Raw genomic sequence first — 114,481 nt, 5'->3', positions numbered from 1 at the left:
GCAACGAGAGCATCGCGCTGATCGGACGGTCGCTCACGCTGCAACCCGCGCAGAGCGGCGCCTGGAACAACCTGGGCAACCTGCTGGTCGAGGCCGGCCGCATCGACGATGCAATGCGCGCCTACGGCAACAGCGTCTCCTTCGCAAAAGGAGGCGACGAGGGCGCCGATGCGCTGAGCAACATCGCATCGCTCGAACGCCGCAAGGGCCACTGGCAAGCCGCCGAGCGTTTCAGCCGACAGGCGATCGAACTGCGGCCGGAATTCAGCGAGGCCTGGTACAACCTGTCGATCGCGCTGATGGAACAGGGGCGCATCCATGAGAGCGTCATTGCCAACAGCCGTGCGGTGCTGCTGCAGCCGCGCAACCTGAGCGCCCGCTCGCAGGTGATTCGCGCGCTGGAACTGCTCGGCGAGCATGAGCAGGCCCTCGGCATGTACCGGGAATGGCTGGCCGAAGATCCAGGCAATCCCGTGGTCACGCACCTGCTGGCTGCCTGCGAGGGGCATGCGCCCGCGCGCGCCAGCGACGGCTATGTGGAGACCGTGTTCGACAGCTACGCCGGAAGCTTCGACGCCAGCCTGGAGAAGCTGCACTACCGCGCGCCCGAGCTGGTGGCGCAGGCGGTGCACCAAATGCATGGCGCGCCGGCCGCGAGTCTGGCGGTGGTCGATGCCGGCTGCGGCACCGGACTCTGCGCGCCGCTGCTGCGGCCCTGGGCCGCGCACCTGGCCGGTTGCGACCTGTCGGTCGGCATGCTGCAGCGCGCCGAGCAACGCGGCGGCTACGACGTGCTGCACAAGGCCGAGCTCACCCACTACCTGCAGACCCAACCCGGCCGCTTCGACCTGGTGGTGTCGGCTGACACGCTGTGCTACTTCGGCGACCTGCACGAGGTGCTGGCAGCCGCCGCGCGCGCGCTGCGCCCGGCAGGCGGGGTGGTGTTCACGGTCGAGGCCATGCCCGGGGGCCAGGACGACTTCAGGCTCGAAGGCAGCGGCCGCTACCGCCATGCGGCCGCGCATCTCGAGGCCTGCCTTGCGGCCGCCGGTTTCGGTGCCGTGCGCATCGAGCCGATCGTCCCGCGCCGCGAAGCGGGGCAGGACGTGCAGGGATGGCTGGCGAGCGCAAGGCTTTCTGCGCATTGACGCCGGATACGGATCGCCGAACTTCGAATTTACCGGCATGAATCGTCTTCAACAGATACGGAGTCTTCCATGAGTGAAATCAGTCGCACCGCCCTTTTCGGCAAGCTCAACTCGCTGGCCTACAAGGCCATCGAAGGCGCCACGGTGTTCTGCAAGATGCGGGGCAATCCGTACGTGGAACTGGAGCACTGGTTCGCCCAGCTGCTGCAGGCGCAGGACTCCGACCTGCACCGCGTGATCCAGCACTACGGCCTCGACGTGTCCGTGATCGCCAAGGACATGACGGCCGCGCTCGACCGCCTGCCGCGCGGCGCCACCGCGATCAGCGACTTCTCCCCGCACATCGAGAACGCCATCGAGCGCGCCTGGACCTATGCCACGCTGCAGTTCGGCGAGGCGCAGGTGCGCACCGGCTACCTCCTGGTGGGCATGCTGAAGACGCAGAGCCTGCGCAATCCGCTGTTCGGTTTGTCGAAGCAGTTCGAGAAGGTCAAGGTCGAGGATCTGGCCGACAACTTCGCGAGGATCTGCGACGCCTCGCCCGAATCGCAGATGCGCGCGCAGGACGGCACCGGCATGGGCAGCGGCGCGCCGGGCGAAGACTCGGGCGCCATGGCGCCCGCCGCCATGGGCAAGGGCGATGCGCTCAAGAAGTTCGCGGTCGACCTCACCGAGAAGGCGAAGAAAGGCGAGATGGACCCGATCACCGGGCGCGACGAGGAGATCCGCCAGATCGTCGACATCCTGATGCGCCGCCGCCAGAACAATCCGCTGCTCACAGGCGAGGCCGGCGTCGGCAAGACGGCCGTGGTCGAAGGCTTCGCGCAGCGCCTCGCACGCGGCGACGTGCCGCCGCAGCTGAAGGATGTGAAGCTGCTCACGCTCGACATCGGCCTGCTGCAGGCCGGCGCGAGCATGAAGGGCGAGTTCGAGCAGCGCCTGCGCCAGGTGATCGACGAGGTGCAGAGTTCGCCCACGCCCATCATTCTCTTCATCGACGAGATCCATACGCTCGTGGGCGCGGGCGGCGCGGCGGGCACCGGCGATGCGGCCAATCTGCTGAAGCCGGCGCTGGCGCGCGGCAACCTGCGCACCATCGGCGCCACCACCTGGGCCGAGTACAAGAAGTACATCGAGAAGGACCCGGCGCTGACGCGGCGCTTCCAGGTCGTGCAGGTGCCCGAGCCCGACGAGGTCAAGGCCATCCTGATGCTGCGCGGCGTGGCCAGCGTGCTCGAGAAGCACCACCGCGTGCAGCTGCTCGACGAGGCCATCGAGGCGGCCGTGAAGCTGAGCCACCGCTACATTCCCGCGCGCCAGTTGCCCGACAAGGCCGTGAGCCTGCTGGACACGGCCTGCGCGCGCGTGGCCGTGTCGCAGCATGCGACGCCGCCCGAGGTGGAGGACTGCATGCGCCGCATCGAGGGACTCACGGTCGAGCAGGAGATCATCGGCCGCGAGGAAGCCATCGGCATCGACGTGACCAAGCGCGCTGCGCAGGTGTCGGCGCTGCTGGCCGAGTCGAAGGTGCAGCTCGAGGCGCTCAATGCGCGCTGGCAGGAGGAGAAGGGCTTGGTCGACCGGCTGCTGGAATTGCGCAGCAAATTGCGCGCGGGGAGCAAGCCGGTGGACACTGCTTCCGCCGAGGGCGATGCGAAAGCCGATGTGCCCCCACCCCAGCCCTCCCCCGGCGGGGGAGGGAGCGAAGACCGGGCTGCGCTGCTTGAAGAACTGCATGCGCTGCAGGCAAAGATCCATGCGGTGCAGGGCGAATCGCCGCTGATCCTGCCCTCGGTCGACGAACAGGCCGTGGCCTCGGTGGTGGCGGACTGGACCGGCATTCCCGTCGGCCGCATGGTCAAGAACGAAGTCGAGGCGGTGCTCAAGCTCGCCGACACGCTGAACCAGCGCGTCATCGGCCAGAAGCACGGCCTGGAGATGATCGCGCGCCGCATTCAAACGTCTCGCGCGCGGCTGGACAACCCGCAAAAGCCCATCGGCGTGTTCATGCTCTGCGGCACCTCGGGCGTGGGCAAGACCGAGACCGCGCTGGCACTCGCGGAGGCACTCTACGGCGGCGAGCAGAACATCATCACCATCAACATGAGCGAGTTCCAGGAGGCGCACACCGTCTCCACGCTCAAGGGCGCGCCGCCGGGCTACGTGGGCTACGGCGAGGGCGGCATCCTGACCGAGGCCGTGCGCCGCCGGCCCTACAGCGTGGTGCTGCTCGACGAGGTGGAAAAAGCCCACCCCGACGTGCACGAGATCTTCTTCCAGGTGTTCGACAAGGGCTGGATGGAAGACGGCGAGGGCCGCATGATCGACTTCAAGAACACGATCATCCTGCTGACCACCAACGCCGGCAGCGAGCTCGTGATGAGCATGTGTCGCGACCCCGAGCTGCTGCCCGACTCCAACGCGCTGGCCGATGCACTCAAGGCGCCGCTGATGAAGGTGTTCCCGCCCGCGCTGCTGGGCCGCATCGTCACCATTCCCTACTACCCGCTGTCGCCCGAGATGATGAAGAAGATCGTGCGGCTGCAGCTGGGCCGCATCAAGAAGCGCGTGGAAACCAACCACGGCGTGCCCTTCGAGTACAGCGACGCGGTGGTCGACCAGGTGGTTGCGCGCTGCCAGGACCCGGAGTCGGGCGGGCGCGTCATCGACGCGATCCTGACGAACACCGTGCTGCCGACGATTTCGGTCGAGTACCTGCAGCGTCTGGCGTCGGGCGGCGAGATCCGCCGCGTCGCGCTGGACGTGAAGGATGCCGACTTCACCTACGCCTTCGACTGAGCCGCTTCCACCTTCAAGAGAAAAAGAATGGCCGACCACGAGTTCCGCATCGAGACAGATTCACCCGCCAAGGACGACCTGATGTTCTGGCGCATCGTGGGCCACGAGGCGCTGGCGCGTCCCTCGGCCTACGAGCTCACGGTGCTGTCGAAGAACAAGGCGCTCGATGCCAAGGACATTCTCGGCCGCGCCTTCGACGTGGTCATCCAGTTCCAGGACAAGGACGGCGGCATGCACGAGCGCCACTGCCAGGGCCACGCGGTGCGCTTCGTCCGGGCCGGGCATGTGGGCCGGCATTTCGAATACCGCATCACGCTGCGCTCCTGGTTCTGGCTGCTCACCAAGCGCACCAACTCGCGCATCCTGCAGGACAAGAAGGTGCTCGAGGTGCTCGACGCGGTCTTTGAAGACAGCCCGATCAAGCGCTTCAAGAAGACCAAGGCCGGCAACGTCATCGGACCGCACAACCCGCGGCGCTATTGCGTGCAGCACCAGGAGAGCGACTACCGCTTCCTCTCCCGTCTGCTGGAGGACGAGGGCATCTATTACTGGTTCGACGCGCACGACGCGCCGGGCACCATGCACCTGTCAGACGCGAGCGACCTGGCCCACGAGAAGCTGCCGGTGGAAGGCACCTTGCGCTACATGCCCAGCGACGCCAGCGAAGCGCGCCACAACGAGATTTCGCGCTGGGTGAGCTCGCGCCAGTTCGACACCGGCAAGCAGGCCTCGCGCGACAGCGATTTCAAGGCGATCAAGAAGAAGCTGGGCGCCGTCATCGATGCGAAGGACGATCACGAGCTCGCCGATTTCGAGGAGTTCGAGTTCCCGGGCGGCTACTTCACCGGCGATGACGGCGAGAACCGGACCAAGCTGCGCGGCGAGGAACTCAATGCGCGCCGCGACCGCCACTGGGCGCTGACCTCCTGGCCCGACGTGACGGCCGGCCGCAGCTTCAAGTTCGAAGGCGATCCCGATGGCACGCGCAACGGCGAGTACGTGATCGCGGCCTGCACCTTCATGGCAAGCCACCCCGGCTATGAAAGCGTGGGCGCCGGCGCGGCCGTTTCGCAGGATGTGCACTCGGCGCTGGCAGACGTGCTGCGCGACGATGCGGTGAACGCCGACACGCTGCAGGTGCTGGAAGACCTGATCGCCAGCACGCCGATGCTCAACACGTCGCAGCCGGGCACCAGCGCCTTCCTGATCACCGCGATCCCGATGGAGCGCGCCTACCGGCCGCCGCGCCTCACGCCGCGCGTGACCATGCCCGGTCCGCAGACCGCCATCGTGGTCGGCCCCGACGGCGACGAGCTGCACGTGGACGACCACGGCCGCGTGAAGGTGCACTTCCACTGGGACCGCTACGACGAGAGCAACGAGAAGTCGACCTGCTGGGTGCGCGTGTCGCAGCCCTGGGGCGGCAAGGGCTGGGGCGGGTACTTCATCCCGCGCATCGGCCAGGAGGTGATCGTCGACTTCATCAACGGCGACCCCGACCGTCCGATCATCGTCGGGCGGGTCTACAACGACGACCAGCCCATTCCCTACAAGTCGCCCACGCAGAGCGGCTTCAAGACCCGCTCCACGCCCGGCGGCGGTCCCGCGAACTACAACGAGATCATGTTCGAGGACAAGAAGGGCGAGGAGAACATCAACATCCATGCCGAGCTGGACATGAGCCGCAGCGTGGAGAGGGATGACTCGACCACGGTGGACCGCGACCAGACGGTGACGGTCAAGCGCGACCAGACGAACCACGTGGACCGCGACCGCAAGAGCACAGTGACGCGCAACGACACCAACATGGTGGTGGTCAACCAGAAGAACACGGTCAAGGGCAACCAGAACAACCAGGTGGTGGGCAACCGCGAGACCTTCGTCGACAGCAACGACACGTTGACGGTGGCCGGCACCCGCACCACCGACGTGACTGGTGCACGCAGCGACACCTCGCGTGCCGGCGAAACGCGCAATGTCATCGGCAACCAGACCATCAGCGTCACCGGCAATGTGACCTACAAGGCCGCGAAGATGAGCTTCGAGGCCGGCCACATTGACTGGCTGGTGACCGGCGCCAGCAGCAAGTACATCACCGTTCCCACCGGGCCGCTGGGGTTGATGGCCAACAAGATCAAGCTCATGAGCAACACCGGCATCGAGATGATGGCGGCGGGTAACATCGATGCGACCTCGGTCGGATCGAACACCACGGTGCTGGGGCCCAACACCAGCGGCTACATCGGCAACAACAGCGAAGCCAACATCGGCATGGCGCGATCGACCTTCATGGGACTGAGCATCGATAACGCGCTGGCGCTCGCCATCTCGAACTTTGCCGGCGTGGCGATCGAGAACACGCTCGGCATCAAGCTGGTGAACTGCGTCGCGCCCGAGATCGAATCGGTGGGGATGGACTTCAAGCAGGCGCCGCTGCACACCTTCACGCCAGGGGTAGGCGCGGGCGCCGCGGCTGGAGCAGCCGCGGCCGGCGTGCTGGGTGCGGTGGCGGGCGCTGCGACTGCCTTCAAGGACGTGAAAGCCACCCTCAAGCAGTATGCCGACGCGGCCAAGGCGCTCGACGAAGCCGCAGCCGAGGCACTCGACCAGAAGTTGCCGGGTCTCGCGGGCCGCCTGTCTTCGCTGGCGGGCGCGACGCGCAACCGGCGCATCGAAGGCATCATCGGCGCGATCCCGGTGGTGGGCACGGTGGCCGTCGCGGCGGCTGAAGGCATCATCGAACACGAGGGCATGAAGACCACGGCCGAGCAGACCGCAGACCTTGCCAAGACGCGAAACGCGGACGACACGGCAGCGCCTCCCCCACCGCCCGAAGACGACTGACCAGGCAGCGCGCACGCAACCATGCAAGTCCTCAAACCGCAGGCGCTGGGCCTGTCGACCCGCCCCATCGAGTTTCGCAAGCGTTTCGGCCTGAGCGTGAGCGCGTACCTGCACCTGCCCTTCGAGCAGGGCGCGCGCGGCACGCTGTGGGCCGAGCAGTCGATGTGGTCTTTCCTGGCCAAGGAAATGGCGCAACCGCTGATCGACGAAGGCGTGGCCAAGCTCACGCCCGAATACCTCGTGCATGGCAGGGCCTTTCCGCCGCCCGAGCGGCCCAACGGCTGCGCGGTGCGTGCCCGCTTCGGCTCGCTGGAAAAAACCCTGCTGGTGCTCGGCGAACGTCATTGGGACGGCACCCGCGCCAGCGAAGCGCAGCCCTTCGCCGAAATGGCCATCGATTGGACGCGCGCCTACGGCGGCACCGACTTCGCGGACAACACCGCGGGACGCGGTCGGCAGGCACAGGATGGCGTGACCTGGCTGCCCAACATCGAACTGCCGAACGATCGCCTCTTGCGACCCGATCAAGCCGTCGCGCCTGCCGGCTTCGGTGCGCTCGACGCCATGCATCCCCAGCGCGCCCGGTACCGCGGCACATACGACGCCGACTACCTGAAGCAGCACGCGCCGGGTTTCGCGCCCGACACCGATTGGCGCTACTTCAATCTCGCGCAACCCGACCAGTGGGTGGCCGGCGCCATTGCGGGCGACGAAGTTTTCTCGTTCGAGCACATGCACCCTGCCAAGGCGAAGATCGAAGGCCGGCTGCCCGGCATGCGCGCGCGCGTGTTCGCCGGCTACAGGATCGCGGGCAGCGACGAGCCCAAGATGCGCGAAGTGCCTCTGCGGCTGACCACCGTGTGGTTCTTCCCGCATGCGGAGCGCTGCATCGCGATCTTCCAGGGGCTGGCCGAAGTGGCTACCGACGACGGCTCCGACGTGGCCAGCCTGATGGGCGCGGTCGAGCGCTTCGGGGAGGAGAAGCCCGACGCACACTATCTCGAAGCGGTCGCAAAGCGGGCCGATCCGAAGATGGGACCGATCTACGCCATCGTCGACAGCGATCTCCTGCCCGAAGGAGTGAGCACCGCCGATCCCGACATCGAAGCCGCGAAGGAACCCTTCGGTTCCGACGGCCTCCAGGGCGAAGCGCAGTACCGCCGCGCAGCCATGGACGTGGTCTTCGCTCGCGACCGGGCCACCGCCATGGGCCAGGACCCCGACGCGCTCGGCCTGCGCGTTCCGCCGCGCGAGAAAGTGCCCACGGGCGATGCGTTGCCGGCCTACCTCGAAGAGAAGATCAAAGAGGCCGAGGCGCAGCAATGGGCCGCAGTGGAAGATGCGGTCGTGGTTCTGGAGCGTGCGCTGGCCGTGTCGGACACCTACGGTATCGACATCGCGAAGCTGCAGCACCGCGGCCCGCCGCTCTTCAACGCCGCAACGCAACTGGCCGCCATGCAGGCGCAAGCGGCCGCCAGCCCGAATCCGCCCGACCTGTCGCCGGTGTTCCGAAAGCTCTGCCAGATCGAGGAGACGCAACGCGCAGGCTACCTGCAGGCCGCGCACAAGCAGCCGCCCGCCGACGCGATGGCAAAGGAGGAGGCGGCCACGCTGCGCTCGGAGATGTCGCGCGCGATCGCGGCGGGAATCAAGTTCTTTGCAGGGGTCGATTTCACGGGCGCCGATTTTTCGGGGCTCGACCTGCGCGAGGCGAACTTCGAAGGCGCGTGGCTGGAGAGCGCGGACTTCTCCAACGCCAACCTGTCGGGCGCGAACTTCGCATCCGCCGTGCTCGCTCACGCGAGCCTGGAAGGCGTCGTCGCCATCGGCACGAACTTCGCCAAGGCCAATCTCGGCAACGCCCTGCTTGCGCGCGGCGTGTTCGATGACGCCGTTTTTTGCGAGGCCATGCTCATGGGCTGCGGCTTTGCCGGCACGCAGGCGCGGCGTGCGAAGTTCAGGCAGTCCAACCTGCTCGAAACCACCTGGGGCGAAGCCGACTGGACTGGCGCCGATCTCGCCGGCCAGACCTTCTACAAACTCGACCTGAAGGGAGTGCAGTGGCCCGAGGCCGACCTGTCGGCCTGCAACTTCATCGAGTGCGACCTGTCCGGTGCCCATATGGACGCGGCACTGCTGGTGAGCGCTACCTTTGCGTCGTGCAGGCTCGACGGCGCCAGGCTTCTGGCCGCGCAGTGCATGGGAGCGGTGGCGGTAAAGGGCTCGAGCCTGGCCGGGGCCGACATGAGCCAGGCCGACATGCGCAATTTCAACTTCGGCGCCAGCGACCTGCGCGACGCCAAGTTCGTCCGTGCGGTGTTGGACGGCGCGAACCTATGCGACACGCTGCTGACAGGCGCCGATCTGCGACTGGCCAGCGCCAAGGGCGCGTTGATGCGAAAGGCTGCCTGCGGCAACGCGCTGCTGTCGGGCGTGAACTTCGCCGATGCGGTCTTCCAGTCGGCCGACCTGCGCGGCGCCGACCTGCGGCGCAGCAACCTCTTCGGCGCTGACCTCAGCCGCGTGCGCCTTGACGGCTCGACCAGCTTCGACGGTGCCCTGCTGAAGCGCGCACGCACCTATCCGCGACTGACTGCCGAACAGCAGGCCTCGCCATGAATATCGCGCCCATCTGCCCCGAGCAAGTTTTTTTCCGCTTGATGGGAAGGCGCGCAACGCCGAGGGTGAACCCGTGAGCAGCATGAGCCCTGATCTGCTCGAGATCGCGGTGAGCATTGGCGAGACGCTGGAGAACCTCGACCTGTCGAAGGGCGCCTACGCCGGCCGGTCGCTTGGTGGCGGCGTGTTCTCCAGGGTGAATTTCGCGCAGGTCGACTTTCGTGGTGCAGACCTCCGCGAGACCGTGTTCGATCAGTGCGACCTGCGCGGTGCCATCGTCCCCAACGCCAACCTGCGCAGGGCCGTGTTCAACCGCTGCGTGCTCGATCACGCCGACCTGCGCGCTTCGAACCTGCATGGGGCCGTATTTTCCGAGTGCGATCTCGTGCACGCCCAATTGGCGCAATGCACGATGTCGATGGCAATCGTTGCAAAGTGCAAGCTCGACCATGCCGTGCTGCGCGGAGCGCAGCTGGATGCGGCGCTGTTCAGCCAGTCGGTGCTGCTTGACGTATGCGCAGACGACACCAGCTGGCAATACACTGCGTTGAACGAATGCGACGTGTCGCACCTCACCTGGACCGGTGCGCGCATGTTGCGCAACGTGTTCTTCAAGACCTCGTTGAGGGGCATGTCCTTCGCGGGGACGCAACTCGAGGGGTGCCAGTTCTCGTCGGCCGACCTGAGCGGCGCTGACTTCAGTGGCGTGTTACTGCAACAGTGCAACTTCCAGGGCGCACTGCTCGACGGCGCGTGCTTCGCGAAGGCTGTGGCACCGTCGACCATTTTCTGCGAAGCCGGCGGCAAGGACGTCGATTTCTCGCAAGCGCGGCTGAGGCAGGCGCTGTTCACGGGCGCGCGCTTCGCGGGTGGCAACTTTGCCGGCTGCGATCTCTATCAGACGCACTTCGCAGGCGCGAAGCTGCGGGGGGCGAACTTCGGCGGAGCCGAACTCACGTATGCAGATTTTCGCCATGCCGACCTGTCCCGCGCCGACCTGCGCGGCGCCACCATGATGCGCACCGTGCTGCACGGTAGCCTCACAGACGAGGCGCAGATGGGCGACCGCGCCGGCGCGATCGAAACCGATGCCGATCTCGCCGCGTCCGAACGCTGGCAACCGCTCGTGGCCTGAAACCGCGGGACAACTCACACACCAGGGAGCACTTCCATGAACGACACCATCGCACGCAGCGCACCGGCCAGGGGCCGCAAACAGCAACCTGCCGAGGCCATCGGTGGCACTTGGTGCGTGGGCATCCTGTCTTTCGACGAAACCGGGGCATGCAGCGTGTCGAGCGGCCCACTGCGCCTGCACGCCAAGCGTGCCGCCAGTTGCTTGCTTGAACCGGCGGCCGGCGACAGCGTGGCCTGCCTGCGCATCGCGCCCGACGAGGTTTGGATCATGGCGGTGCTGCAGCGCGAAGAAGGCACGGTGAACGTGCTGGGTTGCGGAGGCGACCTGACAATTGCGCCGGCGGGCGTACTCCAATTGCAAGCCGCACGAGTCGGCCTGAAAGCCGGCACGCTCGAAATCGCCACGCAGACGGCCACGCTGGCCACCGATACCGCCGACGTAGTGGGCCGCCGGTTGACGCTGGCCGGTACCACCGTCAAGGTGATCGGCTCCGTTCTGTCGACCGTGATGGACCGCGTGCAGCATTTCAGCCGCCACTACCTGCGCACTACCGAAGGCATCGACCGCGTGGCCGCAACGCACGTGGAGGTCGAGGCCAGGCAGCTGATGCGTCTCGAAGGCGAGCACGCGTTGGTCAATGGTCGTGAGCTCATCAAGGCGCGCGGCGCGCAGATCCATTTCGGCTGAGGCGCCAGAAAGGAGGTCGCGCCATGTTTGCCAACTGCCAGCTCATGGGCACCGACATGGGTTTTCCCGATGTCTGCATCACGCCCGCCGCGCCGTCGCCGATCCCGGTGCCGTACCCGAACATCGCGATGGGTCCGATGGCCATACCCAACTGCCCGACGCTCCTGATCATGGGTGGACCGGCCCACAACCTGGGAACCACCATCCCGATGACCAACGGCGACAACCCCGGCGTGCTGCTGGGCGTGGCCTCGGGGACCGTCATGGGGCCGAGCCGGCACCTGACGGGCGCTTTCACCGTTCTCTGGAACGGCATGCCTGCGACGCGGCTCACCAGCATGTCGCTGCAGAACAGCACCAACTGTCCGGGCGTGCGCACGGTGCCGAGCCAGCCGCTCGTGGTGCTGCTGGCACCGTAGGACAACACAGGGCGCGTGGGCGCCGAGGAAGGGGAGAGGAGCCTGCATGGCCGATCACGAATTCCGCATCGAAAGCGATTCGCCCGCCAACGGCGAACTGATGTTCTGGCGCATCGTGGGCCACGAGGCGCTGGCGCGCGCGTCGAGCTACGAACTCACCGTGCTCTCGAAGAACCATGCGCTCGATGCCAAGGACATCCTCGGCCGCGCCTTCGACGTGGTCATCCAGTTCCAGGACAAGGACGGAGGCATGCACGAGCGCCACTGCCAGGGCCATGCGGTGCGCTTCGAGCGCACGGGCCACGTGGGGCGGCACTTCGAATACCGGATCGGCCTGCGCTCCTGGTTCTGGCTGCTCACCAAGCGCACCAACTCGCGCATCCTGCAGGACAAGAAGGTGCTCGAGGTGCTCGACGCGGTGTTCGAGGACAGTCCGATCAAGCGCTTCAAGAAGACCAAGGCCGGCAACGTGATCGGCGCCCACAATCCCCGGCGCTATTGCGTGCAGCACCAGGAAAGCGACTATCACTTCCTGTCGCGGCTGCTGGAAGACGAAGGCATCTACTACTGGTTCGACGCGCACGACGCGCCCGGCACCATGCACCTGTCGGATGCGAGCGACATCGCGCACGACAAGCTGCCCGTGGAGGGCACGCTGCGCCACGTGGCCACCGACACCACCGAGGCGCGCCACAACGAGATCTCGCGCTGGGTGAGCGCGCGCCAGTTCGACACGGGCACCTACGCCTCGCAGGACAGCAACTTCAAGTCCATCAAGAAGAAACTCGAGGCCGCAGGCGGCGAGCCCGACAAGCACGAGCTGGCCGAGTTCGAGGCCTTCGAGTTCGCGGGCGGCTACTTCACGGGCGGCGATGCGGACGACAAGGGCAAGCTGCGCGGCGAAGAGATCGTCGCGCGGCGCCAGCGCCATTGGGCCCTGACCACCTGGCCCGACGTGGCGGCCGGGCGCAGCTTCAGCTTCGAGGGCGACCCCGACGGCACGCGCGATGGCGACTACGTCATCGCCGCCTGCATCTTCGCGGCGAGCCACCCCGGCTACGAGAGCATCCCCCATGCCACGCCGAGGATGCCGATCGAGCAGGCGCTGCGCGAGGCGCTCGACGACGATGCCGTGAACGCCCAGGCGCGGCCCGCGCTGGAGGCGCTGATCGCCGATGCGCCCGCGCTGCGCACCGACCTGCAGGGCACCAGCGCCTTCCTGATCACCGCGCTGCCGATCGACGTGCCGTTCCGCCCGCCGCGCCTCACGCCGCGCGTGGTCATGCCCGGGCCGCAGTCGGCCATCGTGGTGGGGCCCGCGGGCGAGGAGATCCACGCCGACGACTTCGGCCGCGTCAAGGTGCACTTCCACTGGGACCGCTACGACAAGAGCGACGAGAAGTCCACCTGCTGGGTGCGCGTGTCGCAGCCGTGGGCCGGCAAGGGCTGGGGCGGGTATTTCATTCCGCGCATCGGGCAGGAGGTGATCGTCGACTTCCTGAACGGCGACCCCGACCGGCCGATCATCGTGGGCCGCGTCTACAACGACGACCAGCCGATCCCGTTCGGCTCGCACACGCAGAGCGGCTTCCGCACGCGCTCCACGCCCAAGGGCAGCGCCTCGAACTGCAACGAGTTCCGCTTCGAGGACAAGAAGGGTTCCGAGCAGGTGTACCTGCACGCCGAGAAGAACCAGGACATCGAGGTCGAGAACGACGAGACCCACTGGGTCGGCCACGACCGCACCAAGACCATCGACCACGACGAGACCACGCACGTCAAGCACGACCGCACCGAGACGGTGGACAACAACGAGACCATCACCGTGCACGGGCAGCGCACGGAAACGGTGGACAAGAACGAGACCATCACGATCCACCAGAACCGTACGGAGACGGTGGACCTGAACGAGACCATCTCCATCGGCCAGAACCGCACGATCACGGTGGGTGCGAGCGAGACCGCGACGGTGGCGCTGCAGCGCACGCATTCGGTGGGGATCAACGAGACCATCACCGTGGGTGCGGCGCAGGAGATCACGGTGGGGGCGATGCAGGCGGTGACGGTGGGGGCGAGCCAGACGATCAACGTGGGGGCGAACCAGTCGAGCAGCATCGGGGCGAACCGGTCGGTGGATGTGGGGGCGAACCTCTCCACCAATGTGGGCGCCGACGAATCGCGCACCGTAGGCGCAGGCCGCACGACCAGCGTGGGAAAGGACGACGCGCTCAACGTCGGAAAGAACCTCGTGATCGACGCGGGCGACTCCATCTCGATCACCACGGGCAGCGCGAGCATCACGATGAAAAAGGACGGGACCATCGTCATCAAGGGCAAGGACATCACGGTCGAGGGCTCCGGAAAGATCAACGTCAAGGCGAGCAGCGACATCGTGATGAAGGGCTCGAAGATCCTGCAGAACTGAACACCATCGACGGAGCACACACCATGAGCGGCAGAGACCTGATCGAGAGCGGAATGCAGCAAGCCCTGGCCACCCTGCCATGCGGCGGCGTGGTGACCGGCGAGCTCGTCGCCATCGCCGACGAGGGGCGCGCGCCCCTTGTCATGTTCCCGGGCCAGACGGGTACCGCGGCCGTGCGCGCGCGCAGCGTGGTCGACCTGCACGGCGCGCACATCGGAGCGGCGGTGGTGCTGATGTTCGAACAGGCCGATGCGGGCCGACCCATCGTGATGGGCGTGCTTCGCGGGAACGAGGGCTGGCCGCTTGCCGAGAGGCCCGCGCAGGTGGAGGTCGACGCCGACGGCGCGCGCATGGTGGTGAGCGCCCGCGAGCAGATGGTGCTGCGTTGCGGCAAGGCCAGCATCACGCTCACGCGCGCCGGCAAGGTGCTGATCCAGGGCAGCTACGTGCTGAGCCGGTCCACGGGCGTGAACCGGGTCAAGGGCGGGGCGGTGCAGATCAACTGAACAATCGATCGGACGGGCCCGCCATGGAGATCGTGAATGCCACCGGAATGACCGCCGGCTACACCATGGGCGTGGAGCCCTCCGGTCGCGAGCTGCTGGTCGTGGTGGTGAAGGGCACGTTCGCGATTCCCCAGGACGGCGGCACGGCGGAGCTTCTTGCAGTGCAGCGCCCGTTGATCACGGCCGACACCTTCACCGGCGCGCCGGGGTATTCGGCGCCCGCGGAAGAGGTCGACTTCGCGCCGCGCAAGCTGCGCTGCGACGTGCTGGTGTCGGGCAGCGCGCACGCGCCGCATGGCGAGCCCGCGCAGCGCATTGCGGTGGGCGTGCGGCTCGGGGGCTGGACGAAGGTGTTCGCCGTCGTCGGCGACCGGCACTGGGAAGCGGGGCTCTCCGGTTGCCGGGCGTCCGCGCCGCTGCTCTTCATGACGAAGGCCATCACCTATGACGTGGCGTTCGGCGGCGTGGACGAGCGCCACGAAGATCCGGCCCGGCACGCCGCCTACATGGCCAACCCGGTGGGTCGCGGCTGGCACCACAACCTGCAGGCCCGCTTCGTGGACGGTGCACCCTTGCCGAACACCGAGGAGCTCGGCCGCCCCGTCGACGCGCCCGACGGGGTCTTCGCACCGATGGCACTCGGCCCGCTCGGCAGGGGCTGGTCGGGCAGGCTGCCGCATGCGGGCACGTACGACCAGGACTGGATCGACAACACCTTCCCGTTCCTGCCGGCCGACTTCCGCGACGACTACTACCAGGCGGCGCCCGCCGACCAGCAGATCGCCTATCCGCTCGGCGGCGAGGAGATGGCCTTGGCCAACCTGACGCCCGAGGGGCACACGCGGTTCAGCCTGCCGTCGCGCGACGTGCCCGTCACCTTCTTTCACCGCAAGGGCGGGCATGAGGAAACGCGCGCGGTACTCGACACGATCGCCATCCATGCGGACCAGGGCTTCATGACGCTCGCCTGGCGCAGCACCGTGCCGCTTCGCAAGAACATGTTCGAGATCTCCAGCATCCTCGCGGGTACGAAGTCGCGCGGCTGGTGGCGCGCCCGCGCCCTCGGCAAGACCTACCACCCTTCGCTGGGCGACCTGGTGCGCGGCCGGCGCGAGGCGCCGCAGGAGGCGTCATGAGCGCGACCCCGATCGTGGTCAGCCGCACCGGCATGGTGACGGGCGTCGGGCTCGACGCGGCCACAAGTTGCGCCGCGATCCGCGGCGCCATCGACAATTTCCAGCAGACAGCGTTCAGAGACCGCAACGGCGAATGGGTCATGGGCTGCGAGGTCGCGCTACAGGCGCCATGGCGCGGCGAGAAGAAGCTGCTGGCGATGGCCGCGCGCGCGATCGGCGAATGCCTGGAAGGCTTCGGCCGGGCGGCCTGCGAGGCGACGCCGCTGTTGCTGTGCCTTGCCGAAGCCGATCGGCCGGGCCGCGCCGTGCGCGACGATGCGCGGTTTCTCGAAGCCTTGCAGCAGGAGATGGGCTTCGGCTTTCATCCGCAGTCTGCGGTCATCGCGCAGGGCCATGTCTCGGCCGCGGTGGCGCTGTACCGCGCGCGCCAGCTCATGGATGCGTCGGTCGCCTCGCAGGTCGTGGTGGCGGCGAGCGACAGCCTGCTCGACGGCGCGGCGCTCGCCGATTGCGAGGCGCGCGACCGGCTGCTGACGAGCGCGAACTCCGACGGCTTCATTCCCGGCGAGGGCGCGGCCGCGCTGCTCGTGGAGCCGCTGCGCGCGCAGCCGTGGGGGCAGCTGGTGTGCCGCGGCATCGGCTTCGCGGTCGAGAAGGCCCACATTGATTCCGAGGAGCCGTTGCGCGCCGACGGGCTGACCTCTGCCATCAAGCAATCGCTGCAGGAAGCGGGCTGCGGCGAGAGCATCCTCGACTTCAAGATCATTGATGCGTCCGGCGGACAGTACGTGTTCAAGGAGGCCACGCTCGCGTTCGGCCGCATCGACCGCACCAAGCGCATCGAGTTCGACGTGTGGCATCCGGCCGATTGCATCGGCGAAGTCGGCGCACCCGTGGGGCTCGCGATGATCGCCGTGCTCAAGGCGGCCTTCGAAAAAGCCTATGCCCGAGGAAACAACGTGCTGCTGCACCTGGGCAACGACGACGGCAAGCGCGCGTCGATGATCTTCTCCTGGCATTTCACGGGAGGCTGAGCATGGCCAACCAGGTCTTCGCGAACGGGCGGGAGGTGGCATGCAAGGCCGGCGCGGGCAAGACCATCTGCGCCACGCCCGACGTGTGCATGACGCCGCCCGAGAACCCCGCGACGCCGCCGGGCGTGCCCGTGCCCTACCCGAACACGGGGCTCGCATCGGACACCACCGACGGCAGCCGCAGCGTGCAGATCTCCGGCCAGGAAATCATGTTGAAGAACAAGTCGTACTTCAAGACTTCGTCGGGCGACGAGGCGGGCAGTGCGGCCAAGAAGGGCGTGATCTCCAGCAAGAACAAGGGCAAGGTGTATTTCATCGACTGGTCGATGGACGTGAAGTTCGAGGGCGAGAACGCGGTGCGGCACCTGGACAAGACCACCAACAACCACGGCAGCCCGACGGCCAACGAATCCATCCCCTGGCCGTTCGTCGATTCGATGGCGGACGGCAATATCGACAAGACCGCGTGCGACGGCGACAAGGCGCGCGAGGAGCGCGCCTGCGCCGAGTACAAGCCGGCCAAAAAGGGCGGCAAGGACGTCTGCGCCGAGACCGGCCTTGGCGGCGATTTCGCCTCGATCAAGGGCGACCTGCCCGGTGCCGCGAAGCGCGCGAGCGAGAACGAGTGCGCTGCGGCGCGGCGCTGCCGCCTTGTGCCCTACCAGGCGTCGCCCAAGGTGGAGGACGGCATCAAGGGCTGCTGCCCCGCGCAGACCGGCGACCACATCGTTCCGAAGAGTTCGTTTTTCAAGGACAGCTATGGCGGCAGCCCCATGACGGGCTGGAAGAAATATCGCATGGAGGACGCACCCTGCATGTGCACCGAAGGCGGCAGTTGCTCCGGAACGCACGGGCTGCGGCACACGCACCACAAGACGACCTCGAGCGTGCCGAACGGGACGCACCGGCCGTTCGACGAGGAGGTGACGCACTGTGCCGCGGGCGCGAAGGCCGTGGCGCCGCACTGCGACCAGAAGTGCATCGAGGCCCAGCTCAAGGAAGGGCACAAGGGGCTGGGCGATACGAGCAAGGACGTGAAGCATTCATCGACCGGCAAGACGGACATCGAACACTACTCGTCGCTGCAGGACACCATCAACAAAACGGCCGGCTCGCTGGGCGCGCCGCTGCCATGAACACAAGGAGCCGCCGTGGCCGAAAAGGTTTCTATCAAGCGTGAGTTCGTGCGGGGCGCGGCGCGCCTGGCGGACCTGGTGTACGTCATCAGCCAGATGAAGACGCTGCTGGAGCAGGACATCGCGCACGTGAGCCTGGTGGGGCTCTACAAGGGCAACTGGGGCGACGCCTTCAACACCACCTGGAACGCGACCGCGATCGCCGTGGCGAAGCTGCCGTTGGAGAAAGTGGTGCTCATCGGCGAGGACGGCGACGTCGCTACCTACGTGGGCGGGCGGCGCGAGGACGAGACGATCGCCCCGCAGCCCGTGATGATCCGCAACGCCCGCGAGATCGGGGGGCACGTCCATGCGTGCGGCAGCAAGCGGCAGGTCTTCAAGCGCACCGGCGAGCGGCAGTGGATCGACATGAGTGCGCCGCGCGCTGCGCAGACTGAGGTGTTCGGCTTCGAGGCGATCGACGGCTATGCGGACAACGAGATCTACGCGGTCGGCTGGGCCGGCGAGATCTGGCGCCACGACGGCGCGGCGTGGACGCAGTGCGGCAGTCCGACCAACGTCATCCTCACGGCCGTTTGCTGCGCGGGCAATGGCCTCGTGTATGCGGCCGGACAGGGCGGCGTGCTGGTGAGCGGACGCGGCGATGCGTGGACGCCGGTGGACTGGGAAGACGAAGTCACGGCCGACCTGTGGGACCTGTGCTGGTTCCAGGACAGGCTGTACGTGGCGACCATGTCGGGCCTCTACACGCTGGACGCGAATCGTCTCGTGCCCGTGGACTACGGTGCGATGGGGCCGGTCACCGGCTACAGCCTCAGCACGGCGCAGGGCGTGCTCTGGTCGGTCGGAAAATCCGACGTGGCGTCGTTCGACGGCACGGCGTGGCGCAAGTACGACTGAGCGGGCGCCCCCTCGCATGACCACCGACACCATCGCACGCAGCGCGGCCGCGCCGATGACGCTCGTCGTGCAGCGCCATGCGGAGGAATCCGCGCTGCTGTGCAACCAGCGGTTCTTCCTCGCCGCTTCCGGGCACACCAGGTTGCATCACCTGCGGCGCCTCGACGACAGGCTGGCCGCGCACCTGGACGGCCTGGCGGTGGCGCGCGATGCGGGCAGCAGGGCATGCGACGAGGCGCTCGCCCGCGCCGGGCGCGGCGAGGTGTTCGCGGCCATCGTTCTGGCGCTGGAGAACCACGACCTGCCGCGGATCGAACGCCTGCTGGCCATTGCCGAGCTGTTGCCCGATGTGCGCGATGCGGTCGCGCTGGCCGGCGGCTGGGCGTCGGGCGAGTCGCTGCGCGGCATTGCGAAGGACATGCTCGATTCGCCTCACGCATTTCGCCGCGCTGTCGCCATCGCCGCTTGCGACTTCCACATGGTCGACCCCGGCGATGCGCTGCACGCCGCCGTCGCCGATGCCGACGTGGTATTGCGCGGGCAGGCGTTGCGCGCCGCGGGCGAGTGCGGCAGGCGCGATCTCGCGGCCGTGTGCATCGCCGCGCTGCAAGACGAAGATGCCGGCTGCCGCTTCTGGGCCGCGCGCTCGGCCGTGCTGCTCGGCGAGCGCCACAAGCCCGTCCACCCGCTGCACGACGCAACGCTGCTGCCCGGAACGCTCCACGGCCGGCTCGCGCTGTCGCTGCTGTTCAAGCTCGCGACGCCTGCGCAGGCTGCGCCGCTGCTGGCGGAGATGCTCGACAAGCCCGCCCACGTGCGCGACGCCGTGCGCTGCGCGGGCACGGTGGGCGACACGCGGCTGGTGCCATGGCTCATCGCACAGATGGAAGAGCCGGCGCTCGCGCGTCTCGCGGGCGAAGCGTTCAGCACCATCACCGGCCTGGACCTGGCCTGGCTCGACCTGGAGCGCAAGCCTCCCGAGGGCGTCGAATCCGGTCCCCGCGACGCGCCGGAAGACGACGACGTCGCCATGGACGAGGACGACGGACTGCCTTGGCCCGATCCCGCGCGGATCAGCAGCTGGTGGGCCGCCAACGGGCGCGGCTTTGTGCCGGGCGAGCGTTATTTCCTGGGCCAGGTGCCGTCGTGGGCGCATTGCGTGGGTGTGCTGAAGCACGGCTTCCAGCGCCAGCGCCTGGCGGCCGCGGAATACCTCTGCCTGCTGCGCCCCGGCAGCAAGCTCTTTCCGACGGGAGCGCCGGCATGGCGCCAGCAGCGCTGGCTCGACCAGTGGCCGGACGAATAAATGAAGGATCGCCGATGGCTGCGAAATACATCCTCGCCGCGCTGGCTGCGGCATTCCTGTTCGCGGCGGGGCTGCGCTGCGCGAGAGGCGGTTCGGTGCGCGACCCCGCCACCCGCACCTGGCTCCTCATCGCGTTGATCTTCACCGCCGTCGCCGCCTGGCTGCAATGGCATACCTCTTAAGGCGAGATTGCCAACCCGCTCCACGGAATGAATACTCCTTCTGAGTTTTTTCGCCCGTGCGTGCGCGGGCTGTGTTCGGGCGTAGAAGGGCATAGAGCCCCGGGGGCAGATTCATGATCCATATCGCTGTCATCACCCGGCAAGGCGCTCCGGCGGGGCAGCCCATCGCTGCCGATTTCGGGCCCAACGGGGGCACCATCGGACGCGCCGACACCAACACGCTGGTGCTCGTCGATCCCGACCGCACGGTCTCGCGCGTGCACGCCCAGGTGCTGTGCCGCGACGGCCAGTACTTCGTCATCGACCGCGGCAGCAATCCGATGCAGTGCAACGGCGTGCCGCTGGGCTCGGGCAAGGAGGCCCCGCTCACCGATGGCACGCGGCTGGTCGTCGGCAGCTTCGAACTCAGCGTGCGCATGACGGCCGCGGCGCCGCCGCCGTCGCTGGCGATTCCCAACACCATCATGTCGGCGCCGACCGGCGCCGCTGTGGCCGCGAGCACCAGCGACGATCCCTTTGCCGACCTGCTTGCGGGGCTCGGATCGCCGGCCGCGGCCGCGCCTGCCGCGGCCCGTGCGCCGGGTGCCAGGGCGGCCGCGCCAGCAAGCGCGGATCCGCTGCTCTTTCCCGACCCGATGGAAAGCGGCTCGCGCAACGCGCAGGCCGCACAGGTCGATCCGTTCGCCAACCTGCTCGGGCCCACGCCATCCTCCGCGCCGGCCGCGGGCCTCGGTGCGCTCGACGATTTCTCCGACCTCGGTGCGCCGCCCGCGCATGGCAAGGCCTCGGGCATCGACGAGCTCTTCGGCGGCATGGGCGGTGGCGGCGGCATCGGCGGCGATCCGCTCGCGCTGTCGCCGCTGGCCGACCCGCTGCTGCAGCCGAACACGGCTTCTTCCGCCGATCCGCTGGCCGCGTTGCAGAGCGCGGCGCCGGCCACGCCGACGCCCCGTTCCGACCACCTGCCGATCGACCAGTTCGGCTTCACGCCGCCGAAGGCGATCACGCCGGCACCGGCCGCCGCGCCGGCGGAAGCGCCGCCGCGCTTCGACGACATCACGGGCCAGCCGATACGCATCAGCGGCCCCGAGGTCGCCAGCCGCCCGTTCGAGCCGCCGCCGCCACCGCCACCGCCACCCATCCAGCGGGCACCCGCCGCGGCCCCGCGCACCGCCTCCGACGACGAACTGCTCGCCGCCTTCCTGCGCGGCCTCGCCAGCACGCACCAGCCGCCCGAGATGCTCACGCCGGGCCTCATGGAGCGCATCGGCTCCATCCTGCGCAGCGCCACCGAGGGCACGCTGCAGCTCCTGCTCACGCGCCAGGAATTCAAGCGCGAGGTGCGCGCCGAGGTCACGATGATCGCGGCGCAGGCCAACAACCCGCTCAAGTTCTCGCCGACCGTCGAGGTCGCGCTGGCCCACCTGCTGGGGCCCGGCGTGCGCGGCTTCATGCCGCCGGAGGCCGCGATGCGCGACGCCTTCAACGACCTGCGCGCGCACCAGTTCGGCGTGATGGTGGGCATGCGCGCGGCGCTGGCCCATGTCATTGCGCGCTTCGAGCCCGAGGAGCTCGAGAAGAAGATCAGCGCGAAGTCGGCGCTCGACACGCTCTTCAGCGCCAACCGCAAGGCCAAGCTCTGGGACCAGTTCGTCGCGCTCTACGGCGGCATCGCGAGCGAGGCGGAAGACGATTTCCACAACCTCTTCGGCAAGGCCTTCCTCGAGGCCTACGAAGAGCAGATGGCGCGCCTCAAGTCGGACACCTGAAGAACAGCTCCCTCAGGCACAAGTACAACAGCACCAGCAAACGCGAGGCACCCCGCTTGGAAATCGAAATCGTCACGCTGTCCCGGCAGGGCGGCCGCAACTACAACGAAGACGTCCATGGCCACTGGCACGACGAGCGCTACGTCGCCTGCCTGGTGGCCGACGGCGCGGGCGGCCATGGCGGCGGCGACGTGGCGGCGGCAACGGCGCGCAGCAGCGTGCTGGGCGGCTTCTCGGCGGCGCCGGGGCTGGACGAATTCACCTTGCGCACGCTGGTCGAGCAGGCCAACCGCGACGTGGTGGCGCGGCAGGCCGAAGGCGGCAAGCTCGCCGGCATGCGCTCCACGGTGGTCTTCGCGGCCATCGACCTGGAGAGCCAGGCGCTGGCCTGGGTGCACAGCGGCGACAGCCGCGCCTACCTGTTCCGCGGCGGCGCCATCGTGGCGCGCACCACCGACCACAGCCTGGTGCAGCAGATGGTGGCCGGCGGCATGCTCGACGAGGAAGGTGCGCGCCTGCATCCGCAGCGCAACATGCTGCTCTCGGCGCTCGGCTCGGTGGAGGAAGCGCCCGACATCACGGTGTCCGACCGCATGCGCCTGATGCCGGGCGACGTGCTGCTCCTGTGCAGCGACGGCGTGTGGGAGCCGCTGGGCGACGAGTGCCTGGTCGACACGCTGCACGCCTCGCGCACGCCCAGCCAGTGGACCGAGCAGCTCGACGCGCAGATCAAGGCGCGCGCCAAGCCGGGCCACGACAACTACACGGCGCTCACGCTGTGGGTGATTCCCGATGACGTCGACGACGCCACGCGCCTGATGCCGGCGGCCGAGGAAGAGACGATGCCGGCGTCGATCGAAGAACCTTCGGCGGCGCCCGGCAAACTGCCGGATTGACCAATTGGGGCCGGACCCGCGGGGACCTAGCCGTTCAATCCCACGGCGGCGTCCACGATGTCCTGCAACTGCGCGATGACCGGCTTGCCGGGGCAGGGCTTCGACTTGGTGAACATCGCGTGATACGAGAGGCCGCTGTCGTCCGGCGTGGTCGCGAGCTTCAGCGGTACGCCGTATTCCCCGTTGAGCCACGCGAGCAGGTAGCCGTTCATCCGGATCTGCATGTCGGTGAGCGTCTCGCCGTGCACCGCGACGTTCTCCACGCTGTACCAGATGTTGTCCACCTTCCAGCCATCGACAGCCCAGGAGCGCTGCGACAACGGAATGTACTGCGCGATCGTGCCGCCCTTGTCTACCGCGAAGTGGGCCGAGGCCGCGCGGTTCTCCCAGGTGGTCTTAAGGGAGCTGAGCAGGCTGTTGCCGTCGGTGATGTGGACGATCAGCCCCTTGATTCCGGTCTTCTTCATCAGGCCGGCAGCCCCCGGGCCACCATAGTGCTTACTCAGCGGGTAGTACTCATCCGCATACGGGTGATAGTCATTGTCGTTCCACTTGCTGCTCATGCTCGAACTCCTGTTCGTTGGCAGGTGTCAAGGCTTCTTCGGCCGATAGGCCTTGAGTTTTCCGCTCACCGTCACGTCCACCGTGACCACCACGAGCGCCGACTCCGTCTTTCCGTTGTCCTGCCGCTTCATCGGCTTGCGGGTGGTGGTGGAGGTCGAGCTGCCCTTCCAGCGGATCGTGCTCGAGCGCACGGGCTCCTTGTTGCCCTTGTGGTTCTGCTCCAGCACCGTGATGGCGCCGGTGCCCGGGTTCTTGGAAAGGATCGAGGTGTGGTGCGGATGGCCGACGGTCACATAGGGGCTGTCGGTCCAGCCCGAGCCATCGGCAAAGGTGACGTCGGTGGTGGTGGTCGTCGTCATCTCGTAGTCGCGGTACTGGAGGATGTCGCCGGGCAGCGCATCCTTGAGCGCGACCTCGTCGCCCCAGATGTAATCGTCGTCGTCGCCCATCGGGCCGAAATCCGACGAGGTGCCGGCGCCGGCGTGGCCCAGGGCCGAGTTGGCCAGGTCCCAGCATTCGCCCGCGCCGATCTGCTTGCCCAGCTGTGCGCTGGCCCACTGAAGGACCGTGGTGTTGAGTGTGGCCATCGCGTCTCTCCGGCTGGAAGGTCAAGGGGCGGCCGCCGTCCGCCGGGCGGCCGTGGCGCAAGGCGCCTCAGACCTTCTTGTTGGCGGCGATGTCCCAGCCGGTTTCCTTGGTGCCGTCGCCGGAACCATCGGCCTTCTGCGGCGTGTACTCGTACTTGAACTTCGAGAAGTTCAGCGTGATGGTCTCGGTCAGGCGGTCTTCGCCGCCGCTGCCGCCGGTGTGGATGTTGCTGACGATGATGTCTTCCATCGTGAGCTTGATGTACTCGAGCGGTGTGGCGCCGGCCTTGCGGACCACCAGCGTGCCCTTCTTGATGTGCTGGCCGTTGCAGCAGTCGAGCAGCAGCAGGTGCGAGGAGGCATCCACGTACTTGGTGACCGAGAGGTCCTGCACGCTCACCTTGCCTGCGCCCGAGCCGCCGCCGACGTGGCCGGTGCCGGACTGGCTGGCACCCCAGCTCCAGGAAAGAACGTCGATTTCCTTCTTGTGCGAATCGTCCTTGGATTCACCGTCGACGCCCTCGAGCTTCAAAAACATGTCTGCAGCCATGATGCTTACCTTTCAGTTGTGTGCGAGTCAGAGAAAAAAAGGGCTTCCGTGCGGTGCCTGGTCGGCGGTGGTGCCCGGGAGCTATGGAGAGAACGAGCAATGGGCCCCGTTTTCAAAGGCCCACCTACGGCATATGCCGCCCGTTACTTGCCGCCCTTGGCCGAAGGCAGCTTGGACACCAGCCGCAGCGACACCGTGAGGCCTTCGAGCTGGTAGTGCGGGCGCAGGAAGAACTTGGAGGTGTAGTAGCCGGGGTTGCCCTCGACCTCTTCCACCACCACCTCGGCCGCGGCCAGGGGCTTCCTGGCCTTGGTCTCTTCGGAGGAGTTGACGGGGTCGCCGTCCACGTAGTTCATGATCCATTTGTTGAGCCAGCGCTGCATGTCGTCGCGCTCCTTGAAGCTGCCGACCTTGTCGCGCACGATGCACTTCAGGTAGTGCGCGAAGCGGTTGCAGGCAAAGAGGTAGGGCAGGCGGGCCGCCAGGTTGGCGTTGGCCGTGGCATCCGGGTCGTCGTACTCGGCCGGCTTGTGCAGCGACTGCGCACCGATGAAGGCCGCGAAGTCGGAGTTCTTGCGGTGGATCAGCGAGAGCAGGCCGGCCTTCGACAGTTCCGCCTCGCGCCGGTCGCTGATGGCGATCTCGGTCGGGCACTTCTGGTCCACGCCGCCGTCATCGCTCGGGAAAGTGTGCAGCGGCAGGTTCTCCACCGCGCCGCCCGACTCGATGCCGCGGATGCGCGAACCCCAGCCGTAGAGCTTGTAGGAGCGGTTGATGTTGGTGGCCATCGCATAGGCTGCGTTGGCCCAGGCGTACTTGCTGTGGTCGGCACCGGCGGTGTCTTCCTCGAAGTCGAACTCCTCCACCGGATTGGTGTTGGCGCCATAGGGCGTGCGCGCCAGGAATCGCGGCATGCACAGGCCCAGGTACTTGGCGTCGTCGGAGTCGCGCAGCGAGCGCCAGCCGGCGTACTCGGGCGTGAGAAAGATCTTGGTCAGGTCGCGCGGGTTGGCGAGCTCCTGCCACGATTCCATCTGCATGAGGTTGGGGCTCGCGCCGGTGATGAAGGGCGCATGCGCCGAGGCCGCGATCTTGGACATCTCGCCGAGCAGTTCGATGTCGGGCGGGCTCTGGTCGAAGTGGTAGTCGCCCACCAGCGCGCCGAAGGGCTCGCCGCCGAACTGGCCGTACTCCTGCTCGTAGATCTTCTTGAACATCGGGCTCTGGTCCCAGGCCGCGCCCTTGAACTTCTTGAGGCTCTTGGCGAGGTCGGTCTTCGAGATGTCCATCACCCGGATCTTCAGGTGCTCGTCGGTCTCGGTGTTGTTCACCATGTAGTGCAGGCCGCGCCACGCACTCTCGAGCTTCTGGTAGTCGGGGTGGTGGATGATCTTGTTGACCTGGTCGGTCAGCTTGGCGTCGATCGCGGCGATCATCGACTGGATCGACTTGGTCACGTCCTTGCCGATGACGGTGCTGTTGCTCAGCGCCTGCTGCGCGAGCGTGAGCACCGCGGCTTCGACGGCGCTCTTGGCCTCGTCGCTGCGCGGCTTGAATTCCTTCTGCAGGAGCGACGAAAAATCGCTGCCTGCATAGGCGACATCCTTGAGTGCGCTCTGCTCGAGTGCTTCGGCCATGGTGGTTCTCCTCGGGGTCCGGTGTGTCGGGTGGTGGGGATCAGGCGGCCGGCTTGGCCGCTTCGTCGTCGGGCTTGGCGGTGGCCGCCAGCGACTGCAGCAGGGCCGGGTCCTCGAGCACCTTGGCCAGCAGTTCCTCGGCGCCGTTCTTGCCGTCCATGTAGGTCACGAGGTTCGACAGCTGGGTGCGCGCCTCGAGCAGCTTGTTGAGCGCGCCGACCTTCCTGGCCACGGCGGCGGGCGAGAAATCTTCCATGTTCTCGAAGGTGAGCTCGACCTTGAGTTCGCCCTCGCCGGTCAGCGAGTTTTCCACCGCGAAGGCGGCGCGCGGCTTCATGGCCTTCATGCGCGAGTCGAAGTTGTCCACGTCGAACTCGAGGAACTTGCGGTCGGCCACGGGTGCGAGCGGATCGGCCGGCTTGCCCGACAGATCGGCCAGCACGCCCATCACGAAGGGCAGCTGGATCTTCTTCTCGGCGCCGTAGAGTTCCACGTCGTATTCGATCTGCACGCGTGGCGCCCGGTTGCGGGCGATGAATTTCTGACTGCTCTTGGCCATGGCGATGCTCCTTGCGGGGGTAGATGGGGCGGTTCGATCAACAGGAAAAAAAAAGGGGAACGGAAAGGGCGGCTACTCGGACGGGCGCTTGCCGGTCACGGTCTCGATCGTGTCCAGCGCGCCGGGTGCGAGGTTGGCCATGATTTCGAGGAAGCTCACGCCGATGAGCTTCTTGGCGCGCTCGATCAGGAGCGGCGCGGGATTGCCGGGCTCGGTCTGTTCGAGAAAGCGGATCACGCGGTCCAGCATCTGCAATGCGTCCTGCCGGCTCTGGATCTCGCCGCGCGCGGCAGCGGGCCGCGGCGTGCCGCCGGCCTGCGGCGCATCGCCTTGCGCTTCTTCAGCGGTGCCCGCATCTTCGGGCGCACCGATGGCAGCGCTGCAGGCCTTCTGCAGCATGCGGCCGATGGCGCGCAGTGGGGAAAGGTCGATCGCGTCCGAGCGGCCGGTGCGCTCCACCAGCAGGGCCTGCAGCTTCTCGACCCGCCCGGGCACGCCGATGGCGGCCTGGATCAGCTCGGGCCGCTCGGCATGGAGCGCTTCGAGGCCGCCCTGGATCTGTGCCGGCGAATAGGTGGCTTCGCCGCCCACCGCATTCAACGCGTTGTTGGCCACCGCGATGTCGCGCACGCGGATCGCGCCCACGCCCGGCGCCACGCCCACCTGCGCGTCGTACAGGTCGCGCAGCACCATCGTCTCGTCGCCGAGCGGCGCGAGCGCGTTCAGGCGCATGGTGGGATCGTTGTCGTCCTCGGCATCGAGCTTTGGATGTATGCCGTCCCAGAAGGTGTCGAGCAGGCGGGTGAGCAGTTCGAGCCCGGCAACGAAACCGGCAAGCCCCTGCAGCCGCGTGGAGGCGCGCAGCAGCAGCACGGCGGCGCGCACGTCCTTGCTGCGGCGCAGGATCGCGTCGGACTGTTCGGCCACCTCGCGCCACTCCGGCTCCACCGCCGGGATGACGGTGTCGCCGAACTGCTGCTCGGGCTTGCCCTGCGCTGCGGTGGTGAGCGCGGTGAAGGCCGCGTCGTACTCCAGATCGTCGCCGCATGGCGAGGCCTCGCCGATGGGCGTGAGCAGGGCTTCGACAAGTTCGTTGGTCAGCATGTTGCCTGTTCGAGTTGGCTGGTGATAATCAAAGATGCGTCCGAACCGGTCAATGCAACGAAGGGAATAGCATGCGCACGCTGGGTACACACCATTCGTCCTATGGACGCTCTTTTGCTGCGGTCTCGCGGCGCCTGGCATTGGCCTGCGGCCTTGCATTGACCGGCGCCCTGGTCGCGGGCTGCGCAAGCAAGCCCGTGGTCACGCCGGTGTCGATCACGCTCACGGCCGGTGCCGATGCCAACCCCGATGCGCGCGGCCGCGCTTCGCCGCTCACGGTGCGCATCTATGCGCTGAAGTCGCCCGGCCCCTTCGAAGGGGCCGACTTCTTCTCGCTGTTCGAAAAGGACCAGGCCACGCTCGGCGCCGAGCTGGTGCAGCGCGAAGAGATGCTGCTGCGCCCGGGCGAAAGCAGGAAGCTCGACCTCACGCTGCCGGCCGATGCCAAGGCCATCGGCGTGATGGCCGCGTTCCGCGACCTCGACCGTGCACGCTGGCGCGAAGTGCGCGCGGTGGAAGCCGGCAAGCCGCAGACGCTCACCGTGACCTTCGGCGCGCGGCAAATCCGCATCGAGAGCAAATAGCCCGACCCTTTCAGGAACGCGCGGCGCTGGCGTTCGGCGCGCGGCCCGGCCGTGCGAGCGGCTGGTCGGCGGGCAGGAAGCGCTCGAACAGGTCGGCCACGAAGGCGCCGCCGGCTGCGCCCGATGCAGCGGCCGTCACATAGAGGCCGCGCCACCGCGGAACGCGCGAGCCGCGGCCATGGCCTTCGAACAAGGCCTCGGCCACCTCGCGCAATGCGGGCTGCAGCGCACGCAGCGCCTCGATGAATTCATGGATCGCGAGCTGGCCCGATGCACCCGGCTGCTCGCGCAGCAGCGCCATCCGCAGCGCATGCAGCTGACGCGCCATGGGATCGAACAGGGCGTCGAACCGTTCGGCCGCGCTCTCGCCGTGGGCGGCCGGTCCGGCCAGGCGATGGCCGATCACCTGTGCGAGCACCTCGGGCGGCAGCGCACCGCGCAGCGTGGCATAGCCGGCCAGCTGCTCCAGGCCGGTCACGACCAGGTAGACCGGCAGCTGCAGGCGCAAGGTGTCCGCGGCCTCGTCGAGCAGCCGGCGCATCCTGGTGGCCAGCGGCTTCATGCCTGCGCTGGCCGGGTGCAGCAGTTCGCTCGCTGCCACGCAGGCCACTACGCCGTTGATCGGCACGCGGTCGCGCCGCTCGGCCAGCGCGAGGAGCGCCTGGAGCCACAGCGCGCGCGTGTGCGGCGCCGCCGCCGCGTCGCTGACGGCGCTCGGGTGGAGCTCGATGGCCGTCAGCGAGCCGGTGAGCCACCAGCGCCAGTAGGGTTCGCCGAAGGGCTCGCTGCCTGAAGGTGCCAAGTGCTCGGCATGGGCCGCCGCCAGCAGCCCCGGCAGGTTGGCCGCCGCGTCGCCGAGAAAGAGAAACCAGGGCACCGGCGCGGCTTGCTGCCGCAGTGGCTGGCGCAGGAGCTGGCGTGCGTGCGACATGGCTTCCCTCATGGCTTCGATCGCGGCTTCGTCGGCTTCGGCCGCCGGCGGGCCGAGCGCGGCAATGCGCCGGCGCAGCGCCCGGCGGCGCGCACCGCGGCCCGCGTCGCGGACCGCGGCGTACAGCAGCACAAAGCCGGCCAGGCACAGCGCGAGCAGGAGCCAGAAAAAGTGGGCAGGCAACAACGCGGCGGGCATGCTGCGGCTCTCAACGTGCAGTGGTCTCGAAGAACTCGAAATCGGCAAGCAGCCGCTCATTGCCCTTGTTGGCAGCGAGCGCTTCGCGCAGCCGCAGCAGGTAGGCCGAAGCGAGTTCGTACGGCGGCCGGTCCGCGGCGCCGTCGAACGGCGTGGGCGACGAGAGCACGGTGACCAGCACGGTGCCGAAGGGCGGGGCCACAAGCCAGCTCGCCGGGATGTCGCGGCCCAGGTCCAGCTTCTCGCCGGCGCGCAGCCGCACCGGCTGGCCGGTGTTCAGGTGCATGACCGAACCCTCGGCGGTGTAGTAGTCCACCCACAGGTAGCTGTCGTGCCTGGGCGCGGCCACCTGCATGCGCACGTCGTCTCCTTCGCGCAGCCGGCCGTTGCGGGCCGTCACGGCCGTCACGCCCAGTCCGTGGGCCTTCTCGCGGTTGCGCAGCTGGTAGGGCTTCAGGATGGCGAACACCTCGCAGTGGGGCCACACGCGCAGCCTGACATCGAACGTGGGCGAGCCGGCATCGGGCAGCAGGCCGGCCACCTCGCGCTCCACCCGCTGCAGGTCGGCCGGCAGCGAGACGAAGCCGCTCACGTGCAGCCTGCCGCCCTTGTCGGCGGAAGCCGAGAGATCGGCGCAGGCATAGCTTTGAAGATGCTGCTCGATGCGCTGCGCCGGTCCCGGCTCGCCCGCGTGCAGCCCGGCCGGCCACTGCCACCACAGCAGATAGAAAAGCGGCAGCAGCAGCGCGAGCGCGCCGAGCGCGCGCAGCAGGCTGCGGTCGCGGCGGCGCAGGTCGTGCGGGCCCGGCGGATCCGCCACGCCATAGGGCTGCGGCGTGATGCGGTCCTGCACCAGGCTGCCGAGCGCCAGCGGCCTGAGCCGCAGCTGATGGCCGTGCAGCGCCTTCAGCTTGCCGAGCTCGCCGCGGTCGTCGCTCTCGAAGTAGTACTGCCCCTTGAAGCCGTGCACCAGCGCATGCCAGTAGACCTCGCGCAGTTCATCGTCTTCGGCGCCCAGCGCCGACAGGTGGTGAAAGAACTCGCTGTGCGCGTTGTTCGAGTTGAACAGCTGCACCTGCAGCGGCGCCGCACCTGCGGCCGCTCCAGGGTGGCGCGCCAGGATCTCGTCGATCCAGGCCACCATCGCAAAGACCGCCGACTCGACCTGCGCGGCGGGCTGGCCCGAAGCGCAGGCGCGCGCCGCGTCGAGCAGCCGGCGCGCCTGCTGCTGCGCGGCATCGTGCGAGGGCGGCGCGGCGCGGCCGGCCGCGATCGATGCGTCGAGGGCGAGGCCGAAGGAGACGAATGCGGAAAAACAGTCGAGCAGCCGGACCATGGATGACCGCGCCCGCTCACCGCGCCTGCGTTGCGGAGGATGCCTTGCACCGGCGTCTGCTGCGATGGCACATCCCCATGTCCCCGGTTCCTTCGAGTAAGGATTCCATCTTCCGAACGCCGGGCGGCGGGCGCCATATCGCTTGGGGACTATGCCGTTCGTCGGGCAAACCGGCTTGCTGCGCGGGGCAATCGCCGGTATCTTCGGCATCCGCTGAGTTCAATGCACGCTGGGACACTGGGACATGCCATGAAAATTCTGATCGCCGACGACCACCGGCTCGTCATCGAGGCGGTCAAGGCCAAGTTGTCGGAGCTCGAGCCCGGCATCGAGTTCGTCCTGGCGATGAGCGTCGACGAATTGCTTGCCGGCGCCACCGACGAGCTCGACCTGGCCCTGATCGACCTCAACATGCCCGGCGCCGATGGCCAGGCGCACATCGACGAGATCCGCCGCCGCCATCCGGCCGTGCCGGTCATCGTGCTCTCGGGCTACGAAGACCCGGCCATCATGCGCAGCGCGCTCGAGCGCGGCGTGCTCGGCTTCATTCCCAAGGCCTATTCGCCCGAGGTCATGCTGTCGGCCGTGCGGCTGGTGCTGGCTGGCGGCGTGTACGTGCCGCCCATGATGCTCACGGCGCTGCCGCCCGGCATCGTGGCCGGCGTGGCGCCCACGCAGAACGGCGATGCGCGCCCTGCAGGCGCTTCCTCGCAGACGCTCGAGCATCTGCGCAGCGTGCTCACCGAGCGCCAGGTCGAGGTGCTGCAGCTGCTCTCGCAGGGCAAGCCCAACAAGCTCATCGGCCGCAGCCTCGGCATCAGCGAAGGCACGGTCAAGATCCACCTGGCGGCCATCTTCCGCGCGCTCAACGTGCGCAACCGCACCGAGGCGGTGGTGGCTGCGCAGGCGCTGACCGAGGCGCAGCAGGCCTGAGCCGTGCTCTAGGCCGCGCGCAGTTGGGCGCCGGCCGGCGCCTCTTGCGCATCGGCCCGGCCCGTCGCTGCCGCGTTCTTCCTCTCTTCGATCGCCTCGGCAAGAAACTCCGCGTCGCGCGCCACGCCCGAGAAGCGGCCCGACCCCCATGTGTGCAGCCAGGGCAGCCCCAGGAAGTAGAGCCCGGGCACGCCCGTCACGCCGCGCTGGTGCACCGGCGCGCCGCGGCCGTTGAACACCGGCGCATCCACCCATTCGAAGTCGGGCGAGAAGCCGATGCACCAGAGCACGCTCGCGATGCCTGCCTCGGCAAGGTCCAGGCGCGTGCGCTCCTCGGGCGGCTCCCACACCGGCGTGTAGACCGAGGGCGGCGGCGCCTCGATGCCCCGGGAGGCAATGAACTTGTCGATCGAGGCGTTGATGCGGTTGTAGGTGGCGTCGGCACTGTCCAGGTGCTCGCGCAGGTTGGGCTGGAACTCCAGCGTGCCGTCGCTGCCCAGGCCGGTCAGCAGGCCGTACAGCTCCATGCCCTCGAGCGCGAAGCGGCGCAGGTCGATGTCGCGGCCGCCGTCGCGACCGGTCACGTAGTGGTTGGTGTTGTCGCGCACGCCCTCGCGCAGCGGATGCTCGGTCACGGGCATGTCGTAGTACTTCATGTCGGCGAGCCAATCGACCACTTCGCGGCCGCGGTAGAAGCGGGCGCAGCGCGGCGCATCGCCGGTGGCAAGGTACACCTTGCGCCCGGCCAGGTGCAGGTCTTCGGCGATCTGCGAACCCGACTGGCCGCAGCCCACCACCAGCACCGCGCCCTCGGGCAGCTGCGCCGGATTGCGGTACTGCGCCGAGTGGTACTGCACCACGTGCGGCGGCAGCTTCTCGGCCAGGCGCGGCACGATCGGGCGGTGGTAGCCGCCCGAGGCCACCACCACCTGGTCGGCGGTGTAGAGGCCGGCGTCGGTCTGCACCATGAAGCGGTCGCGCTCGCCCGTGCCGGGCACGCGCGCCACGCGCTCGACGGTCACGCCCTCGATGGCCGGCGCCTTCACCTGCGCGACGAAGCCGGCCAGCCATTCGTTGATCTGGTCCTTCACCATGAAGCCGTGCGGATCGTCGCCGCGGTAGGCCCAGCCCGGCAGCTGGCACTGCCAGTTGGGCGTGACGAGGCAGAACGAATCCCAGCGCTGTGTGCGCCAGCTGTGCACGAGGCTGCGCTTCTCGATCACGAGGTGGTCGATGCCGCGCTGCTGCAGGCAGTGGCTCAGCGACAGGCCGGCCTGGCCGCCGCCGACGATGACGACGCTGTAGTGGCTGCGTCCGCCGTAGGGATAGGACATGGGTCTTCTCTCTTTGTTTCTCTATGAATGCAGGGCGCGTCAATCAACGGCGACGACGGTGACTTCGGCATCGGCGGCGCCGGTGAAGCGGGTGGCGATGCGCTCGATCTCGGCGAGCTGGTCCATGGCCTGCGAGCACGCGAAGCCGTACCTGGCGCGAACGCGCTCGGAGGCGATGCCCAATGCCTCGCGCGAGCGCCGCAGGAAGTCTTCGAGCGCGTAGCGTTCGCCGGGCGCGAAGAAATCCTGCACCACGGACGAGGGCGAGTAGCAGCGCGTTTCGCTGGCATCGGGCCAGCGCACCTGGAAGTGCATCACGGGCATGCGAGCGCCTCCTTCGGTGGCTGGATGAAGGCATCGTGGCCGAAGTCCCACAACAGGGCCTCGTTGCCGCCCGCCTGCAGCCGCACCTGCCGCGTCGCATCGACCTCGCCGACCACCGCGCAGGCGATGTCGCGCGCGGCGAAGCGGCCGAGCACCGGCGCGACCTGCGAAGGCGGCACGCTGAGCACGAATCCGTAGCTCGGAAAAGAAGAAAGCCAGCGCAGCAGCGGCACGCCACCGGGCCTGGGCAATGCCTCGAGGTCGATGCGCGCGCCGACGCCCGAGCACTCCAGCAGCATCATCGCGGTGCCCACCGCGCCGGCCATGCTGATGTCCTTCGCGGCGCGGCAGAGGCCGTCTTCCGCGATGGAGGGCAGCAGTTCGAGGTCCGCGCGCAGCCGCGCGGCCGGCGCCGTGGTCGATGCGTTCCAGTAGGGAAAGGGCTCCTCGTAGGCGCCGCGCAGGTCGGCCGCCATCACCAGCAGGTCGCCGGGCTTCGCATCGAAGCTCGTCAGCAGGCGCCGCGCATGGCCGAGGATCGCGACCGCGAGCTGCGGCCGTTCGCTGCGGTTGTTGCTGTGGCCGCCGACCACCGGCACGCCGTAGCGCACCGAGGCCTCGGCCATGCCGCGCAGCACCTCGTCGGCAGGGTCCATGCCCATGCTCCAGAGCGCATCCACCACCGCCGTCGGGCGGCCGCCCATCGCATAGATGTCGCTCACGTTGACCATCACGCCGCAGTAGCCCGCGAACCAGGGCATGCGCACGATGAAGTCTTCCACCAGCCCTTCGATCGCGAACAGCAGGTAGCCGCCGTGGCCGTCGGGGATGGCCGCGCAGTCGTCGCCGATGGGCACCGCCTGCGCGAGCGCGGCATGGCCGCCGGGCAGCGAGCGGCCGAGGGCCGACACCACGTCGCTGATATCGCGCTTGTGGGCGAAGCCGCGCGTGGCGCGCAGCGCTTCGGCAATGTCGTGGACGCTCGTCATGACAGCACCTTCGCGCGCGTGACGAAGCCGCTCACCGGGTCATGGCAGGGCGGATAGAAAGCGAGCCCCGCCTGCATGCGTGCATGCGGGCGGCCGTGGATGGCGCTCTCCTCGAGCAGCTGCCAGCCGAGCTTCTGGAACAGCGGCACGTTCTGCATCTGCACCTGCGCGAAGAATTCCTTGCAGCCCAGCGCATTGGCGCGCGACACCGCGAGCCGTATCAGCGTGGCGCCCAGGTGGCCCTGGCTGCGGAACGCGGGATGCACCGCGAGGCGCGAGCCCCACCATTCGCCAGCTGCCTCGCCGCGGTGGATACGCACGGTGCCCACCACCTGCTCGGGCATGCCGGCGTTGCACGACATGGCGACCAGCAGCCGCGCATGGCCGTCGGTGGCGTCGCGGTCGTCGCGCGCGAAGATGCCCTGCTCGATGCAGAACACCGCGCGGCGCAGCGCCATGGCTTCGTCGCGCTCCCACTGCTGCGCGGCTTCGCGCACCAGGTATTCGACCGGCGTGTAGTGCGGGTCGAGTTCGCTGAGGTCGTCGATGCACAGCATGTTCAGCCCTCGCTTTCCTTTTCGTAGACCGACAGCGACGAGCAGGCGCCGCACTTGCCGCAGCCGGCCTTGATGTCGGCCGAGCGCAGCCCGGCCGCCACCACGCGCTCGCCCAGCGGCGCGAGCAGCGACTTCATGAACTCCGGCGATGGCGCGGGATGGTCTTCGAGCGGCGTGCCGCTGATCGGCACGAAGGGCACCACGAAGGGGTAAACGCCGCGCGCGAGCAATTGATCGCAGGTGTCGAGGATGGCCTCGCGCGTGTCGCCCAGCCCGGCCAGGATGTAGCTGCTGACCTGGCCGCGCCCGAACACGCCCACCGCCGCCTCGAAGGCGCTCATGTAGCGCGAGACCGGCACGCTGGCCTTGCCCGGCATGATGCGTTCGCGCACCTCGGGCGTCACCACTTCGAGGTGCATGCCCAGCGTGTCGATGCCCGCGGCCTTCATGCGGTGGAACCACTGGTCGTCGTCGGGCGGCTCGCACTGGCCCTGGATCGGGATGTCGACCGCAGCCTTGATCGCGAACGCGCTCTCGCACAGGATGGCCGCGCCGCGGTCGGTGGCGTTGGGCGTGCCGGTGGTCATCACCATGTGCTTGACGCCGTCGAGCAGCACGGCTGCGCGCGCCACTTCGGCCAGCTGTTCGGGCGTCTTGCGCGCGATGGTGCGGCCGGCCGCGAGCGACTGGCCGATCGCGCAGAACTTGCAGCTCTTCCTGCGGCTCTCGTAGCGGATGCAGGTCTGCAGCACGGTGGTGGCGAGCACGTCGCTGCCGTGCAGCGTGGCGATTTGCGAGTAGGGCACGCCGTCGAAGGTCTGCATCGCGTAGAAGCGCGGCTGCTTCGGAAAGCTGATGTTCGCGATGGGAATGCTGCCGCGCATCACGCGGCTCACGCCCGCTGCATCCGGCGCCTCGGCCGTGAACGGCGAGTGCCAGGCGCTGGAAGTGTGGACCGGCACCATGATCGTGTGGCCGTCCACTGTCACGGCCTTGTGGTCCGACGGGCCCGCGCCGCCGCGGCGGCTCGCCGCGCCGGCCGAAGGATCAACCAGCCGCAACCCGAAGGACTGGAGCTCGGTCATCAGCTGCCGGCTCTCCGGCGGGGTCGTGGTGGTGGTCATGGTCGGGGCTCCGTTGAACGAGGGGTTGCGTGAGATGCATCGGCACGGTGGTCTGCGCGGGCCGGTCGTTGATGGCGAGCGACAGCAGTTCGGGCCGCGCGTAGTGGCCGACCGAATCCATCATTCGCTTGCGCTTGGCGATCAGTGCCATGTCGAGGTCGGCCACCACCATGCCTTCGCCCTCGGTGAGCGGCGGCGCAAGGTGCTTGCCCTCGGGCGAGACGATGGCGGTGTGGCAGCCGCCGCGCAGCGCCTTCTGCAGGTTGGCGTCGGGCGTGACGCTGCGGATCTGCTCGTCGCTGAGCCAGCCGGTGGCGTTGACCACGAAGCAGCCCGACTCCAGTGCGTGGTGGCGGATCGTCACTTCCATCTGCTCCGCGAAGACCGGGCCCACCAGCGAGCCGGGAAACTGCGCGCAGTGGATCTCTTCGTGCTGCGCCATCAGCGCGTAGCGCGCGAGCGGGTTGTAGTGCTCCCAGCAGGCCAGCGCGCCGACGCGGCCGACGGCGGTGTCGACCACCTTGAGGCCGGCGCCGTCGCCCTGGCCCCAGACCATGCGCTCGTGGTAGGTGGGCGTGATCTTGCGGCGCTTGAGCGCCAGCGTGCCGTCGGCGTCGAACACCAGCTGCGTGTTGTAGAGGCTGCCGTGGTCGCGTTCGTTCACGCCCAGCACCACCACCATGCCGTGATGCCGCGCACGCTCGGCCACGGCCTGCGTGACCGGACCGGGCACGACCACCGCGCGCTCTGCCAGCCGCAGGTGCGGCGCGCCCTGCAGCACCGGCGGCAGCACGAAGCTGAAGTAGGGGTAGTAGGGCACGAAGGTCTCGGGGAATACGGCCAGCTGCGCGCCCTTGGCCGCGGCCTCGTCGATGGCGCCGCACACCCGCTCGAGCGTGCCGTCGGGCCGTTCGAAGTCGGGCGCGATCTGGATCGCCGCGGCACGCACGATGCGTGGGGAAGAGTTCATGGTCACCCCCTGTCCACAGCGGCAGGCGAAGCGACACGAAGTGCGCGAAGACTGGGGGTGGACATGTTCACAGCGTCCAGGTGTCGAGGATGACCGCGCCGGCCTTCTTGTGCAGCAGCACGAGGTCCAGCACGTCGAGCGGGTTGATCGGCGTGATGCCCTCGATCAGCGCGCCTTCGCCGTGGCCGTACAGCGCCTGCAGCGCGAAGCGGCACGCATACACCTTGCCGCCTTCTTCCATGAACTTGCTGATCTGCTTGTTGAAGTTCTGGTGGCCCGGAAAGGCCTCGTCGCCCAGCGTCGGAAAGCCGCGCTGCACGCCCAGCGTCACGCCGGGGCCGTACAGCAGGACCGAGGTCTCGTAGCCCTTGCGCCGCAGCCGCGTGGCCTGCAGCAGGTTCACGAAGCCGATCGAGCCCTCGAAGGCCACCGTGTGGAAGGTGACGAGCGCCTTCTCGCCGGGCTCGGCCTTGACGTCTTCGAACACCTTCTCTTCGTAGTCGACGAGGAACTCGCCTTTCTCGTTGCGGGGGCGGGTGACTTTGGGCATGGGGTACTCCGGTTGAAAGGGGGATGAACGCAGGTCTTGCGTGCCTTTCTCTTCGCAGGCGATGTGCCAGCGCCTGGCGCGGCGCGTGCGATCAATGCGCGATCAATCCGCCCGGGTGCGGCCTGGGCGCCCGAAAACTTTTTTCGGGTCCCGTGAAAAGTCGCTGCAGAGGCGGTCGGCGCGGCCCTTGCCGCACCGGAAAGACGCATCCGCCATGCGATCAATGCACCCGATCAATGGAGTTGATCGCACCTGATCGAGGCGCCCGGCCCCCTGGAGCGGGCGCGATTCCTGCGTGCCTGATCGGTGGCCCGATGCAATCAATGGATGCAATCAACTCCGCCGATGACCACGATCACCGCCCACTGGCGCAAGCAGCTGCGCAACACCACCAAGCCGGCCTACCTGCTGCTGGCCGAATTGATTGCCGACGACATCAAGACCGGCCGCCTCGCGGTGCGCGACCGGCTGCCTACCTTGCGCGAACTCGCGGCCGAGCTGGAGCTCAACTACACGACCGTGGCGCGCGGCTATGCCGAGGCGCGCAAGCGCGGCCTGATCGATTCGCGCGCCGGCACCGGCACCTTCATCCGCTCGGGCAGCCCCAGCCTGCGGCTGCGCGGCGGCAGCGGCGCCGAGATGACGATGAACATGCCGCCCGAGCCCGACGACCCGCACCTGATGGCGCGGCTGCACGACAGCGCCAGCCGCGCATTCGCAGAGGCCGACCTGCACGACCTGCTGCGCTACCAGGACTTCGGCGGCACCGCGCACGACCGCGAGGCCGCGATGCACTGGCTGCGGCCCTTCGTGCCCGATGCCGGCATCGACCGCATCCTCGTGTGCCCCGGCATCCACGGCGTGCTCACGGCGCTGTTCTCGCAGCTCGCGCGGCCGGGCGAGCTGATCTGCGTGGAGTCGCTCACCTATCCGGGCGTGAAGGCCATCGCGGCGCAGCTGGGCGTGCAGCTGCATGCACTGCAGCTCGATGACGACGGCCCCATCGCCGATGCCTTCGAGCACGCCTGCAGGACGCTCAAGCCCAAGGCGCTCTACTGCAACCCCACGCTGCTGAACCCGACCGCCGGCACCGTGTCGCGCGCACGGCGCGAGGCGCTGGCCGACGTGGCGCTGCGCTACGCGGTGCCGATCATCGAGGACGACGCCTACGGCATGCTGCCGCGCCAGACGCCGGCCGCGCTCGCCACGCTGGCGCCCGGGCTCACCTACTACGTGAGCGGATTCTCCAAGTGCTTTGGCGCGGGCCTGCGCAGCGCCTATGTGTGCTCGCCCACCGTGGTCCAGTCGCAGCGCCTGGCTGGCGCGATGCGCGCCACCACCGTGATGGCCTCACCCATCACCAACGCGTTGACCACGCTGTGGGTCGAGGACGGCACCGCCGAGGCCATGCTGCAGGCCGTGCGCGGGGAATCGATGGCGCGGCAGGCGCTGGCCGCGCGGCATCTCGGCGGCAGCGGGCTGCAGGCGCATCCCGAGGGCTTCCATGCCTGGCTGCCGCTCGCGCCGGGCTGGAGCCCGGTGGAGTTTGCCTCCTACCTGCGCACGCAGAACGTCGGCGTGGTGGCGAGCGCGGCCTTTTCCACCGATGGCGATCCGCCCGAGGCGGTGCGCATCTGCCTGGGCGGCCCGATGTCGCGCGAGCAATGCGACCAGGCGCTGCGGCTCATTGCCGACACGCTCGCGCATCCGCTGCATCCGCACGCCACGCTGCGCGGCGGCTGAGCGCAGCGGCCGTGGCCGTGTTCAGGAGCAGTCGAGCTTCATCGCCTCGATGCGGCCGCCGAAGCCCAGCTTGCGCATCAGGCCGCCCTCGCGGCTGTTCGCCGGGAAGTCGACCGTGCGGTCCCTGAACATCGCGTGCTCATACACCTTCAGCGTGGCGCGCGGGCCCACGCTCACGCTGTCGATGTCGCGCTTGAGCTGCCTTGCGGTGCCGCGGTCCATGCTCTGGACTTCGGCCGGCCCCACCAGCGTCAGCATGTCGCCCTGGAAGTTGCGGCCGGTATAGAACTGGGCCCAGCAGCCCGAGGCCAGCGCGGGGTCCTCGATGCGCACGGGCACGAGCAGGATCGTGGGATCGGGCTGGTTGGCCGCGGAGGCGGCGGGGCTGGCCGAGCGCGTGGGGCCGGACATCTGGGAGCAGGCGCCGAGCGCCACGGCGCCGGCAATCAGGAGATAGCGGAAATTCTTCATTGGATGGGATGGTGATTTGCTGTTGGTTGGGTTGCGGTTGGGAAGCGAGCCGCCCAGGCTACCGGCCACGGCTCCCCGCCGCGTAGGAGCAAGGCCCAAGCTCCCGTCCCCGCGACGCGACGGAGGCGTTTGTCGCGCGCAACGCCGGGCGCGAAATCTCCGCGAATGGCTGCGGCCCGGATGCGCCCATTTCCTACGCTGGCCGGTGCCGAGGATGCCCAGTCTGGCGATTCGCATCCATCCGATTTTTTTCATCATCGAAGGAAGCCATGGCCACGAGCAGCATCCTGGGAGGCGACCGCCCGCCGGAGGAGCCGAAGGGAAAGGACGTCGACAGCCTGGGGCCCAGCGACACGAGCGACAGCGGAAGCGACGTGTGCACCTCGCGCGAGCGCAGCGCCATTCCCGAAGACGCCGCGGAAGGCGCCATTCCCATTGCGCATGAAAGCAGCACCGATGCCGAGGGCACCGGCGAGCGTGCGTCGGCGGACGCGCCGCCCTCGGCGCCCGATGCGGACATCCTGCCGGACCGCACCGAGGACGCGGGCTCGGCCGCCGGGCTTGCCGGCACGGAGGAAGAAAACGACGACAACGACGACGATGAAGCGGAGGACGCCGGCAACAAGCCCGCCTGAGGCGAGTTCGGCGCAACGCCATGCACGGCCCACTTGACTGCGCGCTCCACGGGCTCCAGCAGCTGGCCTACGCACGGATCACGCGCGAATTCCACCGGGCCTGGCAGGCGAGGGCGGACTGTCCCGCGACGTGCGAAGCCGCGATCGGCGAGTCGCACCGCCGGGTGCAGCAGTGCGAGCAGGTGCTCGCGCAACTGCGCCTGCTGATCGACGCCATGCCAGATCGCAGAAATCAAGATTGCGCGCGCGCTGTACCTGCGCCTGCTGCTGGAAAGCGCGCCCGTGCGCCTGCAGTCGTGGAGCGACAGCGAAAGCTTCGACGACATGCCCAGATCCCACCTGTTCGAATGGATTTCCTACGACTTCGAACGGCTCGAACTGGCCGAGCTCGAGGGCTCCATGACGCCCGAGGAAGCCGCTTCGTACGCGCAGGCCCTCGACGCGCGCGCCAGCAGCCTGCGCGAGGAGTGAGCGCGCGGGCAGGCCCCTCAGCCCCGGCCCAGCACGATCGCGCCTTCCTGGATGTAGCGGTCGAATTCGAGCTTGGGAATGGCCGCGGTCAGCGACTGGCCCTGGTCGGTCCAGGTGAGCACGACGCTGTCGTCGGCCATCATGATCTGGCAGTTGCCCTTCGGAATCTTCAACTGCGGGCCGTCGCCGGCGCGAAAGGCCACATCGCCCGCGATGCGGGCGTCGATCTGCGTGGTGGAAGTCATGGGACTTTAGATCCTTCGAAAAGCTGCAAGCCTCATTTCTCGCGCGCTCCTGGCTCGCACGTGTAGGCAAGAACACCATTCCCGCGCCGGCCGCAGGCCTGCGGAGATTCGCAGGCCGGGGCGTGCCCCGAAGAACGCTTACAGCGGACGTCAGGCCAAACCGACACCGGTCCTCGTTCGCTCGAACACCATTTCTCCCGGGACCAGCGCAATGAGGCTGCCTTCGGCACCGCCTTTGCTGGCAATTTTCAACCCGCCTCCCTATCGATGAGGCATACGAAGGAGTCAGACATGGCCAATTACACGAACACCGCGGACACCGCCACCACCGAAGACGTGGTCAAGGTGCTGAACGATCTTCTGGAGAACTCGCGCGACGGCGAATACGGTTTCCGCGCCTGCGCCGAGGAGGTGGATTCCCCGCAGCTCAAGCAGGTCTTCCAGAGCCGCTCGGCCGAGTGCGCCAAGGCCGCGGCAGAGCTGGTCCAGCTCATCCAGCGTTTCGGCGGCTCGCCCGACAAGGGCGGCACGGCGACCGGTGCCATGCACCGCGGCTGGGTGCACGTGAAGGGCTCGGTGGGCGCCAACAGCGCGCTCTCCATGCTCGAGGAATGCGAGCGCGGTGAAGACGCCGCGGTGGCGCGCTACCGCAAGGCGCTGAAGGAAGACCTGCCGGCCGACGTGCGCGCCGTGATCCAGCAGCAGGCCGATGGCGCCAAGCGCAACCACGACCAGATCAAGCGGCTGCGCGACGAGATGCGCAGCAAGAGCAAGTAAGGGGCTGCGCCGCCCGGCGGGGCCGCACGGGGCAAAATGGACGGCGTCCTGCAACTCCGGCGGCCTTGCCCTTGACCTCCTCCATTCACCACGACCTCACGCGCTTCGATGCCGCCATCGTCGATCTCGACGGCACCATGGTCGACACCCTCGGCGATTTTGCGGTGTCGCTCAACCACATGCTGGGCGACCTTTCGCTGCCGCCGGTGGCGCCGGCCGCCATCGAGAAGATGGTGGGCAAGGGATCGGAGCATCTGATTCTTTCGGCACTCGCGCATGCGATGCCGTCCGCCGGCGCGGCGTCCGAGAGGGCCGACGCGCGGGCGCTCTTCGACCGGGCCTGGGAGCGTTATCAGCACCACTACCTGGCCATCAACGGACAGCATTCGGCGGTGTACCCGGGCGTGGTCGAAGGGTTGAAGGCGCTGCGCTCGCGCGGCCTGCGCCTGGCCTGCCTCACCAACAAGCCGACCTCGTTCGCCAAGCCGCTGCTGGCGGCGAAGGGGCTCGACGGCTTCTTCGACTTCGCGTTCGGCGGGGATGCCTTTGCAACGAAGAAGCCCGACCCGCTGCCCCTCCTGAAGACCTGCGAAGCGCTGGGCACCGCGCCCGCGCGCACGCTGATGATCGGCGATTCCAGCAACGACGCCAAGGCCGCGCGCGCCGCGGGCTGCCCGGTGGTGCTGGTCACCTACGGCTACAACCACGGCGAACCGGTACGCGGCGTCGATGCCGACGGCTTCGTGGACTCGCTCGCCGACATCGACCGAAGCGTTTCCTGACGGCGCCGCGGCTACTTGCCGAGCAGCGCGTCCTTGAGCTTCCAGTCGGCCGGCGCCGGCCCGAGCCAGATGCGCAGCAGCGCGTTGAAGAATGCCGGCTCCTTCACCGGATCGGGCTGCGGCACGCCGCGCACCGTCACCAGCGTGCCCGTGCCGGGCAGCCAGTCGATGGTGAAGGTGTCGCCGGCCTTGAGCTGTTTCTGGTCGGAGAACATCTGGCCCATGCGCAGCAGCCCCGGAATGAGGTTGACCATTTCGCTCTTGGGCGAATTCTCTTCCACGCCCTTGGTGAAGAATCTGCCCAGCTCGTCGGCATCGATGTCGCGCAGCATGGTGATGGCCACGCGCTTGGGCCCGGGCGCGGCCAGCGCCTCCTCGGGCGTGGAGACCTTCTTGCCGACGTACAGCCCCGCCGCGTACACCTTGAAGACCGCCTTGTAGCGCACCCCCGCGCCGTTGAGCTGCAGGGTCGTGCCGCGCAGGTCGAGGGTGTCGTTCAGCTTGACGCCGGCCACATCGACCTGCGCGGCCGAGGCGCCGAGCGCGAACCAGGCGCAGGCCAGCACGGCCAGGCGGGAGAACGACAGGGTCGGGAGCGAAAGGGCAGCGGGCACGTGGCTTCCTTGATTTGCGAACGATCGTTCGAATGTATCTTTTCGTTTTACTCGCGGTCTTCGGGGGAACCCTGAAGGCGGCGGTTGCACCCGGCGGCGTTTTCGTGGGCTAAACTCCACGCTCCATGTTCGTTCATCACATCATTCAAACAGGTGAAGGCAGCCGGGGAGCCTGGCCCTGGCGTCGCCATACATCGCTGACTGTTTGACTGCACGGCGCACGCCGTGCGCCCGCGGCACCGGATCGCTTTTCTCGACTCCGGGCCACCAGTGAATGACCTTGCCGCCGGCCAAGAAGCGCCGGCAGGCAATTGGAGAACGAATCCGTGATCACCGAACTTGAATTCAAGAGCCTCAGCGCCCAGGGCTACAACCGCATTCCGCTGATGGCCGAGGCCTTTGCGGACCTCGAAACGCCTCTTTCCCTCTATCTCAAGCTCGCCCATTCGCAAGGCGGCGGCAAGCACAGCTTTTTGCTCGAATCGGTGGTGGGCGGCGAGCGCTTCGGGCGCTACAGCTTCATCGGACTGCCGGCGCGCACGCTGCTGCGCGCCAGCGGCTTCGGCGCCGAGGCCGCCACCGAGGTGGTGACCGACGGCCAGGTGGTCGAGACCGCCGCGGGCAATCCGCTGGACTTCATTGCCGAATACCAGAAGCGCTTCAAGGTGGCACTGCGGCCCGGCCTGCCGCGTTTCTGCGGCGGCCTCGCGGGCTACTTCGGCTACGACACCGTGCGCCACATCGAACGCAAGCTCGAAAAAAGCTGCCCGCCCGATGCGCTGGGCTGCCCCGACATCCTGCTGCTGCAGTGCGAGGAACTGGCGGTCATCGACAACCTGTCGGGCAAGCTCTACCTGATCGTCTATGCCGACCCGAAGCAGCCCGAGGCCTACGCCGCGGGCAAGCGCCGCCTGCGCGAGCTGAAGGAAAAGCTCAAGTATTCGGTGAGCGCGCCCGTCGTGAAGCCCACGCAGCCGCATCCGCCCGAGCGCAGCTTTGCCAAGGCCGACTACCTGGCGGCCGTGGAGCGCGCCAAGGACATGATCGCCGCCGGCGACTTCATGCAGGTGCAGGTGGGCCAGCGCATCAGCAAGCGCTACACCGAGTCGCCGCTGTCGCTGTACCGCGCGCTGCGTTCGCTCAACCCCTCGCCCTACATGTACTACTACCACCTGGGCGATTTCCACGTGGTGGGCGCTTCGCCCGAGATCCTGGTGCGCCAGGAGAACACCGGCGACGGCGAGCAGAAGATCACCATCCGCCCGCTGGCCGGCACACGCCCGCGCGGCGCCTCGCTCGAACTCGACAAGGCGGCAGAGGAAGAACTCATCAACGACCCCAAGGAGCGCGCCGAGCACGTGATGCTGATCGACCTCGCGCGCAACGACATCGGCCGCATCGCCAAGACCGGCACCGTCAAGGTGACCGAGGCCTTCGCGGTGGAGCGCTACAGCCATGTGATGCACATCGTGAGCAACGTCGAAGGCACGCTGAAGGACGGCATGACCGCCATCGACGTGCTCAAGGCCACCTTCCCCGCCGGCACGCTCACCGGCGCGCCCAAGGTGCATGCGATGGAACTCATCGACCAGCTCGAGCCCACCAAGCGCGGCCTCTACGGCGGCGCCTGCGGCTACATCAGCTACGCCGGCGACATGGACGTGGCCATCGCCATCCGCACCGGCATCGTGAAGGACCAGATGCTGCACGTGCAGGCCGCGGCCGGCGTGGTCGCCGATTCGGTGCCCGAGCTGGAGTGGAAAGAAACCGAGGCCAAGGCGCGCGCACTGCTGCGGGCGGCCGAACTGGTCGAGGAGGGGCTGGAATGAGCAACGTACCCGACATCCAGAACGACTTCTCGCACGAGATCATCGGCGCCGCCGTCGAAGTGCAGCGCGTGCTCGGCACGGGGCTGGGCGAAGAGGCCTACGCCGCCGCGCTGGCCATCGAACTCGCCGAGCGCGAGATCGGCTTCGCGCAGGGCGTGGCACTCTCGGCCAGCTACAAGGGCCGCTCGCTCGGCGAGGTGTACCGCGCGGGCTTCGTGGTCGAGCAGTCGGTCATCGTCGAGCTCAAGGCGGTCGACGTGCTGACCGACCTGCACCGCGCGCAGGTGCTCGCCGCGCTGCGCCTCTCGGGCCTCAAGCTGGGCCTTCTGATCAACTTCAACGTGTTCCCCGTCGTCAAGGGTGTGCACCGGATTGTGAGCAAGCCATGAAACTGCTGATGATCGACAACTACGATTCCTTCACCTACAACATCGTCCAGTACCTGGGCGAGCTGGGTGCGGATGTGCAGGTGCACCGCAACGACGAGATCACGGTGGCGCAGATCGGCGAGCTGATCGCCTCGGGCGTCACGCGGCTCGTGGTGTCGCCGGGGCCTTGCTCGCCGGCGGAAGCGGGCGTTTCGGTGGCGGCCATCACGGAGTTCGCGGGCAAGCTGCCGATCCTCGGCGTCTGCCTGGGCCACCAGGCCATCGGCGCGGCCTTCGGCGGCAGGATCGTGCGCGCGCAGCAGCTGATGCACGGCAAGACCAGCGAGATCACGACCACGCAGGAAGGCGTGTTCGCGGGGCTGCCCGAGAAGTTCATCGTCAACCGCTATCACTCGCTTTCCATCGAGCGCGAAAGCTGCCCGAAGGCGTTGGCGATCACCGCGTGGACCGACGACGGCGAGATCATGGGCGTGCGGCACACCGGCTTTGCGCATGACGTGCGCATCGAGGGCGTGCAGTTCCACCCCGAGTCGATCCTCACCGAGCATGGCCACGCCATGCTCAAGAACTTCCTGGACTGACCCGCCATGACAGACCGCTCCTGCCTCGTCGACCTGCGCAGCGACACCGTCACGCAACCCACCCCGGCGATGCGCGAGGCCATGATGGCGGCGCCGCTCGGCGACGACGTCTTCGGCACTGACCCGAGCGTCAACGCGCTGCAGGAGAAGATCGCCGCGCTGCTGGGCTTCGAGGCGGCGCTGTTCGTGCCCACGGGCACGCAGAGCAACCTGTGCGCGATCCTTTCGCACTGCGGCCGCGGCGACGAGTACATCGTGGGCCAGCAGGCGCACTGCTACCGCTGGGAAGGCGGCGGCGCCGCGGTGTTCGGCAGCGTGCAGCCGCAGCCGCTCGACCATGCACCCGACGGCACGCTGCCGCTCGCGCAGATCGAAGCCGCCATCAAGCCCGACGACGCGCACTTCGCGCGCACGCGGCTGCTGGCGCTGGAGAACACGCTGGGCGGCAAGCTGCTGCCGTTCGAGTACGTGCAGGCTGCGACCGATCTGGCGAAGGGCAAGGGACTGCAGCGGCACCTCGATGGCGCGCGGCTCTTCAATGCCGCGACCGCGCAGGCCGCACAGAACAAGCGCAGCGACATCCGCGCCGAAGCCCGCCGCATTGCGCAGTGCTTCGACAGCGTGTCGGTCTGCTTCAGCAAGGGCCTGGGCGCGCCCATCGGCTCGGCGCTGGCCGGTTCGCGCGAATTCATCGCGCGGGCGCACCGCATCCGCAAGATGGCGGGCGGCGGCATGCGCCAGGCGGGCCTGCTCGCCGCGGCGGCTTCGCATGCGCTCGATCACCACATCGATCGGCTCGCCGACGACCATGCACTCGCCCGGCGCCTGGCCGAGGGGCTCGAAGGCATCGAGGGACTGAAGGTCGAGACGCCGCACACGAACATCGTGTTCGTCGACCTCACGGGCGCGGCGCAGGCGCGTTCGGCCGAACTGCTCGCGAGCCTCAACGGGCAGGGCATCCTTGCCACCGGGCTCTATCGGCTGCGCTTCGTGACGCACCTCGATGTCGATGCGGCCGGCGTGGACCGCGCCGTGGCGGCGATCCGCGGTTTCTTCAACGCCTGAACCTCAAGGAGCTGTGCGATGCCCGATCTTCCGCATCTGCTCGCCTTCATCGCCGCCGGCTGGCTGCTGAACCTGACGCCGGGGCCCGATGTGCTCTACATCGTCGCCAACTCGCTGCGCTCCGGCGTGCGCGCGGGCATCGTCGGCGGCTTCGGCATCCTGACCGGCTGCTTCGTCCACATCTTCGCGGCGGCGGTCGGCGTCGGCACGCTGCTGGCCACCTCGGCGGCGGCCTTCGCGGTGCTCAAGTACGTCGGCGCGGCCTACCTGCTGTACCTGGGCGTGCGCATGGTGTTCTCGCGCGCCAAGGCGCCGGCCGATCTGCAGCAGGCGGCGGCCGCATCGGGCGAGCGCGGGCTCAGGGAGATCTTCCTGGGCGGCTTCTGGACCAACGTGCTGAACCCCAAGGTCGCCTTGTTCTTCCTGGCCTTTGTGCCGCAGTTCATCGCGCCGGACGCCGACAGCAAGGGCCTGTACTTCGTGCTGCTGGGCGTGCTGTTCAACCTCAATTCCATCCCCGTCATCGTCGGATGGGCCGCGTTCGCCGGCTGGATGGCGCGCAGGAGCGCCGTGCAGAAGGGCATGCACTGGCTCGACCGCGCAGCCGGCGTGCTGTTCATCGGCTTCGGCCTCAAGCTTGCATTCACGGACGCGCCGGCCGGACGCACCGGCCCCTGAAAACCCCGAGGAGACTCCCCATGATCACCCCCCAGGAAGCGCTCCAGCGCACCATCGAGCACCGCGAGGTGTTCCACGACGAGATGCTGCACATCGTGCGCCTCATCATGAGCGGCGAATGCTCGCCCGTGATGATGGCGGCGCTGATCACCGGCCTGCGCGTCAAGAAGGAAACCATCGGCGAGATCACCGCGGCCGCGCAGGTGATGCGCGAGGTGTCGACCAAGGTGCCCGTGAAGGACACCACGCACCTGGTCGACATCGTCGGCACCGGCGGCGACGGCTCGCACACCTTCAACATCTCTACCTGCTCGATGTTCGTCGCGGCCGCGGCAGGCGCCAAGGTCAGCAAGCACGGCGGGCGCAGCGTGTCGAGCAAGTCGGGCAGCGCCGACGTGCTGGAGTCGCTGGGGGTCAACATCAACCTGCAGCCCGAGCAGATCGCGCGCTCCATCGAGCAGGTGGGCATCGGCTTCATGTTCGCGCCCAACCACCATCCGGCCATGAAGAACGTCGCTCCCGTGCGCAAGGAACTCGGCATCAAGACCATCTTCAACATCCTCGGGCCGCTGACCAATCCGGCGGGCGCGCCGAACATCCTGATGGGCGTGTTCCACCCCGACCTCGTGGGCATCCAGGTGCGCGCATTGCAGCGCCTGGGCACCGAGCACGCGATGGTGGTGTATGGCCGCGACGGCATGGACGAGATCTCGCTCGGCGCCGCCACCATGGTGGGCGAGCTCAAGGACGGCGAGATCCGCGAATACGAACTGCACCCCGAGGATTTCGGCTTTGCGATGTCGAGCAACCGCGCGCTGCGCGTGGAAACGCCCGAGCAGTCGAAGGCCATGCTGCTCGGCGTGCTCGACAATCAGGCCGGCCCGGCACTTGACATCGTGCTGCTCAACGCCGGTGCGGCCCTGTACGCCGCCAACGTGGCCGATTCGATGGCCGCGGGCATCGAGCGTGCGCGCGAGGCCGTGGCATCGGGCGCGGCGCGCGCCAAGCTGACCGAACTGGTCAAGGCCTCCACGGTCGCCGCGTGAAGCAGGAAAACAGCCAGGAACGCAGAAAAATGTCCGACATCCTCGACAAGATCATTGCCGTCAAGCGGCAGGAAATTGCTGCAGCGCAGAAGAAAAGCCCGCTCGAAGCCGTGCGCTTCGACGCCGAAAGCCGCGTGCTGACGCGCGATTTCGAGGGCGCGCTGCGCGCCAAGATCGCCGCCGGCCATGCCGCGGTGATCGCCGAGGTCAAGAAGGCCAGCCCGAGCAAGGGCGTGCTGCGCGAAGACTTCATTCCCGCCGACATCGCGCAGAGCTATGCCGAGGGTGACGGCCAGGTCAGTGCGGCCTGCCTTTCGGTGCTGACCGACAGGCAGTTCTTCCAGGGCGGCGTCGACTACCTCAAGCAGGCCCGTGCCTCGTGCGACCTGCCCGTGCTGCGCAAGGACTTCATCGTCGACGCCTACCAGGTGTACGAATCGCGCGCGATGGGCGCCGACGCCGTGCTGTTGATCGCCGCCTGCCTCGACGACGCGCAGATGAAGGACTACGAAGCCATCGCGCGCGGGCTCGGCATGGCGGTGCTGGTCGAAGTGCACGATGCGGGCGAACTCGAGCGCGCGCTCAAGCTCAAGACGCCGCTCATCGGCGTGAACAACCGCAACCTACGCAACTTCGAGGTCTCGATCCAGGCCACCATCGACCTGCTGCCCAGGCTGCCGGCCGACCGGCTGGCCGTCACCGAATCAGGCATCGCCACGCGCGAGGACGTCGCAACCTTGCGTGCGGCCGGCGTTCACGCCTTCCTGGTCGGCGAGGCCTTCATGCGCGCCAAGGAACCCGGCGAGGCGCTCGCCGCATTGTTCAAATGAACCGGCCCGATCAGCTGGCGAGCAGCGATCCCGCCGACTGGCCCGTCGCGCCGGGCTGGCAACCGCTGGTGGACGGCTTCTTTGCCGGCATCGTGGGCCAGAAGCTGCGCAGCTTCCTGCGCGAGCGCCTCGATGCCGGCGCGGTCATCTTTCCGCCGCAGCCGCTGCGGGCCCTGGAGCTGACACCGCCCGAAGACGTGCGCGTCGTCATCCTGGGGCAGGACCCGTACCACGGGCGCGGCCAGGCCGAAGGGCTCGCGTTCTCCGTGGCGCCCGGCGTGGCGCTGCCGCCGTCGCTGCGCAACATCTTCAAGGAGCTCCAGCGCGACCTGGGAACGCCACCGCCGCAGTTTCCGAACCCCGGTGGCAGCCTGGTGAAATGGGCCACCCACGGCGTGCTGCTGCTCAACACCTGCCTCACGGTCGAGGAAGGGCAGCCGGCCAGCCATTCCGGCCGCGGCTGGGAGGTGCTGACCGATGCGGTCATCCGCCATGTATCGGATGGCGAGAAACCTGTTGTTTTTATGCTCTGGGGCTCGCATGCCCAAAGTAAGCGTGCGTTGATCGATATTGGCCGCCATAAGGTGCTGATGTCGAATCATCCGTCGCCGCTTTCCGCGCTGCGCCCGCCCGTTCCGTTCATCGGCTGCGGCCACTTCGGCGAGGCGCGCGCCTGGCGGCTCGCGCACCAGCCGGGCGGCGAAATTCACGGATAATGCCGGCTGTTTCGCCTCGTGCAGTTCCCCGCATCTTCTTGGTGCTGAGTTCTGCGTAGTCACAAAACCGTGCTATATTTCGAGGTTCGCCGGAGAGGTGGCCGAGTGGTTAATGGCAGCAGACTGTAAATCTGCCCTCTAACGAGTACGCTGGTTCGAATCCAGCCCTCTCCACCAGCGATGAATTTGGTTTCTAAGAGCGATTGGATCTAGCGCTTTGGGTGCCTTGAAGTGCCCCCGATGCGGGAGTAGTTCAATGGTAGAACCCCAGCCTTCCAAGCTGATGACGCGGGTTCGATTCCCGTCTCCCGCTCCAGAGACCCGGTTCGGCGCCGGAAAGCGATTGGTTAGACAAAGCCCTTTTGGCTCAGTGGTAGAGCACTCCCTTGGTAAGGGAGAGGTCGCGGGTCCGATTCCCGCAAAGGGCACCAGTTTTTAGGGGGTTGCAACGGCAGGTTTGCAACCCATCTGCATACGTTGAAATCGTTTTTTTCGGAGTCGAAAAATGGCAAAAGGTAAATTCACCCGCACCAAGCCGCACGTGAACGTGGGCACGATCGGTCACGTTGACCACGGCAAGACCACGCTGACGGCGGCCATCGCCACGGTGCTGTCGGCCAAGTTCGGCGGCGAAGCCAAGGCCTACGACCAGATCGACGCGGCGCCCGAAGAAAAGGCCCGCGGCATCACCATCAACACCGCCCACGTCGAGTACGAGACGGCCAACCGCCACTACGCGCACGTTGACTGCCCCGGCCACGCCGACTACGTCAAGAACATGATCACCGGCGCTGCCCAGATGGACGGCGCCATCCTCGTGTGCTCGGCCGCCGACGGCCCCATGCCCCAGACCCGCGAGCACATCCTGCTGGCGCGCCAGGTGGGCGTGGGCTACATCATCGTGTTCCTGAACAAGTGCGACATGGTGGACGACGCCGAGCTGCTCGAACTCGTCGAAATGGAAGTGCGCGAACTCCTCGACAAGTACGAATTCCCGGGCGACGACACCCCCATCATCCACGGCTCGGCCAAGCTCGCCCTGGAAGGCGACAAGGGCAAGCTCGGTGAAGAAGCCATCATGAAGCTGGCCGAGGCGCTGGACACCTACATCCCGACGCCCGAGCGCGCCGTGGACGGCACCTTCCTGATGCCTGTGGAAGACGTGTTCTCGATCTCCGGCCGCGGCACCGTGGTGACCGGCGCCGTCGAGCGCGGCGTGATCAAGGTCGGCGAGGAAATCGAGATCGTGGGTATCCGCCCGACCGTCAAGACCACCTGCACCGGCGTGGAAATGTTCCGCAAGCTGCTGGACCAGGGCCAGGCGGGCGACAACGTGGGTGTGCTGCTGCGCGGCACCAAGCGCGAAGAAGTCGAGCGCGGCCAGGTGCTGTGCAAGCCCGGCTCGATCAAGCCGCACACGCACTTCACCGCCGAGGTGTATGTGCTGTCCAAGGACGAAGGTGGCCGTCACACGCCGTTCTTCAACAACTACCGTCCGCAGTTCTACTTCCGCACGACGGACGTGACCGGCGCGATCGAGCTGCCCAAGGACAAGGAAATGGTCATGCCTGGCGACAACGTCAGCATCACCGTGAAGCTGATCAACCCGATCGCGATGGAAGAAGGCCTGCGCTTCGCCATCCGCGAAGGCGGCCGCACCGTGGGTTCGGGCGTCGTGGCAAAGATCCTCGACATCTGAGCCGAGCAAAGAGTACCGGAGGGGTATAGCTCAATTGGCAGAGCGTCGGTCTCCAAAACCGAAGGTTGTAGGTTCGATTCCTACTGCCCCTGCCACTTAGGTGGCGCCTCCGAAAAACCCCCGTCGTTCGCCCGGCGGGAGGCTAAAAAGCCCATCGTGACCCGATGGGCTTCGGCGTCTCAAGAAGGCGCATTGAATTGAAGGCCGAAAGGCCACAGGAAATCAGCCGAACATGGCCACTTCTCAAATCGAAACCGTGAGCACGGGTGCCGACAAGGCCAAATTGGCCGCGTCGGTGCTGCTGGCAGTGGGCGCCATCGTGGCGTTCTACCTGCTGGCGCGCCAGGGCTCGCTGGTGCAATGGGCTGCGTTGCTGGTCGGCCTGGCCGCGGCCGTGGGGGCCTTCGGCAGCTCCGAGAATGGCCGCCAGTTGTGGGCTTTCGGCCGCGACTCGTGGCGCGAGGTCAAGAAAGTCGTCTGGCCGACCCGCAAGGAAGCCATGCAGATGACGGCCTACGTGTTTGCCTTCGTGGCGGTCATGTCTGTTTTCCTCTGGCTCACCGACAAGACGCTCGAATGGGTGTTTTTCGACCTCATTCTGGGCTGGAGAAAATAAATGACCGACGACGCAGTTGAAACCACGCCGAGCAGTCCCGAGGAGGAAAACACCTCGGTGCTGGCCCCCGCCGCCAACCCCGATCTGCGCTGGTACGTGGTGCACGCCTATTCGGGCATGGAAAAGGCCGTCGAGCGCAACATCATTGAGCGCATCAACCGTGCCGGCATGCAGGACAAGTTCGGCCGCATCCTGGTGCCGACCGAAGAAGTGGTCGAGATCAAGAACGGCCAGAAGCGCACCACCGAGCGCCGCTTCTTCCCGGGCTACGTGCTGGTCGAAATGATCATGGACGACGAGAGCTGGCACCTGGTGAAGCACACCAACAAGGTGACGGGCTTCGTTGGCGGCGCCAAGAATCGTCCGGCCCCGATCTCGCAGAAAGAGGTCGAGGGCATCGTCAGCCAGATGCAGCAGGGCACCGAGAAGCCGCGCCACAAGGTCGAGTTCACCGTTGGCGAATTCGTGCGCGTCAAGGAAGGCCCGTTCACCGACTTCAACGGCACCGTCGAGGAAGTCAACTACGAGAAGAGCAAGGTCAGCGTGTCGGTCATGATCTTCGGCCGCGCAACGCCTGTGGAGCTCGAGTTCAGCCAGGTCGAGAAGACCTGAGTCCGCCGGTCCTCGGACCGGAACCATTCCCGGCTGCGCGTTGTCCGACTCGGCGCGCGGCCTTGATCGAAGAGTCGTTCAACCCCGGGGAGCCGCGGCGAAAGCCAAGGCGATATCACCCGCAAGGAGCAAAGCATGGCGAAAAAAATCGTCGGCTTCATCAAGCTGCAAGTGCCAGCTGGTAAGGCCAACCCGTCACCACCCATCGGTCCCGCACTGGGCCAGCGTGGTTTGAACATCATGGAGTTCTGCAAGGCGTTCAACGCGCAGACCCAGAGCGTCGAGCCTGGTCTGCCGCTGCCGGTGGTCATCACCGCGTTCGCTGACAAGAGCTTCACCTTCATCATCAAGACGCCGCCGGCGATCACCTTGATCAAGAAGGCCATCAAGCTGGACAAGGGCTCGGCCCGTCCGCACACCGACAAGGTCGGCAAGATCACGCGCGCACAGCTCGAAGAGATCGCCAAGACCAAGATGAAGGACCTGACTGCCGCCGACCTGGACGCAGCAGTTCGCACCATCGCCGGCTCTGCCCGTTCGATGGGCGTGAATGTGGAGGGCGTGTAAATGGCCAAGATCACCAAGAAGCAAAAAGCGCTCGCAGGCAAGGTCGACAGCAACAAGCTGTATCCGCTGGCTGACGCGATCGGCATCGTGAAGGAAGCCGCCACCGCCAAGTTCGACGAATCGATCGACGTGGCCGTGCAGCTGGGCATCGACGCGAAGAAGTCTGACCAGGTCGTGCGTGGCGCCGTCGTGCTGCCCAACGGCACCGGCAAGACCAAGCGCGTGGCCGTGTTCGCCCAGGGCGCCAAGGCAGAAGAAGCCAAGGCCGCCGGCGCCGACATCGTCGGCATGGACGACCTGGCTGCCATGGTCAAGGCTGGCGACATGCCTTTCGACGTCGTGATCGCCGCCCCTGACGCCATGCGCGTGGTCGGTACGCTCGGCCAGATCCTCGGCCCGCGCGGCCTGATGCCCAACCCCAAGGTTGGCACGGTGACCCCGGACGTTGCCACGGCCGTGAAGAACGCCAAGGCTGGCCAGGTCCAGTTCCGCGTCGACAAGGCCGGCATCGTGCACGGCACGATCGGCCGCCGCTCGTTCGACAACGACAAGCTGCAAGGCAACCTCGCCGCGCTGATCGACGCTCTGGTCAAGGCCAAGCCGGCGACCAGCAAGGGCGTGTACCTGCGCAAGGTGGCGGTGTCGTCGACCATGGGCCTGGGTGTCCGCGTGGACACGCAGACCATCGCGGCGAGCTAAGCAAAGAGATTTGCCTCGCCCGCAAGGGCAGGGCGAATGTGGTGGGTCGCGGCAGCTCCGGTTGCCGCGAGCCATCCAAGACCGCTGGTGTGCAGGGCGCTGCACTTAATCGCCGGATCGATCCTTCCGGTATCCAGCGCAGATGGCGACCCCACTGCAAGGAATTTGATTTTTGTTCCTGACAGTTGGTCGCTGCATGAAGCGCGATCCGAGGCCTCGGCCGAAGGTCGCATTAAAAGGAGTAGACCTTGAGTCTGAATCGCAGTGAGAAAGAAGCGGTCATCAGTGATGTGACCAGCCTCGCCGCTAAAGCTCAAACGCTCGTGATGGCGGAATACCGTGGCATCACGGTGGCCGATATGACCAAACTGCGCAGCGAAGCTCGCAGCAAGGGTGTGACCCTCAGCGTGTTGAAGAACACGCTGGCACGCCGTGCTGTCGCTGGTAGCGCATTTGAGATCGTTGGCGACCAGATGACCGGCCCGCTGATCTATGGCTTTTCCGAAGACGCAGTGGCCGCCGCCAAGGTGGTGGCCGATTTCGCGAAGACCAACGACAAGTTGGTGATTCGCGGCGGCGCATTCGGCGGCAAGGCCCTGGACGTGAACGGCGTGAAGCAACTGGCCAACATCCCTTCCAAGGAAGTGCTGCTGGCGCAATTGCTGGGCTTGATGCAATCCCCGATCTCTCGTACCGCCCGCGTGCTCGCGGCGCTGGCCGAGAAGCGCGGTGGTGGCGAAGCTGCACCCGCCGATGCACCGGCCGAAGCGCAGGCTGCTTGAAGCTTGCGTTTGAAATATTCAACCCAATTGTTAGGAAACAAAAATGGCATTCGATAAAGACGCATTTCTGACCGCGCTCGACAGCATGACGGTCCTGGAACTCAACGACCTGGTGAAAGCCATCGAAGAGAAGTTCGGCGTGAGCGCCGCTGCAATGGCTGCCCCCGCCGGCGCTGGCGGTGGTGCTGCCGCTGCCGTGGCCGAAGAGCAGACCGAGTTCAACGTCATGCTGATGGATGCAGGCGCGAACAAGGTTTCGGCGATCAAGGCCGTGCGCGAAATCACCGGCCTGGGCCTCAAGGAAGCCAAGGACCTGGTGGAAGCCGCTCCCAAGGCTGTCAAGGAAGGCCTGTCGAAGGCTGACGCTGAAGCCGCCAAGAAGAAGCTGGAAGACGCCGGCGCCAAGGTGGAGCTGAAGTAATTCAGACCCGCTAGAGGGCTGGAGGTGCCTGAAAAGGCCCTCCAGCCTTTGCCGCTTTCAGAGCGCACCCGAAAACCGGAAAGAAGACGGTTTTCGAGTGTCTTCTGACCCCGACTGCAGAAGACCCCTTGGTTCGGGCGATGTGCAACGCATCGCTGTCCGCCAACGGCTGGTAGTGGCCAGCCGCCAAGCAGTGGTGCCGTTCGCCCGGCACCGCTGACAAGTCGCTGAAGATCTCAAGCTCCGGAGCTCTCATGGCCCAATCGTCCGCGTACAGTTACACCGAACGCAAGCGCATCCGAAAAAGTTTCGGCAATCGCGACAGCGTCGTAGAAATCCCCTACCTGCTGCAGATGCAGAAAGACGCGTACACCGCGTTCCTGCAAGCCGGCATTCCTCCCAAACAACGCACCGTCGAAGGCCTGCAGGCCGCGTTCGACGCTGCCTTCCCGATCGTCTCGCACAATGGTTTTGTCGAGATGAAGTTCCTCGAGTACAACCTCGCGAAGCCGGCCTTCGACGTGCGCGAGTGCCAGACCCGCGGCCTGACCTTCGCCTCGGCCGTGCGCGCCAAGGTCCAGCTCATCATCTATGACCGCGAATCGTCGACCTCGCAGTCGAAGGTGGTCAAGGAAGTGAAGGAACAAGAGGTCTACATGGGCGAAGTGCCGCTCATGACCGAAAAGGGTTCGTTCATCATCAACGGCACCGAGCGCGTGATCGTCTCGCAGCTGCACCGTTCGCCGGGCGTGTTTTTCGAACACGACAAGGGCAAGACGCACAGCTCGGGCAAGCTGCTGTTCTCGGCCCGCGTGATTCCCTACCGCGGTTCGTGGCTCGATTTCGAGTTCGACCCGAAGGACATGCTGTACTTCCGCGTCGACCGCCGCCGCAAGATGCCGGTCACGATCCTGCTGAAGGCCATCGGCCTGAACCCGGAATCGATCCTCGCGAACTTCTTCGTGAACGACAACTTCCGCCTGATGGACAGCGGCGCCCAGATGGAATTCGTTCCCGAGCGCCTGCGCGGCGAAGTCGCGCGCTTCGACATCACCGACAAGTCGGGCAAGGTCGTGGTCGCCAAGGACAAGCGCGTGACCGCGCGCCACACGCGTGAACTCGAGCAGTCGGGCACTACGCACATCAGCGTGCCGGAAGACTTCCTGGTCGGCCGCGTGATCGCCCGCAACATCGTCGACGCCGACTCCGGCGAAATCCTGGCCAAGGCCAACGACGAACTGACCGAAGCGCTGCTGAAGAAGCTGCGCACGGCCGGCGTGCAGGACATCCAGGTGATCTACACCAACGAACTCGACCAGGGCGCGTACATCTCGCAGACCCTGCGCATCGACGAGACGGTGGACGAGTTCGCAGCCCGCGTGGCCATCTACCGCATGATGCGCCCCGGCGAGCCGCCGACGGAAGACGCGGTGCAGGCCCTGTTCCAGCGCCTGTTCTACAACCCGGACACGTACGACCTGTCGCGCGTCGGCCGCATGAAGTTCAACGCCAAGGTCGGCCGCGACGAATCGACCGGCCCGATGGTGCTGACCAACGAAGACATCCTGGCCGTGGTCAAGATCCTCGTGGACCTGCGCAACGGCAACGGCGAAGTCGACGACATCGACCACCTGGGCAACCGCCGCGTGCGCTGCGTCGGCGAACTGGCCGAGAACCAGTACCGCACCGGCCTGGCCCGCATCGAGAAGGCCGTGAAGGAACGCCTCGGCCAGGCCGAGCAAGAGCCGCTGATGCCGCACGACCTGATCAACAGCAAGCCGATCTCGGCCGCGCTGAAGGAGTTCTTCGGCGCCTCGCAGCTGTCGCAGTTCATGGACCAGACCAACCCGCTGTCCGAAATCACCCACAAGCGCCGCGTGTCGGCCCTTGGCCCGGGCGGTCTGACGCGCGAACGTGCAGGCTTCGAAGTGCGCGACGTGCACGTCACCCACTACGGCCGCGTGTGCCCGATCGAAACGCCCGAAGGCCCGAACATCGGCTTGATCAACTCGCTGGCCCTGTACGCCCGCCTGAACGAATACGGCTTCATCGAGACGCCGTACCGCCGCGTGGTCGACAGCAAGGTCACCAACGAGATCGACTACCTGTCGGCCATCGAAGAAGGCAAGTACGTCATCGCCCAGGCCAATGCGGCCCTGGACAAGGACGGCAAGCTGACCGGCGACCTGGTTTCGGCGCGTGAGGCCGGCGAGTCGATCCTGGTCGGCGCCGAACGCATCCAGTACATGGACGTGTCGCCCGCGCAGATCGTGTCGGTGGCTGCCTCGCTCGTGCCGTTCCTCGAGCACGACGATGCGAACCGCGCGCTGATGGGCGCCAACATGCAGCGCCAGGCCGTGCCCGTGCTGCGTCCCGAGAAGCCGATGGTCGGTACCGGTATCGAGCGCGTCTCCGCGGTCGACTCGGGCACCGTGGTCACGGCCACCCGCGGCGGTATCGTCGACTACGTCGATGCGACCCGTGTCGTGGTGCGCGTGAACGACGCCGAAGCGGCAGCCGGTGAAGTCGGTGTGGACATCTACAACCTGATCAAGTATCAGCGTTCGAACCAGAACACCAACATCCACCAGCGTCCGATCGTCAAGCGCGGCGACAAGATCGCCAAGGGCGACGTGATCGCCGACGGCGCATCGACCGACCTCGGCGAACTGGCTCTCGGCCAGAACATGCTGATCGCGTTCATGCCCTGGAACGGCTACAACTTCGAAGACTCGATCCTGATCTCGGAACGCGTCGTCGCGGAAGACCGCTACACCTCGATTCACATCGAGGAACTGGTGGTGATGGCCCGCGACACCAAGCTCGGCGCCGAGGAGATCACGCGCGACATCCCGAACCTGGCCGAGCAGCAGCTCAACCGCCTGGACGAATCCGGCATCATCTACGTGGGTGCCGAAGTGCAGCCGGGCGACACGCTGGTGGGCAAGGTCACGCCGAAGGGCGAGACCACGCTGACGCCTGAAGAGAAGCTGCTTCGCGCCATCTTCGGCGAGAAGGCTTCCGACGTGAAGGACACGTCGCTGCGCGTGGACCAGGGCTCGCAAGGCACCGTGATCGATGTGCAGGTCTTCACCCGCGAAGGCATCACGCGCGACAAGCGCGCCCAGCAGATCATCGACGACGAGCTCAAGCGCTTCCGCCTCGACCTGAACGACCAGCTTCGCATCGTCGAAGCCGACGCGTTCGACCGTATCGAGAAGCTGCTGACCGGCAAGGTGGCCAACGGCGGCCCGAACAAGCTGGCCAAGGGCACCAAGCTCGACAAGGCCTACCTGTCGTCGGTCGAGAAGTTCCACTGGTTCGACATCCGCCCGGCGGACGACGAAGTGGCCACGCAGCTCGAGTCGATCAAGAACTCGCTCGAACAGACGCGCCACAGCTTCGACCTCGCGTTCGAGGAAAAGCGCAAGAAGCTCACGCAGGGCGACGAGCTGCCCGCGGGCGTGCTCAAGATGGTCAAGGTCTACCTGGCCGTCAAGCGCCGCCTGCAACCCGGCGACAAGATGGCCGGCCGGCACGGCAACAAGGGTGTGGTGTCGAAGATCGTTCCGGTCGAAGACATGCCCCACATGGCCGACGGCACGCCGTGCGACATCTGCCTGAACCCGCTGGGCGTGCCTTCGCGGATGAACGTGGGCCAGGTGCTCGAAGTGCACCTGGGCTGGGCCGGCAAGGGCATCGGCAACCGCATCGGCGACCTGCTGCAGCAGGAGGCCAAGGTGGCCGAGCTGCGCAAGTTCATGGAGCAGCTGTACAACGGCTCGGGCCGCAAGGAAGACCTCAGCCTGCTGAGCGACACCGACGTGCTCGAAATGGCGGCCAACCTGTCTTCGGGTGCCACCTTCGCCACGCCGGTGTTCGATGGTGCCTCGGAGGAGGAAATCCGCGGCATGCTGAAGCTCGCCTATCCGGACGACATCGCCAAGCTCAAGGGCCTGACCGAGACGCGCACGCAGGCCTACCTGTACGACGGCCGCACCGGCGACCAGTTCGAGCGTCCCGTCACGGTCGGCTACATGCACTTCCTGAAGCTGCACCACTTGGTGGACGACAAGATGCACGCCCGTTCGACCGGCCCGTACTCGCTCGTCACGCAGCAGCCGCTGGGCGGCAAGGCGCAGTTCGGCGGCCAGCGTTTCGGCGAAATGGAAGTGTGGGCGCTGGAAGCCTACGGCGCCGCCTACGTGCTGCAGGAAATGCTGACGGTGAAGTCCGACGACGTGCAAGGCCGTACCAAGGTGTACGAGAGCATCGTCAAGGGCGAACACTCCATCGAAGCCGGCATGCCGGAATCGTTCAATGTGCTGGTCAAGGAAATCCGTTCCCTGGGCCTGGACATCGAACTCGAACGTTCTTAAGTTGAAAAGGGAAAGAGTCTTATGAAATCGCTACTCGACCTGTTCAAGCAATTCACGCCCGATGAGCATTTCGATGCCATCAAGATCGGCATGGCTTCGCCCGAGAAGATCCGTTCGTGGTCCTTCGGCGAGGTGAAGAAGCCCGAGACGATCAACTACCGCACGTTCAAGCCCGAGCGCGACGGCCTCTTCTGCGCCAAGATCTTCGGCCCCATCAAGGACTACGAGTGCCTGTGCGGCAAGTACAAGCGCCTGAAGCACCGCGGCGTGATCTGCGAGAAGTGCGGCGTCGAAGTCACGCAGACCAAGGTGCGCCGCGAGCGCATGGGCCACATCGACCTGGCCGCGCCCTGCGCCCACATCTGGTTCCTGAAGTCGCTGCCGTCGCGCCTGGGCCTCGTGCTCGACATGACGCTGCGCGACATCGAACGCGTGCTGTACTTCGAAGCCTACGTGATCACCGACCCCGGCATGACCCCGCTGAAGAAGTTCGGCATCATGTCCGAGGACGACTATGACGCGAAGCGCAAGGAATACGGCGACGAGTTCGTCGCCAAGATGGGCGCCGAAGGCATCAAGGATCTGCTCGAGGGCATCGAACTCGACAGCGAGATCGAACGCCTGCGCGGCGACCTGACCGGCTCCGAAGTCAAGGTCAAGAAGAACTCCAAGCGCCTCAAGGTGCTGGAGGCCTTCCGCAAGTCGGGCATCAAGCCCGAGTGGATGGTGCTCGACGTGCTGCCCGTGCTGCCGCCGGACCTGCGTCCGCTGGTGCCGCTGGACGGCGGCCGCTTCGCGACCTCCGACCTGAACGACCTGTACCGCCGCGTCATCAACCGCAATTCGCGCCTGCGCCGCCTGCTGGAGCTGAAGGCTCCGGAAATCATCGCGCGCAACGAGAAGCGGATGCTGCAGGAGGCTGTCGACTCGCTGCTGGATAACGGCCGCCGCGGCAAGGCCATGACGGGCGCCAACAAGCGCGCGCTCAAGTCGCTCGCCGACATGATCAAGGGCAAGAGCGGCCGCTTCCGCCAGAACCTGCTGGGTAAGCGCGTCGACTACTCGGGCCGTTCGGTCATCGTGGTGGGCCCGACGCTCAAGCTGCACCAGTGCGGCCTGCCGAAGCTGATGGCGCTCGAGCTGTTCAAGCCCTTCATCTTCTCGCGCCTCGAAGCCATGGGCATCGCGACGACGATCAAGGCTGCGAAGAAGGAAGTCGAATCGGGCACGCCGGTGGTCTGGGACATCCTGGAAGAAGTGATCAAGGAGCACCCGGTGATGCTGAACCGTGCGCCTACGCTGCACCGTTTGGGCATCCAGGCGTTCGAGCCGATCCTGATCGAAGGCAAGGCGATCCAGCTGCACCCGCTGGTTTGCGCGGCCTTCAACGCCGACTTCGACGGCGACCAGATGGCCGTCCACGTGCCGCTGTCGGTGGAAGCGCAGATGGAAGCCCGCACGCTGATGCTGGCCTCCAACAACGTGCTGTTCCCGGCTTCGGGCGAACCCTCGATCGTTCCTTCGCAGGACGTGGTGCTGGGTCTGTACTACACGACCCGCGACCGCATCAACGGCAAGGGCGAGGGCCTGATCTTCTCCGACATCGGTGAAGTGCAGCGCGCGCTCGACGCCAACGAGGTCGAACTCACCGCCAAGGTGGCAGTGCGCATCACGGAGTACACCAAGGACAAGGAAACCGGCGAATTCACGCCTTCCACGTCGCTGGTGGACACCACCGTGGGCCGCGCGCTGCTGTCCGAGATCCTGCCCAAGGGCCTGCCGTTCTCGAATATCAACAAGGCGCTGAAAAAGAAGGAAATCTCCAAGCTCATCAACGTCTCGTTCCGCAAGTGCGGCCTGAAAGAGACCGTGGTGTTCGCCGACAAGCTGCTGCAGAACGGCTTCCGCCTGGCCACCAAGGCCGGCATCTCGATCGCCATCGACGACATGCTGGTGCCCGCCGAGAAGCACGGCATCATCGAGCGCTCGGCCAAGGAAGTGAAGGAGATCGAGCAGCAGTACGTCTCCGGTCTCGTGACCTCCGGCGAGCGCTACAACAAGGTGGTGGACATCTGGGGCAAGGCCGGCGACGAAGTGTCGAAGGTCATGATGGCCAAGCTGTCCAAGCAGAAGGTCATCGACCGCCACGGCAAGGAAGTGGAGCACGAGTCGTTCAACTCCATCTACATGATGGCCGACTCCGGCGCCCGCGGTTCCGCAGCGCAGATCCGCCAGGTGGCCGGCATGCGTGGCCTGATGGCCAAGCCGGACGGCTCGATCATCGAGACGCCCATCACCGCGAACTTCCGCGAAGGCCTGAACGTGCTGGAGTACTTCATCTCCACTCACGGTGCCCGTAAGGGTCTGGCCGACACGGCGCTGAAGACGGCGAATTCGGGCTACCTGACGCGCCGCCTGGTCGACGTGACGCAGGACCTGGTGGTCACCGAGCAGGACTGCGGCACGCACGGCGGCTACCTGATGCGCGCCATCGTCGAAGGCGGTGAAGTGATCGAGTCGCTGCGCGACCGTATCCTGGGCCGCTCGGCTGCCGACGACGTGCTGCACCCGGAAAACCGCTCGGTGCTGCTGAAGGCCGGCGAGATGTTCGACGAGGACAACATCGAAGAGCTCGAGGCGCAAGGCGTCGACGAGGTCAAGGTGCGTACCGCGCTGACCTGCGAAACCCGCTTCGGCATCTGCGCGACCTGCTACGGGCGCGACCTGGGCCGCGGCGGCCTGATCAACATCGGCGAAGCCGTCGGTGTGATCGCTGCGCAGTCCATCGGCGAACCCGGCACGCAGCTCACGATGCGTACCTTCCACATCGGTGGTGCGGCATCGCGTGCAGCGGTGGCCTCGAGCGTCGAAGCCAAGTCCAACGGCGTGATCGGCTTCAACGCCACGATGCGCTACGTGACCAACAGCAAGAACGAGCTGGTGGTGATTGCACGTTCGGGCGAGATCGTCATCCATGACGAACACGGCCGCGAGCGCGAACGCCACAAGGTGCCGTACGGCGCGATCCTGGCGGTCAAGGCCGACCAGCAGATCAAGGCCGGCCACGTGCTTGCCAACTGGGATCCGCTGACGCGCCCGATCATCACGGAATTCGCCGGCAAGACGCAGTTCGAGAACGTGGAAGAAGGTCTCACCGTCGCCAAGCAGGTGGACGAAGTGACCGGCCTGTCGACCCTGGTCGTGATCGATCCGAAGCGCCGCGGCGCTGCCAAGGTCGTGCGTCCGCAGGTGAAGCTCATCGACGCCTCCGGCGCCGAAGTGAAGATCCCGGGCACCGACCACTCGGTGACGATCGGCTTCCCGATCGGCGCCCTGGTGCAGATCCGCGACGGCCAGGACGTGGGCCCCGGCGAAGTGCTGGCGCGCATCCCGGTCGAAGGCCAGAAGACCCGCGACATCACCGGCGGTCTGCCGCGCGTGGCCGAGCTGTTCGAGGCCCGTTCGCCGAAGGACAAGGGCATGCTGGCCGAGATGACCGGTACCGTGTCGTTCGGCAAGGAAACGAAGGGCAAGATCCGCCTGCAGATCACCGATCCGGAAGGCACGGTCTGGGAAGACCTCGTGCCGAAGGAAAAGAACATCCTGGTGCACGAAGGCCAGGTGGTGAACAAGGGCGAAAGCGTGGTCGACGGCCCGGCGGACCCGCAGGACATCCTGCGCCTTCTGGGTTCGGAAGAACTCGCGCGCTACATCGTGGACGAAGTGCAGGACGTGTACCGCCTGCAGGGTGTGAAGATCAACGACAAGCACATCGAGGTGATCGTTCGCCAGATGCTGCGCCGCGTCGTGGTCGACAACATCGGCGATACCAGCTACATCTCCGGCGAACAGGTCGAACGCAGCGAAATGCTCAACACCAACGACGCCCTGCGCGCCGAAGGCAAGATCCCCGCGACGTTCACCAACCTGCTGCTGGGTATCACGAAGGCATCGCTGTCGACCGACTCGTTCATCTCTGCCGCTTCGTTCCAGGAAACGACGCGCGTGCTGACCGAAGCCGCGATCATGGGCAAGCGCGACGAGCTGCGCGGCCTGAAGGAAAACGTCATCGTCGGCCGCCTGATTCCCGCGGGCACCGGCATGGCCTACCACCAGGCGCGCAAGGCCAAGGATCAGATGGACGAGGCCGAGCGCCGCGCCATCGCCGAATCCGAAGCCGCCGAACTGGCTGGTTCGACCAGCGATGTTCCCACCACGGCCGACGCCAGCGAAGGCGCCGCGTCCGAATAACTGGGTAGCATCACCGGCCATGACCGGTATCCGACGCCCCCCGACCGCCCCCGGTTGGGGGGCGTTTTTCTTTGAGTTGTCTATTGCGAAGCGTTTTTGTCGATGAGCGTGTTGCCCGATTCGATGGTCGGCTGGATCGTCATTGCCGTGCTCCTGTTCTGGTTCGTGGGCGCTTACAACCGGCTCGTGCGTCTGCGCGCGGCCGTGCTCCAGGCCTATGCCACGCTCGATGCGGCCTTGCGGAAGCAGCTGGATTTCGTCCAGGCCAGCATCACGGCCGCCCTGCCGGAAAAGGATGCGTCCAGCCATTCGTCGGCCGTGGCGCCGCTGCAGGCCGCCACCACCCAGCTGGCGACCCTGCTGGGCGCCACCCGGCTGCATCCGCTCGACCCCGGCGGCATGGCCGCGCTGGCCACGGCGCTGCAGGTGTTGATCACGGCCTGGCAGCGCCAGCATCCGGACGCGGTGACGGTCTTCGAGGCGGACGGAACGCTCTCGCGGCCGGCGCCGCTGCTGCCGGCCGGCGCCGGTGCGGCCTCCGGCACGCTCGAACCCATGGCCTGGCCCGAGCCTTCGGCCGCGGCGGAAATCGCACGCAGCCAGTTCAACCTGGCGGTGGGGCAGTACAACGCCGCCATCGTCCAGTTTCCGGCGCTGCTGGTGGCATGGATGGTGCGTTTGCGTCCGGCCGCGCCGTTGCTTTGAAGCCGCCCGGACGCCGGCGCTGCATTTTTTCTTCGTACGCTCGCGGGGCGCCGCGCCTGCGGCGCGCCCGTTGACGCCCATTACCATCGCCCCAACTTGTCAGAACTATCTTCCGATCATTCCGCCGGCACCGCGCCGCCGATGCAACCGCCGCTATGGCGCCAGCTGCAGCTGACTGCGGCGGCGCTCGCGTCGATTCGCGCCGGCAGCTCGGGCAACGTCGCGTTCGAAGCCGTCGAGCCCGCCATGCGCCCCGGCGTGCAGGCGCTCGGTTTCCAGGTGCTGCGTTGGCTCGGCCGCGCCGAGGCCCTGCGCCGCCACCTGGCCAAGCGCACGCCGCCGCCACTGCCCGACGCGCTCCTGTGCACCGCATTGGCGCTGGCCTGGGATGCGCAGCACGCGCCCTACGAGCCCTTCACCCTGGTCGACCAGGCCGTCGAGGCGGCCAAGCGCAATCCAGCCACGCGCGCGCAGGCGAGCTTCATCAATGCCTGCCTGCGCCGCTTCCTGCGCGAGCGCGACGAGCTCGTGGCCGCGACCGACCACGAACCGGTCGCGCAGTGGAACCATCCGCGCTGGTGGATCGAGCGGCTCAAGCGCGACCACCCGCGCGACTGGCAGCGGGTGCTCGCCGCCGACAACGCGCAGCCGCCGATGACCCTGCGCGTCAACCTGCGCAAGACCACCGTGGCTTCCTATCAGCTCGCGCTCCAGGCAGCGGGCCTCGAGGCCGTCCGGGTAGGGCAGGCGGGCCTGCAGCTGGCGCGTGCGCGCCCGGTGCAGCAGCTGCCCGGCTTTGCCGACGGCGAATGCTCGGTGCAGGATGCCGCCGCGCAGCTGGCGGCGCCACTGCTGCTCGAAGGCCTGCTGCCCGCGGCCGGAGCGGCACCCCTGCGCGTGCTCGATGCCTGCGCCGCCCCCGGCGGCAAGACCGCGCACCTGCTGGAATTCGCCGGCCCGGCGGCCGTCGAGGTGACGGCGCTTGAGGTCGATGCCGCCCGCAGCCGCCGCATCGACGAAACCCTGGGCCGGCTCGGCCTGTCCGCCAGGGTGCTGGTGGCCGACGCCGCGCGGCCGTCCGCCTGGTGGGACGGCACGCCATTCGACGCCATCCTGCTCGATGCGCCGTGCACCGCCTCGGGCATCGTGCGGCGCCATCCCGACGTGCGCTGGCTGCGCCGCGAGAGCGACACCGCCCAGCTGGCGGTCCAGCAGGCGGCGCTGCTCGCGGCCCTCTGGCCCCTGGTCCGGCCCGGCGGCCGGCTGCTCTATTGCACCTGTTCCGTCTTCCGGGAAGAGGGCTCGCAACAAATCGATGCGTTCCTTGCGCACAACACCGACGCCCGATTGGGGGCATCGCCAGGCCATTTGCTTCCCCAAAGCGGGGCGAATGCCCGCGCCGTCCCGGACAATCCCTCAGGTGACCACGACGGCTTCTTCTACGCCCTGCTTGAAAAACGTCCGCGCTGAGGCTCGCAGGCGGCGCATCCTGGCGCCGCTGGCCGGGCTCCTGATGGCCTGGGCATTGCTCTTGACCTGCCTGCTCCCGATTGCGGTGGCGCAGGGGCGCGTCGTGCCATCGGTCACCCAGATGCGGCTGGAGCAGGCCGACGACGGCGTCTATCTCACCGCGGCCGTGCAGTTCGAGCTGCCCTCGCTGGTCGAGGAGGTGCTCGACAAGGGCATTGCCATCTATTTCGTGGCCGAGGCCGAGGTCTTCCAGGAGCGCTGGTACTGGACCGACCGCAAGGTGGCGCAGGTCACGCGCCACATGCGGCTGGCCTACCAGCCGCTCACGCGCCGCTGGCGGCTCAACGTGTCGCCGGTGCCCATCACCGGCGCCGCGGGATTCGGCGTTTCGCTGAACCAGAACTTCGACAGCCTGGCCGACGCCATGGACGCCGTCAAGCGCGTCGGCCGGCTGCGGCTGGGCGACGCGGCCGAAGTGGGCGACGAGCCGCTGCACCAGGTCGTGTTCCGCTTCCGGCTCGACACCTCGCAGCTGCCGCGCCCGTTCCAGATCGGCGTGGTCGGCCAGGCCGACTGGAACATCGTGGCCGAGCGCAGCGCCAAGCTGGCGCTGGAGAAGCAGCGGTGAGCAACAAGCCGCGCAGCGGCGCAGCGGCCACGCCCGCCGCCCGCCGCGCGCGCGCGCTGCGCTGGGCCGTGGGCGTGGGCGCCGCGCTGGTCACGGCCATCGGCCTGGTGCTGATGTTCCTGCTGGCCCAGGCCACCAACAACCGCGCGCTGTACGAGCGCTACTACGTGCGCCTGTTCGGCATCAACGTGGTGGTGGCAGTGCTGCTGGTGCTGGTGATCGGCTGGGTCGCCTTCCGGCTGCTGCGGCGGCTGCGCCAGGGCAAGTTCGGCAGCCGCCTGCTCATCAAGCTCGCGGCCATCTTCGCGCTGGTGGGCGTGGTGCCGGGCGCGCTGGTCTACGTCGTGTCCTACCAGTTCGTCGCGCGTTCGATCGAGAGCTGGTTCGACGTCAAGGTGGAGGGCGCGCTCGACGCCGGCCTGAACCTCGGCCGCGCCACGCTCGATTCGCTCGCGGACGACCTGGCCGCCAAGACGCGCGTGGCCAGCGCCCAGCTGGTGCAGGTGCCCGATGCGAGCGCCGGCCTCGTCCTCGAGCGCATCCGCGACCAGCTCCAGGCCAGCGACGTGGTGCTCTGGACCGGCACTGGCCAGCTGGTCGCCGGCGCCGGCGCCTCGCGCTTCCAGCTCAACCCCGAGCGGCCGACCACCCAGCAGCTGCGGCAGGTGCGCGCCGACCGCGCCATCGCCCACATCGAAGGCCTGGACGAAACCGCGCCGCCGGGCGCCAATGTGCCGCCTGCCAGCGTGCGCGCCCTCGCGATGGTGCAGCGGCCGGGCTTCGACTTCGACACGGCGCCGCGCTTCCTGCAGGTGACGCAGCCGCTGCCGCCTGCGGTGGTGGCCAACGCGCTCGCCGTGCAGGAAGCCAACCGCGAATACCAGGAGCGGGCCCTGGCCCGCGAGGGCCTGCGGCGCATGTACATCGGCACCCTCACGCTGAGCCTTTTCCTGGCCGTGTTCGGCGCCGTGCTGCTGGCCGTGCTGTTCGGCAACCAGCTCGCGCGGCCGCTGCTCGTGCTGGCGGACGGCGTGCGCCAGGTGGCCGGCGGCGACCTGCGGCCGACCGCCGTGCTGCAGGGCAAGGACGAGCTGGGCGGCCTCACGCGCTCCTTCGCCGTCATGACCCAGCAACTGGCCGATGCCCGGGGCGCCGTCGAAAAGACCATGGGCCAGCTCGACGCCGCCCGCGCCAACCTGCAGACCATCCTGGACAACCTGACCTCCGGCGTGATCGTGCTCGACGCCAAGGGCACCATACTTTCCACCAACCCAGGCGCCACCCGCGTGCTGCGCGCGCCTTTGGCCGCCTACGAGGGCATGCCGCTCGCCCAGGTGCCCGGGCTCGCGGACTTCGGCAACAGCGTGCAGCAGCAGTTCGACGAGTTCCAGGTCGAGCGCCTGCAGCATGGGCTGGACCACTGGCAGCACGCCTTCGAACTGCATGCCAGCGGCACCGACCTGCCGCAGCAGGACAGCGCCATCAACATCGTGGCGCGCGGCGCGGAGCTGCCGGGGGCCGCGCGGCTGCTGGTGTTCGACGACATCTCCGAAATCGTTTCCGCCCAGCGCGCCCAGGCCTGGGGCGAAGTGGCACGCCGCCTCGCCCACGAGATCAAGAACCCGCTCACGCCCATCCAGCTCTCGGCCGAGCGGCTCGAAATGAAGCTCTCCGGCAAGGTCGCGCCGCCCGAGCAGGCCGTGCTCGTCAAGTCGGTCAAGACCATCGTCGACCAGGTCGACGCCATGAAGCGGCTGGTCAACGAATTCCGCGACTACGCCCGCCTGCCCGCGGCCGACCTGAAGCCGGTCGACCTCAACGCGCTGCTGGCCGACGTGCTCCAGCTCTACAGCGCCGAGAACGCGCCCATTGCGCTGCGCTCCGAGCTGGACGAGCGCTGCCCGCCGATCCGCGGCGACGCCCAGCAGATCCGCCAGGTCATCCACAACCTGCTGCAGAACGCCCAGGACGCCGCCGAGGCCGCCGCCAGCACCACCGGCCGCGCCGGCGAGGTCGTCATCCGCACCCGCCTGGGCGATTCGGGCCAGCGCGTGCGCCTGACCGTGCAGGACAGCGGCCCGGGCTTTGCCGAGAACATCCTCAAGCGCGCCTTCGAGCCCTACGTCACCACGAAAACAAAAGGTACAGGTTTGGGACTGGCCGTGGTCAAGAAGATCGCGGACGAGCACGGCGCCCGCATCGAGCTTTCCAACCGCGTTGTCGATGGGGCTGTAGCAGGGGCGCAAGTCTCGCTATCATTCGCGCTGGCAGGCGAGCCGCAAACAGCGGTCGCTCACACCGAAGATCCGAAGTCTTCCGCCGCCTGAGCGTGAAAGAAACCCGTCGCGCACAGACGATGGGGCGGCTGGCGGACCCTACACACATTGCAGATACCGGCGCATACAACAAGCAGCACTCATGGCAAACATTCTCGTGGTCGATGACGAGCTGGGCATTAGGGACCTGCTCTTCGAAATTCTCAATGACGAAGGCCACAACGTGGAGTTGGCGGAAAACGCGGCCGAGGCCCGCGCAGCGCGGCAGCGCGCACGGCCCGACCTCGTGCTGCTCGACATCTGGATGCCCGACACCGACGGCGTTACGCTGCTCAAGGAATGGTCCACCGCCGGGCTGCTGAGCATGCCCGTCATCATGATGAGCGGCCACGCCACCATCGACACCGCCGTCGATGCCACCCGCATCGGTGCCTTCGCGTTCCTCGAGAAACCCATCACGCTGCAGAAGCTCCTGAAGGCCGTGGAGCAGGGCCTTGCGCGCGAAAACGCCAGGCGCGCGGCGGCCGGCGTGGTGCCCCCGGCCCCGGGCATCAATCCCTCGGCCGCCATCACCACCACCGGCGACAGCCTGCTGCTGGCCTCGCTCGCCTCCGTGCCGGTGCCCGACGCCGGCCCGCAGTCGACCCAGAGCTTCGACCTCGACCGTCCGCTGCGCGACGCGCGCGACGGCTTCGAGAAGGCCTACTTCGAATTCCACCTGGCCATGGAGAACGGCTCGATGACCCGGGTGGCCGAGAAGACCGGCCTGGAACGCACCCACCTCTACCGCAAGCTCAAACAACTTGGCGTCGATCTTTCGAGAGGGCGCAGAAGCGCTGTATAATTTAAGGCTGCACACCAAGGCCCGGTAGCTCAGTTGGTAGAGCAGCGGATTGAAAATCCGCGTGTCGGTGGTTCGATTCCGCCCCAGGCCACCAAATTACTGCGTCTCTCAAAGGCGCAACCCCAAAAAGCCCCAAGCAAATCAACAGCTTGGGGCTTTTTGCATTCCGAAGCGCCTCAGTTTTCGAAACCCCGGGTTTACGCCTGGGTCCGAACCCTCAAGTTTCCGCACAGCACTGCCGATATTCCTGGCAACTGGCCCCGCGTCGGCGGCCGTCATGGAAAAGCACATGCGCAATTGGAAGATCAGTGCCCGGCTGGGCGCGGCGTTCGGGATCGTGTTGCTGTTGATGGCGACGGGGCTCGTGATCGGGATCGCGGGCCTTCAGGACATCGCCGCCGGCGTCGCCCCGGAACTGGCATGGCGTATCGGCTCGGCACAGAAGCTCATGGCCGGCTTCGGGCTCGCCGCGCTGCTGGCCGGCGTCGGCTGCAGCGTCTGGCTTGCGCGCAGCATCATGCAGCCCCTTGGCGAGGCGATCTTCATTGCCGAGACCGTGGCCTCGGGCGACCTCAGCAAGGAATTCGAGACAGAGCGCGGCGGCGATTTCGGGCGGCTGCTGCGCGGCATGGGCGAGATGGAAGATACGCTGACGGACGTGGTGACGCGCATCAAGGCGTCGACCGATTCGATCGTGGTGGCATCCGGGCAGATCGCTGCCGGCAACCAGGAGCTGTCCTCGCGCACCGAGGAGCAAGCGAGTTCGCTCGAGCAGACCGCGGCCTCGATGGAAGAGCTCACGAGCACCGTCAAGCAGAACGCCGACAACGCTCGCCAGGCCAACCAGCTCGCGCTCTCGGCTTCCGAAGTGGCGGTCAAGGGTGGCAGTGTCGTGGGGCAGGTGGTCGACACCATGGCGTCGATCAATGCCTCGTCCAGGAAGATCGTCGACATCATCGGCGTGATCGACGGCATCGCGTTCCAGACCAACATCCTGGCGCTGAACGCCGCAGTGGAAGCCGCGCGTGCAGGCGAGCAGGGCCGCGGCTTCGCAGTCGTCGCGTCGGAAGTGAGGAGCCTTGCACAGCGCTCGGCGGCGGCGGCCAAGGAAATCAAGGGCCTGATCGACGATTCGGTGGGCAAGGTCGACGTGGGCAGCGCGCTCGTCGGCGAGGCCGGCAAGACGATGGAAGAGATCGTGAGCGGCGTCAAGCGCGTGACCGACATCATCGGCGAGATCACGGCCGCGAGCCATGAACAGGCGCAGGGCATCGAGCAGGTGAACCAGGCGATTGCGCAGATGGACCAGGTGACGCAGCAGAACGCGGCGCTGGTCGAGGAGGCGGCGGCCGCGGCCCAGTCGCTGCAGCAGCAGGCCGACAGCCTCTCGCAGGTGGTCGCAACCTTCAAGCTCGACGACGATGAAGAGGACGGACTCGCCGCCGCGCCGCCCAGGCCCGCACCCGTCCAGGCGCGTGTCGTGCAGCCGATGCAGCCGGCTCGGCGTGCCCTTGCCGCCGCAACGCAGCGCAAACCGGCGGCTGCCATTGCGGGAGCATCCGCTGCCATCGGAGACTGGGAGACCTTCTAAGCCCGTGCGTGCGTGCCGGCCGCGGGCGGCCAATGACTGTCAGGCCGGCTGCCAGCCAGCCTTGTGCGCATCGGGGTTCTTGTCCGCGACAAGATTCAGCCTGATGCCATGCTCGAGAAACGCCTTGAGCCCTGCAAGCGTCCAGGTGAAGCCTTGAGTCGACTCGGCAACGTACTTGAAGAGTTCGTCTCCATCACCTGTCCATCCAGACTCCGTGATGACGACATAGGTCGTTCCATCCTCGCGCGCGGAGAACTTCCATTCGACCGTCGTGCGGCCGCTGTACCCATCCCACTCGATCACGATGCGCTTGTCGGGTTCGATGTCTTTCACGAGCACCGACGTGGATGTTCCATACATCTCCCAGTCCCATCTGACCTCATGACCGGTCTCGAGCCGGCCGCTGCTTTGGGTGAACCAGAAGCTGGTTGTCACACGGGGGTCGATGAACGCCCCGAACACCTCTGCGACAGGCTTGCGGATGAGCATCTCCGTTTGTGCGACAGGTGCTTTCGTGATCTCGACTTTCATGGAGGACCTCCGTGCCAGTTGATATTGGCATGGAGAGCTCCGCACCATGAGCACTCGGCGCCATGGACCCGCCCGCAGTGCAGTTTTCTTTCAATATGCAACGCTGCACTCCACCTACGCCAATGTGAGCATCGCCCTACAGAAGAAGCGCTGCAAAAAAATAAGCTGACCGATGGCGAGGCCGAGCAGATGAGATGAAGTGCCTCGTGCAAGGAAGCCAAAAAATTGGACCCCCCATCCAGAACCTTCGAGCGCCGCGCGCTCCGCATTCCGCTGCGCTCTTCCGTGACGCTGGAGGCTGACCTGTGCCTGCCGGCGGCCTCGCGCGGGATCGTGCTGTTTGCGCACGGCAGCGGCAGCAGCCGCTTCAGTCCGCGCAACCGCCAGGTCGCGGAGAGCCTCAACGAGGCCAAGCTGGCCACGCTGCTCGTCGACCTCCTGACCTCCGACGAAGAGGCCATCGACGAGCGCACGCGTGAGCTGCGCTTCGACATCGACATGCTGGCCGACCGGCTCGTCGGGCTGACCGACTGGCTGGGCGACTGCGAGCCCGCCGCGGGCCTGAGGATCGGCTACTTCGGCGCGAGCACCGGCGCCGGTGCCGCGCTGGTGGCGGCGGCGCAACGGCCCGACGCGGTGCACGCCGTGGTCTCCCGCGGCGGACGGCCCGACCTGGCCGGGCAGGCGCTCGAGCGCGTGCGTGCACCCACGCTGCTGATCGTCGGCGGCAACGACGGGCCGGTGATCGACATGAACTGGCAAGCCCTTGCGGCGCTGCGCGGCGAGAAGCGGCTTTCGCTCGTGCCCGGTGCAACGCATCTTTTCGAGGAACCCGAAGCGCTGGGCGCGGTGTCGAAGCTGGCGCGCGACTGGTTTCGGGACCATCTCGATCCCTCCAGGAGTACGAAGAAATGAGCAAATCACCCGGACACCAGAAATGGCCCGACCACCAGGTGCGCGAAGAGCCGCTTCGCCAGCCGATGGAGGTCGAGGTCGAAGGCGTGGTCGTCGCGAGCTCGGCGGACGTGATCAAAGTTGTCGAAGACAAGTCGCCGGTGCGCTACTACTTTCCGCGCACCGACGTCCGCACGGACAAATTGAAGCGTTCGCAGACCACGACCGAATGCCCGTTCAAGGGCACCGCGAGCTACTACAGCCTGAACGTGGGCGAGCGGCAGCTGGCCGACGCGATCTGGTCCTATGAAGATCCGTACGACGAGCACCAGGCGCTGAAGGGCCGCATGGCTTTCTACGACGAGAAGTTTCCAGAGATCCATGTCCGTCCGAAGAACTGAGACGCCGGAACGCACGCATAAGGCTGCCCGCGCATGAATGAAGCGCTTGACGCGCTGGCCGATGCAACGCTGCTGGGGCTGGCCGTGCCCGACCTGGCGCTTGCAGCGGCCGCAGCCCTTGCCGCCTACCTGGCGATGCGGCTGGTGCTGCGCTACGTGATCGGGCGTGTGCGCAGCCTCGCCCAGCACACCAGCAATCGCGTCGACGACACGGTGGTCGAGGTGCTGGCCGGCACCAATCACGCGTTCCTGGTGCTGGCCGCGCTGCTGGTCGGCGTGAGCATGCTCGACCTGCCCGAGCGCTGGAACCAGCGCGTCGGACAGCTGTGGTTCATTGCGCTCGCGCTGCAGGCGGGCCTGTGGTTCACCCGGGCCATCGGCTTCGGGCTGCGCCGCTACGAGCAGCGCCACTCCTCCGCGAGCATGACGCAGATCAGCGCGTCGGCCATGCTGATGTCGTGGTCGATGCGCACCGTGCTGTGGGCGGTGATCCTGCTGGCGGTGCTGTCGAACCTGGGCGTCAACATCACCGCCTTCGTGGCCAGCCTTGGCGTGGGCGGCATTGCGATCGCGCTTGCGATGCAGAACATCCTGGGCGACCTGTTCGCCTCCCTCTCCATTGCGGTCGACAAGCCGTTCGAGGTGGGCGATGCGATCGGCATCGGCGATCTCTCGGGCACGGTGCAGCACGTGGGCCTCAAGACCACGCGGCTGCGCAGCCTGAGCGGCGAGCAGATCGTGATCGGCAACACCGACCTGCTCAAGCAGACCGTGAAGAACTATCGCCGCATGGACGAGCGCCGCATTGCCTTCAAGTTTGGCGTGAGCTACCACAGCACATCCGAACAGCTGGAGGCCATACCGGGCATCGTGAGGCGGTTGATCGAGTCGCGGCCGTCGCTGCGGCTGGACCGTGTGCACTTCCAGGCCTTCGGCGAAAGCTCGCTCGACTTCGAGGTGGTGTACTTCGTGACCACGCCGGACTACGGGCTCTACATGGACGAGCAGCAGCGCCTGAACCTGCAGATGATGCGCGAGTTCGCACGCCTGGGCGTGGAGTTTGCGATTCCGGCGCGATCCCTGCATGTGCTGTCGCCCGAGGGCCGGCGCGCGGTGGCGAAGGAACTGGCCGCTCAGGAGGCGTAGGAACGCTGCAGGCAGTGCGCCACCGACGCCAGCAGGTCGTCCGGATGCAGCATGGCCGCGCGTGCCTTCTGCGCGGTTTCGTACTGGTGCAATGCGGCCTGCAGCCGCGGTGCCGTGGCCAGCGCGTGCCAGACCGGGGCCAGCGCGGCATGCGTTGGCGCTTCGCCGCGCGCGAGCTGCTGCGCGAAGACGAGGCTCGCGGGCTCGGCGAGCAGCACGGCCTTGGTTGCGGCGCCCAGCGGCTGCGGCAGGGCTTCGGGCGGTGCCGAGCAGCAATAGATCACGTGGGGCGGCAACAGGCGGCGGATCGGGCGCAGGCCCTGCAGCGATGCGCCGGCGATGCGCTGCTCGCCGTCGGCCGATGCAAAGGCGTAGACCGCTTCGGCACGGGCCTGCGCAAGGCGCCGCAGGCCGCGCAGCAGGCGCGGAAAGTCGGACGTGGCGGCGGCCGGCGATGCCTTGGTTTCGGCGAGGAGAACGAGGTCGGCGCCGCCCGCATCGCCGCGCACGATGGCGGCATCCCATTCTTCCTTGGCCTTGTTCGCTTCTCCCGGAAACCCGCGCGGCGTGCGAAGGCCGCGTGCGACGCGGTAGGTGGCGGCTCCCTTGCGATGGCGGTTCAGCATGCCGGCGATCTCGCGGAACGCCTCGACCGCGGCCTGCTCGGCGATCCGGCCCTGCTGTGCCGATGCGCGCCCTTCGGCGGCCGCGGCATCGCTGCCCGCGAGTGGCCCGCGCCGTTCGCACAGCGCCTGGTAGCGCTGCACGCTCTCGCGCCGGAGCAGTTCGCTGCCGCGTACCAGCCGCTGCAGTGCGGGGCTGGAGCGGATCGCTTCCAACGGCGCGCCAAAGTTTCCGGTGCCGCGAAGTTCCTGCGCGAGCGGCTGTGCGAGGGCTTGCGCAAGCTCCGGCCACGCGCCCGCTGCCGCGAGGCCGTGCAGCCGGACCAGCGCGTCGCGCACGGCGCCGGCCGCTTCGTGCCGCAGCTTGCCGGGATGCGCGATGGCATCGACGGCCACCCTCAGGGTGCGCAGATCGGCCGCGCGCTGCCGGGACAGCTGCACATGCTCATGCACCTGCGCGTCCTGCGCCTGCAGCATGGCGGCCTGAAATGCCGGGTCGCCGCCTTCGGGCGCGAGCGCCTCGCGGATCAGTTGCGCCAGCGCGCGGGTGAAAAGCGCCTGCATCGCCTCGTGGCTGGGCGCAGTTGCGGGCGATGCCTTCTCGGTGCGCGCAGCCTCGATCGCAAAGGCGAGGGTGGCATCGGTGCCGCCCGCCACGGCCGCCTCGGCATCGGCCGGCAGGGGCGGCAGGCGGTACCTGCGCGGCGCGGTGCGCAGGGCAGCCAGGAGAAGGGCGTCGAGGTGATGCTGTTGTTGCTGCTGCAAATCCATTCGAATCCTGCTGCTGGATGTCGCCCGGGGGCTCCGGTCGGAAGCCACCGTGCACTCTACGCCGTCCAGGCGCGTTGGCGCAGGCGGCGCGGCCTCCGCGGCGGGCATGCCGATTGAGCCAACTGCGCCAAGGCTGCTTGCTTGACGCGCGGCGCGAAGGACAAAAAAAGCGGCGCCCCGCGAGGGACGCCGCTTCTTGCTTCATGGCGAATCGGCCGGGCTCAATAGTCCATGCCGCCCGCCGGCATCGCGGGCGCCTTCTCGGCCGGCTTCGGCAGCTCGGCCACCGTGGCGTCGGTCGTGAGGATCAGGCCCGCGATCGACGCCGCGTTCTGCAGCGCGGTGCGCGTGACCTTGGTCGGATCGACCACGCCGAGCTGCACCAGGTCGCCGTACTCGCCGGTGGCCGCGTCGTAGCCATGATTGCCCTTGCCTTCGAGCACCTTGGCCACGACCACCGAGGGCTCGACGCCCGCGTTCTCGACGATCGCACGCAGCGGCGCCTCCAGCGCGCGCAGCGCGATGCGGATGCCCGCGTCCTGGTCGGCATTGGCGCCCTGGAGCTTAGACACCGCGGCGCGTGCGCGCAGCAGCGCCACGCCGCCACCGGGCACGATGCCTTCCTCGACGGCCGCGCGCGTGGCGTGCAGCGCATCGTCGACGCGGTCCTTCTTCTCCTTCATCTCGACCTCGGTCGCGGCGCCCACGCGGATCACCGCCACGCCGCCCGCGAGCTTGGCCACGCGCTCCTGCAGCTTCTCGCGGTCGTAGTCGCTGGTCGCCTGCTCGATCTGCGCCTGGATCGACTTCACGCGCGCATCGATCTGCGCCTGGTCGCCCGCACCGTCGATGATGATGGTGTTCTCCTTCTGCACCTCGACGCGCTTGGCGCGGCCCAGGTCCTCGAGCGTTGCCTTGTCGAGCTGCTTGCCGGTTTCCTCGGAGATCACCGTCGCGCCCGTGAGCACCGCGATGTCCTCGAGCATCGCCTTGCGGCGGTCGCCGAAGCCCGGCGCCTTGACGGCCGCCACCTTGAGCACGCCGCGCATGGAGTTGACCACCAGCGTGGCAAGCGCCTCGCCCTCGACTTCCTCGGCCACGATCAGCAGCGGCTTGCCGGCCTTGGCGGCCGCTTCGAGCACCGGCAGCAACTCGCGGATGCTGGAGATCTTCTTGTCGTGCAGCAGCACCAGCGGCTCGTCCAGGTGCGCCACCTGCTTCTCGGGGTCGTTGATGAAGTACGGGCTCAGGTAGCCGCGGTCGAACTGCATGCCCTCGACCACGTCGAGTTCATTCTCGAGCGACTTGCCGTCTTCCACCGTGATCACGCCTTCCTTGCCCACCTTCTCCATCGCGTCGGCAATGATCTTGCCGATGGACTCGTCGGCATTGGCCGAGAGCGCCGCCACCTGCGCGATCTCCTTGCCGGTGGAGATGGGCTTGGAGAGCTTGCGCAGTTCCTCGATCACCGCGGCCGTGGCCTTGTCGATGCCGCGCTTCAGGTCCATCGGGTTCATGCCCGAGGCCACGTGCTTCATGCCTTCCTGCACGATGGCCTGCGCGAGCACGGTGGCGGTGGTGGTGCCGTCGCCGGCCACGTCGGCCGTCTTGGAAGCCACCTGCTTGACGATCTGTGCGCCCATGTTCTCGAACTTGTCGGCCAGTTCGATCTCCTTGGCCACTGACACGCCGTCCTTGGTGATGGCGGGTGCGCCGAAGCTGCGTTCGAGCAGCACGTTGCGGCCCTTCGGACCGAGCGTGACCTTCACGGCATCGGCAAGGATGTTCACCCCCGCGACGATGCGCTGGCGGGCGTTGTCGTGGAACCGGACGTCCTTGGCAGTCATTTTTTCATCACTCCTTTCTCAACAGGTCTGGGACATCTTCTTCGTCATCGTCAGGCGACGCGCTTGAGGCCGCCGCGCTCGCTGGTCTCGATGGTCGCGAGCACGTCGTCCTCGCGCAGCACCAGCAGTTCCTCGTCGTCGACCTTGACCGTCTGTCCCGCGTACTTGCCGAAGAGCACCTGGTCTCCGGCCTTCAGCTGCAGGGGCCGCAGCGTGCCGTCGGCGAGCAGCTTGCCCTGGCCGACCGAGAGCACCTCGCCCTGTTCGGGCTTCTCGGCGGCCGAGTCGGGGATCACGATGCCGGAAGCCGTCTTGCGCTGCTGTTCGATCCGCTTGACGATCACCCGGTCGTACAGAGGATGAAGTTTCATGTTCGATCTCCTAAGCGATGCAGGTCATCAAAAAGAGAACCTGCGCCGGCACGCGGCCGGCGCATGTGGGTTCACGTTGCTGCCGGCCGCAAGAGGCCGGCGCGCGAGAGCTATGGGCGCGCGCGCGGCGCTTCAAGGGCCTGTCGCGCGCATTTTTTTGTGACGATTTTTTTCAGGGCCCGCCCAGCACGAGGCGGTGGCTGCGGCCCAGCCGGTAGACGGTGGTGCGGCGTGCCGCGGCATCGGCCTGCCGCGGCTGCGGCATGACGGGGCAGGGCAGCGCGCGCCCGCCGCTGTCGTCGAGCGTGTCGTCGCCGCCCTGCGGCTCCTGCACCGCGGCCCAGATGCCGCGCTTGCGCGGACGGAACAGCCAGCGCAGGTAGCCGCGGTGCGCCGCCAGGCGCATCAGCTCTTCGCGGTCGGGGGCATCGGCCATCAGGTGCTCGCCGTCCTGCGCGTCGTCGTCGTAGTAGCCGAAGGCGCGCCGCCCATCGCTGACTTCGGTGGCCGGCGCGCCCAGGCGCCACCACGCGGGCCGCTCGAGCCGCTCCACGTCCCAGGCGCCGAGCTGCCAGGCGGCTTCGAGCAGCGAACGCTCGAGCTCGTCGAACGCATCGAGCCGGCCCGCGGGCACGTCCAACTGCGCCATCGACTGCGGCACCGGCCGCGCCGGCAGCGGCACGCCCGGCAGGCGAAGCGGTGTCCGCCGGAAGAAACCGTGCCAGTGCAGCGACAGCAGCGCCGGCGCCTGTTCGCGCGCCACCGCGGTCACGGTCACCGCATAGAGCGGCAGACGCATCGCATCCGACTGGTCCGCGACGGTTTCAAGAATGTTCATCGAAAAACCTCCTGTCACGAGCTGAAAAATCTAGAGCAAGCCCGCGCCGCGCGCAAGCGGCGCAGGCCGCGCAGGCGGCTCTTGAAAGCGGTCGGGCCCACCCCAAAATATGCGCACGGAGGCTGCGCCGCCTCCATTCTTCGCCTTGTTCCTTGTTCATTCATTCCCTTGCGAGGAGATTGTCTTGACGATGAAGATCGCGCAGATCGCGCCCCTGTACGAAGCCGTTCCGCCGCGGCTCTATGGCGGCACCGAACGGGTCGTTGCCCACCTGGCCAATGCGCTGGTGGACCAGGGCCACGAGGTCACGCTGTTCGCCTCCGCGGACACGCAGACCCGGGCCCGCCTGGCGCCCATGCGGGCCCAGGCCCTGCGGCTGGACCCGGCGCCGCTGAAGTCCGACCTGGCCAGCCACCTTTGCATGCTCCATGAGGTGCGGCGACGAGCGCACGAGTTCGACGTGCTGCATTTCCACGTCGACCTGTTGCACTTCCCCTTCTTCGAGGACATGGCCGGCCGCACGCTCACCACGCTGCACGGGCGCCTGGACATTGCGGACCTGCCCGGCGCGTACATGCGCTGGAACCAGTTTCCGCTGGTCTCCATCTCGCGGCACCAGCGAAAGCCACTGCCCTTTGCCAACTGGCTCGCGACCATTCCGCACGGACTCGAAGAGACCCCCTATGCCTTCGAACCGAACCCCGGCGGCTACCTGGCCTTCCTCGGCCGCATCTCGCCCGAGAAGCGGCCCGACCGCGCCATCGAGATCGCCAGGCGCGCGGGGCTGCCGCTGAAAATCGCGGCCAAGGTCGACGCGGCGGACGCGACCTACTTCGCGCAGAAGATCCAGCCGCTGCTGGACGATCCGCTGGTCGAGTTCATCGGAGAGATCGGCGACGCCGACAAGGCCGCCTTCCTCGGCGGTGCGCGGGCGCTGCTCTTTCCGATCGACTGGCCCGAGCCCTTCGGCCTGGTGATGATCGAGGCCATGGCCTGCGGCACGCCGGTGATCGGCTGGCGCTGCGGCTCGGTGCCCGAGGTGATCGAGCACGGCGTGAGCGGGCTCATCGTCGAGGACGAGGCGCAGGCCGTCGAGGCGGTGCATGCCATCGGCGGGCTCGACCGCCGCCGCGTGCGGCAGGCCTTCGAGCGGCGCTACACGGCGCAGGGCATGGCCAGCGCCTATGTCGAGCAGTACGCGCGCCTGGCCGGCGGCGGCAAGCTCCTGCCGCAGGAGCCGCAAGAGCTGCAAGAGCCTCTCTACCGCGAGGCCGCCTGAGCATGAGCATGAGCGCCGAAGTGCCCGCCACCGAGCAGGCCGAGACCGCGCCCGAGCGCGCGGTGCAGCATGCCTTCGTGCTCAAGGAGGGCGACACCTACTTCGTGATGGACGGCCACGGCGACGTGGGCGGCGGCGTCGACGGGCTGTTCCACGACGACACGCGCATGCTGTCGACCTTCGTGCTGAGGCTGGCTGGCGCGCGGCCGCCGCTGTTGTCGAGCGGCGTGAGCCACGACAACGTCTTCTTCACCGCCAACCTCACCAACCGGCCGCTGCCGGTGCTCGGGTCGACGTCGATGCCGCAGGGCGTGATCCACATGGAGCGCAAGCGCTTTCTCTGGGGTGCGCGGCTGTTCGAGCGCATCCGGCTGGTCAACTACGGCGACCAGCCGGCGCAGGCGCCGCTCGCGCTGCAGTTCGGCGCCGATTTCCGCGACATGTTCGAGGTGCGCGGCCAGCGGCGCGCGCGGCGCGGCGAGATCGGCACGCCCGAGGTCGGTGCGCAGGGCGTGGTGCTGCGCTACCAGGGGCTGGACACGGTCACACGGCTGGCCTGCATCGATTTTTCCGAGGCACCGCAGCGCCTGGACGCGGGCACCGCGGAATTCGCCGTGCCGCTGGCCGCGCGCGGCCACTGGACGCTCTACCTGGAAGTGGGCACCGAGCCCGCGCGGCCCGGCGCCGAGCGCTTCCGCGAGGCCTGCGTGCTCGCGCGCTGGCGCATGCGCCAGCGCCAGCGGCGCGGCTCGCGGCTGCACGCCTCGGGGCGCCTGTTCCAGGCCTGGCTCGACCGCTCGCGCGCCGACCTCGCGCTACTCACCACCGATCTGCCCACCGGCCCCTATCCCTATGCGGGGATCCCGTGGTTCTCGACGCCGTTCGGGCGCGACGCGATCGTCACGGCCTTCCAGACGCTGTGGATCGATCCGAGGCTGGCGCAGGGCGTGCTCGAATTCCTGGCGGCGCGGCAGGCGCACCAGACCTCGAGCTTCCGCGATGCGGAGCCCGGAAAGATCATGCACGAGACCCGCAAGGGCGAGATGGCCGCCGTCGACGAACTGCCCTTCGGCCAGTACTACGGCGGCGTCGATACCACGCCGCTGTTCGTGGCGCTGGCCGGCGCCTATGCGCAGCGCACCGGCGACCGCGCCACCATCGACCGCATCTGGCCCGCGCTCGGCGCGGCCTGCGAATGGATGGAGCGGAACATGGCGCGCCATCCCGATGGCCTGCTCGCCTACCAGCGCGGTGAAGCCAGCGGCCTGGTCAACCAGGGCTGGAAGGACAGCCACGATTCCATCTTCCATGCCGACGGCCGCACACCCGAAGGGCCGATCGCGCTGGTGGAAGTCCAGGGCTATGCCTATGCGGCCTTTCTCGCGATGTCGGCGATGGCCGAGTGGCGCGGCGATGCGGGCGCGAGCCGCTGGCGCCAGCGCGCGGCGGCCATGCGCCTTTCGGTCGAGAGCCGGTTCTGGCTCGACGACCTGGGCTTCTATGCGCTGGCCATCGACGGCGCCAACCAGCCTTGCCGCGTGCGTGCTTCCAATGCGGGCCACCTGCTGTTCGCCGGCCTGCCGAGCGCCGAGCGGGCCCAGGCCGTGGGCCGCCAGCTGCTGTCGTCCGCCTTCGCATCGGGCTGGGGGGTTCGTACCCTGCCGGCGGAGGCGGTGCGGTTCAATCCGATGTCCTATCACAACGGATCGGTGTGGCCGCACGACGCGGCCCTGTGCGCGGCCGGCCTCGCGCGCTACGGCGAGCGCGACGGCGTGGTGCGCATCCTGGACAACCTGTTCGAGTCGGCCACGCACTTCGGCATGCGGCTGCCGGAACTGTTCTGCGGCTTCGACCGCGAGCCGGGCCAGTCGCCCGTGGCCTATCCGGTGGCATGCCTGCCGCAGGCCTGGGCCGCCGGCTCGGTCTTCATGCTGCTGCAGGCCTGCCTCGGCCTGCAGGTGGACGGCATCCGGCGCGAGGTGAAGATCGTGCAGCCGCGGCTGCCGGCCGACATCGACCAGCTGCACGTGCAGCGGCTGCGGGTGGGCCAGGCGCGGGTGGACCTGCATTTCCAGCGGCTCGAGGAGCGCATCGTCGTGGTCGCGCAGACGGCACCCGGCACGCCGGGCGTCCAGGTCAACCTGCAGCTCTAGCGCGGCGGCCGGCCGGCCCGCACGCTAGACCGCGCCGTGCGCCTCCACGTAGAGCGCATAGAGCGAATGGCTGCTCGCCATGTAGAGGCGGTTGCGCTTGGGCCCGCCGAACTCCAGGTTGGCGCAGCGTTCCGGAAGGCGGATGAAGCCGATCGGCTTGCCGTCGCGGTTGAAGACCTTCACGCCGTCCATCTCTTCGGATTTTCCGAGCGGCAGGTGGGCCTTCAGGCCGCCGCCGACGTCGGTGGGTTCGGGCGCGAATGCGCCGTTGAAGCCCCATCCGCACCAGAGGTTGCCGTCGCGGTCGACGCGGAATCCGTCGAGCGCGCCGGGGCCGTCCGCGTCGATGAGCTTGGTCTTGTTCGACACGCTGGCGCCTTCGGCTGCAACGTCGTAGCTCCAGATGCTGCGGTTGGGCGTGCCCTTCCACTCGACCACGTAGAGCTTCTTCTCGTCCGGCGAGAACGCGAGCCCGTTCGGGTTCACCAGATCGGTGATGACGGCGCTGAGCTTGCCGTCGCTCGCGATGCGGTAGACGTTGGTGGTGGCCTGCTCCGGCGTGGCCTTCGATCCTTCCCACTCGCCGTTGATGCCGAAGGTCGGGTCGGTGAACCACACGCTGTCGTCCGACTTCACGACCACGTCGTTGGGCGCGTTGAGCTTCTTGCCCTCGTAGCTGTCGGCCAGCACGGTCATGCGGCCGTTCTTCTCGGTGCGCACCACGCGGCGCGTGACCGAATGTTCGCAGGTGACGAGGCGGCCCTGTCGATCGCGCGTGTTGCCGTTGGCATAGTTGGCGTTCTGCTTGTGCACCGTGAACTTGCCGGTCTTCTCGTCGTACTTCATGAGCCGGTTGTTCGGAATGTCGCTGCACAGCAGGTAGCCGCCTTCCGGAAAGTACACCGGCCCCTCGGCCCAGCGCATGCCGGTGCCCAGCTGCTCGACGGTGCTGCTGTAGATGCGGTACTTGGCAAAGCTCGGATCCAGGATCAGCACCGAAGGGTCCGGGTAGCGCTGGTTGGGCTTGAAGTCGAAGGACTGCGCGCCGGCCAGCCCGGCGAAGGCGGCCAGTCCGGAGCCCGCGGCATTCTTCAGGAAGCGGCGGCGAGGCTCGAGGGCTTTGTTCTGCATCTGTAGATCTCCTTTTTCGTCGTTGTGGAAAACCGGCGGACGCCGATCTTACGTACCCGCCGTGCGCAGCCGGGCCCTTCGCTGCGCGAAGTGCGACATGGCTTACTTGCGGTGAGCTTGCGATCCGACTCTGCTGCAGAAGGGACATGCGATGACTCAGGTTCATGAAGTGATGACGCGCGGCGTTCGCACGGTCGCACCGGGCGACACCATCGTGCAGGCGGCCAAGGCGCTCGAGGAGCTCGAGGTGGGCGTGCTGCCGGTCTGCGACGGCAACCGGCTGGTCGGCGTGGTGACCGACCGGGACATCGCCGTGCGCGGCGTGGCCCGCGAGATCGATCTGGGCGCCTCGCCGGTCAAGCAGATCATGACCGCCGACGCGTACTGGTGCTATGCCGACGACACCGTCGACGAAGCGCTCAGCCAGATGAGCGCGGTGCAGATCCGCAGGCTTCCGGTGGTCGACCGCGACAAGCGCCTCGTGGGCATCCTGTCGCTGGGCGACGTGGCGGCCAAGGGCGAGGCCGGTGCGGCGGCCGATCCGCTCGGAAAGATCTCCGAGCCTGCGCGGCCGAGGCACTTGTAGCAACGGCCCGCGGGCCGCGCGTCAGCGGCTGGTTTCTCTCAGGCGCTCTGGTTGGCGGGCTGGCTGGGCGCGCGCCGGCGAATCTCGCTGTGGAGCGCGCGCTGTCCCGCGGCCAGCGCGGCTTCATAGGTGTCCGCCGGGTCGAAGGCGTCGCGAAGCACCTTGGGGTTCGCTCCTTCCGCATCCGTTTCGAGCAGGCGCCAGACAAATGAACCGAGGGCTGGCTCCTCGATGATGAGTTCGATGGGCTGTGTCATCCGTCCAACTTGCATGAATCCGCGCCAGATGTATGTAGGCCGAATTCGAATGCTGCCGGCCCGGCGCCCGATGGCGCGGCAAGATCAGCCGGGCTTGCCGCCTGCGCCCTCTGCCCTCAGCCGCAATGCATTGCTGATGACCGACGCCGAGCTCAGGCTCATCGCCAGCGCCGCGATCATCGGCGACAGCAGCCAGCCGGTGAACGGGAACAGCACGCCCGCGGCCAGCGGCACGCCGAGCGCGTTGTAGACGAACGCGAAGCCCAGGTTCTGCTTCATGTTGGCGATGGTCTTCTCGGAGACGATGCGCGCCTGCGCAATTCCGCGCAGGTCGCCCTTGACCAGCGTGACCTGGGCGCTGTTCATCGCCACGTCGGTGCCGGTGCCCATCGCCACGCCGACGTCGGCCCTGGCGAGCGCGGGCGCATCGTTGATGCCGTCGCCGGCCATCGCGACGATGCGGCCTTCTTGCTGCAGCTTCTCGACCAGCGCCAGCTTGTCGGCCGGCTTGACTTCGCCGTGCACTTCGTCGATGCCCAGCCTGGCGGCCACGGCGCGCGCGGTGGTCAGGCCGTCGCCCGTGGCCATGATCACGCGCATGCCCGATGCCTTGAGCGCCGCCAGCGCTTCCACGGTGGTGGCCTTGATTGGATCGGACACGGCAAGCAGGCCGGCAAGCCTGCCGTCGGCGGCCAGGAACATCACGCTGGCCCCTTCGGCGCGCAGCGCCTCGGCTTGCGGCCGGAGCGCGTCGACCGGCACGCCAAGCTGATCCATCAGCGCGGTGTTGCCGAGCGCCAGCCGCTGGCCACCGACGCTGCCGTTCACGCCGATGCCGCTCGCGGACTCGAACTCGTCGGCCGCGGCCAGTGAGAGATTGCGCTCGCGCGCCGCACGCACGATGGCATGCGCCAGCGGATGCTCGCTGCCCTGGTCCAGGCTTGCCGCGAGGCGCAGCACATCGTCCTCGGTGAAGCCGGGCAAGGCCACCGCGCGTTCGAAGCTCGGCCTGCCTTCGGTCAGCGTGCCTGTCTTGTCGACGATGAGCGCATCAACCTTGCGGAAGTTCTCGATGGCGGCCGCATCGCGGAACAGCACGCCCTGCGTGGCGGCCTTGCCGGTGGCCACCATGATCGACATCGGCGTGGCCAGGCCGAGCGCGCAGGGACAGGCGATGATGAGCACCGCCACCGCATTGATGAGGCCGTGGGTCCAGCTTGGCGCCGGCCCGAAGAATCCCCACGCGAAGAAGGTCAGCAGCGCGATGCCGATCACGGCCATCACGAAGTAGCCGGCCACGTGGTCGGCCATGCGCTGCATCGGCGCGCGGGAGCGCTGGGCCTGCGCCACCATCTGCACGATGCTCGCGAGCACGGTCTGCGAGCCGACCTTTTCCGACTGCATCACCAGCGCGCCGCTCGTGTTGAGCGTGGCGCCGATGAGCTTGTCGCCCGCCCGCTTGGTCACCGGCAGCGGCTCGCCGGTGAGCATGGACTCGTCGACCGCGCTCGCGCCCTCGACCACCACGCCGTCCACCGGCACCTTTTCGCCGGGCCGCACGCGCAGTTTGTCGCCGACGTGCACGTGGGCGATCGGCACGTCTTCTTCCGTGCCATCGGCGCCGATGCGCCGCGCCGTCTTGGGCGCGAGGCCCAGCAGCGACTTGATCGCGGCCGAGGTCTGCGAGCGCGCCTTGAGTTCGAGGATCTGGCCGAGCAGCGTGAGCGAGATGATCACCGCGGCCGCCTCGAAGTACACCGCCACGCGGCCCATCGACATGAACGCGTCGGGAAACACGCGCGGCGCCACCGTGGCCACCACGCTGTAGGCGAAGGCCGCCGCGGTGCCCAGGCCGATGAGCGTCCACATGTTGGGGCTGCGGTTGGCGACCGATTGCACGGCGCGCCTGAAGAAGGGCCATCCCGCCCACAGCACGATGGGCAGCGAAAGAACCAGCTCGATCCAGCTCTGCGTGGCCATCTCGAACCACTGCAGCCGGTGCCCCGCCATTGCGAGCACGGCCACGGCGAGCGTGAGCGGCAGCGTCCACAGGAAGCGGCGCTTGAAGTCGCGCAGCTCGGGGTCTTCGCCCTCGTCGAGCGTCGGCATCTCGGGCTCCAGCGTCATGCCGCACTTGGGGCAGCTGCCCGGATGGTCCTGCCGGATCTCCGGATGCATCGGGCAGGTGTAGATGGTGCCGGCGGGCGCAGGCGCGTGCGCATGCGGCGCGCGGTGGCCTTCGTGATGCGGATGCTGCGGTGCCCCGGAATGCACGTGGTTCATCGAGTGCTCCAACGAGAAAACAAAAAGATGCTGCGCACCACGCGCAGCGCATCGCCAGTTTCCAGGTTGACACCGTGTCAAGGTCAAGGCCGGCACGGTGGCCGGCCGCGCGGCTTTCTCAGACGGCGGAGGTGGCGGCTGCAGGCGCGCTGCTGCCCGCACCGGGCGGCGCCGTGACAATCGACGTGAGCGCGGGTTCGGCCGCGCGCAGCGATGCGATGTCGGGCCGCGGGCGGCGCAATTGCGCGTCGGCCGCGAAGGCCTTTTCCATGGCGTGCGCCGCGGCCAGCACCTGGTGGTCGGCCCTGAACGCGCCCACGACCTGCAGCCCGAAGGGCATGCCCGCGTGGTCGAGGCCACAGGGCAGCGCCAGCGCCGGATGCGTGGTCAGCGTGACCACGTAGGTCAGCGCGAGCCAGCGGTAATAGTTCGCCTGCTTTTCGCCGTTGATGGTGTCCGCATACAGCTGGGTCCATGGAAAGGGCGACACCGGCGTGGTGGGCGAGAGGATCAGGTCGTAGTCGGCGAAGGCGGCCTGGAAGCGCTTGATGAGCCGGGTCTGCTCGGCCTGGGCCCAGGCGCTGTCGAGCAGGCTCATCTGCGCACCCATTTCGTAGTTGGCGCGGGAGTTGGGACCCAGGCTGGCCGGGTCGCGCTGGTAGGCGGCATGCATGCCGGCCACGAAGGCCTCGGCGCGCAGCACGTCGAAGCAGCGGTGCGCTTCGCCGAGGTCGAATTCGACCTGGTCGCAGCGCTTGAACAGGTGCTGCATCGCGCCGATCTTGCTGCGCATGGTGGCACGGATGCCGTCGTCCACCGCGCAGGTGCCGAAGTCTTCGGTCCATGCCACGCGCAGTTGGCTCAGGTCGATGCCGGCGGGCTTCAGGAAGCTGAGCGGATCGAGCGGATAGCTCAGCGGATCCCCCGCGTGCATGCCGGCGGAAGCGGCCATCTGCAGGCATGCGTCTTCCACCGTGCGGCCCATCGGGCCCACGACCGAGATCGGCGTCCAGCCCAGCGGCTTGCGCACGCTCGGCACGATGCCCGGCGAGGGCCGGAAGCCCACCACGCCGCACTTGGCGGCCGGAATGCGCAGCGAGCCGCCGGTGTCGGAGCCGGTGCACACGGGCAGCATGTCGCAGGCCAGCGCGGCGGCCGAGCCGCCGGAGGAGCCGCCGGCATTGAGGTTCGGGTTGAAGGGATTGCCGGTGGCGCCCCACACCTCGTTGCGCGAGTTGGCGCCGGCGCCCATCTCCGGAACGTTGGTCTTGCCCGCCACGATGGCGCCAGCCTTGCGAAGGCGTGCCACCAGCTCGATGTCTTCCTGCGGCACGTGGTCGCGGAAGATCGCGGAGCCCCAGGTGGTGAGCAGGCCTTCGGTAGGTTCGAGATCCTTCACGCCGAGCGGCAGGCCATGCAGCAGGCCCAGCGCGTCGCCGCGCATGACGGCGCTTTCCGCCGCCCGGGCCTCGGCCCGCGCGCGCTCGAAGCAGGTGGCGGTCACGGCGTTGATGAAGGGGTTCACGCGCTCGATGCGCGCGATGCAGGCTTCGAGCAGCTCGACCGGCGAGACCGCCTTGCTGCCGATGAGCCGGCGCAGTTCGACGGCGGAGTGTTCGATCAATTCGGTGTGGTTGCTCATGTCGGTTGTTGTTCCATCGGGCTGAGGCCAGCGCGCCCGCGGAACGGGCTTTGCCCGGCCGCCGGGTGCGCCCCCCAGTGGGGGGAGGCGCCGAAGGCGCTTCGGGGGGCGTCCATCAGTCAGCGGTGATGTTGGCGCGCGCGGCGATGGCGCGCATCAGCGGCAATTCCTTGGCGATCAGTTCGCTCACGGCGGCCGAGTTGCTGTAGCCCGGCTCCAGGCCCTGGGCGGCGAGCTTGGCGCGCGTGTCGGGATCGGCCATGGTCGCGGCCAGCGCCTTTTCGAGCCTGGCCTTCACGTCGGGCGGGAGGCCCTTCGGCGCCGCCAGCGCCAGCCAGCTGTCGGTGTTGATTTCGGGGTAGCCGCTCTCGGCCATGGTGGGCACGTCGGGCAGCAGCGTCGAGCGCTTGGCCGTGGTCACGGCAATGGCCTTGATCTTGCCGCTCTTGAGCTGCGGAATGGCCGCGCTCACGGTGTCGATGCTGAACGGAACCTGCCCACCCATGAGGTCGGTCATGGCCGGCGCGCTGCCCTTGTAGGGCACGTGCGTCATCTTGAGGCCGGCGGCATGCAGGATGGTCTCGCCGGCGAACTGCGAGGTGGTGCCGGTGCCGAAGGACGCGTACGAATACTTTCCGGGCGAGGCCTTCACGTAGTCGACGAACTGCTTGACGGTCTGCACCGGCACTTCGCTGTTCGCAAGCAGGATGAGGCCCACGCGCCCGGCCAGGCCGATCGGCTCGAAGCCCTTGACCGGGTCGTAGGGCAGGTTGGGGCGGATGGCGGGATTCACCGTGAAGGTGGTGCCCGAACTGATCAGCAGCGTGTAGCCATCGGGCGCCGCCTTGGAGACATAGCTCGCGCCGATCACCGTGCCGGCGCCGCCGCGGTTCTCGATGACCACGGGCTGGCCGAGCTCCTTGCCCAGGCGCTGGGCAATCACGCGCCCGTTCACATCGGTGGCGCCGCCGGGCGGAAAGGGAATCACGAGCGTGACCGGGCGCGACGGAAACCCGGTGTCGGCGGCCAGCGCGGCGAGCGGTGCCAGGCCAAGGCAGGACAACAGCAGCACCATGCGGGCGAGTGCGGGGAGGCGTTTCATGAAGGACTCCTGGAGGAACAGAGCGGGGATGCAGGTTCATCCTAGGAGCCGCAAAGCGCTGCCACAAGCGCAATGTTTAGAATTGTGGATTGCCGATTCGGCAATCGACAAACGCGCGTCGCCCCGCTGCGACAAGGAAGAAACATGTCGCTTCACACGCTGCAGGAGACCGCGGTCCGCTACTTCCTGGAGGTGGTCAGGACCGGGTCGGTGAAGGAGGCCGCGCTCAAGCTCAACGTGGCGCCTTCCGCCGTGAGCCGGCAGGTGGCGCGCCTGGAGCGCGAGCTCGACACGCTGCTGTTCGACCGGCACGCGCGCGGCATGGTGCCCAATGCGGCCGGCGAGCTGCTGGCCGCGCATGCCAAGCGGGTGCAGCAGGATATCGAGCGCGTGGCCGGCGAGATCCAGGGCCTGCGCGGCCTGCGCAGCGGGCGCGTGCGCGTGGCGAGCACCGAGGGCTTCGCGTTCGACTTTCTTCCCACGCTGATCTCGCGCTTTCGCGCCAGGCACGAGGGCATCCGCTTTCATCTGGAGGTCTGTCCGCCCCACGAGATTCCCGGCCGCATCCGCGACGGCGAAGCGGACGTCGGCATCACGCTGAGCGCGGTGCCCGAGCCCGGCATCCGGATCGAGCTGCGCCACCCCAGCCCGATCCTCGCCGTGATGGCCAGCGACCATCCGCTGGCGGCGCAGCGGCAGCTCTCGCTGCGCCAGGTGGCGGCCTATCCGCTGGGCCTGCCGCCGCGGGACAGCTCCATCCGGCAGCTGCTCGATATCAGCTGCAGCCGGCAGGGGCTGCAGTACGTGCAGGCCATGTCGAGCAACCATGCGAATGCGCTGGTGAGCTTTGCGGCCGCGGGCGGCGGCACCATCGCCTTCTATGGCGAGCTGTCGATCCGCACGCAGCTGAAGTCGAAGGCGCTGGTGGCCATCCCGCTGAAGGACCGCGAGATGAACGAGCGCCACCTCGAAGTCGAGACGCTCGCGGGCCGCTCGCTGCCCGATGCGGGCAAGGCTTTCGTGCGGTTTTTGACGGATGCCATCCAGGCCTCGGCCTGAGGGCGGCCGCGCGTGCGCTACACTCCGCGCCGCTTGCAGCCGGCCTCAGCCGCTGCGCCGTCATTGGCAACATGACGAGAACAAACCAAAGGAAATTTTTCAAGTGAACCGTATCGAACTGGTCGAAAAGATCGCCACCGCCCACAACGTCAGCAAGGCCGAAGCCGCCCGCATCCTGGAAACCGTCACGGGCTCCATCGTCGCCGCAGTAAAGAAGGGCGACCCCGTCCAGCTCATCGGCTTCGGAACCTTCAAGCAAGTGGCGCGCGCTGCACGCACCGGCTTCAACCCCCAAGCCGGCGCAAAGATCAAGATCGCCGCGCAGAAGGTGCCCAAGTTCGTGCCGGGCGCAGCGTTCAAGGCCGCCATCGACCCCAAGGCTGCAAAGCGCAAGGCCGACAAGGCAGCCGCCAAGCCCGCCGCCAAGAAGGCAGCACCGGCCAAGAAGGCCGCACCCGCCAAGAAGGCTGCCAAGAAGTAATGAATGGATCGCAGCCGCAAGGCTGCCTCCACGCAGGACGGCCCTCGGGCCGTTTTCTTTTTTCCGGGGCGGCTCTCAGGCCGGCGTTCCCAGCCGCGCGAGGACCAGATCGTGCAGTGTCTGCGCCGCCACCGAGAGGCTGCCCTCCCGGCGCTGCACCAGGTAGATGGTGCGTGTGAGACCGGGCAGCGGCAGCGGCCGCGTCACCAGCGTCTCGCGCTGGAAGTGGAAGAGCGTGAGCTCCGGCACCACACTGATGCCGATGCCGGCCTCGACCAGCCCCATCACCGTGGCCAGGTGCTCGACCTCGAACACGGCGTTGAGCCGCAGCGGGTGCAGCGCCGCGTCGAGCGACTGGCGCACGCTGCTGTTGCGCGCCATCTGGATGAAGGGCCATGGCGCGAGCTGCCGTGCCGTGAGCCTGGCGGCGCTGGCGAGCGGATGGTCCTTGCGGCAGACCAGGTGAAAGCGGTCGCCGCAGAGCTTGCGGCCGCGCAGGTCGCTGGCTGCGGCGGCGCCGGCGCCGGTTGCCGCGAGCGCGAAATCCGCCTGGTGGCTGCGCAGCTGGGCAATGCAGGCGTCCGACAGCGCGTCGTGCAGCTCGACCGTGATGCCGGGCCACGCCTGCATGAACTCCGCCAGGATCGCCGGCAGCCGTCCTGCCGCCAGGGAGGGCAGGGCCGCCACGCTCACGCGGCCCTTGCGCCGCTGGGCATGGTCGGCCAGGTCGCCGATGGCGCCCTGCATGTCGTCCAGCAGCCGCCGCGCCGAGGGTTCGAACAGCCGGCCCTCGGGCGTGAGCTGCACGCTGCGCGTGTCGCGGTCGAACAGCCGCGCGCCGAGCGTTTCCTCGAGCGTGCGGATCAGTGCACTGAACGCGGGCTGCGACAAGTGGCAGGTCTGTGCCGCGCGCGTGAAGTTGCGCTGCTCGGCCAAGGCCGTGAACGCGCGCAGTTGGCGGCTGGAAAGCTCGGGCGCTGGCATCGGTCTGGAATCTGGGTGAGTGGAGCCGGGAATCCGGGCCTGTGGATGGTATTCCTGTGCCCTGTACGCAACGTGCCTTGGCGATTCCGGCCGGTGGGCGCCAGAAACGGCGTTTTTGTAAAAAATTTGTGACTTAAGGCCCAATTCGGCATCATGATCCGGGCCATGAGGTCCGGCGAAGTTTCTCCCGCTTGGCGACGCGTGCTCTGGGCGCATGTTGCCGTTCTTTTTTTTCTTGCTTTCACTGCAACGAACAGCAAGGCTCAGCAGCCGGCGTCTGCGCAGGGTCTGCGGATCGTGGGCGGGCTGGCGAGCGTGAGCCAGTACACGCTGCATGAAGAGCGCTTCTGGAGCCAGGACCTGCGCCGCCTGAGCGGCGGAAAGTACAGCGCGAGCATCGTTCCGTTCAACCAGGCGGGCGTGCCGGGGCAGGAAATGCTCAATCTGATGCGGCTGGGCGTCATTCCATTCGGCACCGCGTTGCTCAGCCAGGTCAGCAACGAGTATCCCGAGCTGGGCACGCCCGACATTGCCGGACTGAATCCCGACATGCCCACGATGCGGCGGGTGGTCGCAGCCTTCAGGCCCTACCTCGAGAAGACGCTGCGCGAACGCCATGGCGTCGAGCTTCTCGCGGTGTACGTCTACCCCGCCCAGGTGATCTTCTGCAAGCGGACCCTGACGCGGCTTTCGGACCTGGCGGGGCGGCGCGTCCGCGTTTCGGGCAGCAGCCAGGCCGACTTCATCCGCGCGCTCAACGGCGTGCCCGTCTTCACCGAATTTTCGGAGCTCATGGCCAACATGAATTCGGAGAACACCGAATGCGCCATCACCGGCGCGATGTCCGGCAACACGCTGGGCCTGCACAAGATGACGAGTTCGCTCTACACCATGCCCATCAGCTGGGGCCTGGCCGTCTTCGGCGCCAACGCGGATGCCTGGAATGCGCTGCCTGCGGACCTGAAGGCCCTGTTGAAAGCCGAGCTGCCGAAACTCGAGGCCGCGGTCTGGAACGAGTCGGAGCGCGACACCGGCAACGGCATCGCGTGCAACACGGGCGCCGCGACCTGCACGAAGGGCACCAAGGGCGCGATGGTCGAGGCGCGCCCGTCCGCGGATGACGAGCGGCGCCGGCGCGAGATTTTCGCCACCAGCGTGCTGAGCCGGTGGGTGCAGCGGTGCGGGGCCGTGTGCGCGGAAGTGTGGGACCAGACCGTCGGTCCCATCGCCGGGATCAAGGCGCCTGTCGGGCAGTGACCAAGCCTGTGCCCAGCCGCATCACCGGCTTCGTCTACGGCGTTTCGGCGCTGTTTCTCGCGGCCGTGCTCGCCATTGCCGGGCTGATGGCATGGCAGATGTACCAAAAGGAGATTGCCGACAGCGAGGCCCAGGCCGTGCGGTTCATCGGCACCTCGGAGGCTGCGCTCAACCGCAGCCTGCTCGGGGCGAACACGCTGCTGGCTGGCCTGGGGCAGTTTCTGCGCAAATCCGGCGAAGGCAGCATCGCAAGCGACCTCGCGCAGGCCGAGACCGCGCAATTGATCGAAACCAGCGTTCGCCAGAGCCTGCTGGCCCGGTACGTCGCCTTCCTGACGCCCGAGGGCCGGGTGATCGGGTCTTCCGACCGGCGGGGAGCGAAGCTGGCGGTACAGCTGCCCGACGGATTCCTGAAGGAGGCTCTGGCCCATCCGGGATCCGTGATGTCGATCAGCACGCCCTCGATCAGCCCGGTGACTTCCCAGCAGGTGCTGTATCTTGCGCGCGTCCTCACGCTCGCGGACGGCGGCAAGCTGGTCGCGGTGGCCGAGGTGCAAGTCTCGATGCTCACCACCATCCTTGCGCAGGGGGCCAACATCAGGGGGCTCGAAGTCACGCTGGAGCGCGAGGGCGGGCTGATGCTGGCCAGCATGCCGCCGCGCGACGATCTTGCGGGGCGCACCATCAGCCCCGCCCTGACGGACCAGGCGGACGGGCGTCCCCGGCGCATGCTTTCCCGGCTCAGCGGCGCGCCGGCCATCGTCGTTGCCCGGCCCACGCTGCACCGAAGCCTGCTGATCGTCGCGAGCATTCCGCTCGAGTCCGCCCTCGCGGACTGGCGCAGGGACAGCAATGTGGTTGCGGCCGCGGCCCTGGCCTTCATGCTGATGATCCTTGCGGTCACCTACTTCGCCCTCGCGCAGCTGCGGCGACAGTGGCGCGCGCGCGCCGAGCTGCTGCGCTCCAAGGCCACGCTGGACCAGGCGCTCGAATCCATGGTGGACGGTTTCGTGCTGCTCGATCCCAATGACCGCGTCGTCACCTGGAACCGCCGCTTCGTCGATTTCTTTCCCTGGGCAGAGCCCTTGCTGGCCCCGCAGGTGCCGTTCCAGCGCATCACGGAACTGAACGCGCGCCACCTGATGACGCAGAACGAGCAGGAGATCACGCTGCTGAACGGGCAGGTGATCGTTGCGGTGAACAGTCCCACGCCCGACGGCGGCCTGGTGTGCGTCTACCGCGACGTGACCGAGAAGAAGCGCCACGTCGCCGACATCCTCGAAGGCAAGGCGCAGCTGCAGGCCACGCTGGATGCCTTGCCCGACGTGCTGATGGACGCCGGCATCGACGGCCGCTGCTACAGCTTCCATTCGCCGCGCCGCCCCAGGCCCGCGTTCAAGGTGCGCGAGCCGGTGGGCAAGCTGATGTCGGACCTGCTGCCGGCGAATGCCGCGGCCGAGGTGATGGTGGCGCTGCGCGATGCCTTCGAAACCGGCTTTTCCACCGGCCGGCAGTTCGAGATCCGGACCGCGCGGGGCGTCACGTGGTTCGAGATCTCGGTCTCCCGCAAGGTAATCGGCGAAGGCGCCGCCGCGCGCTTCATCGTCATCCTGCGCGACATCACCGAGAGCAAGCTGGCGGCCCGCGAGATCGAGCACCTGGCCTTCTACGACATTCTCACGGGCCTGCCCAACCGCCGGCTGCTGCTGCACCGCCTGCAGGCCACCATCGACGCGAACGTGCGGCGCTCGCGCCACGGCGCGCTGCTGTTCTTGGACCTGGACGATTTCAAGACGCTCAACGATGCGCTCGGGAACGCCACGGGCGATGAACTGCTCAAGCAGGTGGCGCTGCGGCTGCAGGACAGCCTGAAGGAGGGCGGCACGGTCGCGCGGCTGGGAGGCGACGAATTCGTGGTGCTGCTGGACAACCTCAGCGACGACGCCGGCGTTGCCGCGATGCAGGCCAATACCGCCGGCGAGGCCATCCTCACGGTGCTGAACGAGTCGTTCCAGCTCGCGGACCACCAGTACCACAGCACCGGCAGCATCGGCGCCGTGGTGTTCAGCGCCACGCAGCAGTCGCTGGAGGATCTGCTGAAGCAGGCGGACATCGCCATGTACTACGCCAAGTCCGCAGGCGGCAACGCGCTGCGTTTCTTCGAGGCCTCGATGCAGACCGCCATCACGGCCCGCGCAACGCTGGAGAGCGAGCTCCACGCGGCGCTGGCGGGCGAGCAGTTCGTGCTGCACTACCAGTCCCAGGTGGCCTCCAATGGCCACGTGGTGGGCGCCGAGGTGCTGATCCGCTGGCAGCATCCGGTGCGGGGCGTGGTGCAGCCCGGAGGCTTCATCGAGCTGGCGGAGGAAACCGGGCTGATCGTGCCGATCGGCATGTGGGTGCTGGAGACGGCCTGCATCCAGCTCGAGCGCTGGAGCCACGATGCGAGGCGCCGGCACCTGCGGCTGGCGGTGAACGTCAGCGCGCGCCAGTTCCGCACCGACGACTTCGTGGACCGCGTGCGCGACGTGCTCCGGCGCACCGGCGCCGACCCGACGCGGCTGGAACTCGAGCTCACCGAAAGCCTGCTGCAGGACAAGGTCAGCGAAACAATCTGCAAGATGCAGTCGCTCGCGGCGTTGGGCGTGCGCTTTTCCATGGACGACTTCGGCACCGGCTTCTCGTCGCTCTCCTACATGACCCAGCTGCCGCTGAACCAGATCAAGGTCGACAAGTTCTTCGTGCAGAGCATCGGCATCGATCCGAAGGTCGAACTGATCATCCAGGCCATCATCGGCATGGCCCGCAATCTCGATCTCGAGATCGTGGCGGAGGGGGTCGAAACGCAGCAGCAGTTCGAATTCCTCCAGGCGCACGGTGCCATGCTGTGCCAGGGCTACCTGTTCAGCAGGCCGGTGCCGCTCGATCAGTTCGATGCCCAGCTGGATGTCGAGATGGCGAGCTGAACGCACGCCGCGCTCTCCAGGCCACTGCGATGCGCCTTCCATTCCCCGCCGTCCCCCGCCTGAGCCTGCGCGCGCGCCTGTCCGCCGGCGTGCTGGCGATCGTCTTCCTGACGACCATGGGGGTCACCGCCGCCGCGCTCCATTTCCTCAAGCGCAACATGGAGGCGGCCATCGCCGGTGAGGAGTTCGAACGGATATCGGCCATTGCCGGAGCCGTGGACCAGAAGTTCCTGAGCCGGCGCACCCTACTCAAGGCCTTCGGCGACGGCATCGAGAGCCGCAGCCTGGCCGGCCCCGGGGAACTGCAGGACCTGGTCATGCAGCACGGCTCGCTGAGGGAGGCGTTCGACAACGTGGCCTTCACCGGCATGGACGGCGAACTGGTGGCCAACCTCAACGGCACGCAGCCGATCGGCAAGGTCAACATCAAGGACCGCGAGTACTTCCAGCGCACGGTTGCCGCCCGCGCGGGCGTCATATCCAAGCCCTTTCGCAACCGCGTGAGCGGCCTGGCGCAGATCGCCCTGACCGAACCCGTGCTCGATCGCGGCGGCAACGTCGTGTATGTCATTACCGCCTTCGTCAACCTCAAGGAAAAGAACTTCCTGGGCGAACTTGCCAACGTGAAGTTCGGCAAGAGCGGGTACATGTTCATCACGGACACGGACGGCATCGTCATCGACCACCCCGACAGGTCCCGGCTGCTTCAGCGCGCGGACGCCGGCGGGGCCCGCAACCCTGCCACCGAGCGCGCCATCGCCGGCTTCGAGGGCACGATGGAGGCCGTCGATCCCGCGGGCGTCCATGGCCTCTACGCCTTCAAGCGCATCGGCCAGACCAACTGGGTGCTGGGCGCGATGTATCCGCGGAACGAGGCCTTTGCCCGGATCGACCGGATCGAGCGCTATGCCTGGGCCGGCGCACTGCTGCTGACGCTGCTGGCCGGGGGGCTGGCCTTCATGACCGCGCGGGCGCAGCTCGCACCCCTGTCGCGCCTGCGCGAGCACATGCAGGTCTCGCGCGCCGCCACCGCCTATGCGCCCATGCAGGAGGCGCCGCCGGACGACGAGGTCGGCGATCTCTCGCGGACCTTCGACCTGCTGATGTCGGAGCGGCAGGCCGCCAACGAGAAGCTGGCCGCCAGCGAGAGATTCCTGCGCGACGTGACCGACAACCTGCCGGCGGTGGTGGCCTACTTCGACAGCAGCCAGCGCTGCCTTTTCGCGAACAAGGCCGGGCTCGGGATGCGCGGCAGGACCATGGCCGACATCGGGCGCATGACCATGCAGGAGTCGCTGCCCGACCACGTCTACCAGCAACTCGTGCCCGGCATCGCCAAGGTGCTCGCGGGAACGCCGACGCGCACCGAAGGCACCTACGAGCGCAACGGCAAGCTGGGCTTCTTCGAATGCCATCTGGCGCCCGACATCCGCGACGACGGCGTATTGGCCGGCTACTACGTAATGACCTTCGACGTGAGCAAGCGCAAGCAGGCCGAAATGCACAGCGCCGGAAGCGAGCGGCGCCTGCGCGGGCTGACCGACAACGTGCCGGCGCTTCTTGCCGAGCTGGACCTCGAGGAACGCGTGGTCTTCTGCAACGGCAAATACCAGGCCTGGCTCGGCGTCTCGCCGGAGGCGATGACGAACCGCCCCATCCACGAGGCCATCGGCGAGGCGCACTACGAAATCCGCAAACCGCTGCTGGCGCGGGCATTCGCGGGCGAGGTGGTGTCCTTCGAGCAGACCGCCAGCCTGCTGATCGGCGAGCGGACCTTGCAGACCACCTATCTGCCCCAGCGCAATGCGCAAGGTGCGGTTACCGGGCTGTACATCCTGTCGAACGACGTCACCGAGCTCAAGCAAAAGCAGATGAAGCTGGATGCCCTCGCGCGCGAGGATGCGCTCACCGGGCTGCCCAACCGCCGCTCGTTCGAGGAGCATGCGCGCGACGCCATGGCCAGGTCCCGGCGCGCCGGCCTGCCGGTCTGCCTGCTGTTCCTGGACATCGACTACTTCAAGTCCATCAACGATTCGCTGGGCCATGCGGCGGGCGATGCGGTGCTGCGGGAATTTGGCCGCCGGCTGAGGGAGAGCGTGCGCGAAACCGACATGGCGGCGCGCTACGCGGGCGACGAGTTCGTGATCCTTCTCGAAGGCGCCAGCGGCGCCGCCGAGGCGCAGGTGGTGGCCGGCAAGGTGCTGGCCGCCATGCGGCCGCCTTTCCACCTGCCCGGCCGCACGCTGCAGGCCACCACCAGCATCGGCGTCGCGATTTCGGAGGAGGACGAGGATTTTCCGTCCCTGTTCGTGCGCGCGGACACCGCGCTCTATGCGGCCAAGAAAGAGGGAAAGAACCGCTTCATGATGGCGGCGCCCAGGCCTGGAAACCCGGGCGGTGCGCCGTGGCCGCGCGAAGAGCCTTCCAGCGCCTGAGGCCGGCAGCACCGCGCATGCGGTGCGCAATCTGGACCTTGTCCTACGCGAAAAGTAACCATGGCTGGCCTAAATTGGCACCACCGTTTCACGACGGGCACCGCACGCCGTGGCATCGATCGCGCGGCCACTGAAGGGAAAAGAGCAATGGCAGATCACGGCGCTGGGAGTGCACCCCTGAACCAACGCACTCTGACCGACGCCGATTTCAGGCTGATGGTCGATTCGGTCACCGACTACGCCATCATCGTCCTCGATCCTGGCGGCATCGTCATCAGCTGGAACGAGGGCGCCCGCAAGCTCAAGGGATACGACGCTCCCGAAATCCTGGGGCGGCACTTCTCGCTTTTCTATCCGACCGAGCTGCTCGAGCAGAACCGGCCGGAACACGCACTCGAAACGGCACGCCGCGATGGCCGCATGGAGGAAGAAGGCTGGCGCCTGCGCAGCGACGGCACGCGCTTCTGGGCCAGCGTGGTCATCACGCGGATCACCGGCTCGGGCGGAGAAACCCGCGGCTTTTCGCTGATCACCAGGGACCGCAGCGAGAACCGCCGCCAGGACGAGATGCTGCGCATGAGCGAGGAGCGCTTCCGGCTGCTGGTCGAGGGCGTGAAGGACTATGCGATCTTCATGCTCGACCCGGGCGGCCACATCGTGAGCTGGAATCTCGGCGCGCAGAAGAACAAGGGCTATGAGGCCTCGGAAATCATCGGACAGCATTTCTCCAGGTTCTATCCGCCAGAGGTCGCTGCCAGCGGCTGGCCCGAACAGGAACTGCGCAATGCGCTGCGGGACGGGCGCTTCGAGGACGAGGGCTGGCGCATCCGCAAGGACGGCAGCCGGTTCTGGGCCAGCGTGGTGATCACCGCGCTGCACGATGCCACCGGCAGGCACCGCGGCTTTGCCAAGGTCACGCGCGACCTCACGGAGCGCCGCCGCGTGACCGCGCTGGAGGACGAAGGGCGCCGCGTGACGAACTTCCTTGCGATGCTCGGGCACGAACTGCGCAATCCGCTGGCGCCGATCTCCAACGCGCTCGAGCTCCTCAAGCGGGAGAAGACGGAGTCGGCCGCGGTCGTGCACACCCGCGACATCATCGGCCGGCAGCTGCGCCAGATGACCCGGCTGGTGGACGACCTGCTCGACGTCGGCCGCATCACGAGCGGCAAGATCCAGCTCGAGAACAAGCCGGTCCGGCTGCGCGATGCCATCGCCGAGGCCATCGAGGCGGTGCGCCCGCTGATCGACGGCAAGTCGCAGACCCTGCACCTTCAGATGCAGGATGCGGACCCCTGGATCGCGGGAGACAGCGCGCGCGTCATCCAGATCGTCAGCAACCTGGTCCACAACGCCGCAAAATTCGCCGGGAACGGCGGCAACATCCACGTGTCGCTCTCGCGAAGCGCAGCGGATGCGGACATCAGCGTGCGCGACGACGGGCCCGGCATACCGCCGCAGGACCTGCAGCGGATCTTCGACCTGTTCGTGCAGGGCGAGCAGAACCTGGCCAGGACGCAGGGCGGACTGGGCCTGGGGCTCAGCCTGGTGCAGCAGCTGACGACGCTGCATGGCGGGCGCGTCAGCGCGTTCAGCACCGGCAGGCCAGGCGAGGGCAGCGAGTTCGTGGTGCAGTTCCCGACCACTCAGGCGCCGGTCGCCATGCTCGAGGCGCAGCCGCGGCCGGTGGGCGAGCAGCGCGTGCTGGTGGTGGACGACAACGTGGATGCGGCCGAGACCATGGCGATGCTGCTGGAGGCGCTGGGCTACAAACCCAGCGTCGTGCATGGCGGGCTGGCCGCCATCGAGGCGGTGAAGGCGCAGGACCCGGATGTGGTGCTGCTGGACATCGGCCTGCCCGACCTGAGCGGCCATGAAGTCGCGCGGCGCGTGCGCGCGGAGATGGTCAACCCCCCGCCGCTGATCGCCGTCACCGGCTACGGGCAGGCCAGCGACAGGGACACCAGCCTGGAGGCCGGCTTCCGGGCCCATCTGACGAAGCCGGTCGATGTCGACAAGCTCTCGGCGCTGCTCGAGCACCTGCTGGAGCCGCCTCGCTTCAAGGCCGCATAGAGGCGCGTAGAGCCGCGCAGAGCCGGGCTGGAAAGCTAGGCCGGGTGCGGCGGCTCCACCGGCAGCGCGCGCTTGTGGGCGCTCTTGCGGTGCGTCGCAAGAATGATCTCGCGCGCCGCCGCAGCCACCGGCTTGCCTTCGAGGAAATCGTCGATCTGCTCGTAGCTCACGCCGAAGGCGTCTTCGTCGGGCTTGCCCGGCACCAGCGACTCGAGGTCCGCCGTGGGCACCTTGAACACCAGCTCGTCGGGCGCGCCGAGCCGCTGCGCGAGGGCCCGCACGCGGCGCTTGTCGAGGCCGGTGAGCGGCGTCACGTCGGCCGCGCCGTCGCCGAACTTGGTGAAGAAACCCATCAGCGCCTCGGCCGCATGGTCGGTGCCGATGACGATGCCGTCGTGCGCGCCGGCCACCGCGAACTGCGCGATCATGCGCTGGCGCGCCTTGATGTTGCCGAGCACGAAATCTTCGTGCGCCGCGTCGCGGAAGGCCAGGTCCCCCTTCTTGAGCGCCGCGAGCATGCCGTCGGCCGCGGGGCGGATGTCGACGGTGAGGATGCGGTCGGGCCTGATCACTGCGAGCGAGGCCTGCGCCTCGTCCTCGTCCTTCTGCACGCCGTAGGGCAGCCGCATCGCGATGAAGGTGGCGCCGTAGCCCTGCGCGCGCAGCCTTTCGACGGCGCGCTGCGCGAGGCAGCCGGCGGTCAGCGAATCGACGCCGCCGCTGATGCCGAGCACCAGCGCCTTGAGGCCGGTGCCTCGCAGGTAGTCCGCAAGAAAGGCGGTGCGCCGCTCGATTTCCGCCGCGGCATCGAAGACGGGCGCAACATGCAGCGCCGCGATGATCTCGCGCTGTGTGGCGTCGACGGGAGTCAGGTGCTGATCCATGAAGCGATCCTTGCTTGCCTAGAAATCCACCAGGCTCAGGCCGATGCTGAGCACGGTGCGCTTGCGGTTGTAGTCCACCAGCGTGTCGCCGTAGCCGTGGAACAGCTGCGTATGGAAGCGCAGGTTGCTCTTGGTCGAATCGCCGATGGCCTTGAGCCATTCGAGCCGCACCGAACCGCGGCCGCTCTCACGCAGGTTGTTGCGCACCGTGATGCCCAGGGTGTTGTCGCGGTTGAAGTTCCAGCGGCCCGTGACTTCGGCGCGGCCGATGTAGTTGGAGATGTCGGGGTTGTCGTCCTTCGCGGCCTCCTCCGACATGCGCTGCCAGATGCGTCCGGTGACGGTGAAGCGGTCGCCCAGTTCGGCGCCGCCCATCAGGTAGACGCGGTTCCAGCTGCGCGACAGCGGCAGGCTCTGGCCGTTCGACTGGTGCACCACGCCCACGCCCGCATAGCGCCAGCGCCAGCCGCCGGGCAGGTTGAAGTCCAGCGGATAGACATACATCAGCTCGGGCTCGTGGTCGGTGGTGCGGAACGGCCGCGAGATCGAGCCGTTGAACAGCTGCCAGGTCGACTGCTGCGAGTAGGCGAACCACAGCGAGTCCTTCCTGGCGGGCTCGTTCTGCGTGAGCAGGCCCTGGGCGATCTTGGTACGCACCGACAACCCGATGCGCATCTCGTTGGCCTGGTAGGCCACGGGCGTGCCGGTGTGGCCTTCCGAGGGCGAGGTGGGCGTGCCGGGCTTGCTGCTGGCGGCCGAGGCCGACACGTTCAGCGGCCGGTAGCCGCGGAAGCCGAAGGTGCCGCAATCGGTGCCGTTCTCCAGTTCCCAGAAGCGCGACAGCGCCGAGTACTGGCGGTCGCGGCAGCCTTCGTTGGTGTCGACCGAAATCACGCGCGTGGCCGGTATCGAGGCGTCCACCGGCGGTGCCGGCTGCGTGTTGGCCAGCACCGGCGGCGCCACGGGCACCGAAACCGACGGCAGCGTCTGCTGCTGCGCCCAGCGGTCGAAGCAGGCCAGGCGCGCTTCGTTGCTGTTGCCGAGCGCGGCGCACTGCTGCCAGGTCAGCTGCGCGTCGGCCAGCGGGCTGCGTGGCTGGTCGACGGCCTGCGCATGCGCGGTGGCGGTGCCCAGGCAGGCCGCGAGGGTCGCCAGCCCGGAGAAGATGGCGTGTGTTCGTTGGGTCATTGGTTTCCTTGCGTCCCCCCTGTTTTGTTCAGCACGAACGGATGCGTGCTTTCGTCCGCGGCGTTGCGCCACGTGCCCCTGAATTCCCGGCCGCAGGAGCCGGGCTGCAGGGTGCCGGCCCAGACGCCGCTGATGGCGCGGCCATCCAGCGATTCGTCGATGGAGAGGGCGCCGTCGTCGTCGACGTCGCCCGCGAGCTGCGCCACCTCGGGCCGGGCGCTGCCGCCCGCGGCGTCGCGTGTGATGGTGCCGCGCACGCCGGCGTAATCGGGGTGTTTGCCGAGCTGCACCGTGGCCGCGGCGGGAGCGCCGTCGAAGCGCGCCTCCCAGCGGCCGTAGAGCGACTGCAGCGGCAGCTCGCGCGCATCGGCGGGGCAGCCGGCGCCGCCGCCCTGCGTTGCCGTGGCACAGCCCGTGGCGGCAAGAAGAACGGCGAGGAAGGCGGGCAGCAGCCTCTTCATGGTGCCGCCGCGGCCGCGGCCTTGGCGGCCGCGCTGTCCTGTGCCTTGCGCGCGAACTCGGCGCGCAGCGCCTTGAGCTTCTCGCGCGGGTCTTCGCGGGTGGTGGTCTTGTCCAGGCCCATCTCGGCGATGAAGCGGCTCGGGACGCAGGGCACCATCTCGCGGCCCTGCTTGCGCTTCTTGGTCCAGCTCACGGCCAGGCTGCGCTGCGCGCGCGTGATGCCTACGTACATCAGGCGGCGCTCTTCCTGCAGCCGCTGCAGCGTGTCGTCGCTCACCTGGAGCTGGCGGCCGTTGTCGTCCTCGAGCTTGAAGGGCAGCAGGCCCTCGGTCACGCCGATCAGCATCACGTGCGGCCATTCGAGGCCCTTGGAGGCATGCAGCGTGGACAGCGTGACCACGTTCTGGTCCTGCTCGCGCTCGCTGATGGTCGACAGCAGCGAGATGGTCTGCGCCACCTCGAGCAGGCTCTTGCGCTCAGTCTCGATGTTGCTGTCGGCGCCCGAGGCATCGTCGAGGGTGCCGCCGGCGCGCTGCGACATCCAGTCGACGAACTCCATCACGTTGGTCCAGCGCGCGGCCGCGGCCTGTTCGCTGTCCTCGCCGTCGTAGAGATGCTTCTCGTAGTCGATCTCCTTGAGCCAGTCGAGCATGAAGGTGCGCGAGTCTTCCGCGCCCATGGTGCGGCGCGCGCGGTATTCGAGGTCGTTGATGTAGCGGCCGAACTCGTGGATGCCCTCGAGCGTGCGCTTGGGCATCACGCTCGGCAGCGACGGGCTGAACAGCGCCTCGAACAGGCTCAGCTTGTACTGGCTGGCAAAGGTGCCCAGGCTCGCGAGCGTGGTGTGGCCGATGCCGCGCTTGGGCGTGGTGATGGCGCGCAGGAACGCCGGGTCGTCGTCGTTGTTGACCCAGAGGCGGAACCAGCCGCACAGGTCCTTGATCTCGGCGCGGTCGAAGAAGCTCTGGCCGCCCGACACCTTGTAGGGAATCTGCGCCTTGCGCAGCGCCTGCTCGAACACGCGTGCCTGGTGGTTGGCGCGGTAGAGGATGGCGAAGTCGCGGAACTCCTTGTACTGCTTGCCCTGCACGGCGGTGTCGCCCGCGCGCAGGCTGATGATGCGCGCCACCGCGCGCTCGGCCTCGTGCGCCTCGGAGTCGGCATCGACCACGCGCACCGGCTCGCCTTCGCCGAGCTCGGAGAACAGCGTCTTCGGAAACAGCTTGGGGTTGGGGCCGATCACGTTGTTGGCCGCGCGCAGGATCGCGCTGGTCGAGCGGTAGTTCTGTTCGAGCTTGATGACCTTCAGGTTGGGATAGTCGACCGGCAGCTTGCGCAGGTTGTCCAGCGTGGCGCCGCGCCAGCCGTAGATCGACTGGTCGTCGTCGCCCACCGCGGTGAAGCGCCCGCGCTCGCCGGCCAGCGCCTTCAGCACCTCGTATTGCGTGGCGTTGGTGTCCTGGTATTCGTCCACCAGGATGTGGCCCAGCGCGGCCTGCCACTTGGCGCGCACTTCGTCGAAGTCGCGCAGCAGCTTGAGCGGCATGCCGATCAGGTCATCGAAGTCGACGCTCTGGTAGGCCGTGAGCCGCTCTTCGTAGCGCGCCATGATGCGCGCGGTGATGCGCTCGTTGTCGTCCACCGCGGCCGCCTCGGCCTGCGCGGCGTTCAGGCCCATGTTCTTCCACTTGCTGATGGTCCACTGCCAGATGCGCGCGGTGGCGGTGTCGGTGGTGCCGCCCGCGTCCTTGAGGATCTTGGTGACGTCGTCGCTGTCCAGGATGCTGAAGGCCGGCTTCAGGCCGAGCACGGCGCCGTCCTCGCGCATCATGCGCACGCCCAGCGCGTGGAAGGTGCAGATCACCACATGCTTCGCCTCGCGCCCGATCAGTCCCTTGGCGCGCTCGCGCATTTCGCTCGCGGCCTTGTTGGTGAAGGTGATGGCCGCAATGCGCTTGGGCTCGAGCCCGGCCTGGATCAGCCGGCCGATCTTGTGCGTGATGACGCGCGTCTTGCCCGAGCCCGCGCCCGCCAGCACCAGGCAGGGGCCGTGCAGGTAGTTGACAGCTTCTTGTTGCGCGAGATTGAGACCGGAGGACATGGGGAGTGGGGACGGAAGGCCGCGAAGGAACGGCTGGCGCAAAGCGCGCAATGATACGGGGCGCATGTTTCCGGGAAGGCCGCCAGAGTTCACGATGCGGGACGCGGCGACAATCAGCGCGTGCTGCCTGTATTTCTCGTAACTTTTCCTTTCTTCGCGCTGATCGCGGCCGGCTACGGCGCCGCGCGCGCCCGGATCCTGCCGCTGGACGCGATTCCGGGCCTCAACACCTTCGTGCTGTACTTCGCGCTGCCGTGCATGCTGCTGCGCTTTGGCGCGGGCACGCCGATCGGGCAGCTGCTCGATGGCAGCGTGGCGCTGGTCTGGGGCCTGAGCGCGCTGGCCGTGGTGGCGGGCGTGGTCGTTTTCACCCGCAACGCACGCATCGGCTGGAACGACGGCGCCTTCGGCGCACTGGTCGCGGCCTTTCCGAACACCGGCTTCATGGGCGTGCCGCTGCTGGTGGCACTGCTGGGCGCGCAGGCTGCGGGGCCGATGATCATCACCATCGCGTTCGACCTGGTCGTGACTTCTTCGCTGTGCATTGCGCTGTCGCGCCTGGACGGCGCCGGCGGGCCGCATGGGCCGCGGCTGGCCGCGCGCCAGGCGCTGCGCGGCGTGCTGGTCAATCCGATGCCGTGGTCGATCCTGCTGGGCGTGCTGCTCTCGGCGGCGCACTGGCGCCTGCCGGGGCCGGTGGAGCGCACCATCGCCATGCTGGCCGACGCGGCTTCGCCGGTGGCGCTGTTCACCATCGGCGCGGTGCTGGCGCGCTCGGCGCTGCTCGCGCGCGAGCATGGCGCCAGCGCGGCGGTGGCAGCCGCCATGGGCACGAAGTCGGCGGTGCCTTCCAGGGCGCCGCTGGCCGACGTGCTGCCGGTGGTGGCGGTCAAGCTGCTCGTGCATCCGGTGCTGGTCTGGGTGCTGGGGCAGGGGGCCATGGCCCTGGGCCTGCCGCTGTCTTCTTCGGCGCTGATGGTGATCGTGCTGGTGGCGGCGCTGCCGAGCGCGAGCAACGTCTCGATGCTGGCCGAGCGCTTCGGGGCCGACAACGGCCGCATCGCGCGCATCATCCTGTGGACGACGGTGGCGACCTTCTTCAGCTTTCCGTTCGCGGTCGGCGTGCTGCGCTGAGCGGCCTCAGGGCGTCAGCACGCCCAGCTTGAAAGGATCGGCATCGGACAGGCGCTCGCACTTGGAGAAGTCGCGGCCCTGGGTGCCGTCGCAATAGAACGCGTTGTAGATGCGGCCGAACAGCGTCGGGCTGGCTGTGAAGAGCACGCCGTGCTCGGGCTGCCAGTTGTCCCTGGAGTTCTCCCTGGGTGTCCCGGCGGCGCGGGTTTCCGTGGGCTGGACGGGCGCGGCCGCCGCAATGGGCGTGAATTCCGCCAGCGTCTTGTGGGCTTCCTCGCCGCGCCAGCGCACCGCCAGCTCGGCGGCCGTGGGCCTTGCCGCCACCGGCAGCAGCACGCCGTTCACCTGCAGGCCGTAGCCGAAGCGATGCGCCTTGCCGGCCAGGAAGGCATAGGCGCAGGCGGCCATGCACTGGCCGCGGATCTCGGTATCCACGCCGCTCGCGCGGATGGCGTCGGCAAAGGCGCCGGCCGCCTCGGCGGTGCCGCCGAACGAATCCTCGAACACCACGGTGCGCACGGTGCCCCTGCCCAGGTGCTCGGTGAAGGTCTTGATGGCGCTGCCGTCGAGCATGCCCGACACCACGAGACGGCTGCCCTGCAGGTCGAGTTCGGCCGCCGGGCATGCACATGCAAGGCATGCAAACAGGAAAACCGCAACCACAGCAGATGAAGGCAGTTTCACGACAGACGACCCCGAGGACCAGCGCGCTTTGCTTGAGGTGCGCCGCCGGAACGGGCGTCGCACAGCGACAGCTTGTGCAGCGCGCGGGGGCGCAGTCAACGGTTTTTTCAGAATATTTCCGCTGCCGAGTAACGGCCGTAAGGCATAGCTACTGCTACTACTTCAGATGAATACTTGAGTTTGCATAATGCCTGCTAGAGTGTTAACAAACCAATGTTTGAATGGGGCAGCACGATGGCAATACTTATTCGTATCCTGCTGTGGCTGGCCTGGGTTGCCGGCGTGAGCTGGTCCTGGCATGCCGACATGCTCGGCGCCGGCACTTCGCTTGCGCTGGGTGCCCTGAGCCTGGTGGTGTTCGCATGGCCCGCCAGCAGCGCGCGGCGCCGCAGCACCGAATTGCGCTACGTCGACGTCGGCAAGGAGCCTGCAGGCCTGTACTGAGTGTCGCGGCCGGGGTCTGCGAGGCAGGCCCTAGATGCTGTGCGGGTCGACATCGACCAGCCAGCGGATCACGCCCTTGCCTTCGGGCGTGCGCCTGAGGGCGTGCAGCAGCGGCTGCCACTGCGCCAGCAGGCGCTGCAAGGCGGCACGCGAGGGGCTTTCGATCAGCATCTGCGCCCTTTCCACGTTGGCCACGCGCTGGATCGCCAGCGGCACCGCGGGGTAGCGCACCACCCGGTCGGCGCCTTCCAGCGCCTCGGCGGCGGCGCTGGCTGCGTTCAGGAACGCCTGCGCGGCTTCCTGGGTGCGCGCATCGGCCCGCAGCAGCGCCTGGAAGGCAAAGGGCGGCATGCCGGCGGCGGCGCGCTCCTCGAGCTGCTGCCGCGCGAAGGCCGTGTAGTCGTGCTTGCGGAGCGCGGAAAAAAGCGGGTGCTGCGCGTGGTGGGTCTGGATCCACATCTCGGCCGTGGCGCCCTGCGCCGCCAGGTAGGCGGCGTCGCGGCCCGCGCGGCCGGCCGACTGCATCAGCAGGCTGAACAGGCGCTCGGGCGCACGGAAGTCGCTGGAGAACAGCGCGCCGTCGGGGTTCACCGCCGCCACCAGCGTGATGCGCCGGAAGTCGTGCCCCTTGGCGATCATCTGCGTGCCCACCAGCACGTCGACCTCGCCCGAATGCACGGCCGCGAGCTGCGACTCGAGCGCGCCCTGCTTCCTGGTGCTGTCGGCATCGATGCGCGCAATCCTGACGGGCCCGGGCACCGCGCTGCCGTCGGGCCGCCTCACCGCGGCGAACAGTTCCGCGAGGTGTTCTTCGAGCCGCTCGGTGCCGCGGCCCACGGGCGCGATGTCGGGGTTGCCGCAGGACGGGCAGGCGCGCGGCACGCGCTCGGTGAAGCCGCAGTGGTGGCAGCGCAGCGTGCGGTCGATCTTGTGGAACACGCGGTAGGCGCTGCAGTGCGGGCATTCGCTTTTCCAGCCGCAGTCGGCGCAGGCCAGCACCGGCGCATAGCCGCGGCGGTTCAGGAACACCATGCTCTGCTCGCCGCGCCCGATGCGCTGGCCGATGGCGTCGAGCAGCGCGCCCGAGATCACGGTCTTGGGCGGCTGCAGGTTCATGTCGACCAGCCGCACCGTGGGCAGCTCCCCGGCGCCGATGCGCGACGGCATGGCCAGCCGCACATAGCGCCCGCCCGGGTCCTCGCCCTCGGCGGGGCGGCTTTGGTGCCAGCTTTCGAGCGAGGGCGTGGCCGAGCCGAGGATGACTTTCGCGCCCTCGCGCTGGCCGCGCCAGACGGCGAGGTCGCGCGCCGAATACCGCGCGCCTTCCTGCTGCTTGTAGCTCGGGTCGTGTTCTTCGTCGACCACCACGAGCTTCAGGCCCGGCATCGACGCGAACACCGCCATGCGCGTGCCCAGCACGATGCGCGCGGCGCCGCTGTGCGCCGCGAGCCAGCTCGCGAGCCGCTGCGGGTTGGTCATGCCGCTGTGCAGCGACACCACCGCGTCGTCGCCGAAGCGCGCCTTGAAGCGCGCTTCGAGCTGCGGCGTCAGGTTGATCTCGGGCACCATCACCAGCGCCTGCGCGCCGGGGTCGGCCGCGAGCAGGTCGGCCACGCAGCGCAGGTAGACCTCGGTCTTGCCGCTGCCGGTGCTGCCGACCAGCAGGAAGGTGCCGGCCTCGCCCGCCTCGATGCGGGCCAGCGCGGCGGTCTGCTCCGCGCTCAGCGCGACCGGGTGCGCGGCCTCGGCCGTCTCGGCCACGGGGCCGGCCGCCGTCTTGCGCTTGAGCCGGCGCGCCAGCTGCGTTCCGCTCAGGTCGCGCAGCTGCGGCGGCAGCGCGGCCAGGGCGATCTCGCCGATCGAACGCTGGTAGTAGCGCGCGGCAAAGGCCGCGAGGTCGCGCCAGGCCTCGCCGAGCGGGGCCAGCGCGTCCAGCGCGGCGCCCACGGGCTTCAGCGCCATGTCGGGCTCGGCATTGTCGAGCGGGACCGGCGGATTCCAGACCACGCCCAGCACCTCGCGCCGGCCCAGCGGCACCCGCACCAGCGTGCCGGGCACGAGGGGGATCGGGCTGGCATAGCTCAGCAGGTCGCCGAGCGCCGCATGGGCGGGCGTCTGCACCGCGATGTCGAGCCGCCAGGCCATTGCGGCCGGCCCGCTTGCCGCCGCCGGCGCGGAGCCGGCCGCTGGCGCTGCGGCTGTTTCGGAGGCAGGGTCGACGATGGGAATGGACGTCCTTGTTGGCAAGGTTTGTTAATGCGACTTTGAGCAAGATCGCTTAAGTCGTTGATTTTCCAGCGCTTTGGGAGCCATCCAGAGTTTCTGTGGATAACTTTGTTGACAACCGGGCTCGACACGCCGGCGAGCCTTGAAAATCAAGCCTCTGGCTGGATTGCCCTCAAAAAAAGCAAAGTTCAATTCCTATATAAATCAACAACTTAGCGTCGCTACTGGTTTAGGAGCAAAGAGGGGAGACCTACAGATAATCTTGCGCAGTGCAACACGTGTTTTGTGCATAAGTCGGTGTTCCTACACCGTTTTTATGCTTGACAAACGCCAGGAAATCGATTTTTGGGGCCGCGGCCGCGTCCCTGCGCGGCGGGCGGCTCGTTTACCGTTTTTAACCTTTGCGCAGGGCGCGCGATTGTGCATGCACCGCCTGCACCAGCGCCGCCACATGGTCCGGCGGCGTGAACTGGCTGATGCCGTGGCCCAGGTTGAAGATGTGGGTCGGGCCCTTGGAAGCGGCATCGGCATGCGGCTTGCCGAAGGCCCGCAGCACCTTTGCCACCTCGGCCTCGACCTGCGCGGGCGGTGCGAACAGCACGTTGGGGTCGATGTTGCCCTGCAGGGCCTTGGCCCTGGCATCCGAGCCTTCGCCGACCAGCCGGCGCGCGGCCGAGAGGTTCACGGTCCAGTCGACGCCGAGCACTTCGCAATCGAGTTCGCGCATGGCCTCGAGCCAGAGGCCGCCGCCCTTGGTGAAGACGATGCGCGGCACCGGCTGGCCGTCGGCGCCGTTGCGCTTGAGGCCGGCCAGCACGCGCGCCGTGTAGGCGAGGCTGAATTCCTGGAACGCGCCGTCGGCCAGCACGCCGCCCCAGCTGTCGAACACCATCACGGCCTGCGCGCCGGCGTCGATCTGCGCATTGAGGTAGGCGGCCACCGAATCGGCATTGACCGCGAGCAGGCGGTGCAGCAGGTCGGGACGCGCGTAGAGCATGCTCTTCACGAGCCGGTAGTCGCTCGAGCCCGCGCCTTCGACCATGTAGCAGGCCAGCGTCCAGGGGCTGCCCGAAAAGCCGATCAGCGGCACGCGGCCGGCCAGCGCCTTGCGGATCGACGCCACGGCGTCGAACACGTAGCGCAGCCTGGCCATGTCGGGCACCTCGAGCGCCGCAACGGCCGCTTCATCCTGCACCGGGCGCGCGAAACGCGGGCCTTCGCCGGCCTCGAACGACAGGCCCAGCCCCATCGCGTCGGGCACGGTGAGGATGTCGGAGAACAAGATGGCCGCGTCGAGCGGATAGCGCGCGAGCGGCTGCAGCGTGACTTCGGTGGCGTAGTCGACGTTGGTCGCCAGCCCCATGAAGCTGCCGGCCCTGGCGCGCGTGGCCACGTACTCGGGCAGGTAGCGTCCGGCCTGGCGCATGAGCCAGACGGGCGTGTGGTCGGTGGCCTGGCGCCAGCAGGCCCGCAGGAAAGTGTCGTTTTGCAAGGGGGCGAAAGGCATCCCCCGATTGTCGCAGGCGCCCGCGCCCGCGCCTCAGGCAAAAGCCTTGCCGCCGAAGGTCCCGGTCAGCAGGCCGATCAGCCATTGCAGGCCGGGATCGGCGTCGTGCACCGAAGGCCACATCGCCGACACCGCGTAGCCGGGGCTGTCGAAAGGCAGCGGACTCACCGCGAGCCCGAGCGCGTCGCGCCAGCTGCCGGCTGCGAAGGTCGGCACTGTGGTGATCGCGGCCATCTGCCGCACGATGAAGGGGCTGGTCGCGAAATTGCGGCTCGAGAACACGACCCTGCGCGTGAGCCCCTTCCGCTGCAACAGTTCGTCGACCAGTCCGCTCAGGTCGGCGCCGAAGGACGTGAGCAGATGCGGGTGGCTGAGGTATTCCTTCAGCGTCAGGTGCTTGCCGCGCGCCTTGACGAGCGCGGGGTTGTACACGCACACGAAATTCCAGTCGAACAGCGCGCGCTGCCGGTGCCAGGCCGCGCATTCGGTGAACACGCCCAGCGCAAGTTCGATCTCGGCCGCATCGAGCAGGTCGCGCGCCGTGGTGCGGTCCGCCGCCCGTGCGATCAGCCGGATGCCCGGCGCCTCGGCCGACAGCCGTTGCATGAGCGGTGGCATCAGCGCGATCTCGAGCGCATCGCTCAGGCCGATGCGGAACACCCGCTCGGCCGTTGCGGGATCGAAGGCGGGTTTCGAATGCAGCGCCTGCTGCAGCGACAGCAGCAGCGGCTCGATCGCACGCGACAGTTCGATCGCGCGCGGCGTGGGCGTCATGCCGTGCGAGGTGCGCACGAACAGTTCATCGCCAAAGGCCGCACGAAGGCGCTTGAGTGCACCGCTCAGGGCCGGCTGCCCGAGGAACAGGCGGTTGGCTGCGCGGGTGACGCTGCGCTCCTGAAGCAGTGCATGGAACACCAGCAGCAGGTTCAGGTCGAGCCGCCTGAAATCACTTTGATTGATGTTGTTCATGATTCCAAACGATTGGAATGATAAGCCTGCGATCCCTACGCTGAAGTCCTTGCAAAACATCTTGTGAAGGATCTGACATGGCTTTGGAACACCAGACAGTGGCGGTGATCGGCGGCTCCTCGGGCGTGGGGCTGGAAACCGTGCGGCGGCTCGCGGCGGCCGGCGCGCGCGTCTTCGCGGCGGGGCGCGACAGGGACAAGCTGCGGCAAGCCACCAGCAGCCTGGGCGGCAGCGTGAGCGCGCATGCGTTCGATGCCTGCGATCGGGGGGCACTCGATGCGTTCTTCGAGACCACGGGGCCCATCGACCATCTGGTGCTCACGCTCAGCGGCGGCGAGGGCGCGGGCGAGTTCGCGCAGCTCGACCTGTCATCGCTGCGGCGCGGCTTCGAGGCCAAATTCTGGCCGCAGCTCGAAGCCGCGCAGGCCGGCCTCAAGGTGCTGCGAAAGGGCGGCAGCATCACTTTCGTGACGGCGATCTCGGCGCGCAACGCATTGCCCGGCACGTCGGGGCTCGCCGCCATCAACGGGGCGCTGGAGGCCATGGTCGGCAGCCTCGCGCGCGAGCTCGGGCCGAGCCGCGTGAATGCGGTGTCGCCGGGGCTGGTCGATACGCCCTGGTGGAACCGCATGCCTGCTGCAGCCAAGGACGAGCTGTTCCGCCAGCAGGTCGAGCTGCTGCCCGTCGGCCGCGTCGGCCAGCCGCAGGACGTTGCGCATGCGATCGAGTTCCTGATCGGAAACGGCTACACCACGGGCACGGTCATCGAGTGCGATGGCGGCCTGCGGCTGGTCTGAAAAGAACTCAGACCAACGGTACGCGCTGCGCATCCTCCGGGTTCACGTTGCGCCGGTAAAGCATCAACGTCGCCACCAGCCCGCAGGCGGCGGCGGCCGTCATCCACAGGCCCGGCGCGCCCTTGTCGCCGGTCATCTCGATCAGCCCGGTGGCGATGGCCGGCGTGAAACCGCCGAACAGCGCCGTCGCGAGGCTGTACGCGAGCGAGAAGCCTGCAGTGCGCACATTGACCGGCATCACCTCGGTGAGCGCCACCACCATCGCGCCGTTGTAGCTCGCGTAGAGGAACGACAGCCAGAGCTCCACCTCCAGCATGCGAGCGAAGCTCGGCGCGCCGACCAGCCACTTGAGCGATGGGTACGCGGTGAGGATGGTCAGCACCGTGAACAGGATCAGCAGCGGCCTGCGGCCCACGCGGTCGGACAGTGCGCCCATGACCGGCAGCCAGATGAAGTTGGAGATGGCCACGCACAGCGTGACGACCAGCGCATCGGTCGTGCTCAGGTGCAGCACCGACTTGCCGAAGGTGGGCGTGTAGACCGTGATCAGGTAGAACGACACGGTGGTCATCGACACCAGCATCATCCCGGCCACGACGAGGCCCCAGTTGGCCACCATCGACTGGAAGATCTCGCGCGCATCGGGCCGGTGCTTGCGCGCCATGAACTCCTCGGTCTCCTGCAGCGATCGGCGGATGATGAACAGCACCGGCACGATCAGGCAGCCGACGAAGAACGGAATGCGCCAGTAGAAGTCGCCGATCTCCTGCGAGGTGAAGGTCACGTTG

Annotated in this window: 100 protein-coding genes and 5 tRNA genes (2 of these 105 only partly in view); 67 read left to right on the top strand and 38 right to left on the bottom strand. The window is 67.7% G+C overall.

The window, feature by feature from the left end; translation table 11 throughout:
* The 17 genes from FB547_RS11915 to FB547_RS11840 form a co-directional block, all read left to right on the top strand.
* A protein-coding gene (locus tag FB547_RS11915; RefSeq protein WP_145742443.1) for a methyltransferase domain-containing protein crosses the window boundary here: on the top strand, positions 1–1,148 show its 3' portion. The gene continues 187 nt to the left of window position 1, outside the view; 1,148 of the gene's 1,335 nt are visible here — the last part of the coding sequence; its start codon lies off the left edge, out of view; it ends in the stop codon at positions 1,146–1,148.
* 69 nt (positions 1,149–1,217) lie between these two features.
* Positions 1,218–3,947: a type VI secretion system ATPase TssH gene (gene tssH / locus FB547_RS11910; protein ID WP_145742441.1), complete on the top strand. Its 2,730-nt coding sequence runs from the start codon at positions 1,218–1,220 to the stop codon at positions 3,945–3,947.
* A 27-nt stretch (positions 3,948–3,974) separates the two neighbouring features.
* On the top strand, positions 3,975–6,791 hold the full coding sequence (locus FB547_RS33800) for a type VI secretion system Vgr family protein (protein WP_307697799.1): 2,817 nt from the start codon (positions 3,975–3,977) through the stop codon (positions 6,789–6,791).
* 21 nt (positions 6,792–6,812) lie between these two features.
* Positions 6,813–9,410 (top strand): DUF2169 domain-containing protein, encoded by a 2,598-nt coding sequence (locus FB547_RS11900; protein WP_145742440.1) that lies wholly within the window; start codon positions 6,813–6,815, stop codon positions 9,408–9,410.
* Between the two features lie 82 nt (positions 9,411–9,492).
* Positions 9,493–10,545 carry a pentapeptide repeat-containing protein gene (locus tag FB547_RS11895; protein ID WP_145742982.1) on the top strand — a complete coding sequence of 351 codons (1,053 nt, stop codon included), beginning with the start codon at positions 9,493–9,495 and terminating at the stop codon, positions 10,543–10,545.
* Between the two features lie 36 nt (positions 10,546–10,581).
* The gene (locus FB547_RS11890) at positions 10,582–11,235 is read left to right on the top strand and encodes a DUF3540 domain-containing protein (RefSeq protein WP_145742437.1); all 654 of its coding nucleotides are present in this window, start codon (positions 10,582–10,584) and stop codon (positions 11,233–11,235) included.
* A gap of 23 nt (positions 11,236–11,258) precedes the next feature.
* Complete coding sequence (locus FB547_RS11885) at positions 11,259–11,654, top strand: DUF4150 domain-containing protein (protein ID WP_145742435.1); 396 nt, start codon at positions 11,259–11,261, stop codon at positions 11,652–11,654.
* 46 nt (positions 11,655–11,700) lie between these two features.
* Positions 11,701–14,079, top strand: coding sequence for a type VI secretion system Vgr family protein (locus tag FB547_RS11880; protein WP_145742433.1), 2,379 nt, complete (start codon positions 11,701–11,703; stop codon positions 14,077–14,079).
* Positions 14,080–14,102: 23 nt separating this feature from the next.
* Positions 14,103–14,585, top strand: a complete 483-nt coding sequence (locus tag FB547_RS11875; RefSeq protein ID WP_145742431.1) for a DUF6484 domain-containing protein — start codon at positions 14,103–14,105, stop codon at positions 14,583–14,585.
* 23 nt (positions 14,586–14,608) lie between these two features.
* Positions 14,609–15,721, top strand: a complete 1,113-nt coding sequence (locus tag FB547_RS11870; RefSeq protein ID WP_145742429.1) for a DUF2169 domain-containing protein — start codon at positions 14,609–14,611, stop codon at positions 15,719–15,721.
* Positions 15,718–16,755, top strand: coding sequence for a hypothetical protein (locus FB547_RS11865; RefSeq protein ID WP_145742427.1), 1,038 nt, complete (start codon positions 15,718–15,720; stop codon positions 16,753–16,755). The genes FB547_RS11870 and FB547_RS11865 overlap by 4 nt, the downstream gene beginning before the upstream one ends.
* A gap of 2 nt (positions 16,756–16,757) precedes the next feature.
* Positions 16,758–17,891: a PAAR-like domain-containing protein gene (locus FB547_RS11860; protein WP_145742425.1), complete on the top strand. Its 1,134-nt coding sequence runs from the start codon at positions 16,758–16,760 to the stop codon at positions 17,889–17,891.
* Between the two features lie 15 nt (positions 17,892–17,906).
* Complete coding sequence (locus FB547_RS11855) at positions 17,907–18,791, top strand: hypothetical protein (RefSeq protein WP_225612851.1); 885 nt, start codon at positions 17,907–17,909, stop codon at positions 18,789–18,791.
* A 16-nt stretch (positions 18,792–18,807) separates the two neighbouring features.
* On the top strand, positions 18,808–20,097 hold the full coding sequence (locus tag FB547_RS11850) for a TIGR02270 family protein (protein ID WP_209503139.1): 1,290 nt from the start codon (positions 18,808–18,810) through the stop codon (positions 20,095–20,097).
* A 14-nt stretch (positions 20,098–20,111) separates the two neighbouring features.
* The gene (locus tag FB547_RS33290; RefSeq protein ID WP_186454151.1) at positions 20,112–20,279 is read left to right on the top strand and encodes a hypothetical protein; all 168 of its coding nucleotides are present in this window, start codon (positions 20,112–20,114) and stop codon (positions 20,277–20,279) included.
* 113 nt (positions 20,280–20,392) lie between these two features.
* Positions 20,393–22,048: a type VI secretion system-associated FHA domain protein TagH gene (gene tagH, locus FB547_RS11845; protein WP_145742423.1), complete on the top strand. Its 1,656-nt coding sequence runs from the start codon at positions 20,393–20,395 to the stop codon at positions 22,046–22,048.
* A 56-nt stretch (positions 22,049–22,104) separates the two neighbouring features.
* Positions 22,105–22,944, top strand: a complete 840-nt coding sequence (locus tag FB547_RS11840) for a PP2C family protein-serine/threonine phosphatase (RefSeq protein ID WP_145742421.1) — start codon at positions 22,105–22,107, stop codon at positions 22,942–22,944.
* A 26-nt stretch (positions 22,945–22,970) separates the two neighbouring features.
* On the opposite strand, the gene FB547_RS11835 is transcribed toward FB547_RS11840, so the two are convergent.
* The 6 genes from FB547_RS11835 to tssA all read right to left on the bottom strand — a co-directional run bounded on the left by FB547_RS11835 (position 22,971) and on the right by tssA (position 27,945).
* Positions 22,971–23,507: a peptidoglycan recognition family protein gene (locus FB547_RS11835; protein WP_145742419.1), complete on the bottom strand. Its 537-nt coding sequence runs from the start codon at positions 23,505–23,507 to the stop codon at positions 22,971–22,973.
* A 27-nt stretch (positions 23,508–23,534) separates the two neighbouring features.
* A complete protein-coding gene (locus FB547_RS11830; protein ID WP_145742417.1) occupies positions 23,535–24,095 on the bottom strand; it encodes a hypothetical protein in 561 nt (186 codons plus the stop codon).
* Between the two features lie 67 nt (positions 24,096–24,162).
* Complete coding sequence (locus tag FB547_RS11825; protein WP_018904085.1) at positions 24,163–24,645, bottom strand: Hcp family type VI secretion system effector; 483 nt, start codon at positions 24,643–24,645, stop codon at positions 24,163–24,165.
* 143 nt (positions 24,646–24,788) lie between these two features.
* The gene (gene tssC, locus FB547_RS11820; RefSeq protein ID WP_018904086.1) at positions 24,789–26,282 is read right to left on the bottom strand and encodes a type VI secretion system contractile sheath large subunit; all 1,494 of its coding nucleotides are present in this window, start codon (positions 26,280–26,282) and stop codon (positions 24,789–24,791) included.
* Between the two features lie 40 nt (positions 26,283–26,322).
* Entirely contained in the window at positions 26,323–26,841 is a 519-nt protein-coding gene (gene tssB, locus FB547_RS11815) for a type VI secretion system contractile sheath small subunit (RefSeq protein WP_145742414.1), read from the bottom strand.
* 72 nt (positions 26,842–26,913) lie between these two features.
* Positions 26,914–27,945 (bottom strand): type VI secretion system protein TssA, encoded by a 1,032-nt coding sequence (gene tssA, locus FB547_RS11810; RefSeq protein ID WP_145742412.1) that lies wholly within the window; start codon positions 27,943–27,945, stop codon positions 26,914–26,916.
* Positions 27,946–28,016: 71 nt separating this feature from the next.
* Between tssA and tssJ the strand changes: the two genes are divergently transcribed.
* Complete coding sequence (gene tssJ / locus FB547_RS11805) at positions 28,017–28,529, top strand: type VI secretion system lipoprotein TssJ (RefSeq protein WP_145742410.1); 513 nt, start codon at positions 28,017–28,019, stop codon at positions 28,527–28,529.
* A 10-nt stretch (positions 28,530–28,539) separates the two neighbouring features.
* Here tssJ and FB547_RS11800 read toward each other — a convergent pair whose 3' ends face one another.
* On the bottom strand, positions 28,540–29,658 hold the full coding sequence (locus FB547_RS11800) for a type VI secretion system protein (RefSeq protein ID WP_145742408.1): 1,119 nt from the start codon (positions 29,656–29,658) through the stop codon (positions 28,540–28,542).
* Between the two features lie 10 nt (positions 29,659–29,668).
* Positions 29,669–30,994 (bottom strand): DotU family type IV/VI secretion system protein, encoded by a 1,326-nt coding sequence (locus FB547_RS11795; RefSeq protein ID WP_145742406.1) that lies wholly within the window; start codon positions 30,992–30,994, stop codon positions 29,669–29,671.
* Between the two features lie 249 nt (positions 30,995–31,243).
* Between FB547_RS11795 and FB547_RS11790 the strand changes: the two genes are divergently transcribed.
* Positions 31,244–31,927, top strand: a complete 684-nt coding sequence (locus tag FB547_RS11790) for a response regulator (protein ID WP_145742404.1) — start codon at positions 31,244–31,246, stop codon at positions 31,925–31,927.
* Between the two features lie 8 nt (positions 31,928–31,935).
* On the opposite strand, the gene FB547_RS11785 is transcribed toward FB547_RS11790, so the two are convergent.
* The 7 genes from FB547_RS11785 to FB547_RS11755 form a co-directional block, all read right to left on the bottom strand.
* A complete protein-coding gene (locus FB547_RS11785; protein ID WP_145742403.1) occupies positions 31,936–33,261 on the bottom strand; it encodes an MSMEG_0569 family flavin-dependent oxidoreductase in 1,326 nt (441 codons plus the stop codon).
* 39 nt (positions 33,262–33,300) lie between these two features.
* Positions 33,301–33,585 (bottom strand): MSMEG_0570 family nitrogen starvation response protein, encoded by a 285-nt coding sequence (locus tag FB547_RS11780; protein ID WP_145742401.1) that lies wholly within the window; start codon positions 33,583–33,585, stop codon positions 33,301–33,303.
* Complete coding sequence (locus FB547_RS11775; protein WP_145742399.1) at positions 33,576–34,574, bottom strand: sll0787 family AIR synthase-like protein; 999 nt, start codon at positions 34,572–34,574, stop codon at positions 33,576–33,578. Before FB547_RS11775 ends, FB547_RS11780 begins: the two co-directional genes overlap by 10 nt.
* On the bottom strand, positions 34,571–35,131 hold the full coding sequence (locus FB547_RS11770) for an MSMEG_0567/Sll0786 family nitrogen starvation N-acetyltransferase (protein WP_145742397.1): 561 nt from the start codon (positions 35,129–35,131) through the stop codon (positions 34,571–34,573). The genes FB547_RS11775 and FB547_RS11770 overlap by 4 nt, the downstream gene beginning before the upstream one ends.
* Positions 35,132–35,133: 2 nt before the next feature.
* Positions 35,134–36,216, bottom strand: a complete 1,083-nt coding sequence (locus tag FB547_RS11765) for an MSMEG_0568 family radical SAM protein (protein WP_145742976.1) — start codon at positions 36,214–36,216, stop codon at positions 35,134–35,136.
* Complete coding sequence (locus tag FB547_RS11760) at positions 36,179–37,225, bottom strand: Nit6803 family nitrilase (protein ID WP_145742395.1); 1,047 nt, start codon at positions 37,223–37,225, stop codon at positions 36,179–36,181. Before FB547_RS11760 ends, FB547_RS11765 begins: the two co-directional genes overlap by 38 nt.
* 67 nt (positions 37,226–37,292) lie before the next feature.
* Complete coding sequence (locus FB547_RS11755) at positions 37,293–37,775, bottom strand: MSMEG_0572/Sll0783 family nitrogen starvation response protein (RefSeq protein WP_018904096.1); 483 nt, start codon at positions 37,773–37,775, stop codon at positions 37,293–37,295.
* Positions 37,776–38,120: 345 nt separating this feature from the next.
* Here FB547_RS11755 and FB547_RS11750 point away from each other — a divergent pair, with 345 nt between their 5' ends.
* Positions 38,121–39,518: a PLP-dependent aminotransferase family protein gene (locus tag FB547_RS11750; RefSeq protein ID WP_145742393.1), complete on the top strand. Its 1,398-nt coding sequence runs from the start codon at positions 38,121–38,123 to the stop codon at positions 39,516–39,518.
* A gap of 21 nt (positions 39,519–39,539) precedes the next feature.
* Here FB547_RS11750 and FB547_RS11745 read toward each other — a convergent pair whose 3' ends face one another.
* On the bottom strand, positions 39,540–39,989 hold the full coding sequence (locus FB547_RS11745) for a beta/gamma crystallin domain-containing protein (protein WP_145742391.1): 450 nt from the start codon (positions 39,987–39,989) through the stop codon (positions 39,540–39,542).
* Between the two features lie 269 nt (positions 39,990–40,258).
* Here FB547_RS11745 and FB547_RS11740 point away from each other — a divergent pair, with 269 nt between their 5' ends.
* Together FB547_RS11740 and FB547_RS33580 are read left to right on the top strand one after the other, a co-directional pair.
* On the top strand, positions 40,259–40,624 hold the full coding sequence (locus FB547_RS11740; protein WP_145742390.1) for a hypothetical protein: 366 nt from the start codon (positions 40,259–40,261) through the stop codon (positions 40,622–40,624).
* A gap of 282 nt (positions 40,625–40,906) precedes the next feature.
* Positions 40,907–41,095 carry a hypothetical protein gene (locus FB547_RS33580; protein ID WP_261380264.1) on the top strand — a complete coding sequence of 63 codons (189 nt, stop codon included), beginning with the start codon at positions 40,907–40,909 and terminating at the stop codon, positions 41,093–41,095.
* A gap of 17 nt (positions 41,096–41,112) precedes the next feature.
* Here FB547_RS33580 and FB547_RS11730 read toward each other — a convergent pair whose 3' ends face one another.
* Positions 41,113–41,340, bottom strand: a complete 228-nt coding sequence (locus FB547_RS11730) for a hypothetical protein (protein WP_145742388.1) — start codon at positions 41,338–41,340, stop codon at positions 41,113–41,115.
* Positions 41,341–41,631: 291 nt separating this feature from the next.
* Between FB547_RS11730 and FB547_RS11725 the strand changes: the two genes are divergently transcribed.
* Positions 41,632–42,117: a ferritin-like domain-containing protein gene (locus FB547_RS11725; protein WP_145742386.1), complete on the top strand. Its 486-nt coding sequence runs from the start codon at positions 41,632–41,634 to the stop codon at positions 42,115–42,117.
* Between the two features lie 137 nt (positions 42,118–42,254).
* A complete protein-coding gene (locus tag FB547_RS11720) occupies positions 42,255–42,899 on the top strand; it encodes an HAD family hydrolase (RefSeq protein ID WP_370878902.1) in 645 nt (214 codons plus the stop codon).
* 11 nt (positions 42,900–42,910) lie between these two features.
* On the opposite strand, the gene FB547_RS11715 is transcribed toward FB547_RS11720, so the two are convergent.
* The gene (locus tag FB547_RS11715; protein WP_145742382.1) at positions 42,911–43,513 is read right to left on the bottom strand and encodes a chalcone isomerase family protein; all 603 of its coding nucleotides are present in this window, start codon (positions 43,511–43,513) and stop codon (positions 42,911–42,913) included.
* A gap of 326 nt (positions 43,514–43,839) precedes the next feature.
* On the opposite strand from FB547_RS11715, the gene trpE reads away from it, so the two are divergent.
* The 28 genes from trpE to FB547_RS11575 all read left to right on the top strand — a co-directional run bounded on the left by trpE (position 43,840) and on the right by FB547_RS11575 (position 72,187).
* Complete coding sequence (gene trpE, locus FB547_RS11710) at positions 43,840–45,342, top strand: anthranilate synthase component I (RefSeq protein ID WP_145742380.1); 1,503 nt, start codon at positions 43,840–43,842, stop codon at positions 45,340–45,342.
* Positions 45,339–45,731 (top strand): GxxExxY protein, encoded by a 393-nt coding sequence (locus tag FB547_RS11705; protein WP_145742378.1) that lies wholly within the window; start codon positions 45,339–45,341, stop codon positions 45,729–45,731. Before trpE ends, FB547_RS11705 begins: the two co-directional genes overlap by 4 nt.
* The gene (locus FB547_RS11700; protein WP_145742377.1) at positions 45,728–46,312 is read left to right on the top strand and encodes an aminodeoxychorismate/anthranilate synthase component II; all 585 of its coding nucleotides are present in this window, start codon (positions 45,728–45,730) and stop codon (positions 46,310–46,312) included. Before FB547_RS11705 ends, FB547_RS11700 begins: the two co-directional genes overlap by 4 nt.
* Positions 46,313–46,318: 6 nt before the next feature.
* A complete protein-coding gene (gene ltaE / locus FB547_RS11695; protein WP_145742375.1) occupies positions 46,319–47,377 on the top strand; it encodes a low-specificity L-threonine aldolase in 1,059 nt (352 codons plus the stop codon).
* An 18-nt stretch (positions 47,378–47,395) separates the two neighbouring features.
* Positions 47,396–48,055: a LysE family translocator gene (locus FB547_RS11690; protein ID WP_145742372.1), complete on the top strand. Its 660-nt coding sequence runs from the start codon at positions 47,396–47,398 to the stop codon at positions 48,053–48,055.
* A gap of 20 nt (positions 48,056–48,075) precedes the next feature.
* On the top strand, positions 48,076–49,101 hold the full coding sequence (gene trpD, locus FB547_RS11685) for an anthranilate phosphoribosyltransferase (protein WP_145742371.1): 1,026 nt from the start codon (positions 48,076–48,078) through the stop codon (positions 49,099–49,101).
* A gap of 29 nt (positions 49,102–49,130) precedes the next feature.
* Positions 49,131–49,931 (top strand): indole-3-glycerol phosphate synthase TrpC, encoded by an 801-nt coding sequence (gene trpC, locus FB547_RS11680; protein WP_145742369.1) that lies wholly within the window; start codon positions 49,131–49,133, stop codon positions 49,929–49,931.
* Positions 49,928–50,647 (top strand): uracil-DNA glycosylase, encoded by a 720-nt coding sequence (locus tag FB547_RS11675; RefSeq protein ID WP_145742368.1) that lies wholly within the window; start codon positions 49,928–49,930, stop codon positions 50,645–50,647. Before trpC ends, FB547_RS11675 begins: the two co-directional genes overlap by 4 nt.
* A gap of 91 nt (positions 50,648–50,738) precedes the next feature.
* Positions 50,739–50,824, top strand: a tRNA-Tyr gene (locus FB547_RS11670).
* Positions 50,825–50,889: 65 nt separating this feature from the next.
* Positions 50,890–50,963: transfer RNA gene (locus FB547_RS11665), tRNA-Gly, on the top strand.
* Positions 50,964–51,003: 40 nt separating this feature from the next.
* Positions 51,004–51,078, top strand: a tRNA-Thr gene (locus tag FB547_RS11660).
* Between the two features lie 74 nt (positions 51,079–51,152).
* Complete coding sequence (gene tuf, locus FB547_RS11655) at positions 51,153–52,346, top strand: elongation factor Tu (protein WP_012745744.1); 1,194 nt, start codon at positions 51,153–51,155, stop codon at positions 52,344–52,346.
* A 19-nt stretch (positions 52,347–52,365) separates the two neighbouring features.
* A tRNA-Trp gene (locus FB547_RS11650) sits at positions 52,366–52,441 on the top strand.
* 137 nt (positions 52,442–52,578) lie between these two features.
* Positions 52,579–52,962, top strand: a complete 384-nt coding sequence (secE, locus tag FB547_RS11645; protein ID WP_025569410.1) for a preprotein translocase subunit SecE — start codon at positions 52,579–52,581, stop codon at positions 52,960–52,962.
* Positions 52,963–53,574 (top strand): transcription termination/antitermination protein NusG, encoded by a 612-nt coding sequence (nusG, locus tag FB547_RS11640; RefSeq protein WP_025569411.1) that lies wholly within the window; start codon positions 52,963–52,965, stop codon positions 53,572–53,574.
* A gap of 135 nt (positions 53,575–53,709) precedes the next feature.
* Positions 53,710–54,141, top strand: coding sequence for a 50S ribosomal protein L11 (gene rplK, locus FB547_RS11635; protein WP_012745747.1), 432 nt, complete (start codon positions 53,710–53,712; stop codon positions 54,139–54,141).
* Positions 54,142–54,840, top strand: coding sequence for a 50S ribosomal protein L1 (rplA, locus tag FB547_RS11630; protein WP_012745748.1), 699 nt, complete (start codon positions 54,142–54,144; stop codon positions 54,838–54,840).
* A gap of 248 nt (positions 54,841–55,088) precedes the next feature.
* Positions 55,089–55,622 (top strand): 50S ribosomal protein L10, encoded by a 534-nt coding sequence (rplJ, locus tag FB547_RS11625; RefSeq protein WP_012745749.1) that lies wholly within the window; start codon positions 55,089–55,091, stop codon positions 55,620–55,622.
* A 43-nt stretch (positions 55,623–55,665) separates the two neighbouring features.
* Complete coding sequence (gene rplL / locus FB547_RS11620) at positions 55,666–56,043, top strand: 50S ribosomal protein L7/L12 (protein WP_012745750.1); 378 nt, start codon at positions 55,666–55,668, stop codon at positions 56,041–56,043.
* 254 nt (positions 56,044–56,297) lie between these two features.
* Positions 56,298–60,422 carry a DNA-directed RNA polymerase subunit beta gene (gene rpoB / locus FB547_RS11615; protein WP_145742366.1) on the top strand — a complete coding sequence of 1,375 codons (4,125 nt, stop codon included), beginning with the start codon at positions 56,298–56,300 and terminating at the stop codon, positions 60,420–60,422.
* Between the two features lie 21 nt (positions 60,423–60,443).
* Positions 60,444–64,673 carry a DNA-directed RNA polymerase subunit beta' gene (gene rpoC, locus FB547_RS11610; RefSeq protein WP_145742365.1) on the top strand — a complete coding sequence of 1,410 codons (4,230 nt, stop codon included), beginning with the start codon at positions 60,444–60,446 and terminating at the stop codon, positions 64,671–64,673.
* Between the two features lie 102 nt (positions 64,674–64,775).
* Positions 64,776–65,378 (top strand): LemA family protein, encoded by a 603-nt coding sequence (locus tag FB547_RS11605; RefSeq protein WP_145742363.1) that lies wholly within the window; start codon positions 64,776–64,778, stop codon positions 65,376–65,378.
* A gap of 141 nt (positions 65,379–65,519) precedes the next feature.
* Positions 65,520–66,848 carry a 16S rRNA (cytosine(967)-C(5))-methyltransferase RsmB gene (rsmB, locus tag FB547_RS11600; protein WP_145742361.1) on the top strand — a complete coding sequence of 443 codons (1,329 nt, stop codon included), beginning with the start codon at positions 65,520–65,522 and terminating at the stop codon, positions 66,846–66,848.
* Positions 66,829–67,476, top strand: a complete 648-nt coding sequence (locus FB547_RS11595) for a DUF4390 domain-containing protein (protein ID WP_145742359.1) — start codon at positions 66,829–66,831, stop codon at positions 67,474–67,476. The genes rsmB and FB547_RS11595 overlap by 20 nt, the downstream gene beginning before the upstream one ends.
* Positions 67,473–69,803: a sensor histidine kinase gene (locus FB547_RS11590; RefSeq protein WP_145742357.1), complete on the top strand. Its 2,331-nt coding sequence runs from the start codon at positions 67,473–67,475 to the stop codon at positions 69,801–69,803. Before FB547_RS11595 ends, FB547_RS11590 begins: the two co-directional genes overlap by 4 nt.
* A gap of 91 nt (positions 69,804–69,894) precedes the next feature.
* A complete protein-coding gene (locus FB547_RS11585) occupies positions 69,895–70,596 on the top strand; it encodes a response regulator (RefSeq protein WP_012745757.1) in 702 nt (233 codons plus the stop codon).
* Between the two features lie 18 nt (positions 70,597–70,614).
* A tRNA-Phe gene (locus tag FB547_RS11580) sits at positions 70,615–70,690 on the top strand.
* Positions 70,691–70,885: 195 nt separating this feature from the next.
* Complete coding sequence (locus tag FB547_RS11575) at positions 70,886–72,187, top strand: methyl-accepting chemotaxis protein (protein WP_145742355.1); 1,302 nt, start codon at positions 70,886–70,888, stop codon at positions 72,185–72,187.
* A gap of 39 nt (positions 72,188–72,226) precedes the next feature.
* On the opposite strand, the gene FB547_RS11570 is transcribed toward FB547_RS11575, so the two are convergent.
* Positions 72,227–72,718, bottom strand: a complete 492-nt coding sequence (locus FB547_RS11570) for an SRPBCC family protein (RefSeq protein ID WP_145742353.1) — start codon at positions 72,716–72,718, stop codon at positions 72,227–72,229.
* Between the two features lie 225 nt (positions 72,719–72,943).
* Between FB547_RS11570 and FB547_RS11565 the strand changes: the two genes are divergently transcribed.
* Genes FB547_RS11565 through FB547_RS11555 form a run of 3 tightly spaced genes read left to right on the top strand, consistent with a single transcriptional unit; the run spans position 72,944 to position 75,159 of the window.
* On the top strand, positions 72,944–73,633 hold the full coding sequence (locus FB547_RS11565) for a dienelactone hydrolase family protein (protein WP_145742351.1): 690 nt from the start codon (positions 72,944–72,946) through the stop codon (positions 73,631–73,633).
* Positions 73,630–74,013, top strand: coding sequence for a DUF427 domain-containing protein (locus FB547_RS11560; RefSeq protein WP_145742349.1), 384 nt, complete (start codon positions 73,630–73,632; stop codon positions 74,011–74,013). The genes FB547_RS11565 and FB547_RS11560 overlap by 4 nt, the downstream gene beginning before the upstream one ends.
* 33 nt (positions 74,014–74,046) lie before the next feature.
* Positions 74,047–75,159 (top strand): mechanosensitive ion channel family protein, encoded by a 1,113-nt coding sequence (locus tag FB547_RS11555; RefSeq protein ID WP_145742347.1) that lies wholly within the window; start codon positions 74,047–74,049, stop codon positions 75,157–75,159.
* On the opposite strand, the gene FB547_RS11550 is transcribed toward FB547_RS11555, so the two are convergent.
* From FB547_RS11550 to FB547_RS11535, 4 genes are all read right to left on the bottom strand, one after another.
* Positions 75,147–76,553, bottom strand: a complete 1,407-nt coding sequence (locus tag FB547_RS11550) for a hypothetical protein (protein WP_145742345.1) — start codon at positions 76,551–76,553, stop codon at positions 75,147–75,149. The two genes, FB547_RS11555 and FB547_RS11550, sit on opposite strands and share 13 nt — an antisense overlap.
* Before the next feature lie 221 nt (positions 76,554–76,774).
* Positions 76,775–78,400, bottom strand: coding sequence for a chaperonin GroEL (gene groL, locus FB547_RS11545; protein WP_145742344.1), 1,626 nt, complete (start codon positions 78,398–78,400; stop codon positions 76,775–76,777).
* A gap of 50 nt (positions 78,401–78,450) precedes the next feature.
* Positions 78,451–78,771 carry a co-chaperone GroES gene (gene groES, locus FB547_RS11540; protein WP_145742341.1) on the bottom strand — a complete coding sequence of 107 codons (321 nt, stop codon included), beginning with the start codon at positions 78,769–78,771 and terminating at the stop codon, positions 78,451–78,453.
* Positions 78,772–78,943: 172 nt separating this feature from the next.
* Positions 78,944–79,609 carry a diguanylate cyclase gene (locus FB547_RS11535; protein ID WP_145742339.1) on the bottom strand — a complete coding sequence of 222 codons (666 nt, stop codon included), beginning with the start codon at positions 79,607–79,609 and terminating at the stop codon, positions 78,944–78,946.
* A 190-nt stretch (positions 79,610–79,799) separates the two neighbouring features.
* Between FB547_RS11535 and FB547_RS11530 the strand changes: the two genes are divergently transcribed.
* Together FB547_RS11530 and FB547_RS11525 are read left to right on the top strand one after the other, a co-directional pair.
* On the top strand, positions 79,800–80,888 hold the full coding sequence (locus tag FB547_RS11530) for a glycosyltransferase family 4 protein (RefSeq protein ID WP_145742974.1): 1,089 nt from the start codon (positions 79,800–79,802) through the stop codon (positions 80,886–80,888).
* Positions 80,889–80,890: 2 nt separating this feature from the next.
* Positions 80,891–83,041 carry an amylo-alpha-1,6-glucosidase gene (locus tag FB547_RS11525; RefSeq protein ID WP_145742336.1) on the top strand — a complete coding sequence of 717 codons (2,151 nt, stop codon included), beginning with the start codon at positions 80,891–80,893 and terminating at the stop codon, positions 83,039–83,041.
* 24 nt (positions 83,042–83,065) lie between these two features.
* Here FB547_RS11525 and FB547_RS11520 read toward each other — a convergent pair whose 3' ends face one another.
* Entirely contained in the window at positions 83,066–84,172 is a 1,107-nt protein-coding gene (locus FB547_RS11520; protein ID WP_145742334.1) for an SMP-30/gluconolactonase/LRE family protein, read from the bottom strand.
* A gap of 151 nt (positions 84,173–84,323) precedes the next feature.
* Between FB547_RS11520 and FB547_RS11515 the strand changes: the two genes are divergently transcribed.
* Positions 84,324–84,758 carry a CBS domain-containing protein gene (locus FB547_RS11515; protein WP_145742332.1) on the top strand — a complete coding sequence of 145 codons (435 nt, stop codon included), beginning with the start codon at positions 84,324–84,326 and terminating at the stop codon, positions 84,756–84,758.
* 38 nt (positions 84,759–84,796) lie between these two features.
* Here the strand turns inward: FB547_RS11515 and FB547_RS11510 are convergent, their stop codons facing one another.
* The 4 genes from FB547_RS11510 to FB547_RS11495 form a co-directional block, all read right to left on the bottom strand.
* A complete protein-coding gene (locus tag FB547_RS11510; protein ID WP_225613058.1) occupies positions 84,797–85,015 on the bottom strand; it encodes a hypothetical protein in 219 nt (72 codons plus the stop codon).
* A gap of 84 nt (positions 85,016–85,099) precedes the next feature.
* Complete coding sequence (locus FB547_RS11505) at positions 85,100–87,298, bottom strand: copper-transporting P-type ATPase (RefSeq protein WP_145742328.1); 2,199 nt, start codon at positions 87,296–87,298, stop codon at positions 85,100–85,102.
* Between the two features lie 118 nt (positions 87,299–87,416).
* On the bottom strand, positions 87,417–88,940 hold the full coding sequence (locus FB547_RS11500; RefSeq protein ID WP_145742326.1) for an amidase: 1,524 nt from the start codon (positions 88,938–88,940) through the stop codon (positions 87,417–87,419).
* A 115-nt stretch (positions 88,941–89,055) separates the two neighbouring features.
* A complete protein-coding gene (locus FB547_RS11495) occupies positions 89,056–90,042 on the bottom strand; it encodes a Bug family tripartite tricarboxylate transporter substrate binding protein (RefSeq protein WP_145742324.1) in 987 nt (328 codons plus the stop codon).
* A 144-nt stretch (positions 90,043–90,186) separates the two neighbouring features.
* Between FB547_RS11495 and FB547_RS11490 the strand changes: the two genes are divergently transcribed.
* Together FB547_RS11490 and FB547_RS11485 are read left to right on the top strand one after the other, a co-directional pair.
* Positions 90,187–91,101, top strand: a complete 915-nt coding sequence (locus FB547_RS11490) for a LysR family transcriptional regulator (RefSeq protein WP_145742322.1) — start codon at positions 90,187–90,189, stop codon at positions 91,099–91,101.
* 103 nt (positions 91,102–91,204) lie between these two features.
* Positions 91,205–91,582, top strand: coding sequence for an HU family DNA-binding protein (locus tag FB547_RS11485; protein WP_021005443.1), 378 nt, complete (start codon positions 91,205–91,207; stop codon positions 91,580–91,582).
* Positions 91,583–91,657: 75 nt separating this feature from the next.
* Here the strand turns inward: FB547_RS11485 and FB547_RS11480 are convergent, their stop codons facing one another.
* Complete coding sequence (locus FB547_RS11480; protein WP_145742320.1) at positions 91,658–92,566, bottom strand: LysR family transcriptional regulator; 909 nt, start codon at positions 92,564–92,566, stop codon at positions 91,658–91,660.
* 153 nt (positions 92,567–92,719) lie between these two features.
* Between FB547_RS11480 and FB547_RS11475 the strand changes: the two genes are divergently transcribed.
* The 4 genes from FB547_RS11475 (at position 92,720) to FB547_RS11460 (ending at position 101,297) form a co-directional block, all read left to right on the top strand.
* Positions 92,720–93,823 carry a TRAP transporter substrate-binding protein gene (locus FB547_RS11475; protein WP_145742318.1) on the top strand — a complete coding sequence of 368 codons (1,104 nt, stop codon included), beginning with the start codon at positions 92,720–92,722 and terminating at the stop codon, positions 93,821–93,823.
* Positions 93,820–96,789, top strand: a complete 2,970-nt coding sequence (locus tag FB547_RS11470; RefSeq protein ID WP_145742316.1) for an EAL domain-containing protein — start codon at positions 93,820–93,822, stop codon at positions 96,787–96,789. Before FB547_RS11475 ends, FB547_RS11470 begins: the two co-directional genes overlap by 4 nt.
* Positions 96,790–96,818: 29 nt before the next feature.
* The gene (locus FB547_RS11465; protein WP_145742315.1) at positions 96,819–99,224 is read left to right on the top strand and encodes a diguanylate cyclase domain-containing protein; all 2,406 of its coding nucleotides are present in this window, start codon (positions 96,819–96,821) and stop codon (positions 99,222–99,224) included.
* A gap of 147 nt (positions 99,225–99,371) precedes the next feature.
* Complete coding sequence (locus FB547_RS11460; protein WP_145742313.1) at positions 99,372–101,297, top strand: PAS domain S-box protein; 1,926 nt, start codon at positions 99,372–99,374, stop codon at positions 101,295–101,297.
* 35 nt (positions 101,298–101,332) lie between these two features.
* Here FB547_RS11460 and nadE read toward each other — a convergent pair whose 3' ends face one another.
* The 4 genes from nadE to FB547_RS11440 are packed head-to-tail and all read right to left on the bottom strand — an operon-like array spanning position 101,333 to position 105,932.
* The gene (gene nadE / locus FB547_RS11455; RefSeq protein WP_145742311.1) at positions 101,333–102,181 is read right to left on the bottom strand and encodes an ammonia-dependent NAD(+) synthetase; all 849 of its coding nucleotides are present in this window, start codon (positions 102,179–102,181) and stop codon (positions 101,333–101,335) included.
* A gap of 18 nt (positions 102,182–102,199) precedes the next feature.
* Positions 102,200–103,369 (bottom strand): phospholipase A, encoded by a 1,170-nt coding sequence (locus FB547_RS11450; protein ID WP_145742309.1) that lies wholly within the window; start codon positions 103,367–103,369, stop codon positions 102,200–102,202.
* The gene (locus tag FB547_RS11445; RefSeq protein WP_145742307.1) at positions 103,366–103,830 is read right to left on the bottom strand and encodes a hypothetical protein; all 465 of its coding nucleotides are present in this window, start codon (positions 103,828–103,830) and stop codon (positions 103,366–103,368) included. Before FB547_RS11445 ends, FB547_RS11450 begins: the two co-directional genes overlap by 4 nt.
* Positions 103,827–105,932: an ATP-dependent helicase gene (locus FB547_RS11440; protein ID WP_145742305.1), complete on the bottom strand. Its 2,106-nt coding sequence runs from the start codon at positions 105,930–105,932 to the stop codon at positions 103,827–103,829. The genes FB547_RS11445 and FB547_RS11440 overlap by 4 nt, the downstream gene beginning before the upstream one ends.
* A gap of 120 nt (positions 105,933–106,052) precedes the next feature.
* Between FB547_RS11440 and FB547_RS11435 the strand changes: the two genes are divergently transcribed.
* Positions 106,053–107,066 (top strand): AEC family transporter, encoded by a 1,014-nt coding sequence (locus tag FB547_RS11435; protein WP_145742304.1) that lies wholly within the window; start codon positions 106,053–106,055, stop codon positions 107,064–107,066.
* Between the two features lie 6 nt (positions 107,067–107,072).
* On the opposite strand, the gene FB547_RS11430 is transcribed toward FB547_RS11435, so the two are convergent.
* Positions 107,073–107,729 (bottom strand): hypothetical protein, encoded by a 657-nt coding sequence (locus FB547_RS11430; RefSeq protein ID WP_145742302.1) that lies wholly within the window; start codon positions 107,727–107,729, stop codon positions 107,073–107,075.
* Positions 107,730–107,984: 255 nt separating this feature from the next.
* On the opposite strand from FB547_RS11430, the gene FB547_RS11425 reads away from it, so the two are divergent.
* Complete coding sequence (locus tag FB547_RS11425) at positions 107,985–108,194, top strand: hypothetical protein (protein WP_012745878.1); 210 nt, start codon at positions 107,985–107,987, stop codon at positions 108,192–108,194.
* Positions 108,195–108,224: 30 nt separating this feature from the next.
* Here FB547_RS11425 and FB547_RS11420 read toward each other — a convergent pair whose 3' ends face one another.
* From FB547_RS11420 to FB547_RS11410, 3 genes are all read right to left on the bottom strand, one after another.
* Positions 108,225–110,339: a primosomal protein N' gene (locus FB547_RS11420; RefSeq protein WP_186454150.1), complete on the bottom strand. Its 2,115-nt coding sequence runs from the start codon at positions 110,337–110,339 to the stop codon at positions 108,225–108,227.
* A gap of 475 nt (positions 110,340–110,814) precedes the next feature.
* A complete protein-coding gene (gene hemE / locus FB547_RS11415) occupies positions 110,815–111,927 on the bottom strand; it encodes a uroporphyrinogen decarboxylase (protein ID WP_145742300.1) in 1,113 nt (370 codons plus the stop codon).
* Between the two features lie 33 nt (positions 111,928–111,960).
* Positions 111,961–112,896 carry a LysR family transcriptional regulator gene (locus FB547_RS11410; protein WP_145742298.1) on the bottom strand — a complete coding sequence of 312 codons (936 nt, stop codon included), beginning with the start codon at positions 112,894–112,896 and terminating at the stop codon, positions 111,961–111,963.
* Positions 112,897–112,973: 77 nt separating this feature from the next.
* On the opposite strand from FB547_RS11410, the gene FB547_RS11405 reads away from it, so the two are divergent.
* Positions 112,974–113,693, top strand: a complete 720-nt coding sequence (locus FB547_RS11405) for an SDR family oxidoreductase (protein ID WP_145742296.1) — start codon at positions 112,974–112,976, stop codon at positions 113,691–113,693.
* A gap of 7 nt (positions 113,694–113,700) precedes the next feature.
* Here the strand turns inward: FB547_RS11405 and FB547_RS11400 are convergent, their stop codons facing one another.
* Positions 113,701–114,481 carry the 3' portion of an MFS transporter gene (locus FB547_RS11400; RefSeq protein WP_145742294.1) on the bottom strand. 590 nt of this gene lie beyond the right edge of the window, so only the last 781 of its 1,371 coding nucleotides appear in the window; its start codon lies off the right edge, out of view — the gene reads right to left on this strand; it ends in the stop codon at positions 113,701–113,703.

This window comes from Variovorax beijingensis (assembly GCF_007828835.1).
In the GTDB taxonomy this organism is placed as follows: Bacteria; Pseudomonadota; Gammaproteobacteria; order Burkholderiales; family Burkholderiaceae_C; genus Variovorax; species Variovorax beijingensis_A.
The sequence above is the reverse complement of the archived record's forward strand: the minus strand, read 5'-3'. Positions and strand labels throughout refer to the sequence as shown.

Excerpts from the sequence above, each read along its gene's own strand:
- tssH (WP_145742441.1), top strand. The coding sequence starts at position 1,218 with ATGAGTGAAATCAGTCGCACCGCCCTTTTCGGCAAGCTCAACTCGCTG.
- FB547_RS33800 (WP_307697799.1), top strand. The coding sequence starts at position 3,975 with ATGGCCGACCACGAGTTCCGCATCGAGACAGATTCACCCGCCAAGGAC.
- FB547_RS11900 (WP_145742440.1), top strand. The coding sequence starts at position 6,813 with ATGCAAGTCCTCAAACCGCAGGCGCTGGGCCTGTCGACCCGCCCCATC.
- FB547_RS11895 (WP_145742982.1), top strand. The coding sequence starts at position 9,493 with ATGAGCCCTGATCTGCTCGAGATCGCGGTGAGCATTGGCGAGACGCTG.
- FB547_RS11890 (WP_145742437.1), top strand. The coding sequence starts at position 10,582 with ATGAACGACACCATCGCACGCAGCGCACCGGCCAGGGGCCGCAAACAG.
- FB547_RS11885 (WP_145742435.1), top strand. The coding sequence starts at position 11,259 with ATGTTTGCCAACTGCCAGCTCATGGGCACCGACATGGGTTTTCCCGAT.
- FB547_RS11880 (WP_145742433.1), top strand. The coding sequence starts at position 11,701 with ATGGCCGATCACGAATTCCGCATCGAAAGCGATTCGCCCGCCAACGGC.
- FB547_RS11875 (WP_145742431.1), top strand. The coding sequence starts at position 14,103 with ATGAGCGGCAGAGACCTGATCGAGAGCGGAATGCAGCAAGCCCTGGCC.
- FB547_RS11870 (WP_145742429.1), top strand. The coding sequence starts at position 14,609 with ATGGAGATCGTGAATGCCACCGGAATGACCGCCGGCTACACCATGGGC.
- FB547_RS11865 (WP_145742427.1), top strand. The coding sequence starts at position 15,718 with ATGAGCGCGACCCCGATCGTGGTCAGCCGCACCGGCATGGTGACGGGC.
- FB547_RS11860 (WP_145742425.1), top strand. The coding sequence starts at position 16,758 with ATGGCCAACCAGGTCTTCGCGAACGGGCGGGAGGTGGCATGCAAGGCC.
- FB547_RS11850 (WP_209503139.1), top strand. The coding sequence starts at position 18,808 with ATGACCACCGACACCATCGCACGCAGCGCGGCCGCGCCGATGACGCTC.
- FB547_RS33290 (WP_186454151.1), top strand. The coding sequence starts at position 20,112 with ATGGCTGCGAAATACATCCTCGCCGCGCTGGCTGCGGCATTCCTGTTC.
- tagH (WP_145742423.1), top strand. The coding sequence starts at position 20,393 with ATGATCCATATCGCTGTCATCACCCGGCAAGGCGCTCCGGCGGGGCAG.
- FB547_RS11835 (WP_145742419.1), bottom strand. The coding sequence starts at position 23,507 with ATGAGCAGCAAGTGGAACGACAATGACTATCACCCGTATGCGGATGAG.
- FB547_RS11830 (WP_145742417.1), bottom strand. The coding sequence starts at position 24,095 with ATGGCCACACTCAACACCACGGTCCTTCAGTGGGCCAGCGCACAGCTG.
- FB547_RS11825 (WP_018904085.1), bottom strand. The coding sequence starts at position 24,645 with ATGGCTGCAGACATGTTTTTGAAGCTCGAGGGCGTCGACGGTGAATCC.
- tssC (WP_018904086.1), bottom strand. The coding sequence starts at position 26,282 with ATGGCCGAAGCACTCGAGCAGAGCGCACTCAAGGATGTCGCCTATGCA.
- tssB (WP_145742414.1), bottom strand. The coding sequence starts at position 26,841 with ATGGCCAAGAGCAGTCAGAAATTCATCGCCCGCAACCGGGCGCCACGC.
- tssA (WP_145742412.1), bottom strand. The coding sequence starts at position 27,945 with ATGCTGACCAACGAACTTGTCGAAGCCCTGCTCACGCCCATCGGCGAG.
- tssJ (WP_145742410.1), top strand. The coding sequence starts at position 28,017 with ATGCGCACGCTGGGTACACACCATTCGTCCTATGGACGCTCTTTTGCT.
- FB547_RS11800 (WP_145742408.1), bottom strand. The coding sequence starts at position 29,658 with ATGCCCGCCGCGTTGTTGCCTGCCCACTTTTTCTGGCTCCTGCTCGCG.
- FB547_RS11795 (WP_145742406.1), bottom strand. The coding sequence starts at position 30,994 with ATGGTCCGGCTGCTCGACTGTTTTTCCGCATTCGTCTCCTTCGGCCTC.
- FB547_RS11790 (WP_145742404.1), top strand. The coding sequence starts at position 31,244 with ATGAAAATTCTGATCGCCGACGACCACCGGCTCGTCATCGAGGCGGTC.
- FB547_RS11785 (WP_145742403.1), bottom strand. The coding sequence starts at position 33,261 with ATGTCCTATCCCTACGGCGGACGCAGCCACTACAGCGTCGTCATCGTC.
- FB547_RS11780 (WP_145742401.1), bottom strand. The coding sequence starts at position 33,585 with ATGCCCGTGATGCACTTCCAGGTGCGCTGGCCCGATGCCAGCGAAACG.
- FB547_RS11775 (WP_145742399.1), bottom strand. The coding sequence starts at position 34,574 with ATGACGAGCGTCCACGACATTGCCGAAGCGCTGCGCGCCACGCGCGGC.
- FB547_RS11770 (WP_145742397.1), bottom strand. The coding sequence starts at position 35,131 with ATGCTGTGCATCGACGACCTCAGCGAACTCGACCCGCACTACACGCCG.
- FB547_RS11765 (WP_145742976.1), bottom strand. The coding sequence starts at position 36,216 with ATGACCGAGCTCCAGTCCTTCGGGTTGCGGCTGGTTGATCCTTCGGCC.
- FB547_RS11760 (WP_145742395.1), bottom strand. The coding sequence starts at position 37,225 with ATGAACTCTTCCCCACGCATCGTGCGTGCCGCGGCGATCCAGATCGCG.
- FB547_RS11755 (WP_018904096.1), bottom strand. The coding sequence starts at position 37,775 with ATGCCCAAAGTCACCCGCCCCCGCAACGAGAAAGGCGAGTTCCTCGTC.
- FB547_RS11750 (WP_145742393.1), top strand. The coding sequence starts at position 38,121 with ATGACCACGATCACCGCCCACTGGCGCAAGCAGCTGCGCAACACCACC.
- FB547_RS11745 (WP_145742391.1), bottom strand. The coding sequence starts at position 39,989 with ATGAAGAATTTCCGCTATCTCCTGATTGCCGGCGCCGTGGCGCTCGGC.
- FB547_RS11740 (WP_145742390.1), top strand. The coding sequence starts at position 40,259 with ATGGCCACGAGCAGCATCCTGGGAGGCGACCGCCCGCCGGAGGAGCCG.
- FB547_RS11730 (WP_145742388.1), bottom strand. The coding sequence starts at position 41,340 with ATGACTTCCACCACGCAGATCGACGCCCGCATCGCGGGCGATGTGGCC.
- FB547_RS11725 (WP_145742386.1), top strand. The coding sequence starts at position 41,632 with ATGGCCAATTACACGAACACCGCGGACACCGCCACCACCGAAGACGTG.
- FB547_RS11720 (WP_370878902.1), top strand. The coding sequence starts at position 42,255 with ATGGTCGACACCCTCGGCGATTTTGCGGTGTCGCTCAACCACATGCTG.
- FB547_RS11705 (WP_145742378.1), top strand. The coding sequence starts at position 45,339 with ATGAGCAACGTACCCGACATCCAGAACGACTTCTCGCACGAGATCATC.
- FB547_RS11700 (WP_145742377.1), top strand. The coding sequence starts at position 45,728 with ATGAAACTGCTGATGATCGACAACTACGATTCCTTCACCTACAACATC.
- ltaE (WP_145742375.1), top strand. The coding sequence starts at position 46,319 with ATGACAGACCGCTCCTGCCTCGTCGACCTGCGCAGCGACACCGTCACG.
- FB547_RS11690 (WP_145742372.1), top strand. The coding sequence starts at position 47,396 with ATGCCCGATCTTCCGCATCTGCTCGCCTTCATCGCCGCCGGCTGGCTG.
- trpD (WP_145742371.1), top strand. The coding sequence starts at position 48,076 with ATGATCACCCCCCAGGAAGCGCTCCAGCGCACCATCGAGCACCGCGAG.
- trpC (WP_145742369.1), top strand. The coding sequence starts at position 49,131 with ATGTCCGACATCCTCGACAAGATCATTGCCGTCAAGCGGCAGGAAATT.
- FB547_RS11675 (WP_145742368.1), top strand. The coding sequence starts at position 49,928 with ATGAACCGGCCCGATCAGCTGGCGAGCAGCGATCCCGCCGACTGGCCC.
- tuf (WP_012745744.1), top strand. The coding sequence starts at position 51,153 with ATGGCAAAAGGTAAATTCACCCGCACCAAGCCGCACGTGAACGTGGGC.
- secE (WP_025569410.1), top strand. The coding sequence starts at position 52,579 with ATGGCCACTTCTCAAATCGAAACCGTGAGCACGGGTGCCGACAAGGCC.
- nusG (WP_025569411.1), top strand. The coding sequence starts at position 52,963 with ATGACCGACGACGCAGTTGAAACCACGCCGAGCAGTCCCGAGGAGGAA.
- rplK (WP_012745747.1), top strand. The coding sequence starts at position 53,710 with ATGGCGAAAAAAATCGTCGGCTTCATCAAGCTGCAAGTGCCAGCTGGT.
- rplA (WP_012745748.1), top strand. The coding sequence starts at position 54,142 with ATGGCCAAGATCACCAAGAAGCAAAAAGCGCTCGCAGGCAAGGTCGAC.
- rplL (WP_012745750.1), top strand. The coding sequence starts at position 55,666 with ATGGCATTCGATAAAGACGCATTTCTGACCGCGCTCGACAGCATGACG.
- rpoB (WP_145742366.1), top strand. The coding sequence starts at position 56,298 with ATGGCCCAATCGTCCGCGTACAGTTACACCGAACGCAAGCGCATCCGA.
- rpoC (WP_145742365.1), top strand. The coding sequence starts at position 60,444 with ATGAAATCGCTACTCGACCTGTTCAAGCAATTCACGCCCGATGAGCAT.
- FB547_RS11605 (WP_145742363.1), top strand. The coding sequence starts at position 64,776 with ATGAGCGTGTTGCCCGATTCGATGGTCGGCTGGATCGTCATTGCCGTG.
- rsmB (WP_145742361.1), top strand. The coding sequence starts at position 65,520 with ATGCAACCGCCGCTATGGCGCCAGCTGCAGCTGACTGCGGCGGCGCTC.
- FB547_RS11585 (WP_012745757.1), top strand. The coding sequence starts at position 69,895 with ATGGCAAACATTCTCGTGGTCGATGACGAGCTGGGCATTAGGGACCTG.
- FB547_RS11575 (WP_145742355.1), top strand. The coding sequence starts at position 70,886 with ATGCGCAATTGGAAGATCAGTGCCCGGCTGGGCGCGGCGTTCGGGATC.
- FB547_RS11570 (WP_145742353.1), bottom strand. The coding sequence starts at position 72,718 with ATGAAAGTCGAGATCACGAAAGCACCTGTCGCACAAACGGAGATGCTC.
- FB547_RS11560 (WP_145742349.1), top strand. The coding sequence starts at position 73,630 with ATGAGCAAATCACCCGGACACCAGAAATGGCCCGACCACCAGGTGCGC.
- FB547_RS11555 (WP_145742347.1), top strand. The coding sequence starts at position 74,047 with ATGAATGAAGCGCTTGACGCGCTGGCCGATGCAACGCTGCTGGGGCTG.
- FB547_RS11550 (WP_145742345.1), bottom strand. The coding sequence starts at position 76,553 with ATGGATTTGCAGCAGCAACAACAGCATCACCTCGACGCCCTTCTCCTG.
- groL (WP_145742344.1), bottom strand. The coding sequence starts at position 78,400 with ATGACTGCCAAGGACGTCCGGTTCCACGACAACGCCCGCCAGCGCATC.
- groES (WP_145742341.1), bottom strand. The coding sequence starts at position 78,771 with ATGAAACTTCATCCTCTGTACGACCGGGTGATCGTCAAGCGGATCGAA.
- FB547_RS11535 (WP_145742339.1), bottom strand. The coding sequence starts at position 79,609 with ATGAACATTCTTGAAACCGTCGCGGACCAGTCGGATGCGATGCGTCTG.
- FB547_RS11530 (WP_145742974.1), top strand. The coding sequence starts at position 79,800 with ATGAAGATCGCGCAGATCGCGCCCCTGTACGAAGCCGTTCCGCCGCGG.
- FB547_RS11525 (WP_145742336.1), top strand. The coding sequence starts at position 80,891 with ATGAGCATGAGCGCCGAAGTGCCCGCCACCGAGCAGGCCGAGACCGCG.
- FB547_RS11520 (WP_145742334.1), bottom strand. The coding sequence starts at position 84,172 with ATGCAGAACAAAGCCCTCGAGCCTCGCCGCCGCTTCCTGAAGAATGCC.
- FB547_RS11515 (WP_145742332.1), top strand. The coding sequence starts at position 84,324 with ATGACTCAGGTTCATGAAGTGATGACGCGCGGCGTTCGCACGGTCGCA.
- FB547_RS11510 (WP_225613058.1), bottom strand. The coding sequence starts at position 85,015 with ATGACACAGCCCATCGAACTCATCATCGAGGAGCCAGCCCTCGGTTCA.
- FB547_RS11505 (WP_145742328.1), bottom strand. The coding sequence starts at position 87,298 with ATGAACCACGTGCATTCCGGGGCACCGCAGCATCCGCATCACGAAGGC.
- FB547_RS11500 (WP_145742326.1), bottom strand. The coding sequence starts at position 88,940 with ATGAGCAACCACACCGAATTGATCGAACACTCCGCCGTCGAACTGCGC.
- FB547_RS11495 (WP_145742324.1), bottom strand. The coding sequence starts at position 90,042 with ATGAAACGCCTCCCCGCACTCGCCCGCATGGTGCTGCTGTTGTCCTGC.
- FB547_RS11490 (WP_145742322.1), top strand. The coding sequence starts at position 90,187 with ATGTCGCTTCACACGCTGCAGGAGACCGCGGTCCGCTACTTCCTGGAG.
- FB547_RS11480 (WP_145742320.1), bottom strand. The coding sequence starts at position 92,566 with ATGCCAGCGCCCGAGCTTTCCAGCCGCCAACTGCGCGCGTTCACGGCC.
- FB547_RS11475 (WP_145742318.1), top strand. The coding sequence starts at position 92,720 with ATGATCCGGGCCATGAGGTCCGGCGAAGTTTCTCCCGCTTGGCGACGC.
- FB547_RS11465 (WP_145742315.1), top strand. The coding sequence starts at position 96,819 with ATGCGCCTTCCATTCCCCGCCGTCCCCCGCCTGAGCCTGCGCGCGCGC.
- FB547_RS11460 (WP_145742313.1), top strand. The coding sequence starts at position 99,372 with ATGGCAGATCACGGCGCTGGGAGTGCACCCCTGAACCAACGCACTCTG.
- nadE (WP_145742311.1), bottom strand. The coding sequence starts at position 102,181 with ATGGATCAGCACCTGACTCCCGTCGACGCCACACAGCGCGAGATCATC.
- FB547_RS11450 (WP_145742309.1), bottom strand. The coding sequence starts at position 103,369 with ATGACCCAACGAACACACGCCATCTTCTCCGGGCTGGCGACCCTCGCG.
- FB547_RS11445 (WP_145742307.1), bottom strand. The coding sequence starts at position 103,830 with ATGAAGAGGCTGCTGCCCGCCTTCCTCGCCGTTCTTCTTGCCGCCACG.
- FB547_RS11440 (WP_145742305.1), bottom strand. The coding sequence starts at position 105,932 with ATGTCCTCCGGTCTCAATCTCGCGCAACAAGAAGCTGTCAACTACCTG.
- FB547_RS11425 (WP_012745878.1), top strand. The coding sequence starts at position 107,985 with ATGGCAATACTTATTCGTATCCTGCTGTGGCTGGCCTGGGTTGCCGGC.
- FB547_RS11420 (WP_186454150.1), bottom strand. The coding sequence starts at position 110,339 with ATGGCCTGGCGGCTCGACATCGCGGTGCAGACGCCCGCCCATGCGGCG.
- hemE (WP_145742300.1), bottom strand. The coding sequence starts at position 111,927 with ATGCCTTTCGCCCCCTTGCAAAACGACACTTTCCTGCGGGCCTGCTGG.
- FB547_RS11410 (WP_145742298.1), bottom strand. The coding sequence starts at position 112,896 with ATGAACAACATCAATCAAAGTGATTTCAGGCGGCTCGACCTGAACCTG.
- FB547_RS11405 (WP_145742296.1), top strand. The coding sequence starts at position 112,974 with ATGGCTTTGGAACACCAGACAGTGGCGGTGATCGGCGGCTCCTCGGGC.